General features: G+C 58.3%; 115 protein-coding genes, 6 tRNA genes and 3 rRNA genes (2 of these 124 running past the window's edge). 29 read left to right on the forward strand and 95 right to left on the reverse strand.

Features of this window, described 5'->3' with window-relative positions; translation table 11 throughout:
* The 6 genes from AB3G88_RS25035 to AB3G88_RS25060 form a co-directional block, all read left to right on the forward strand.
* Nucleotides 1-3,251 carry the 3' portion of an RHS repeat-associated core domain-containing protein gene (locus AB3G88_RS25035; protein WP_480452120.1) on the forward strand. 1,366 nt of this gene lie to the left of the window's left edge, so only the last 3,251 of its 4,617 coding nucleotides appear in the window; its start codon lies beyond the left edge, outside the window; it ends in the stop codon at nt 3,249-3,251.
* Nucleotides 3,251-3,889, forward strand: coding sequence for a hypothetical protein (locus AB3G88_RS25040; RefSeq protein ID WP_400527720.1), 639 nt, complete (start codon nt 3,251-3,253; stop codon nt 3,887-3,889). Before AB3G88_RS25035 ends, AB3G88_RS25040 begins: the two co-directional genes overlap by 1 nt.
* Nucleotides 3,890-4,735: 846 nt before the next feature.
* On the forward strand, nt 4,736-4,978 hold the full coding sequence (locus tag AB3G88_RS25045) for an exodeoxyribonuclease VII small subunit (RefSeq protein WP_003176346.1): 243 nt from the start codon (nt 4,736-4,738) through the stop codon (nt 4,976-4,978).
* Nucleotides 4,975-5,862 (forward strand): (2E,6E)-farnesyl diphosphate synthase, encoded by an 888-nt coding sequence (gene ispA, locus AB3G88_RS25050; RefSeq protein WP_099584640.1) that lies wholly within the window; start codon nt 4,975-4,977, stop codon nt 5,860-5,862. The genes AB3G88_RS25045 and ispA overlap by 4 nt, the downstream gene beginning before the upstream one ends.
* Nucleotides 5,863-5,973: 111 nt before the next feature.
* On the forward strand, nt 5,974-7,872 hold the full coding sequence (dxs, locus tag AB3G88_RS25055; RefSeq protein WP_112196861.1) for a 1-deoxy-D-xylulose-5-phosphate synthase: 1,899 nt from the start codon (nt 5,974-5,976) through the stop codon (nt 7,870-7,872).
* Nucleotides 7,873-7,950: 78 nt separating this feature from the next.
* Complete coding sequence (locus tag AB3G88_RS25060; RefSeq protein WP_480452123.1) at nt 7,951-9,840, forward strand: TonB-dependent receptor domain-containing protein; 1,890 nt, start codon at nt 7,951-7,953, stop codon at nt 9,838-9,840.
* A 70-nt stretch (nt 9,841-9,910) separates the two neighbouring features.
* Here AB3G88_RS25060 and AB3G88_RS25065 read toward each other — a convergent pair whose 3' ends face one another.
* The 11 genes from AB3G88_RS25065 to nrdR form a co-directional block, all read right to left on the reverse strand.
* A complete protein-coding gene (locus tag AB3G88_RS25065; RefSeq protein WP_112196863.1) occupies nt 9,911-10,699 on the reverse strand; it encodes a cobalamin-binding protein in 789 nt (262 codons plus the stop codon).
* A complete protein-coding gene (locus AB3G88_RS25070) occupies nt 10,696-11,112 on the reverse strand; it encodes a nuclear FMR1 interacting 1 family protein (protein ID WP_099584636.1) in 417 nt (138 codons plus the stop codon). Before AB3G88_RS25070 ends, AB3G88_RS25065 begins: the two co-directional genes overlap by 4 nt.
* Nucleotides 11,109-11,726 carry a GTP cyclohydrolase II gene (ribA, locus tag AB3G88_RS25075; RefSeq protein ID WP_016978544.1) on the reverse strand — a complete coding sequence of 206 codons (618 nt, stop codon included), beginning with the start codon at nt 11,724-11,726 and terminating at the stop codon, nt 11,109-11,111. The genes AB3G88_RS25070 and ribA overlap by 4 nt, the downstream gene beginning before the upstream one ends.
* A gap of 127 nt (nt 11,727-11,853) precedes the next feature.
* Nucleotides 11,854-12,582, reverse strand: a complete 729-nt coding sequence (locus AB3G88_RS25080) for a substrate-binding periplasmic protein (RefSeq protein WP_480452126.1) — start codon at nt 12,580-12,582, stop codon at nt 11,854-11,856.
* A gap of 66 nt (nt 12,583-12,648) precedes the next feature.
* The gene (gene thiL, locus AB3G88_RS25085) at nt 12,649-13,614 is read right to left on the reverse strand and encodes a thiamine-phosphate kinase (RefSeq protein ID WP_480452128.1); all 966 of its coding nucleotides are present in this window, start codon (nt 13,612-13,614) and stop codon (nt 12,649-12,651) included.
* Nucleotides 13,615-13,632: 18 nt separating this feature from the next.
* Entirely contained in the window at nt 13,633-14,133 is a 501-nt protein-coding gene (gene nusB / locus AB3G88_RS25090) for a transcription antitermination factor NusB (RefSeq protein ID WP_014720126.1), read from the reverse strand.
* The gene (gene ribH, locus AB3G88_RS25095) at nt 14,130-14,606 is read right to left on the reverse strand and encodes a 6,7-dimethyl-8-ribityllumazine synthase (RefSeq protein WP_003176356.1); all 477 of its coding nucleotides are present in this window, start codon (nt 14,604-14,606) and stop codon (nt 14,130-14,132) included. Before ribH ends, nusB begins: the two co-directional genes overlap by 4 nt.
* Nucleotides 14,607-14,694: 88 nt before the next feature.
* The gene (ribBA, locus tag AB3G88_RS25100) at nt 14,695-15,786 is read right to left on the reverse strand and encodes a bifunctional 3,4-dihydroxy-2-butanone-4-phosphate synthase/GTP cyclohydrolase II (protein ID WP_099584631.1); all 1,092 of its coding nucleotides are present in this window, start codon (nt 15,784-15,786) and stop codon (nt 14,695-14,697) included.
* A 15-nt stretch (nt 15,787-15,801) separates the two neighbouring features.
* Nucleotides 15,802-16,464 (reverse strand): riboflavin synthase, encoded by a 663-nt coding sequence (locus AB3G88_RS25105; RefSeq protein WP_029299435.1) that lies wholly within the window; start codon nt 16,462-16,464, stop codon nt 15,802-15,804.
* Between the two features lie 48 nt (nt 16,465-16,512).
* Nucleotides 16,513-17,649, reverse strand: coding sequence for a bifunctional diaminohydroxyphosphoribosylaminopyrimidine deaminase/5-amino-6-(5-phosphoribosylamino)uracil reductase RibD (gene ribD, locus AB3G88_RS25110; protein WP_480452131.1), 1,137 nt, complete (start codon nt 17,647-17,649; stop codon nt 16,513-16,515).
* Nucleotides 17,646-18,116 (reverse strand): transcriptional regulator NrdR, encoded by a 471-nt coding sequence (gene nrdR / locus AB3G88_RS25115; protein ID WP_160385008.1) that lies wholly within the window; start codon nt 18,114-18,116, stop codon nt 17,646-17,648. The genes ribD and nrdR overlap by 4 nt, the downstream gene beginning before the upstream one ends.
* Before the next feature lie 139 nt (nt 18,117-18,255).
* Here nrdR and AB3G88_RS25120 point away from each other — a divergent pair, with 139 nt between their 5' ends.
* The 4 genes from AB3G88_RS25120 (at nt 18,256) to trxA (ending at nt 21,571) form a co-directional block, all read left to right on the forward strand.
* Entirely contained in the window at nt 18,256-18,711 is a 456-nt protein-coding gene (locus AB3G88_RS25120) for a YbaY family lipoprotein (protein WP_122307046.1), read from the forward strand.
* The gene (locus AB3G88_RS25125) at nt 18,708-19,361 is read left to right on the forward strand and encodes a class I SAM-dependent methyltransferase (protein WP_480452134.1); all 654 of its coding nucleotides are present in this window, start codon (nt 18,708-18,710) and stop codon (nt 19,359-19,361) included. The genes AB3G88_RS25120 and AB3G88_RS25125 overlap by 4 nt, the downstream gene beginning before the upstream one ends.
* A gap of 263 nt (nt 19,362-19,624) precedes the next feature.
* Nucleotides 19,625-20,626, forward strand: coding sequence for an Abi family protein (locus tag AB3G88_RS25130; RefSeq protein WP_191959216.1), 1,002 nt, complete (start codon nt 19,625-19,627; stop codon nt 20,624-20,626).
* 72 nt (nt 20,627-20,698) lie between these two features.
* Nucleotides 20,699-21,571, forward strand: coding sequence for a thioredoxin (gene trxA, locus AB3G88_RS25135; protein ID WP_480452136.1), 873 nt, complete (start codon nt 20,699-20,701; stop codon nt 21,569-21,571).
* Here the strand turns inward: trxA and AB3G88_RS25140 are convergent.
* The gene (locus AB3G88_RS25140) at nt 21,568-21,909 is read right to left on the reverse strand and encodes a hypothetical protein (RefSeq protein ID WP_122307043.1); all 342 of its coding nucleotides are present in this window, start codon (nt 21,907-21,909) and stop codon (nt 21,568-21,570) included. The genes trxA and AB3G88_RS25140 overlap by 4 nt on opposite strands.
* Nucleotides 21,910-22,041: 132 nt before the next feature.
* Between AB3G88_RS25140 and AB3G88_RS25145 the strand changes: the two genes are divergently transcribed.
* From AB3G88_RS25145 to AB3G88_RS25165, 5 genes are all read left to right on the forward strand, one after another.
* Nucleotides 22,042-22,647 carry a DUF2796 domain-containing protein gene (locus AB3G88_RS25145; protein ID WP_480452139.1) on the forward strand — a complete coding sequence of 202 codons (606 nt, stop codon included), beginning with the start codon at nt 22,042-22,044 and terminating at the stop codon, nt 22,645-22,647.
* A gap of 6 nt (nt 22,648-22,653) precedes the next feature.
* Complete coding sequence (locus AB3G88_RS25150; RefSeq protein WP_099584624.1) at nt 22,654-23,364, forward strand: ABC transporter ATP-binding protein; 711 nt, start codon at nt 22,654-22,656, stop codon at nt 23,362-23,364.
* A gap of 1 nt (nt 23,365) precedes the next feature.
* Nucleotides 23,366-24,631: an ABC transporter permease gene (locus AB3G88_RS25155; RefSeq protein ID WP_092358194.1), complete on the forward strand. Its 1,266-nt coding sequence runs from the start codon at nt 23,366-23,368 to the stop codon at nt 24,629-24,631.
* Between the two features lie 11 nt (nt 24,632-24,642).
* Nucleotides 24,643-25,164 (forward strand): DUF3299 domain-containing protein, encoded by a 522-nt coding sequence (locus AB3G88_RS25160; protein ID WP_099584623.1) that lies wholly within the window; start codon nt 24,643-24,645, stop codon nt 25,162-25,164.
* Between the two features lie 94 nt (nt 25,165-25,258).
* Complete coding sequence (locus tag AB3G88_RS25165; protein WP_099584622.1) at nt 25,259-25,957, forward strand: OmpW/AlkL family protein; 699 nt, start codon at nt 25,259-25,261, stop codon at nt 25,955-25,957.
* A 127-nt stretch (nt 25,958-26,084) separates the two neighbouring features.
* Here AB3G88_RS25165 and AB3G88_RS25170 read toward each other — a convergent pair whose 3' ends face one another.
* From AB3G88_RS25170 to AB3G88_RS25190, 5 genes are all read right to left on the reverse strand, one after another.
* On the reverse strand, nt 26,085-26,969 hold the full coding sequence (locus tag AB3G88_RS25170; RefSeq protein ID WP_099584621.1) for a sugar nucleotide-binding protein: 885 nt from the start codon (nt 26,967-26,969) through the stop codon (nt 26,085-26,087).
* A 112-nt stretch (nt 26,970-27,081) separates the two neighbouring features.
* Entirely contained in the window at nt 27,082-29,166 is a 2,085-nt protein-coding gene (locus AB3G88_RS25175) for a mechanosensitive ion channel family protein (protein WP_480452144.1), read from the reverse strand.
* A 59-nt stretch (nt 29,167-29,225) separates the two neighbouring features.
* The gene (locus AB3G88_RS25180) at nt 29,226-30,056 is read right to left on the reverse strand and encodes a hypothetical protein (protein WP_099584619.1); all 831 of its coding nucleotides are present in this window, start codon (nt 30,054-30,056) and stop codon (nt 29,226-29,228) included.
* Nucleotides 30,057-31,619 carry a hypothetical protein gene (locus AB3G88_RS25185; protein ID WP_480452147.1) on the reverse strand — a complete coding sequence of 521 codons (1,563 nt, stop codon included), beginning with the start codon at nt 31,617-31,619 and terminating at the stop codon, nt 30,057-30,059.
* Nucleotides 31,620-31,637: 18 nt separating this feature from the next.
* Complete coding sequence (locus tag AB3G88_RS25190) at nt 31,638-33,080, reverse strand: OmpA family protein (RefSeq protein ID WP_480452149.1); 1,443 nt, start codon at nt 33,078-33,080, stop codon at nt 31,638-31,640.
* A 266-nt stretch (nt 33,081-33,346) separates the two neighbouring features.
* Between AB3G88_RS25190 and AB3G88_RS25195 the strand changes: the two genes are divergently transcribed.
* From AB3G88_RS25195 to AB3G88_RS25205, 3 genes are read left to right on the forward strand one after another with little or no spacing between them, the layout of a single operon-like run.
* Nucleotides 33,347-34,126 carry an endonuclease/exonuclease/phosphatase family protein gene (locus AB3G88_RS25195; protein ID WP_099584617.1) on the forward strand — a complete coding sequence of 260 codons (780 nt, stop codon included), beginning with the start codon at nt 33,347-33,349 and terminating at the stop codon, nt 34,124-34,126.
* Complete coding sequence (clsB, locus tag AB3G88_RS25200; RefSeq protein ID WP_480452151.1) at nt 34,123-35,391, forward strand: cardiolipin synthase ClsB; 1,269 nt, start codon at nt 34,123-34,125, stop codon at nt 35,389-35,391. Before AB3G88_RS25195 ends, clsB begins: the two co-directional genes overlap by 4 nt.
* On the forward strand, nt 35,381-36,325 hold the full coding sequence (locus AB3G88_RS25205) for a lysylphosphatidylglycerol synthase domain-containing protein (RefSeq protein WP_112196876.1): 945 nt from the start codon (nt 35,381-35,383) through the stop codon (nt 36,323-36,325). Before clsB ends, AB3G88_RS25205 begins: the two co-directional genes overlap by 11 nt.
* 5 nt (nt 36,326-36,330) lie before the next feature.
* On the opposite strand, the gene AB3G88_RS25210 is transcribed toward AB3G88_RS25205, so the two are convergent.
* The 3 genes from AB3G88_RS25210 to AB3G88_RS25220 all read right to left on the reverse strand — a co-directional run bounded on the left by AB3G88_RS25210 (nt 36,331) and on the right by AB3G88_RS25220 (nt 39,316).
* Entirely contained in the window at nt 36,331-37,086 is a 756-nt protein-coding gene (locus AB3G88_RS25210) for an alpha/beta hydrolase family protein (protein ID WP_099584614.1), read from the reverse strand.
* Nucleotides 37,076-38,185, reverse strand: a complete 1,110-nt coding sequence (locus AB3G88_RS25215; RefSeq protein WP_112196878.1) for a DUF3182 family protein — start codon at nt 38,183-38,185, stop codon at nt 37,076-37,078. Before AB3G88_RS25215 ends, AB3G88_RS25210 begins: the two co-directional genes overlap by 11 nt.
* A gap of 171 nt (nt 38,186-38,356) precedes the next feature.
* Nucleotides 38,357-39,316, reverse strand: a complete 960-nt coding sequence (locus tag AB3G88_RS25220) for a GlxA family transcriptional regulator (protein WP_099584612.1) — start codon at nt 39,314-39,316, stop codon at nt 38,357-38,359.
* A 96-nt stretch (nt 39,317-39,412) separates the two neighbouring features.
* On the opposite strand from AB3G88_RS25220, the gene AB3G88_RS25225 reads away from it, so the two are divergent.
* On the forward strand, nt 39,413-39,973 hold the full coding sequence (locus AB3G88_RS25225; RefSeq protein WP_191959208.1) for a cysteine hydrolase family protein: 561 nt from the start codon (nt 39,413-39,415) through the stop codon (nt 39,971-39,973).
* A 19-nt stretch (nt 39,974-39,992) separates the two neighbouring features.
* On the opposite strand, the gene tam is transcribed toward AB3G88_RS25225, so the two are convergent.
* From tam to AB3G88_RS25240, 3 genes are all read right to left on the reverse strand, one after another.
* The gene (gene tam, locus AB3G88_RS25230; RefSeq protein ID WP_480452156.1) at nt 39,993-40,754 is read right to left on the reverse strand and encodes a trans-aconitate 2-methyltransferase; all 762 of its coding nucleotides are present in this window, start codon (nt 40,752-40,754) and stop codon (nt 39,993-39,995) included.
* Nucleotides 40,755-40,971: 217 nt separating this feature from the next.
* Nucleotides 40,972-41,487: a single-stranded DNA-binding protein gene (locus AB3G88_RS25235; RefSeq protein WP_003232445.1), complete on the reverse strand. Its 516-nt coding sequence runs from the start codon at nt 41,485-41,487 to the stop codon at nt 40,972-40,974.
* Nucleotides 41,488-41,496: 9 nt separating this feature from the next.
* Nucleotides 41,497-42,891 (reverse strand): MFS transporter, encoded by a 1,395-nt coding sequence (locus AB3G88_RS25240; RefSeq protein ID WP_099584609.1) that lies wholly within the window; start codon nt 42,889-42,891, stop codon nt 41,497-41,499.
* Nucleotides 42,892-43,069: 178 nt separating this feature from the next.
* On the opposite strand from AB3G88_RS25240, the gene uvrA reads away from it, so the two are divergent.
* Nucleotides 43,070-45,904: an excinuclease ABC subunit UvrA gene (gene uvrA / locus AB3G88_RS25245; protein ID WP_099584608.1), complete on the forward strand. Its 2,835-nt coding sequence runs from the start codon at nt 43,070-43,072 to the stop codon at nt 45,902-45,904.
* A 63-nt stretch (nt 45,905-45,967) separates the two neighbouring features.
* Here uvrA and bfr read toward each other — a convergent pair whose 3' ends face one another.
* From bfr to tyrS, 55 genes are all read right to left on the reverse strand, one after another.
* Nucleotides 45,968-46,432, reverse strand: coding sequence for a bacterioferritin (bfr, locus tag AB3G88_RS25250; RefSeq protein WP_033900044.1), 465 nt, complete (start codon nt 46,430-46,432; stop codon nt 45,968-45,970).
* 155 nt (nt 46,433-46,587) lie between these two features.
* Entirely contained in the window at nt 46,588-48,036 is a 1,449-nt protein-coding gene (locus AB3G88_RS25255; protein WP_158879347.1) for a catalase, read from the reverse strand.
* Between the two features lie 249 nt (nt 48,037-48,285).
* On the reverse strand, nt 48,286-48,672 hold the full coding sequence (rplQ, locus tag AB3G88_RS25260; RefSeq protein ID WP_003176402.1) for a 50S ribosomal protein L17: 387 nt from the start codon (nt 48,670-48,672) through the stop codon (nt 48,286-48,288).
* Nucleotides 48,673-48,713: 41 nt separating this feature from the next.
* Nucleotides 48,714-49,715: a DNA-directed RNA polymerase subunit alpha gene (locus AB3G88_RS25265; RefSeq protein ID WP_003176403.1), complete on the reverse strand. Its 1,002-nt coding sequence runs from the start codon at nt 49,713-49,715 to the stop codon at nt 48,714-48,716.
* A 22-nt stretch (nt 49,716-49,737) separates the two neighbouring features.
* Nucleotides 49,738-50,358, reverse strand: coding sequence for a 30S ribosomal protein S4 (gene rpsD / locus AB3G88_RS25270; RefSeq protein ID WP_003210056.1), 621 nt, complete (start codon nt 50,356-50,358; stop codon nt 49,738-49,740).
* An 18-nt stretch (nt 50,359-50,376) separates the two neighbouring features.
* Nucleotides 50,377-50,766: a 30S ribosomal protein S11 gene (gene rpsK / locus AB3G88_RS25275; RefSeq protein WP_002555466.1), complete on the reverse strand. Its 390-nt coding sequence runs from the start codon at nt 50,764-50,766 to the stop codon at nt 50,377-50,379.
* 30 nt (nt 50,767-50,796) lie between these two features.
* Nucleotides 50,797-51,153: a 30S ribosomal protein S13 gene (gene rpsM / locus AB3G88_RS25280; protein ID WP_003210063.1), complete on the reverse strand. Its 357-nt coding sequence runs from the start codon at nt 51,151-51,153 to the stop codon at nt 50,797-50,799.
* Nucleotides 51,154-51,282: 129 nt separating this feature from the next.
* On the reverse strand, nt 51,283-51,399 hold the full coding sequence (rpmJ, locus tag AB3G88_RS25285; protein ID WP_002555468.1) for a 50S ribosomal protein L36: 117 nt from the start codon (nt 51,397-51,399) through the stop codon (nt 51,283-51,285).
* A 28-nt stretch (nt 51,400-51,427) separates the two neighbouring features.
* On the reverse strand, nt 51,428-52,756 hold the full coding sequence (gene secY / locus AB3G88_RS25290) for a preprotein translocase subunit SecY (protein ID WP_017736663.1): 1,329 nt from the start codon (nt 52,754-52,756) through the stop codon (nt 51,428-51,430).
* The gene (rplO, locus tag AB3G88_RS25295; protein ID WP_003176407.1) at nt 52,757-53,194 is read right to left on the reverse strand and encodes a 50S ribosomal protein L15; all 438 of its coding nucleotides are present in this window, start codon (nt 53,192-53,194) and stop codon (nt 52,757-52,759) included.
* 3 nt (nt 53,195-53,197) lie between these two features.
* Nucleotides 53,198-53,374 (reverse strand): 50S ribosomal protein L30, encoded by a 177-nt coding sequence (gene rpmD, locus AB3G88_RS25300; protein ID WP_003176408.1) that lies wholly within the window; start codon nt 53,372-53,374, stop codon nt 53,198-53,200.
* A gap of 2 nt (nt 53,375-53,376) precedes the next feature.
* Nucleotides 53,377-53,877 (reverse strand): 30S ribosomal protein S5, encoded by a 501-nt coding sequence (rpsE, locus tag AB3G88_RS25305; protein ID WP_003186035.1) that lies wholly within the window; start codon nt 53,875-53,877, stop codon nt 53,377-53,379.
* Between the two features lie 3 nt (nt 53,878-53,880).
* On the reverse strand, nt 53,881-54,231 hold the full coding sequence (gene rplR / locus AB3G88_RS25310; protein ID WP_017135964.1) for a 50S ribosomal protein L18: 351 nt from the start codon (nt 54,229-54,231) through the stop codon (nt 53,881-53,883).
* A 10-nt stretch (nt 54,232-54,241) separates the two neighbouring features.
* A complete protein-coding gene (gene rplF / locus AB3G88_RS25315) occupies nt 54,242-54,775 on the reverse strand; it encodes a 50S ribosomal protein L6 (RefSeq protein WP_003176412.1) in 534 nt (177 codons plus the stop codon).
* A gap of 12 nt (nt 54,776-54,787) precedes the next feature.
* On the reverse strand, nt 54,788-55,180 hold the full coding sequence (gene rpsH, locus AB3G88_RS25320) for a 30S ribosomal protein S8 (protein ID WP_003176413.1): 393 nt from the start codon (nt 55,178-55,180) through the stop codon (nt 54,788-54,790).
* Between the two features lie 206 nt (nt 55,181-55,386).
* On the reverse strand, nt 55,387-55,692 hold the full coding sequence (rpsN, locus tag AB3G88_RS25325) for a 30S ribosomal protein S14 (protein ID WP_003176414.1): 306 nt from the start codon (nt 55,690-55,692) through the stop codon (nt 55,387-55,389).
* A gap of 13 nt (nt 55,693-55,705) precedes the next feature.
* The gene (gene rplE / locus AB3G88_RS25330; RefSeq protein WP_003176415.1) at nt 55,706-56,245 is read right to left on the reverse strand and encodes a 50S ribosomal protein L5; all 540 of its coding nucleotides are present in this window, start codon (nt 56,243-56,245) and stop codon (nt 55,706-55,708) included.
* A 20-nt stretch (nt 56,246-56,265) separates the two neighbouring features.
* Entirely contained in the window at nt 56,266-56,580 is a 315-nt protein-coding gene (rplX, locus tag AB3G88_RS25335) for a 50S ribosomal protein L24 (protein ID WP_003176416.1), read from the reverse strand.
* 11 nt (nt 56,581-56,591) lie between these two features.
* A complete protein-coding gene (gene rplN / locus AB3G88_RS25340; RefSeq protein ID WP_002555479.1) occupies nt 56,592-56,960 on the reverse strand; it encodes a 50S ribosomal protein L14 in 369 nt (122 codons plus the stop codon).
* A 23-nt stretch (nt 56,961-56,983) separates the two neighbouring features.
* Nucleotides 56,984-57,250: a 30S ribosomal protein S17 gene (gene rpsQ / locus AB3G88_RS25345; RefSeq protein ID WP_003176419.1), complete on the reverse strand. Its 267-nt coding sequence runs from the start codon at nt 57,248-57,250 to the stop codon at nt 56,984-56,986.
* A 2-nt stretch (nt 57,251-57,252) separates the two neighbouring features.
* On the reverse strand, nt 57,253-57,444 hold the full coding sequence (gene rpmC, locus AB3G88_RS25350; RefSeq protein WP_002555481.1) for a 50S ribosomal protein L29: 192 nt from the start codon (nt 57,442-57,444) through the stop codon (nt 57,253-57,255).
* Entirely contained in the window at nt 57,444-57,857 is a 414-nt protein-coding gene (gene rplP, locus AB3G88_RS25355; protein ID WP_003232424.1) for a 50S ribosomal protein L16, read from the reverse strand. The genes rpmC and rplP overlap by 1 nt, the downstream gene beginning before the upstream one ends.
* A gap of 12 nt (nt 57,858-57,869) precedes the next feature.
* On the reverse strand, nt 57,870-58,556 hold the full coding sequence (gene rpsC / locus AB3G88_RS25360; RefSeq protein WP_003176422.1) for a 30S ribosomal protein S3: 687 nt from the start codon (nt 58,554-58,556) through the stop codon (nt 57,870-57,872).
* A gap of 13 nt (nt 58,557-58,569) precedes the next feature.
* On the reverse strand, nt 58,570-58,902 hold the full coding sequence (gene rplV / locus AB3G88_RS25365; protein WP_003103908.1) for a 50S ribosomal protein L22: 333 nt from the start codon (nt 58,900-58,902) through the stop codon (nt 58,570-58,572).
* Between the two features lie 11 nt (nt 58,903-58,913).
* On the reverse strand, nt 58,914-59,189 hold the full coding sequence (gene rpsS, locus AB3G88_RS25370) for a 30S ribosomal protein S19 (RefSeq protein ID WP_003232420.1): 276 nt from the start codon (nt 59,187-59,189) through the stop codon (nt 58,914-58,916).
* A 16-nt stretch (nt 59,190-59,205) separates the two neighbouring features.
* Nucleotides 59,206-60,030 carry a 50S ribosomal protein L2 gene (gene rplB, locus AB3G88_RS25375; RefSeq protein WP_003176423.1) on the reverse strand — a complete coding sequence of 275 codons (825 nt, stop codon included), beginning with the start codon at nt 60,028-60,030 and terminating at the stop codon, nt 59,206-59,208.
* Between the two features lie 14 nt (nt 60,031-60,044).
* On the reverse strand, nt 60,045-60,344 hold the full coding sequence (gene rplW, locus AB3G88_RS25380) for a 50S ribosomal protein L23 (protein ID WP_002555488.1): 300 nt from the start codon (nt 60,342-60,344) through the stop codon (nt 60,045-60,047).
* Complete coding sequence (gene rplD, locus AB3G88_RS25385) at nt 60,341-60,943, reverse strand: 50S ribosomal protein L4 (protein WP_003176424.1); 603 nt, start codon at nt 60,941-60,943, stop codon at nt 60,341-60,343. The genes rplW and rplD overlap by 4 nt, the downstream gene beginning before the upstream one ends.
* A 12-nt stretch (nt 60,944-60,955) precedes the next feature.
* Nucleotides 60,956-61,591: a 50S ribosomal protein L3 gene (rplC, locus tag AB3G88_RS25390; protein WP_003194649.1), complete on the reverse strand. Its 636-nt coding sequence runs from the start codon at nt 61,589-61,591 to the stop codon at nt 60,956-60,958.
* A gap of 81 nt (nt 61,592-61,672) precedes the next feature.
* Nucleotides 61,673-61,984 carry a 30S ribosomal protein S10 gene (gene rpsJ / locus AB3G88_RS25395; protein WP_003186070.1) on the reverse strand — a complete coding sequence of 104 codons (312 nt, stop codon included), beginning with the start codon at nt 61,982-61,984 and terminating at the stop codon, nt 61,673-61,675.
* Nucleotides 61,985-62,142: 158 nt separating this feature from the next.
* Entirely contained in the window at nt 62,143-63,336 is a 1,194-nt protein-coding gene (gene tuf, locus AB3G88_RS25400; RefSeq protein ID WP_099584606.1) for an elongation factor Tu, read from the reverse strand.
* 30 nt (nt 63,337-63,366) lie between these two features.
* Nucleotides 63,367-65,472, reverse strand: a complete 2,106-nt coding sequence (gene fusA, locus AB3G88_RS25405; protein WP_015886136.1) for an elongation factor G — start codon at nt 65,470-65,472, stop codon at nt 63,367-63,369.
* A gap of 30 nt (nt 65,473-65,502) precedes the next feature.
* Entirely contained in the window at nt 65,503-65,973 is a 471-nt protein-coding gene (gene rpsG / locus AB3G88_RS25410) for a 30S ribosomal protein S7 (RefSeq protein WP_002555493.1), read from the reverse strand.
* 118 nt (nt 65,974-66,091) lie between these two features.
* Nucleotides 66,092-66,463 carry a 30S ribosomal protein S12 gene (gene rpsL / locus AB3G88_RS25415; protein WP_002555494.1) on the reverse strand — a complete coding sequence of 124 codons (372 nt, stop codon included), beginning with the start codon at nt 66,461-66,463 and terminating at the stop codon, nt 66,092-66,094.
* 216 nt (nt 66,464-66,679) lie between these two features.
* A complete protein-coding gene (rpoC, locus tag AB3G88_RS25420) occupies nt 66,680-70,879 on the reverse strand; it encodes a DNA-directed RNA polymerase subunit beta' (protein ID WP_099584605.1) in 4,200 nt (1,399 codons plus the stop codon).
* A 64-nt stretch (nt 70,880-70,943) separates the two neighbouring features.
* Nucleotides 70,944-75,017, reverse strand: coding sequence for a DNA-directed RNA polymerase subunit beta (gene rpoB / locus AB3G88_RS25425; RefSeq protein ID WP_032884533.1), 4,074 nt, complete (start codon nt 75,015-75,017; stop codon nt 70,944-70,946).
* 219 nt (nt 75,018-75,236) lie between these two features.
* On the reverse strand, nt 75,237-75,602 hold the full coding sequence (gene rplL, locus AB3G88_RS25430; protein WP_053138313.1) for a 50S ribosomal protein L7/L12: 366 nt from the start codon (nt 75,600-75,602) through the stop codon (nt 75,237-75,239).
* 78 nt (nt 75,603-75,680) lie between these two features.
* Complete coding sequence (gene rplJ, locus AB3G88_RS25435) at nt 75,681-76,181, reverse strand: 50S ribosomal protein L10 (protein ID WP_003232405.1); 501 nt, start codon at nt 76,179-76,181, stop codon at nt 75,681-75,683.
* A gap of 199 nt (nt 76,182-76,380) precedes the next feature.
* A complete protein-coding gene (gene rplA / locus AB3G88_RS25440; protein WP_003176434.1) occupies nt 76,381-77,076 on the reverse strand; it encodes a 50S ribosomal protein L1 in 696 nt (231 codons plus the stop codon).
* On the reverse strand, nt 77,076-77,507 hold the full coding sequence (gene rplK, locus AB3G88_RS25445; RefSeq protein ID WP_003176435.1) for a 50S ribosomal protein L11: 432 nt from the start codon (nt 77,505-77,507) through the stop codon (nt 77,076-77,078). The genes rplA and rplK overlap by 1 nt, the downstream gene beginning before the upstream one ends.
* Before the next feature lie 117 nt (nt 77,508-77,624).
* Entirely contained in the window at nt 77,625-78,158 is a 534-nt protein-coding gene (gene nusG / locus AB3G88_RS25450; protein WP_003176436.1) for a transcription termination/antitermination protein NusG, read from the reverse strand.
* A gap of 9 nt (nt 78,159-78,167) precedes the next feature.
* Nucleotides 78,168-78,536 carry a preprotein translocase subunit SecE gene (gene secE / locus AB3G88_RS25455; protein ID WP_003194658.1) on the reverse strand — a complete coding sequence of 123 codons (369 nt, stop codon included), beginning with the start codon at nt 78,534-78,536 and terminating at the stop codon, nt 78,168-78,170.
* 45 nt (nt 78,537-78,581) lie between these two features.
* Nucleotides 78,582-78,657 (reverse strand) — tRNA-Trp (locus tag AB3G88_RS25460).
* Between the two features lie 164 nt (nt 78,658-78,821).
* A tRNA-Thr gene (locus AB3G88_RS25465) sits at nt 78,822-78,897 on the reverse strand.
* A 25-nt stretch (nt 78,898-78,922) separates the two neighbouring features.
* Nucleotides 78,923-78,996: transfer RNA gene (locus tag AB3G88_RS25470), tRNA-Gly, on the reverse strand.
* Nucleotides 78,997-79,020: 24 nt separating this feature from the next.
* Nucleotides 79,021-79,105 (reverse strand) — tRNA-Tyr (locus tag AB3G88_RS25475).
* 142 nt (nt 79,106-79,247) lie between these two features.
* Complete coding sequence (locus tag AB3G88_RS25480; protein ID WP_480452162.1) at nt 79,248-79,694, reverse strand: hypothetical protein; 447 nt, start codon at nt 79,692-79,694, stop codon at nt 79,248-79,250.
* Between the two features lie 7 nt (nt 79,695-79,701).
* Nucleotides 79,702-80,451, reverse strand: a complete 750-nt coding sequence (locus AB3G88_RS25485) for a pantothenate kinase (protein ID WP_480452164.1) — start codon at nt 80,449-80,451, stop codon at nt 79,702-79,704.
* The gene (gene birA / locus AB3G88_RS25490; protein WP_480452167.1) at nt 80,441-81,400 is read right to left on the reverse strand and encodes a bifunctional biotin--[acetyl-CoA-carboxylase] ligase/biotin operon repressor BirA; all 960 of its coding nucleotides are present in this window, start codon (nt 81,398-81,400) and stop codon (nt 80,441-80,443) included. Before birA ends, AB3G88_RS25485 begins: the two co-directional genes overlap by 11 nt.
* A 165-nt stretch (nt 81,401-81,565) precedes the next feature.
* Nucleotides 81,566-81,681, reverse strand: a 5S ribosomal RNA gene (gene rrf / locus AB3G88_RS25495).
* Between the two features lie 151 nt (nt 81,682-81,832).
* A 23S ribosomal RNA gene (locus AB3G88_RS25500) occupies nt 81,833-84,724 on the reverse strand.
* A gap of 247 nt (nt 84,725-84,971) precedes the next feature.
* Nucleotides 84,972-85,047, reverse strand: a tRNA-Ala gene (locus AB3G88_RS25505).
* Between the two features lie 30 nt (nt 85,048-85,077).
* Nucleotides 85,078-85,154, reverse strand: a tRNA-Ile gene (locus AB3G88_RS25510).
* 83 nt (nt 85,155-85,237) lie between these two features.
* A 16S ribosomal RNA gene (locus AB3G88_RS25515) occupies nt 85,238-86,774 on the reverse strand.
* Together the 16S, 23S and 5S rRNA genes with 2 tRNA genes alongside form the textbook arrangement of a ribosomal RNA operon.
* A 496-nt stretch (nt 86,775-87,270) precedes the next feature.
* Nucleotides 87,271-88,470, reverse strand: coding sequence for a tyrosine--tRNA ligase (gene tyrS / locus AB3G88_RS25520; RefSeq protein ID WP_112192556.1), 1,200 nt, complete (start codon nt 88,468-88,470; stop codon nt 87,271-87,273).
* A gap of 209 nt (nt 88,471-88,679) precedes the next feature.
* Between tyrS and AB3G88_RS25525 the strand changes: the two genes are divergently transcribed.
* A complete protein-coding gene (locus AB3G88_RS25525) occupies nt 88,680-90,098 on the forward strand; it encodes a peptidoglycan DD-metalloendopeptidase family protein (RefSeq protein ID WP_400528990.1) in 1,419 nt (472 codons plus the stop codon).
* A gap of 3 nt (nt 90,099-90,101) precedes the next feature.
* Nucleotides 90,102-91,193: an anhydro-N-acetylmuramic acid kinase gene (locus AB3G88_RS25530; RefSeq protein WP_099585643.1), complete on the forward strand. Its 1,092-nt coding sequence runs from the start codon at nt 90,102-90,104 to the stop codon at nt 91,191-91,193.
* 67 nt (nt 91,194-91,260) lie between these two features.
* Here AB3G88_RS25530 and erpA read toward each other — a convergent pair whose 3' ends face one another.
* On the reverse strand, nt 91,261-91,611 hold the full coding sequence (gene erpA, locus AB3G88_RS25535) for an iron-sulfur cluster insertion protein ErpA (RefSeq protein ID WP_003176443.1): 351 nt from the start codon (nt 91,609-91,611) through the stop codon (nt 91,261-91,263).
* A 165-nt stretch (nt 91,612-91,776) separates the two neighbouring features.
* A complete protein-coding gene (gene argC, locus AB3G88_RS25540; RefSeq protein ID WP_480452170.1) occupies nt 91,777-92,811 on the reverse strand; it encodes an N-acetyl-gamma-glutamyl-phosphate reductase in 1,035 nt (344 codons plus the stop codon).
* 134 nt (nt 92,812-92,945) lie between these two features.
* Here argC and hemJ point away from each other — a divergent pair, with 134 nt between their 5' ends.
* From hemJ to coq7, 6 genes are all read left to right on the forward strand, one after another.
* On the forward strand, nt 92,946-93,374 hold the full coding sequence (gene hemJ, locus AB3G88_RS25545; protein ID WP_480452172.1) for a protoporphyrinogen oxidase HemJ: 429 nt from the start codon (nt 92,946-92,948) through the stop codon (nt 93,372-93,374).
* Nucleotides 93,375-93,398: 24 nt separating this feature from the next.
* Nucleotides 93,399-94,361 carry an NAD(P)H-dependent flavin oxidoreductase gene (locus AB3G88_RS25550; RefSeq protein WP_099585645.1) on the forward strand — a complete coding sequence of 321 codons (963 nt, stop codon included), beginning with the start codon at nt 93,399-93,401 and terminating at the stop codon, nt 94,359-94,361.
* A 69-nt stretch (nt 94,362-94,430) separates the two neighbouring features.
* The gene (locus AB3G88_RS25555; RefSeq protein WP_099585646.1) at nt 94,431-95,396 is read left to right on the forward strand and encodes a DUF805 domain-containing protein; all 966 of its coding nucleotides are present in this window, start codon (nt 94,431-94,433) and stop codon (nt 95,394-95,396) included.
* A gap of 60 nt (nt 95,397-95,456) precedes the next feature.
* Nucleotides 95,457-96,245 (forward strand): SDR family NAD(P)-dependent oxidoreductase, encoded by a 789-nt coding sequence (locus tag AB3G88_RS25560; protein WP_250926545.1) that lies wholly within the window; start codon nt 95,457-95,459, stop codon nt 96,243-96,245.
* 46 nt (nt 96,246-96,291) lie between these two features.
* Complete coding sequence (locus AB3G88_RS25565) at nt 96,292-96,630, forward strand: histidine triad nucleotide-binding protein (RefSeq protein WP_099585648.1); 339 nt, start codon at nt 96,292-96,294, stop codon at nt 96,628-96,630.
* A 116-nt stretch (nt 96,631-96,746) separates the two neighbouring features.
* Complete coding sequence (gene coq7 / locus AB3G88_RS25570) at nt 96,747-97,394, forward strand: 2-polyprenyl-3-methyl-6-methoxy-1,4-benzoquinone monooxygenase (RefSeq protein WP_017138087.1); 648 nt, start codon at nt 96,747-96,749, stop codon at nt 97,392-97,394.
* Nucleotides 97,395-97,455: 61 nt separating this feature from the next.
* On the opposite strand, the gene AB3G88_RS25575 is transcribed toward coq7, so the two are convergent.
* Nucleotides 97,456-97,878, reverse strand: coding sequence for an OsmC family protein (locus AB3G88_RS25575; RefSeq protein ID WP_020295492.1), 423 nt, complete (start codon nt 97,876-97,878; stop codon nt 97,456-97,458).
* Nucleotides 97,879-98,123: 245 nt separating this feature from the next.
* Here AB3G88_RS25575 and crp point away from each other — a divergent pair, with 245 nt between their 5' ends.
* On the forward strand, nt 98,124-98,768 hold the full coding sequence (crp, locus tag AB3G88_RS25580; RefSeq protein WP_099585649.1) for a cAMP-activated global transcriptional regulator CRP: 645 nt from the start codon (nt 98,124-98,126) through the stop codon (nt 98,766-98,768).
* On the opposite strand, the gene AB3G88_RS25585 is transcribed toward crp, so the two are convergent.
* The 14 genes from AB3G88_RS25585 to AB3G88_RS25650 all read right to left on the reverse strand — a co-directional run.
* Nucleotides 98,765-99,460 (reverse strand): lipoate--protein ligase family protein, encoded by a 696-nt coding sequence (locus tag AB3G88_RS25585; protein ID WP_480452177.1) that lies wholly within the window; start codon nt 99,458-99,460, stop codon nt 98,765-98,767. The genes crp and AB3G88_RS25585 overlap by 4 nt on opposite strands.
* Nucleotides 99,461-99,604: 144 nt before the next feature.
* A complete protein-coding gene (gene trpC, locus AB3G88_RS25590) occupies nt 99,605-100,441 on the reverse strand; it encodes an indole-3-glycerol phosphate synthase TrpC (RefSeq protein ID WP_099585651.1) in 837 nt (278 codons plus the stop codon).
* Nucleotides 100,438-101,487 (reverse strand): anthranilate phosphoribosyltransferase, encoded by a 1,050-nt coding sequence (gene trpD, locus AB3G88_RS25595; RefSeq protein WP_099585652.1) that lies wholly within the window; start codon nt 101,485-101,487, stop codon nt 100,438-100,440. The genes trpC and trpD overlap by 4 nt, the downstream gene beginning before the upstream one ends.
* Before the next feature lie 9 nt (nt 101,488-101,496).
* Nucleotides 101,497-102,090, reverse strand: a complete 594-nt coding sequence (locus AB3G88_RS25600) for an aminodeoxychorismate/anthranilate synthase component II (RefSeq protein WP_099585653.1) — start codon at nt 102,088-102,090, stop codon at nt 101,497-101,499.
* A 10-nt stretch (nt 102,091-102,100) separates the two neighbouring features.
* Entirely contained in the window at nt 102,101-103,582 is a 1,482-nt protein-coding gene (trpE, locus tag AB3G88_RS25605; protein WP_191946859.1) for an anthranilate synthase component I, read from the reverse strand.
* Nucleotides 103,583-103,652: 70 nt separating this feature from the next.
* On the reverse strand, nt 103,653-104,471 hold the full coding sequence (locus AB3G88_RS25610; RefSeq protein WP_112192563.1) for a phosphoglycolate phosphatase: 819 nt from the start codon (nt 104,469-104,471) through the stop codon (nt 103,653-103,655).
* Entirely contained in the window at nt 104,468-105,142 is a 675-nt protein-coding gene (gene rpe / locus AB3G88_RS25615; protein WP_032883842.1) for a ribulose-phosphate 3-epimerase, read from the reverse strand. Before rpe ends, AB3G88_RS25610 begins: the two co-directional genes overlap by 4 nt.
* An 84-nt stretch (nt 105,143-105,226) precedes the next feature.
* Nucleotides 105,227-106,375, reverse strand: coding sequence for an iron-containing alcohol dehydrogenase (locus AB3G88_RS25620; RefSeq protein WP_191959391.1), 1,149 nt, complete (start codon nt 106,373-106,375; stop codon nt 105,227-105,229).
* A gap of 153 nt (nt 106,376-106,528) precedes the next feature.
* The gene (locus AB3G88_RS25625; protein ID WP_017739612.1) at nt 106,529-107,353 is read right to left on the reverse strand and encodes an ABC transporter permease; all 825 of its coding nucleotides are present in this window, start codon (nt 107,351-107,353) and stop codon (nt 106,529-106,531) included.
* 12 nt (nt 107,354-107,365) lie between these two features.
* On the reverse strand, nt 107,366-108,592 hold the full coding sequence (locus tag AB3G88_RS25630) for an ABC transporter permease (RefSeq protein ID WP_099585657.1): 1,227 nt from the start codon (nt 108,590-108,592) through the stop codon (nt 107,366-107,368).
* Nucleotides 108,593-108,669: 77 nt separating this feature from the next.
* Nucleotides 108,670-109,710 (reverse strand): ABC transporter substrate-binding protein, encoded by a 1,041-nt coding sequence (locus tag AB3G88_RS25635; protein ID WP_099585658.1) that lies wholly within the window; start codon nt 109,708-109,710, stop codon nt 108,670-108,672.
* Between the two features lie 44 nt (nt 109,711-109,754).
* Nucleotides 109,755-110,867 (reverse strand): ABC transporter ATP-binding protein, encoded by a 1,113-nt coding sequence (locus AB3G88_RS25640; RefSeq protein ID WP_480452183.1) that lies wholly within the window; start codon nt 110,865-110,867, stop codon nt 109,755-109,757.
* A gap of 214 nt (nt 110,868-111,081) precedes the next feature.
* The gene (locus AB3G88_RS25645) at nt 111,082-111,711 is read right to left on the reverse strand and encodes a response regulator (RefSeq protein ID WP_032883847.1); all 630 of its coding nucleotides are present in this window, start codon (nt 111,709-111,711) and stop codon (nt 111,082-111,084) included.
* An 18-nt stretch (nt 111,712-111,729) separates the two neighbouring features.
* On the reverse strand, nt 111,730-113,115 hold the 3' portion of the coding sequence (locus tag AB3G88_RS25650) for a PAS domain-containing sensor histidine kinase (protein WP_480452186.1). The gene runs 609 nt beyond the window's last position; 1,386 of the gene's 1,995 nt are visible here — the last part of the coding sequence; its start codon lies off the right edge, out of view — the gene reads right to left on this strand; the stop codon is at nt 111,730-111,732.

Consider the following 113,115-nt stretch of genomic DNA (forward strand, 5'->3'; position numbering starts at 1 on the left):
CAGGCGATTCGGTGGTGTGGACGGATCATGAGAACCGCTCGACTGAGTTTCCACTGCCGACAGTTGCTCGACCTGCAATCACCAATAGCCTGGCCGAAGCTGCGATCTACTTGGGCTCGGAGCCGGATGAGTTGGTGCTGGCGCAGGCGTCGCGGTTTTATCACTTTCGCGATGGGGTGCTGGTCTCGATCAGTGATGCGTATGACAACCGGCTGCGGATTTCCCGGGACTATTTAGGGCGCATTGAGCGGCTGGATAACGGTGCCGGTTGTGCGCTGTTTTTACGCTATGAGTCGGGCCGCATTGTGGCGGTGGACTACCAGGTTCAGCGGGCCAAGGGACATGAGCCTTACGTCTGGATCACAGAGCACAGCGTTGTTTCCTACGCCTATGACGACATGGGCCGACTGGTCTCAGCGACCAATGCCGTCGGCGAAAGCGAGGTTTATCGCTACGACGAGCAACACGTGATTCATGAACGTGGGTTGGCCGGTGGGGCGAGTTTCTTTTGGGCGTGGGAACGGTCTGGTAAAGCGGCGCGATGTGTCCGGCATTGGGCCAGTTTTTCGCAGATGGATACGCGGTATGTGTGGGGGGATGACGGCAGTGTTGTGGTGCACAACGCCGATGGCAGCCAGGAAGTGTATGTCCACGATGACCGCGCACGGCTGGTGCAGCGTATTGATCCGGACGGTGCCGAGCATTTCAGATCCTACGACGACAAGGGTCGGCTGACGGTCGAGCAGGACCCGCTGGGCGCGGTGACGGCGTATCAGTACGACGAGGCCGGACGCTTGGTGGCGTTGTTTCCGGGGGACGATGAGCCCACTTCCTACGAGCATGACAACGGTTTCGTACGGGTTGTAAGGCGAGGCTCAGCGGTTTGGAAGTACGAGCGCAACGATCAGGGCGACGTGACGCGTAGGACCGATCCCGACGGTCACATCACCGACTACAGCTACAACAAATACGGGCAACTGATTGGGGTGTGGTACCCCGATCACAGTTGCCAGCGGCTGGTGTGGAATGAACGCGGCCAGTTGGTTGAAGAGCAACTGCCCAATGGTGGCATCCAGCGCTATCGCTACGACGACCTGGGCCGCCAGATTGCCCGTGAGGATGAACAAGGCGCGCTGACCCAATACCAGTGGGATGCAGCCGGTCGGCTGACTCGCCTCGTACTGCCCGGCGGTGCCTGCAGGGAATACAGCTACAACCCCTACGGAAAAATCACCGCCGAACGCGATGAACGGGGCCACGTCACCCGCTACGAATACGCGGACGGCCTGCACCTGATCAGCCGTCGCATAAATGCCGACGGCAGCCAGGTCAAGTACCGCTACGACAACGTGCGTCTGCTGCTGACCGAGATTGAAAACGAAGTTGGCGAGACCTACCGGCTGGATTACCACCCCAACGGTCTGATCCAGCAGGAAATCGGGTTTGATGGCCAGCGCACGGCCTACGTCTACGACCTCAATGGCAACCTGCAGGAAAAAACTGAACACGGCGATGACGGCAGTCAGCTAGTGACTTGTTACGAGCGCGACTACGCCGGCCGTCTCGTACGAAAAACCCTCCCCGATGGCAACAAGGTCGATTACGCCTACGACCGCCAAGGCAATCTCCTCAGCGTCGACGACGGCCACTGGGCGCTGGCCTACGAATACGACGTCCAGAACCGCCTCACCGCCGAACACCAAGGCTGGGGTACCTTGCGTTACGGCTATGACGCCTGCGGCCAGCTTCAACACCTGCGCCTGCCGGACAACAATCGTGTGACGTTCAACCATGCCAAGGGCGGGCATCTCGCCTCGGTAGAACTCAACGGTAAAACCCTTACCTCGCACCTGTTCAAAGCCGGTCAAGAACACCAGCGCCAACAAGGCCAACTGCTCAGCCATTACCACTACGACGACCAGCAGCGCCTGCACGCCCATGCCGTAACACAGCAAGAACATCACCTGCTCCAACGCCACTACGACTACGACAGATCCGGCAACCTCACCCGCCTCAACGACACCCGCAAAGGCGAACACCACTACCACTACGACCCGCTCAACCGCCTGACCCGCGCCGACCACTCCCAAGACCTGCAAGAACGCTTCGGCCACAACCCGGCGGGCAACCTGCTCATGCAAGACCGCCCCGGCCCCGACATCGTCGCCGGCAACCGCCTGATGATCCAGGGCGACCGGCATTACGACTACGACGCCTTCGGCAACCTGATCGGTGAACGCAGAGGCAAAGGCCATCAACTCGTCACCGAATACCGCTACGACTGCCAGCACCGGTTGATCGGCGTTACACAACCCAACGGGCAAACCGCCAGCTACCGCTACGATCCGTTTGGACGGCGTATCAGCAAGACTGTCGACGGTTTAACCACGGAGTTCTTCTGGCAAGGCGACAAGCTGATTGCCGAGCACCATGCAGATCGCCACCGCAGCTACCTTTACGAACCCGACAGCTTTCGCCCGTTGGCACTACTGGAAGGCTTCGGCCCAAACGAAACCCAGCCCTACCACTACCAACTCGACCACCTCGGCACGCCACAGGAACTCACCGACCCAGACGGCGAAATCGTCTGGTCCGCGCACTACCGCGCCTACGGCCAGATCAGTCGCCTCGACAAAAGCAAAATCGACAACCCGCTGCGCTTCCAGGGTCAGTACTTTGATCAGGAAAGCGGGCTGCACTACAACCGCCATCGCTACTACAATCCGGATATTGGGCGCTACCTGACGCCAGACCCGGTGAAGTTGGCGGGTGGGATCAATGCCTACCAGTACGTGCCCAACCCTACTGGGTGGGTGGATCCTCTGGGGCTGACCGTCTGCCCAGGTGGCGATGGATGTAAGCCATCACACAACGCTGAGAGCCCAACAAAGCACACAAAAGCTGACAATGGCGAGCCAACCCTCCCCGCTCCCGCGTCAAAACAAGAAACCATCGTTAGAGTACGGCATTACACTAGCAGAGCAGGCTCAAAAGGCATTGAAAAAACAGGAGTGATATTGGCCCAAGATAACAACAGAGTCTATCTTGAACCTGCAAAGAGCAAAGTGCTAAGTCCTAGGGACGCACAGGAAAAATACCAGATCGACAAAAGCAAAGGCCGAGATTACATTGAGACGGACGTACATGAGTCACAACTAGAACTGGTAAAAAACCCTAGGTACAGCACCATGGAGCTCACCATAAAAGGTAGCCTGACATTAAACAACCCTACCTTTACGAGGAGAAAATAATGCTAGAGCAAAATCAAAAAATAGTTCTTACCGGAAAAGAAGCACTTGATGTTCTCAAAGAAATTGAATACATACTAATATCCCTACATAAAATGGGCAGCTTTTATGCTGAAAAGCCTGGCGCCCTGGAAGAGTATCGCAAAGCGACCACTGACTTTATCGATGATTGCGCCGTTACCCAGCGGTTGTCAAAGGTACGCACGATAATTTCTCAACACTTTGATGACTCTCTCGGCGATGATGAACTGGACGATATAGAAAGACACTTTTCCGATCTGAAATTCTGGAAACCCGATCAACCCTTGAACAGAAAAACACCTGAAACAGAAGTACTTGAAGTTTCGAAGGGAACCATTCAACAAGTAACGTGCAAGCGTAACGAATTACTGGTGGTTTTTACCAACCAGCAAGATGAATTCCTACTAATCACCTTTCACAACCCCATTGCATTCAAAAGCAATAGTGCGATTGGAGTCGAAACAGATGGCCTTTTTAAAGAAGAACACCTTACCCTTTCGCAAGACGCAAAATGCATTGCCCCTCTGCAAAATACGAAAAGTTACTGCTTCAAGGCAGCCCTCAGTAAAGAGATTATTTTTACGGTGACCTCAGACGGATACAGCGTTGAAAAGATATGACTCAAAACGCAACAACCTCTCCAGACCAAAAATCCAAATTTGAGCGACCACCCAACGTTATGAAACACTGATCAACAGTCTTAACGGGCAAACCGCTAATTACCGTTATGACCCGCTTGGAAGGCTCGCGAAAAAATCAGCTATTTTGATGACGAGCTAATTACGGAGCAGAGCTCCCAGAATATTAACCTTGATATTCTACCCACATATGACCACGGTTCCATTGTTAGAAAAACCAATGAAAACATAGCTTTTCAGGAAGCCATTGCCTGGAACAAACTGCACAAAAGCATTAAGTTTGCTGACAACCGCGCGAACTTGGCAACCTCACAACCGCTCAGGAAAATCATAAAAGTCGCCGACGATAAGATAATCATTGTGGGTGATGCGGTTTGTGACGAGGCATATTGCGTAAAGCTCCAACAACTAGAAGAAGTACCCAGAGCCCTCCCTCAAATTAGATCCCGAGCAGAATCCGAAGCACAATCGGCTCACCAAATGAGCCGAATAACCTTTTTATTCGGCTCACGCACCCCAGGCATTCCGCCATGGCTCATCCGCACTGAATCTGGCCGCACTTCCACTGGCAATCCGGTAGCCCCGCAGCGTTGCTGTGCGAGTGTGGACAAGCCCAAGGCAAGTTGTTGGGCATGCTTGGCGATTGAGGGTGAGCAGTTAGTGTCGGCTCGGTGCGCTCGTCACAGGCACGGCGACAGACGGTCAGGTAAGCCGCCGCAGCACGCGTTATCAAGTCAATACAGCAGGCGACAGATGCCCCGCTCATTTGCCCACCATCCCCATGTCTGCTAGTGTCCCGCCGGTTTACCGTCTACCGGAATAGCCGCCATGGCCCGCAAAAAAGTTGCACTCGATTTCGAACAATCCCTCGCCGACCTGCAAACCTTGGTCGAGCGTCTGGAGAACGGCGAGTTGTCGCTGGAGGACTCACTGACAGCGTTTGAGCAAGGCATCGGCCTGACTCGCGACTGCCAGAGCGCGCTGGCGCAGGCAGAGCAGAAGGTGCAGGTGTTGCTGGAGCGTGATGGGGAGTTGGCCGAAGAACCTTTCGATGCGGAACAGCCCGAATGATCGACGCGTATCAGGCCAGTAGCCAAGCCCGGGTGAATGCGGCGCTGGAGCCCTTGTTTGTTGCGCCCAGCCCGGAAATGAACCGCCTTTATGCCGCCATGCGCTACAGCGTGATGAACGGCGGCAAACGTGTGCGCCCGTTGCTGGCGTACGCGGCCTGTGAAGCCCTCGGCACCCCTGCCGAGCAGGCCAACGGCGCGGCGTGTGCAGTGGAATTGATCCACGCTTATTCCCTGGTACACGACGATTTGCCGGCGATGGACGACGACGATCTGCGTCGCGGCCAGCCCACCACTCATAAAGCCTTTGATGAAGCCTATGCGATCCTGGCCGGTGATGGCCTGCAGAGCCTGGCGTTCAGCGCACTGCTGGACCCGCGCTTGAGCAGCGTCAACGCCGAGATCCGCCTGCGCATGGTCACCGCCCTGGCCCACGCGGCAGGACCGGCCGGCATGGTCGGCGGGCAGGCAATCGACATGGGTTCGGTCAGTCTCAAGCTGGATCAGCAAGCCCTTGAACATATGCATCGCCACAAGACCGGCGCGCTGATCGAAGCCGCCGTGCACCTCGGCGCCCTGGCCAGCGGCCGTGCCGACGCGGCCCAATTGGCGGCATTGCAGATCTATTCCCGAGCCATCGGCCTGGCGTTCCAGGTGCAGGACGACATACTCGACGTGGAAAGTGACACCGCCACCCTGGGCAAGCGCCAAGGGGCCGATATCGCACGGGACAAACCGACTTATCCTGCGCTTCTTGGGCTCGATGCTGCCAAGGCATACGCCCTGGAACTGCGCGACCAGGCACTGGACGCCCTGCGACCTTTCGACGCGGCAGCCGAGCCGCTGCGTGACCTGGCTCGGTATATCGTCGAACGCCGGCACTGAAAACGGCGGCCATTGCCGCCGCATATCGGCCAAGTTCGGCGCTCTGCGTGGGCAGTTTGCGATGCTTGAGGTAAACTGCCGCCTCTTCTTATACCTATAACGATTCGCCTGATGCCCACGACGTTTCAAGAGATTCCCCGCAAGCGCCCGTCCACGCCCCTGCTCGACCGTGCTGCCACGCCGGACGGCCTGCGTCGTCTGGGTGAAGCCGAGCTGGAAACCCTGGCCGATGAACTGCGCCTGGAATTGCTCTACACGGTCGGCCAGACCGGTGGGCATTTCGGTGCTGGCCTGGGCGTCATCGAGCTGACCATCGCCTTGCATTACGTGTTCGATACCCCCGACGACCGGCTGGTGTGGGACGTGGGCCATCAGGCGTATCCGCACAAGATCCTCACGGGCCGCCGCGAGCGCATGGCCACCCTGCGCCAGAAGGACGGCGTTGCCGCCTTCCCACGCCGGTCAGAGAGCGAGTACGACACCTTTGGCGTCGGCCACTCCAGCACCTCGATCAGTGCAGCGCTGGGCATGGCGATTGCCGCCCGTCTGCAAAACAGCGATCGCAAGGCGATTGCGGTGATCGGTGATGGCGCATTGACAGCTGGCATGGCCTTCGAAGCGCTGAACCATGCGCCGGAAGTGGACGCCAACATGTTGGTGATCCTCAACGACAACGACATGTCGATCTCGCGCAACGTCGGTGGCCTGTCGAATTATTTGGCAAAGATTCTTTCCAGTCGTACCTACGCCAGCATGCGCGAAGGCAGCAAGAAGGTGCTCTCGCGTCTGCCCGGCGCGTGGGAAATTGCACGACGTACCGAAGAATATGCCAAGGGCATGCTGGTTCCCGGCACCCTGTTCGAAGAGTTGGGCTGGAACTACATCGGCCCCATCGACGGCCATGACCTGCCGACCTTGATCGCCACACTGCGTAACATGCGTGACCTCAAGGGCCCGCAGTTCCTGCATATCGTCACCAAGAAAGGCAAAGGCTTCGCCCCGGCGGAAGTCGATCCGATTGGCTACCACGCGATCACCAAGCTGGAACCGGTGGACGCCCCCGCCGCCGCGCCGAAAAAGGCCAGCGGGCCGAAGTATTCCGGTGTGTTCGGCGAATGGCTGTGCGACATGGCCGCCGCCGACTCGCGTCTGGTGGGCATTACCCCGGCGATGAAGGAAGGCTCCGACCTGGTGGCATTCAGCGAGCGTTTCCCGCTGCGCTACTTCGACGTGGCGATTGCCGAGCAACACGCGGTGACGTTCGCGGCCGGCATGGCCTGCGAAGGCGCCAAGCCGGTGGTGGCGATCTATTCCACCTTTCTGCAACGTGGTTATGACCAGCTTATTCACGATGTGGCGGTACAAAACCTCGACGTGCTGTTCGCCATCGACCGCGCAGGCCTGGTGGGCGAAGACGGTCCGACCCACGCCGGCAGCTTTGACCTGTCGTACCTGCGCTGCATCCCCGGCATGCTGGTGATGACGCCGAGCGACGAAAACGAACTGCGCAAGATGCTCAGCACCGGCCACCTGTACAACGGCCCGGCCGCCGTGCGTTACCCGCGTGGGAACGGTCCGAATGCGGTGATTGAAAAAGATCTTGAGCCGATCGAAATCGGTAAAGGCATCGTGCGGCGCCAGGGCAATAAGGTCGCGTTCCTCGTGTTTGGCGTGCAATTGGCCGAAGCGCTGAAAGTCGCCGAAAAGATCGACGCGACCGTGATCGACATGCGTTTCGTCAAACCGCTGGATGAAGCCCTGGTGCGCGAGATCGCCGGTAGCCATGAGTTGCTGGTGACCGTTGAGGAGAACGCCATCATGGGCGGCGCCGGTGCGGCGGTCAGTGAATTCCTGGCGCGGGAGAACATCCTCAAGTCGGTGCTGCACCTGGGCTTGCCGGATGTGTACGTCGAACACGCCAAGCCGGCGCAGATGCTGGCGGAGTGTGGTTTGGACGAGGCAGGCATCGAGGCGGCGGTGCGCGTGCGCTTGGCGCTGCTCTCCCGGTAGAAATCGCATCAACATGTGGGAGGTGGCTTGCCCCTCCCACATTTGATTTTTGCCATCTTCAAACGCTACGGACAGCCCATGAAACGTCTGCACCTTGTCCTGCTGCTCCTGCCCGCACCTGAGTTGCTCGCCGAGACCCGCGACCACGCCCTCAAACTCCCCGATGTGGTCATCAGCACCAACCGCCAGGTCCAGGCACGCAACGACAGCAGCGCCGCCAATACCGTATTCACCCGCGACGACATCGACCGCCTGCAACCCACCAGCCTCACCGACCTGCTCAGCCGCGTGCCCGGCGTACAAGTGGCGCGAACCGGTGGGCGCGGCAGTTTGCCGGGGATCTACCTGCGCGGCACCAAGTCCGCCCAGAGCCTGGTGCTGGTGGACGGCCAGCGCATTGCCAATACCACCTCCGGCGACAGCGGCCTGCAATACCTGAACGTCGACCAGATCGAGCGTGTGGAGGTGCTGCGCGGCTCGCGCTCGGTGATCTACGGCAGCGATGCCATCGGCGGGGTGATCCAGGTGTTTACCCGGCGCAATGCCGAGCAAGGCCTGCAACCGCGCCTGAAGCTGGGCATTGGCAGCAACCAGACCTGGGAGCGCAGCCTCGGTCTGTCGGGCGGTGATGAACACACGCGCTTCAACCTGGGGGCGAGCCTGGATGAGACCGCTGGCATCAATTCGACCCACCAATCCTTCCCCAGCGACGGCGACCATGATGCCTATCGCAATCAGTCGCTCAGCCTGAACCTCAGCCATTCATTCAGCGATGAGCTGGAGGTGGGTTTCAATCTGCTGGATAACCGTGGCAAGTCGGAGTACGACAACAGCTTCGGCCGCTACGACGTTGTCAGTGGGCAGACCTTGGGGCAAAAACCCTACACCGATTACGCCGTCAGCAGCGCCAGCGGGTATGTCGACGCAGCGCTCAATGAGCACTGGCAATCGCGCCTGGAGCTGGGCCACAGCGAGAACCGCGACACCAAGCGCGATACCCTCAGTGACGATTTCAGCGTGTTCAACACCTACCGCGACTCGCTGAACTGGCAGAACGACCTGACGCTCAACGACAGCAACAGCCTGATCCTGGGCGGCGACTGGTACGAAGACCGCTTCCACGGATCCACCACGTTTAGCGAAAACAGCCGCTGGAACCGCGCAGCCTTTGTGCAGCACCGCTTCCACAGCGAATGGTTTTCCACAGAGCTGGGCCTGCGCCGCGACCAGAACCAGCAGTTCGGTGGGCAGAACAGTTGGAGCGGCACCCTGACGCTGCCGATCAACCCCGACAATGACTTGTTGCTGAGCTACAGCGAAGGCTTTCGCGCGCCTACCTTCAACGATCTGTATTACCCCGACACGAAATACAGCAACCCGAACCTGCAGCCCGAGACCTCAAAGAGCTACGAACTGCAATGGCGCAGCCAACTGACCGACAGCACGCGCCTGGAGGCTTCGCTGTACCGCACCGACTTGAGCGATGCGATTATCCTGGACAGCACCAGCAAGCCGCAAAACGTGGCGTCGGCGCGTATTGACGGGTTTGAAGCCGCCCTCAAACAGGAACTGTTTGGCTGGCAAGGCAACCTGGGCGTGTCCATCATCGACCCGCGCGACCGTGATACCGGCCACACCCTGGCCCGCCGTGCACGGCGCACGTTGAATTTGGATCTGGATCGGCAATTCGACACACTCGGCCTGGGTGCGAGTTGGCAGGCGATCAGCAGCAGCTACGACGATGAAGACAATGCGCAGCGCCTGGGCGGCTACGGATTGCTCGGCTTGCGCAGCAGTTGGGCGCTGAACCGGGAAGTGGCGCTGTCACTGAAGGTCGATAACGTGCTGGATAAATCCTATGCGCGGGCACGTTACAGCTACAACGATCCGGCATTTCTGAACAATCAGGATTACCGTGAAGAGGGTCGGGTGTGGAGGGTTGGTGTGACCTGGACGCCTGAAATCTAATTGGCGCCTGGACTGGCCTCATCGGGGCAAGCCCCCTCCCACATTTTGACTGCATTCACAGACAGCGGTCTCAGCGGCTCGGAGCAATCACCTGACATAACCGCGCCACCGCTTCCAGCATTTGCCCGCTAGGCCGCTCCAGGCCTTTGTCCGGCACCACGCGCACCCGCGCAGCCATCAATGGCCAGACTTTCCAGGCCTTCAGTTGAGCCTGATCCCCCACCAGGATCAGCTCAGGGTCACGCTGCAACACCGACTCGATACTGACCTGCGGCGCAGGCAGTTTCAGGTCATCGAATACATTGCGCGCTCCGCAGACGCTCAACGCGTCGCTGATGATCTGCCCGCCACCCACGGTATACAGCGGCTGGTCCCACACCTGATAAAACACCCGCACTGGCTCGGCCTGCTGATAACGCTGGCGCAGCCCGGCCAGGCGCTGGCGCAGCTGTGCAGCCAACTGCCGACCGGCCTCGGCGCGGCCCACTTGCTCGGCGATGGCCTGGACCTGGGTGGTGAGCTGTTCAAGGCTATGGGGTTCGGCGACATACACCGGGATATTCAGGCGTTGCAACTGTTCGCGCTGGGCTGGGCCGACACTGCCGGGCCACAGCAGGATCAGGTCGGGATTGAGGCTGAGCAGGCGCTCCATGTCCAACTGGCCGTAATGCCCCACCGACGGCACCTTCGCCAAGTCGGCCGGCCGTTCGCCGCCATCGAGCACGCCAGCCAGCAGATCGGCAGCACCCAGTTCAACCACGATTTCAGTCAGGGATGGCGCCAGGCTCACCACTCGCTCGACGGCCAGGGCCTGGGCGCTCAACGCCAGCAGCACAAGCGCCAGCCAGCGGCGCATCATCCGAGTTGACGGGGAATGCGATAGAGGTAAAACAGCACCATCGTCGACAGCGCCAGCAAAAACAGCGGAACTGCTTCCAGCCCGACAAACACCGCCAGCGCGCCCACCCACGACGGGATCGCGGCCACCAGCAACGCCGTGCGCCGACGGGCCGCGAGGGTGATCCAGGCAGCCGGTTCTTCGGGAGTATCGAGGGCTTTTGAAGTGGCGATCAGCGCGTGTTTATAGCCGTGGAAGTAGCGCAGGCTGAGGAACATCGAGGCCACGCCAGCGATGAACAACGGCATCGCCAGCACCGGCAGCAAGGCTACCTGACCAAACACCAGGTTGAGTACGAACAACGGAAGCAGCGCCAGGGCCAGGTACTGCCACCAGTTGAAGGACAGTCGCCGTTTTACCTGGCCACGGGTCACGCGCGGTCGACCTCGCCCTGGTGCTCGTTGCCCATCATATGGTCGAGCTTGCTGGCTTTGGTCGCCAGGTAGAGCTTGTTATGGGGGTTGTGCCCGGTGTGCAGCGGCACGCGCTCGGCGACGGTGATGCCCATCTCGGTCAAGGCTTTGACCTTGCGCGGGTTGTTGGTCATCAAGCGCAGGGATTTCACGCCCAGGTGCTCCAGCATCGGCAGACAGATCGCGTAGTCACGCTGATCGGCAGCAAAGCCCAGGCGCTCATTGGCCTCAACGGTATCGGCGCCACCGTCTTGCAGCTCGTAGGCGCGGATCTTGTTCATCAGGCCAATGCCACGGCCTTCCTGGCGCAGATACAGCAGCACGCCACGCCCTTCACGGGCGATGGCGCGCATGGCAGCTTCCAATTGCGAGCCGCAGTCGCAGCGCTGGCTGAACAGCGCATCGCCGGTCAGGCATTCGGAATGCACACGACCCAGCACCGGCGCGCCATCCGCGATATCGCCGAGGCTGAGCACAACGTGTTCGCGCCCGGTGGCTTCTTCGAGGAAGCCGTTCATGGTGAACGTGGCAAAAGGGGTAGGCAGCTTGGAAGCGGCGACGAAAACGACGGGCACCGTGTGCTCCTGATTTCAGATTTCACAGAGGCGGCATTGTAACAGCAGGTTCCTACAGACGCTTAAGCTGAATGATCGCTGATAAAGATCAATCGGTTTGATTGGTCTTCCTCGCGGTTCTATGCAGTCAGAACGGATACGGCAGTTTCCAGCGCTGGAAGATCGGCTTCAGCTCGCCGCTTTTGACAAGGACGGCCATGCGCTGGTCGAACACGGTACGTAATGCCCGGCCACGCTCGGTGTCGGCAAAGCCTATGTAGAGCGGGAGGTCGATAAGGTGGGTGAGCCGGAACCGGGCATGATCGGGCGCCTGGTTGAGGACATATTGCGCCTCGGTGAGGGCGTCGATGTAGAAATCGACCCGACCGTGCTGGAGCATCGGCAGAATCCCGTCACGGCGCTGGATCTGGTTGAAACGGCGCACATTGGGCAAGTACGCCTCGTACCGGTAGCCGCGAACCCAGGCCAGGCGGTATTCGCCCAGCGTCGCCACGCTCGGAATCGGCGAGGTTGTCAGCCCAAGGGCGTAGATAGGGTCCGAGTCGAAGTTCCAGTGCGGGTACAGCACGCCCTTGACCTCATCGCGGTAGGAACCCACCCAACCATCCACCTCACCGCGCTGGGCCAGGCCCACCGACCGGGTGTACGGCTCGATACGGGTTTGCAGCGTGATCCCACTCGGCTCAAACACCTGACGCATCACATCCCAGGCCAGGCCGCTGCCGTCCGCGTTGGTGTAGTCATCCCAGGCCTCACTGGCGAGCACGACCTTGCCTGGTACCACGGGCACATCCTGCGCCTGCGCCCAGGCTGGAATCACACACAGCAGTATCAGCAGCCAGCGGCGTACAACCATGGGTACGACCTCCTGCAAAACCTTGCTTGAGTAATGACGTTATAGAGGGTAGCGCAGTGCGCCGATTCAGGGCGTGTCGCGAAAGTGTTGATAACCCCGGATGGCCGGTGTGATGTCCTGCCCCTTTGCGTCAAGCAGCGTCACACCCTGCCCCGCCTGGACACGGCCGATGACGTGCACCGGCCAACAGTCGGCCAGCAACGGCGCCAGCTCGACGGGCGGCAAGGTAAACGCCAGCACGTAATCGTCGCCACCGCTCAAGGCAGCCACCCGCGCCTCATCATCACCAACAAATGCCAGCAAGGCGCTGGACAGCGGCAACTGCTGACGCTCGATCAACAGGCTGACAGCCGATGCCTTGGCGATATGCCCGCAATCGGCCAACAGCCCGTCGGAGATGTCCATCGCAGCCGTCGCTTTGCCGCGCAGCGCCAGCCCCAAGGCCAACTGCGGTTGCGGTGACCAGTAATGGGCCAGCAGTGGCTGCGCAACGGCCTCATCGGCGTTGCGCAGACCCAGTACCAGCGGCAAGGCGCCAGCGGCATTGCCCAACTCGCCGCCGACGCACAGCAGGTCGCCCGGTTGCGCACCGCTGCGCGTCAACGCCTGGCCTGCCGGTACACGCCCGAACACGGTCAGGGTCAGGCTGAGCGGGCCGCGCGTGGTGTCGCCGCCCACCAGACCCACGCCGCAGCTCAGCGCCATGGCGTTCAAGCCCTGGGCATAGCGTTGCAACCAGTCGGCATCGACGGTGGGTGTCGTGAGTGCAAGGGTAAATGCGAGGGGGTTGGCGCCCATGGCGGCCAGATCGCTCACCGCTACCGCCAACGAGCGCTGGCCGAGCAGAAACGGATCGCAGGGGTCGGCAAAGTGCACGCCGGCCACCAAGGTATCGGTGGAGATTGCCAGTTGCTCCCCGGCAGGGAGCGCCAGCAGGGCGCAGTCGTCGCCAATCCCCAAGGCAATGCCGTCGCCGCCCTGCGCACAGGGCGCGGCGGCGAAGTACTTGCGGATCAGCTCAAACTCACCCATTCAGGACTCAAGCGCAGGTTAGCGCTTGTGTTCCTTCACTTCGGCTTCACGCAGGCGCGGGGCCAGCTTGTCGAGCACGCCGTTGACGAACTTGTGGCCGTCGGTCGAACCGTAGACTTTCGCCAGCTCGATACCTTCGTTGATCACCACACGGTACGGCACGTCGACACGCTTGAGCAGTTCCCAGGTGGACAGGCGCATTACGCACAGCTCAACCGGGTCGAGTTCTTCGATGGTCAGGTCCAGGCAAGGCGCCAGGGCTGTGTCGATCTCGGTCAGGTTGGCATGCACGCCGTGCAGGATGTCGTGGAAGTAGCTCTGGTCGGCGAAGGTGAAGTCGTTATCGACGCGAAACTGTGCCTCGATTTCGTTCAGCGAAGCGCCTGCCAGGTGACGCTGGTACAGCGCCTGGGTCGCGAGCTGACGGGCTTTGCGACGCTTCTCGCTTTTGGATGGCTTGCCGGCATCCGCAGGACGCGGGTCCTGAGGGTTGAACTGATCGCTCTCGTCAGAAATCACTTGGCCTCCAACTGCGACAGCAGGCTAACCATTTCGAGGGCGGACAAGGCAGCTTCAGCGCCTTTGTTACCGGCCTTGGTGCCGGAACGCTCGATGGCTTGCTCGATGGAATCAACGGTCAGTACGCCGAAAGCGACTGGCACGCCGAACTCCATGGACACCTGGGCCAGGCCCTTGGTGCATTCGCCGGCCACGTATTCGAAGTGCGGAGTACCGCCACGAATCACAGCGCCCAGGGCGATGATGGCTGCGTATTCACCCTGTTGAGCAACTTTTTGCGCAACCAGTGGAATTTCGAAGGCGCCAGGGGCACGGATAATCGTGATGTCGCTTTCGCTCACACCGTGGCGAACCAGGGCATCCACGGCACCGCTTACCAGGCTTTCAACCACAAAGCTGTTGAAGCGGCCAACCACCAGGGCATAGCGGCCTTTGGGGGCGATGAAGGTACCTTCGATGGTCTTCAGGGTCATTCGACAAATCTCTTAAAGAGCCGGGACGCGAAAAGTGCGTCCCTCAGTGATGATTTAACCGCGAACAAGGGGCAGAAAACGCCGGCCTTTATTCGGAGGGCACGTATTCTACAACTTCCAGATCGAATCCGGATATCGCATTAAATTTCATCGGTGCACTCATCAGGCGCATTTTGCGCACACCGAGGTCCCGCAGGATCTGCGAACCGGCCCCGACGATGCTGTAGGTGGTCGGTGTTTTGGCCTGGGTCTGCTCGGCGGTTTCGCGGATATGGGCGAGCAATACATCGCCGTCTACCGGGTTACCCAGCAGCAACACCACACCGCTGCCCGCCTCGGACACCGCAGCCATGGCGGCGCGCAGGCTCCAACGGCCCGGCTGCTTGACCATCAACAGGTCGCGCAGTGGGTCCATGTTGTGCACGCGCACCAGGGTCGGCTCGTCACCGCTGATGGCGCCCAGGGTCAGGGCCATGTGCACGTCGCCTTCCACCGAGTCACGGTAGGTCACCAGGTTGAATTGGCCCAGTTCGCTGTCCAGCGGCTGCTCGGCAATCCGCTGAACGGTACGTTCGTGGATCATCCGGTAGTGGATCAGGTCGGCAATGGTGCCGATCTTGATGTTGTGCTCGGCGGCAAAGGCTTCGAGTTCGGCGCGACGGGCCATGGTGCCGTCGTCGTTCATCACTTCGCAGATCACGCCGCTGGGCTCGAAACCGGCCATGCGCGCCAGGTCGCAGGCAGCTTCGGTATGGCCGGCACGGGCCAAGGTGCCGCCCGGTTGGGCCATCAGCGGGAAGATATGGCCAGGGCTGACAATGTCTTCGGCCTTGGCGTCTTTCGCGGCAGCCGCTTGCACGGTGCGGGCGCGGTCAGCGGCGGAGATGCCGGTGGTGACGCCGGTGGTCGCTTCAATCGATACCGTGAACTTTGTACCAAACCCCGAGCCATTGCGCGGCGCCATCAACGGCAGCTTGAGCAGCTCGCAGCGCTCGCGGCTCATGGGCATGCAGATCAGCCCACGGGCGTGCTTGGCCATGAAGTTGATGTGCTCGGGCTTGCAGGCCTCGGCGGCCATGATGATGTCGCCTTCGTTCTCGCGGTCTTCGTCATCCATCAGGATGACCATCTTGCCTTGGCGGATGTCTTCAACCAGTTCTTCGATGTTATTGAGCGCCACGCGGCACCCCCTTGGTCAGGATTTCAGGTAGCCGTTAGCGGCCAAAAAACTTTCAGTGATGTTACCTGCAGCAGGCTCTGCGGCCTTGTCGCCCAACAACAGGCGCTCCAGGTAACGGGCAAGCAAGTCGACTTCCAGGTTCACCCGGCGACCAGGCTGGTACGACGCCATGATGGTTTCGCTCAGGGTGTGGGGAATGATGGTCAGCTCGAATTCGGCGCCATTCACGGCGTTCACGGTCAGGCTGGTGCCGTCGACGGTGATCGAGCCTTTGTGGGCAATGTACTTGGCCAGCTCTTTCGGCGCGCGAATGCGGAATTCCACGGCGCGGGCGTTTTCGCTGCGGGCAACCACTTCGCCGACACCGTCGACGTGGCCGCTGACCAGGTGACCACCGAGACGGGTGGTGGGCGTCAGGGCTTTTTCCAGGTTGACCGGGCTGCCGGCCTTGAGGTCATTCATCGCGGTGCAGTCCAGGGTCTCCCGGCTGACGTCGGCGGCAAAGCCATTGCCAGGCAGCTCGATGACGGTCAGGCACACGCCGCTGACGGCGATGCTGTCGCCCAGCTTGACGTCGCCGAGGTCGAGCTTGCCGGTTTCAACCAGCAGGCGTACGTCGCCGCCTTTGGGGGTCATTGCACGGATGCTGCCGATGGATTCGATAATGCCGGTGAACATTTCGTTCTCCTGAAAACGAGGGGCTGACGCGCAAGCGCAGGCCGGGAATTATACGCTCGCTGCTGGCACAGGGATGGCAGTGACCCGCCAGTCGTCGCCTACAGCGCGCATTTCAGTGATCTTGAGTTGGGGGGCGTCGGCCAGCTTCTCAAGCGGCCAGTCCAGCAACGGCCGAGCGGCAGAGCCGAGGAACTTGCCGGCGACGAAAATCACGTATTCGTCCACCAGCCTCTGCTGGGCAAACGCCCCTGCCAGGCTTGGGCCGGCTTCCACCAGCACTTCGTTGACGCCACGGGCCGCCAGGGCCACCAGCGCCGAACGCAGGTCGACCTGGCCTTCCACACCCGGCACCACCAGGCACTCAGGGCCACGGGGGAACTGGTTCTCCGGGGTGACACAGGTGATGACCAATGCCGGACCCGCCTTGAAGAACGGCGCGTTGAGCGGCACCCGCAGGCGACCGTCGATCAACACACGCAGCGGCGGGCGCGACATGGCCAGGGCGGTGGTTGCTTCATCCAGGCCCAGCTCGGCGGCGCGCACGGTCAGCCGCGCGCCGTCGGCCAACACCGTGTCGGCGCCGGTCAGCACCACGCTGGCCTCGGCGCGCAGGCGCTGCACGGCGGCGCGAGCGGCAGGGCCGGTGATCCATTGGCTTTCGCCGCTGGCCATCGCCGTGCGGCCGTCCAGGCTCATCGCCAGCTTGACCCGCACAAACGGCAGGCCGTGTTCCATACGCTTGAGAAAACCCGGGTTCAGCGCCCGCGCCTCACTTTCCAATACGCCGCTGCGAATCTCGATCCCGGCCTGGGCCAGGCGCTGCATACCACGCCCCGCCACTTCCGGGTTGGGGTCCTGCATGCCGGCCACGACGCGTGCAACGCCAGCACTCACCAGCGCATCGGCGCACGGCGGTGTACGACCGTGATGACTGCACGGTTCGAGGGTCACGTACACGGTGGCGCCACGGGCCTTGTCCCCGGCGGCGCGCAGGGCATTGGGTTCGGCATGGGGTTCGCCCGTGCGCTCATGCCAGCCTTCGCCGACAATCTGGCCATCTCGCACGATCACGCAGCCCACCCGAGGGTTGGGGTGGGTGGTGTAGCGGCCCTTGCGCGCCAGTTCGAGGGCGCGGGCCATGTAATGGGCGTCGAGGACAGCTTGTTCAGCGATAGGTGGGATCATGGTTTGACCGGCTCACGGGCCAGGCGGTCGATCTCTTCGCGGAACTCATTGAGGTCCTGGAAGCGTCGATACACCGAAGCGAAACGGATATAGGCGACTTCGTCGAGCTTTTGCAGCTCGCCCATCACCAACTCGCCCACCACCAGGCTCTTGACCTCGCGCTCGCCGGTCGCCCGCAGCTTGTGCTTGATGTGCACCAGCGCCGCTTCCAGCCGCTCGACACTCACCGGGCGTTTTTCCAGGGCGCGCTGCATACCGGCGCGCAGTTTTTCTTCGTCGAAGGGCTGGCGGCTGCCGTCGGATTTGATCAGACGTGGCAATACCAGTTCGGCGGTTTCGAAGGTGGTGAAACGTTCACCGCAGCCAGAGGCCAGGCATTCGCGCCGGCGACGTACTTGATCGCCCTCGGCGACCAGACGCGAGTCAATGACCTTGGTGTCGTTGGCACCGCAGAAGGGACAGTGCATGGTGGCAGGCAACAAAAAAAGGGAGGGCCATGGTAGCGCATCCCTGTGGCAAGACAAGCCATAGCCTTTACGGTATATAGGCGGGCTATTATGTTTCTTACATTTCAAGTCACGGATTTTGTCCTTTCTGGAGCCGTACATGCAGTTACGACCACTTGTTTTGCTCACCCTGTTCAGTGTCCTGGTCGCCTGCAGCAGCGAAGCCCCCAAACCTTCCACGCCTCAACCGGTGCCTGCGCAAGAGAAAAAAGTCCCGGGCATTGAAGACCTCGGCCCCCTGCCCGCCTACCAGCGTGAAATCAACGGCAGCCTGACCAACGTGCCCGCCGGGGCCGAAGTCGAGATGGCCCTGCTGGTGATCGACGACCGCTCGCGCCCGCAACAACTGCTCGCCAGCAGCGTGCTGACCGGCAATGGCAAGCCATTGGCCTTCCGCCTGCGCTTCAACCCCGAGGCCTTCCCGGCCGGGGCGCGGGTTGAACTGCGCGGCCGCGCCAGCCAATCCGGCCAGTTGATCCTGCACCTGCCCGCCGTGCGCATCACCCAGGCAATCACCCAGACCACCGGCCCCCTGGAACTCGTCAAGGCACCATGACGCCGCCGTTGGACTTGCAGCGCGCCCTGAGCGAACTGATCGGCGACGCGCAACTGGTGCCCTGCCCGCTGCCGGGTACCGAGCTGTCGTTGTGGTTGCTGGATGCGGACAACATGGACCGCGCCTTCAGCCCCGAAGAAACCCGGCGCATCCTGCATGAGCCGCCCTACTGGAGTTTTTGCTGGGCCAGCGGCCTGGCATTGGCGCGGTATTTGGCGGCGAACCCCGAGTGGGCCGCCGGCAAGCGCGTGCTGGACTTCGGTGCCGGTTCCGGCGTGGCCGCGATTGCAGCGGTCAAAGCCGGCGCGTTGGAAGTGGTGGCCTGCGATCTGGACCCGCTGGCCTTGGCGGCTTGCCGCGCCAATGCCGAGCTCAATCACGTGGAACTGACCTACTCGGCCGACTTCTTCACCGAAGCCGACCGCTTCGACCTGATCCTGGTAGCCGACGTGCTCTACGACCGCGCCAACCTGCCGCTGCTGGATCACTTCCTCAGCCGTGCCCGCGAAGCACTGGTCGCGGATTCACGGGTGCGCGACTTCCAGCACCCGGCTTACCAGCGCCTGGAAATCCTCGACGCGCTGACCCTGCCAGACCTGGCCGAGCCTTGGGAGTTTCGCAAGGTGAGCCTGTACCATTCGCGGCGCTAAGGTTGCGCGTTACAAATTTTCGGCAATAGGTTGGCTGAGACAGTGAACGACAGGGCATGGAAAATGCCCTCCTTTCGCACGCGGCCTGGGCAATCGACCTGCATGTTTTTTCAAACAACCTCGCTTATCTACGGCAACACAAAGGTCTTGCGTAAAGTCAGGCAGCTACCTAACCTTTGCGGCAATACACCCGCCATGCCTCTGGTTGCGTCAGTAGCCAAGCACAAATTGTGCGGGTTTTTTATGCCCGGTACTTTTTTGGCATGAGGACGTTCAGCAAGCCTGCCATCGACGTGCCTGCGCAATTGGAGCTCCTCAAGCTTCGCGGATTGAATATTCATAATGGGGCTCGCGCCGAGGCTTTCCTGCGGTTTGTCAGTTTTTTCCGACTAAGCCCTTACATGCGGCCCTTCCAAAAGCCGGAAGATGTCGAGCACAGATTCCGTGACGGCAGCCAATTCAGCCAATTAACTCGCCTTTACAACTTCGATCAACGACTTCGTTTATTAACTATGGACGCCATAGAAAGAGTCGAGGTGGCATCGCGTGCAGTCATCAGTAACCACATGGGCCCCGTTTATGGCAGCCACTGGTACATCAACCCGCAGATCTTTCATCACGCATACGATCATCAACGCCTGCTCACGACGTTGTCCCTGAAGCAGTCGACCGCGACACGCGATTACCAGCGAGAATGCGAGCGCATCGATAGATCCCAGGCAGACAGTGCGAGAAAAGACCTGCTCAAACACCAAAGGGCAAGAGAAAGCTACAGCCGTCACTACCCGTTGACCTATGACCAGCCTTCATTGATGCCCGGCTGGGCCATGCTTGAGGAACTGACGCTGGGTGATTTGTCCCACCTGTACAAAGGTTTGGCAAAGGACGTGGACAAAAAAGCCATTGCCAGGCGCCTGCAACTCCCATCCCCCCTGATGCAATCCTGGCTGCACACGTTGACCACCATTCGAAATGTATGCGCCCATCATTCACGGATGTGGAACCGAGAATTGGGTATTCGTCCCGAGCTCCCGAAGAAAGCTAATTTCTTGTGGCCGGAACATCTTCTCCAACAAGGGCCTCATAGCCGAATTTTCGCCGTACTTTGTATTCTTAACCACCTGATGCATCAAGTAAGCCCACACACCCATTGGGATCAGCGCCTGTACCAACTTATCGACGAGTTTCCTGATGTCAGCTTGAAAGCCATGGGCTTTCCTCAGGACTGGTATCAAGACCCTTTTTGGCACGCCTCTCGCGGCTGAGAGCCATGCAGCTTCCGGTAGCCTGCGCCAGCCCTTATAGTTGCCCCATTCCCGCTTTATTCGAGACGCCCCATGAGTGAGCCCACGCCGTACATCTTCGACGTCACCACCGCCAACTTCGACCAGGCCGTGATCCAGAACTCCTTCGAAAAACCCGTCCTGGTGGATTTCTGGGCCGAGTGGTGCGCGCCGTGCAAGGCGTTGATGCCGATGCTGGCGCAGATTGCCGAGAGTTATCAGGGCGAGTTGCTGTTGGCCAAGGTCGATTGCGAAGCCGAGCAGGAAATTGTTGCGCGCTTTGGCATTCAAAGCCTGCCGACGGTGGTGCTGTTCAAGGATGGCCAGCCGGTGGATGGTTTTGCTGGCGCGCAGCCGGAGTCGGCGGTGCGTGCACTGTTGGAGCCCCATGTGCAGATGCCTGCGCCAAAAGCGGCTGATCCGTTGGTGCAGGCCCAAACGTTGTTTGCCGAAGGTCGCATCAGCGATGCCGAAGCCGTACTCGTCGCACTGCTGGGCGAGGACAACACCAACGCTGCCGCATTGATCCTGTACGCGCGCTGCCTGGCCGAACGTGGTGAGCTGGGTGAAGCGCAAACCGTGCTCGACGCCGTTAAAAGCGACGACCACAAAGCCGCGCTCGCCGGGGCCAAGGCGCAAATCACCTTCTTGCGCCAAGCCGCCGACCTGCCGGACGCCGCCGACTTGAAAAGCCGTCTGGCGCAAAACCCGCAGGACGATGAAGCCGCCTATCAGTTGAGCATCCAACAACTGGCGCGCCAGCAGTACGACGCCGCGCTGGAAGGCCTGCTCAAATTGTTTATCCGCAACCGCAGCTACAGCGAAGGCCTGCCGCACAAGACCTTGCTGCAAGTGTTCGAACTGCTGGGCAATGACCATCCACTGGTCACCGCGTACCGCCGCAAGTTGTTTGCCGCGCTGTACTAATCGCCGATCCAACTGTACAGCGGCGTATCCCCGCCGCTGCTCACCTTGACCTTGGCGCTGTGGCGCAGGCGCACCAACAGGCGCTTGCCCGCCGAGGCATCACCAGCCAGGGCTTCCAGTTGGTCGAGCAGTTCCAGGCCAGTGAGTTGCCCGGCGCTGCGCAACAGGTCCAGGGCGTTCTGCCACAGATCCTCATTTTGTTTAACCGGCGCCGCTGTCGGCGCAGTCGGGGTGGGTGCGGCCTGCAACTGCGCGCCCAGCCGTGCCCAGTCGCCGTCGTCCAGTTCCAGGGTCAAGTCCACCGGCAGGTCGCCGACGGTTCCACGAATTCGCAACATCGTCCTTACTCCTGCAGTTTTTCTGACGGGCATGCTCCCATGCGGCTTGCGCAACGCCAAGCAGACGGTCAAACTCTCGGCTCTATTGTTATAAGATCACATAACATAACTTTCATGTTCTGGAGCCTTCTCATGCGCCGCCTGCTGCTCGCTTTGCCGTTCGCCCTGCTGCCACTCGCCATTGCTCACGCAGCCGACGAGCATGATCACGACCACGAACACGGCAGCCTTGGCGCCCACGAGCACGGCGTCGGCCGCCTCAATGCCGTACTCGACGGCCAGGCCCTGGAGCTTGAGCTGGACAGCCCGGCCATGAACCTGGTCGGTTTCGAGCACGTCGCCACTACTGCGGCCGACAAGGCCAAGGTCGCCGCCGCGCGCAAACAGCTGGAAAACCCAGCGGCCCTGTTCAACCTGCCCAAGGCCGCCGGTTGCGTGGTCAGCAGCCAGGAACTCAACAGCCCGTTGTTCGGCGACAAGCCGGAAGCCGACCGCGACGACGATGATGACCACGACCACGACGCCAAGGACGGCGCCCACGAGCATCATCACGACCACAGCGAAATCCACGCCCATTACCAATTCACCTGCGCCACGCCGACTGCCTTGAGCAATCTGGACCTGACGCAGGTCTTCAAGACCTTCCCCGCCACCCAGAAAATTCAGGTACAACTGATCGGCCCGAGCGGCCAGCAAGGTGTTGACGCCACGGCCACAGCAGCCACCCTGAAGTTCTGAGTTCACATGACCCAAGCACTGATCGAACTGTCTGACCTGGGCTTCAACTGGCCCGGTCACCCACAGTTGCTGGATATTCCCGCGTTCCGCCTGGACGCGGGGGAAACCCTGTTTCTCAAGGGCCCGAGCGGCAGTGGCAAGACTACGCTGCTGGGCCTGTTGGGCGGCGTGCAGACGCCCAGCCGAGGCAGCATTCGCCTGCTGGGCCAGGAGCTGACCGAACTCTCGGCCGGCGCCCGTGATCGTTTCCGCGTCGACCATACCGGCTACGTCTTCCAGCAATTCAACCTGCTGCCGTTCCTGTCGGTGCGCGAAAACGTCGAGTTGCCTTGCCACTTTTCCAAACTGCGTGCGCAGCGTGCAAAGCAGCGCCACGGCAGTGTCGACCAGGCCGCCGCCACGTTGCTCGCACATTTGGGTTTGAAGGATAAAGACCTGCTGGAGCGCCGTGCCGACTCGCTGTCCATCGGCCAGCAGCAACGGGTGGCCGCCGCCCGTGCGCTGATCGGCCAACCGGAACTGGTGATCGCCGACGAACCCACCTCGGCCCTGGACTACGACGCCCGCGAAGCTTTCCTTCAGCTGTTGTTCGCTGAATGCCGCGACGCTGGCGCCAGCCTGTTGTTTGTCAGCCACGACCAGAGCCTGGCGCCGTTGTTCGACCGCAACCTGTCGCTGGCCGAACTCAATCGCGCCGCCACGCCCGCAGAGGTTTGAGATGTATTTGTTTCGTCTGGCCATGGCCAGCCTGGCTAACCGCCGCTTTACCGCGATCCTCACCGCGTTCGCCATCGCGCTTTCAGTCTGCTTGTTGCTCGCGGTGGAACGGGTGCGCGTTGAGGCACGCAACAGTTTCGCCAGCACCATCAGCGGCACCGACCTGATCGTCGGCGCGCGTTCCGGCTCGGTCAACCTGCTGCTGTATTCGGTGTTTCGCATCGGCAACGCGACCAACAATATCCGCTGGGACAGCTACGAGCACTTCGCCGCCAACCCCCAGGTCAAATGGGCGATCCCGATTTCCCTCGGCGACTCCCATCGCGGCTACCGGGTGATGGGCACCAACGAATCCTACTTCGAGCACTATCAGTACGGCCGCAAGCAAAACCTCGAACTCGCCAGTGGCCGTGCCTTTGCCACCGACCCGTTCGAAGTGGTGCTAGGCGCCGAGGTGGCCGATGCCCTGCATTACAAGCTCGGCGACAAGCTGGTACTGGCCCATGGCGTGGCGGTGGTCAGCCTGGTGAAACACGATGACAAACCGTTCACCGTGGTCGGTATTCTCAAACGAACCGGCACGCCGGTGGACCGCACGTTGCACATCAGCCTGGGCGGCATGGAAGCGATCCATATCGACTGGCACAACGGCGTGCCGGCCCAGGGTAAAGGCCGTATCAGCGCCGACCAGGCGCGCAACATGGACCTGACTCCGCAGGCCATCACCGCCTTTATGCTTGGGCTGAACAACAAGATTTCCACTTTCGCCCTGCAACGGGAGATCAATGAATTCCGTGGCGAGCCGATGCTCGCGATCTTGCCGGGCGTGGCGTTGCAAGAACTGTGGAGCATGATGGGCACCGCCGAAAAAGCGCTGTTCGTGATCTCGCTGTTCGTGGTGCTGACCGGCTTGATCGGCATGCTCACGGCGATCCTCACCAGCCTTAACGAACGCCGCCGCGAAATGGCGATCCTGCGCTCGGTGGGTGCACGGCCGTGGCATATCGCGACGTTGCTGATCTTCGAAGCCTTCGCCCTGGCCCTGTCCGGCGTGATCGCAGGCGTGGGCCTGCTATATGTGTGCATCGCCGCGTCGCGCGGGTATTTGCAGGCCAATTACGGGCTGGACCTGCCGATGTCATGGCCAAGCGAATATGAATGGACCCTGCTCGCCGGTATCCTGGCTGCTGCGCTGTTGATGGGCAGCGTGCCGGCCTGGCGCGCCTACCGACAATCCTTGGCCGATGGCCTGTCCATACGTTTATGAGGAAGGCTTCGATGCGTCGTGCCCTGTTCGCACTGTTGTTGCTGGTGGTCGTTCCGGCCTGGGCGGATGAGCAGCCCAAGGATTTGTCCTGGCAAGAAATGATTCCGCCGGACGCGCCGCCGGAAGTCCCCAATATGAAACCGCTGCATGACCTGTCGAACATGGCCGACGCCCTGGCCGTCGAAGCCGCGCCCGCGGCCAAGCAGGACTTGCCCAATGCGCCGGTGGTGCAGAGCCTCAATGGCCAGCACATCCGCCTGCCGGGCTATATCGTGCCGTTGGAAGTCAGTGAGGAAGGCCGCACCACCGAGTTTTTGCTGGTGCCGTATTTCGGCGCGTGCATCCACGTACCGCCGCCGCCGTCGAACCAGATCGTGCATGTGAAAAGCGAAGTCGGCGTAAAACTCGATGAGTTGTACCAGCCGTACTGGATTGAAGGCGCGATGCAGGTCAAGCCGTCTACCAGCGAACTGGCCGACGCCGGTTACCAGATGGAGGCCGAGAAGATTTACATGTACGAGCTGCAGGAATAACCCTGATCGCCCTTTCATTGAGCTGAGTCAACAGACCAGACGGAACGATCTTTACCATTGGACTTACAACTTTTAAACGTCCTTTGGAGCTCCCATGAACAAGTCTCTGCTCGGCGCGTCCCTCTTCGCGCTCGCCCTCGTCGCCCCCCTTGCCCACGCTCACGAAGCGGGCGACATTCTGGTTCGCGCCGGTGCTATCACCGTGAACCCGAAGGCCGACAGCAGCACCGTCAAGGTTGACCAGGGCCCGCTGGCCGGCGCCAACCTGGGCGGCAAGGCGACCATGAGCAGCGACACCCAGCTGGGCCTCAACTTCGCCTACATGCTGACCAATCACGTGGGTATCGAACTGCTGGCCGCCACGCCGTTCGAGCACGACGTGAAGATCAAGGGCACCGCCCTCGGCGCCGCCAATGGCAAGCTCGGCACCCTGAAACACCTGCCGCCGACCCTGAGCGTCGTGTACTACCCGCTGGACAACAAATCCGCCTTCCAGCCGTACGTCGGTGCCGGTATCAACTACACCTGGATCTACGATGAACACGTAGGCAGCCGTGCCCAAGGGGCTGGCTTCAGCAACTTCAAGGCTGAGAACTCGTGGGGTTGGGCTGCGCAGATCGGCGCGGACTACATGATCAACGACAAGTGGATGATCAACGCCCAGGCGCGCTACATCGACATCAGCACCAAGGCGACCGTGGAAAACAACGCCGTGGCGCCGGGCACACGTGCCAAGGTCAATGTGGACGTCGACCCGATGGTTTACATGGTGGGTATCGGTTACAAGTTCTAAGCAACATCACATAACACATGTGGGAGGGGGCTGGCCCCCGATAGCGGTGGATCAGCCAACGAATCTGTTGACTGGCACTCTGCTATCGGGGGCAAGCCCCCTCCCACATTTGGGTTTTGTGTTGGATTCAGCTGTGGCGGTAGAACCGGTCTAGCAACGCCGGCAACCCCGCTCGCCACGCCCGTGGCTTGATGCCAAAGGTATGCAGGATTTTCTTGCAGGCCAGCACCGCGTGTTGCGGCTCATCCGCCGCGTCCGGCCGGGCCGCGTGGGCCTGGGCGGTGGGTGATTCAATCGCCAACGGGTGGAAATTGCGTGCTTCGGTCAGAATCGCCTGGCCCAGCGCCAGCGGCGTGGTGGCCTCCTGGCCAGCGTAGTGGTAAGTGCCCCACAGCGGCGCCGCGCAATCGAGTTGCTTGAGCACTGAAATGATCACCCGCGCCGCATCATCCACCGGCGTCGGGTTACCGCGTCGGTCATCCGCCATCAGCAACTCGTCGGTGTTCTCGGCCCGGGCCAGGAAGCGCCCGAGGGTGCCATCAACGCTGTCATCCAGCAGCCAGCCAAAGCGCAGCAACACATGCTGCGGGCACGTGGCGCGCACACTCTGTTCGATACGCCACAACGCCTGGCCGCGCAGGCCCAGGGGCACCGGCTCGTCCTTTTCGCTGTAGGCGGTGGCACGGGAGCCATCGAATACGCGGTAGCTGGACGGTTGCAGCAAGGTGATGTTGTGGTGTTGGCACAGTTCGGCCAGGCGTTCGATGGCGAACTCCTGGGAAGCCAAACGGGTTTCGCTGACGGCTTCGGCCTGGAACCAGTCGAAGTAGTAGGCGAGATTGATCAAGGCATCGGGACGGGTGTCGTCGAGCAATTGGGTGAGGCTCGCGGCATCCCAGCCGTCTTGGGGCGGTTTGGGTGCGAGGAAACCGATGTCTTCCTCTGCACCGAGGCGAATCAGCGCCTGCCCGAGGGCATTCCCGCCGCCCAGTAACATAAGGCGCATTCGCATAGATTGAGCAGGCCCGGTCTGTTTGGAACGTTGGCTATGGTCGGCAGGCCCATGGGCCTTGCCGCTGGCAGTTGCCAGAATCGTTGCATTTTGCGGGTTTGTAGCGCAACCGTCACGGATTAAGTGTCTTGACATCGGGCTCTGCCGGCGCGTGCTCCAGCGCCGTACGCTGAGGCACCATGACCTGCTGTGGATAAGTCTGCGCGAAGTGCACCTCCGGGCAGTTATCCACAAGTTTTTTCAGACGCTGATTAAAGGCACGACTGACAGCATATTGCCCACCCGACACTGTGCGGAACTGCGCCGTGAGCACCACCCCATTGAGGTCCATCCTGTCGACACCAAACACCTCCAGCGGCCCTTGCAGGTTGTATTTGAGGAACACATCGTCGCGGATCGCCTGACCAGCTTCACGAATCAACTCCACGGCCTTGTCCACATCGGTGTCGTAGGTGAACTGCACCGAGAAGAACGCATAGGCAAATTGCCGCGACTGATTGGTGACAGCCTTGATCTGCCCGAACGGCACCGAATGCACAAAACCCTTGCCGTCGCGCAGGCGCAGGGTGCGGATGGTCAGGCCCTCAACGGTGCCGGCGTGGCCGGAGTCAAGCACCACCCAGTCGCCGATGGACAGCGTGTCCTCAATGATGATGAACAACCCGGTGATCACATCCTGCACCAGTTGCTGTGAGCCGAAACCAATGGCCAGGCCGACCACACCGGCACCCGCCAGCAGCGGTGCGACATTGATGCCCAGGTTGGCCATGGTGGTGATCGCGCAGATGACCACCAGAATGATCTTCACCGCATTACGCACCAGCGGCAGGATGGTTTTCACCCGCGTGCTCGGCTGGCGGTTGGAGCGTTTGTTCACTGGCGGTTTCAGCGCTTCCTGGATCGCCGTGTCGAGCACCACCCAGAACAGCCACGTCATCAGCAGGATCAGGCCGATGCTGCTCAAAGAGTCGCTGATCGCCCGTCCTATCGAGTTGCGCTGGGCAAACTCGAACAACGACACACCCCAGATCCGCCCGAGGATTTCGATAAAGGCGATGGCCATGACGATGCGCAGGATCGCGTGCAACAGACTGAGGAAACGTTCCTTGTAGGCGCTGCTGCGCTGGATCGCCACCTGGCTGCGGGACTTGAACAGGTGCTGCAGCACGGTACTCAGGAACACGGTGCCAATCAGCAGAATCGTGGTGAACAGCGCGCAACGCAGGGCTTTCTGGTTATCGTCACCGGCACCGATCAAGTTGATGGCCGAGACCAGCACCATCAACAGAATCGGCCAGTACCACAAGCCGGAAAACACCCGCAACGATTGCTGCAACGCCGGGTGTTTAAGGCGCTGAGCCAGAGGTCGATTGCGGATCAGGTGGGCGACCGGCCGACGCAGGCGCACCACCAGCACGCCGAAGATCACTGCCGCGAACAGGCCGGTAAACACCGCGATGCTGCTGGTGATATTGCCGCCCAGTTGACGGGCGATTTGTGGGCTGGTCAGGGCATCGCTGAGGGCGGCGAGGAAGCCGATCAAGAACAGCGGCTTGGGGCAATAATCGCGAATAATCTGCACTGCCGGGCGCTTGTGACCGACGTTGAACATGACAATGACGCACAACAGCATCGACGTGGAAAAAATGCCGCTGCTGGTGGCATAGGCAAAACACAGCGCCAGCGCACGCCCCACTGAAGTGGGCAGAAAGTGACTGACATAAAGGGTCAGCGGCAAGCAGATCAGCGCCGGGATCGTGTAGGGCACCACATACCCGAGCACCGCGTGCAGGCGCTTGCGCTGTGCAACAAATGACCGTCGCCCCAGGCGCTGCACGATAAACCGCCCCAACAGCGTCAGTACGGTAAACGCGCCGACCCACACCCCGGACAGCAGCAGGAAATTTCCGGCCACAGTCCACGGCGAACGTTCTGACGTTTGGTTAACCAACCGCCCTACTTCATCCGCCGCCCTGTCCGCACGCAGGCGCCAGGCGTCGATCAGGTTCTGGTTGAGGTCGAGCTTGTCCTGCACGTCGTCGATGCTGGAGCTGATCGCACCCAGCAGACCGCCTTCTACCAGCAACTCCGGCTTGGCCGGCGCCTCGGGTTCAGGCGCCGCCGCCGCGGCGTGCAGTGCGCCACTGCCGCAACATAGCAGCGCACCCAGCAGTAAAGCAGTCTTGAGATTGAGCAAAACACCGGGCTCCTTACAGAAGGGTCTGTAAGGAACTGACGGGTTTCAGCGAGGATGGTTCACTTCAGGTCGACATTCAGGCTCGGCGCGCCAAACGCTACCAACTGCGCGTTGGAACCAGCGAAATAGCCTTTCCAGAAGCCTTCCAACGCTTGGATAGTCTTGCCGGAACGATACGCCTGCTTGACGTCCTTGGTCACCAGCGCCGCTCCGGCCACATAGACGCGCGCGCCCTGCAGGTCGGCGAACAGACCCTTGTCGGCCACACGCTTGAGCTCGGCGTCGGGTTGCAGGTCACGAATCCGGTTGTTGGCGTAGAAGCTGCCGAAATCGCTGTTTTCCAGCATGTCGGAAATCAACAACACCACACGTTCCTGGGCCGGTTGCTGGCCCAGGTCGTTGCCGATATCACGCAACGACTGGAAGATCTCACTGCGTGCAATGTCTTCGGACGCTTCACGCAGCGTGGTCACAAACACCTTGCCAAAGGTCTTGTTGAAAAAGCTGCGCTGCTCGGCAAGGCAGGTGTCGAAGGTGCGCAGCGATTGCATACCGACCCGCTCGCGGACCTTCTCGTCGATGCCCTGGTTGAGTTCACCGGCAAAGCGCAACTGCATGAACTGCCCCGGCAGAAACGCCGAGAAGCTGTACAGCCGGACCTTGTCGCCCGGTTGTACAAAGCGCTGAATCTGGGCCCAGGTGGACTTCTGAATGACCTCGGGCATCGGGATCGTTTGATCGATGATCACTGTCAACTCGCGCCCCGCGGCCACGGGCCGAAACTCGGCGACCTTGGCGTAGGGGTAGCAATCCGGAATGTCATTGCGCTCGCCGGCCATCGCCATCAAGGGCGCCAGCAACAGGGCACAGAAAAAGCGCGGGATCATCATTCAGGCACCTGTGGCGTCAAAGTCTTTAAGCAATTGCTGTTCGGCACGCAGCGCCAGCACATCTTCCAGTGCGTGGCCTTTGACACGGCTGATCGTTGCCAATTGTTCTTCGCTGTAGGCCGTCAGGTCCTTGCCGCGCAGGGCATCGAGCCCCTCCGAGGCAGCAACTGGCGTCTGCACGGGGGCTGCTACAGGAGTTGGAGCTGGAGCCGCGACTTCCGCTACCACCGGTGCAGCAGGTGCAACCGGAACACTGATGGGTTTGGCCACCGGTTGCGGATTGCCCGGCAACGCCTGTTTGCGCGCTACGAAGGTCTCGAAGCTGCGATTGTGCGCCGTGGTCAACGCCGCCTGCTGCTGGGCGTTGGTGGTGGTGCGCCCGGCGAGCTTGAGCTGCAACTTGCTCAGTTTGTGATCGGCATGGGAGGCAATTTCCACGCGCTGGCTCTGCATCCAGTTTTCCAGGGCTTCGCCGCTGGAAAATTTGTGGGTGTGTTCCCAGGCGGTCTTGGATTCGACCCCGGCAAACCCGAAGATCGACGCCAGCCAGATGCTGGTGATCTGGATCGCGATGTAGATCACCGACAGCACAATGAAGGTGATCAGCGAGGCTTTGCGGATCGCGTCCATCTTGTCGGTCAGGGTTTGCTTGTCGGCCTGATCGTTGATCGCCGCCGAATCGGCCGGCAGTTCGAACGGGCTGGCCGAGTCGTAATTCTGCTGGGCAAAGGCATGGGGGCTGCCGACCATTTCGGTCTCGATGCTTTTGAGCTGCATGGTGCGGATACCGAACGCGGCGATCGCGATAATCGCGATCCAGATACCGGTGGTGATCATCCAGCCACGGCTCGGCGTCACGGTGTGGTTGGTGTTGATGCGCGCCAGGATGCGGTTGTAGTCCTTGCCGTCTTTATCGCTGTCGGTGTGTTTGATGCCGATGCCCGGCAACTCCTTGAGCTGGTTCGGGCGGTCGCTGTCGCTGTCGTTTTCCCACCAGTGGCGCGCCTTGCTGATCAGCGCGTTCTTGTGCGCGGCGCGGCCAGTGACTTCGGCCAGGATCGCCGAGGCGACCGCCAGCAAGAAGGCGAACAACCAGCCCATCCAGCTTTGATCGTTGGCCGACAGGTTCTGGTTGATAAAGGGCACCAGCACGTAGGCGAAACCCACCGCCTCGAACATGATCAGCATAAAGATCAGGGCAAACACCCAGAACGGCCGCTCGCGGCGCCCGCGCTCACCGATGGTGCGCAGGTAGGATTCGCTCTTGTTGAAGAAATCGACATCTTCCGCGCCGATTTTTTCATAGCGCGAGTAGTACGCGTCGCACAGCTCGCTTTCGGATTTCGGCCAGCCGTGGGCGTCAAGCATCAGGCTCTGCTTGGACAAGCGCGCCACCTTGCCGATCACAGGCACGCCGTGCCACACACGCATGACGAAATAACCCACCTTGTCCCAATACGCTTGAATCAGGATGGCCGCCAGCAATGTGGAGATCACCAGGCCGGTGATTAGTTTGTTTGCCCAGAGCAGGGCCGTCAGCGCATTGAAGCTGAAGTCTTCCATGGTGTATGTCCTTGAGTCTTACGCGCGAATCGGCACGAAACGGGTAGTGAAAGCTTCACGGCTGCGCGGGTAGAACAACGCACCGTCCGTGGCTTCGGAGTTTTTCTTGCTGAACACCACGTCGATACACGACACCGGTGCCTTGGGGTCTTGGATGAATACGCGATAGAGCACCAGTTCCTCACCTTCGTAGGTGTTGGCCACGGCTTTGCTCTTGATCGATTTGCGGTTGCCCTCTTTGTAATCCTTGACCACTTCGATGAAGGGCTGGCGGTCGACGCTGGCGCCATCGCGCAGGATCGAAACCGGCGACAGCGTCACCAGGTGGCCATTGACTACGTTGGCCCACACGCGGTTGTTGTAGCCCGGCAGGTATTCGGTGGTGACTTGGGTGTCGAGCGCCTTGCCGCTGGCGAGGTTGAACACTTTGCCGGTTTCACGCGGGCGGTCGGCGTCGCAACTGCTGTTGGGCAGGTCGCTGGCGTGGGCACTGCTGACCAGGGCGAAGCCGGCCTTTTTCGGCGCGATGCCTTGGGCCAGGGTCCAGCGCGTGTCGCTGGCAGGCGTGCCACCGAAGTCGACCAGCGCGGTGCCGGCGTCAGCGGGTTGGCTCTGGGTAGCCGGTTTGGTTGTGACGGCAGGCTTGTTTTTCGGCGCGCTGGCGACGGTACGCACGGGCTCGGTCGAGGTGCCGTGCGTGAGGTATTTGGAGTTGTTCTGTTCGGCGTTGACGCGCTTGACCAGCATGTTGCGGTCGGTCACTTCAACGATCTCAACCCGACGGTTCTTGCCGCGTTGCTGCACGTCGCTGTTGTCGGCGATCGGCCGCGAAGCCCCCGCGCCCTGGAAGAACATGCGCTGCGGCGCGATGCCTTGCTCGGCCAGGATCGACGCCACAGCGCGGGCGCGCTGCTCGGACAATCGCTGGTTGGTGGCGGCGCTACCGGTGGCGTCGGTGTGGCCGACGACCAGAATCGCCGCTTGGCTGTTCTGGCCCTGCTTGGGCGCAAACGCGGCGGCCAGCTTGCGCACCTGGCGCTGACCGTTGGTGCTCAACTGCGCGCTGCCGGTGGCGAACATGCCTTCATCCTGCACCTGGGCGACGATGCCCGCCTCGGTCGGCGCAGGGGCTCGGGTGGTGCCGGTAGCCACGTCCTGGCTTTGCAGGGTTTGCACCTGAATGTTCAGGTTCTCTTCTTTGGCAATCCGCTCCAGTTCCTGCAAGCGGTTCTGCCACAAGTTGCCCGCCACACAACCGGCCGCCGCGCCCACGCCGCCGCCGACGATGGCCTTTTTGGCGTCGCCGGTGATCGCGTACGTCAAGCCGGCGCCGAGCAATGCACCCCCGGCGCAACCAATGGCCGTGCCGTAGTTTTTGCCCGCATCGTTAAGCGTCGCGCAGCCGCTGAGCGCCACGGCGCCGGCAAGCAGGCTGATTTTTCGGGTAAAGGAGGTATTCACTTGATGGGTTCCGGCCTTCATGAAAAGAGCCGCCGACCCACTGCCAGCACCAGAAAAGCGCCAACTGCATCATCCATGAACAGGCCCTGCACAATCGTTGAATGGGGTAGATAGCGCGGGATTGGATCACGTCACTGATGGCAATTCAACAGCATTTGTAACTCTATGCGTCCTCCAGGACCGTCCGTAGGACGCTCGAAACTTTCTCCAGCCACCGGCAGTCAGCCCTTACATGAAGCATTGCGCCACTCTTCACAGGAATACACATGACTGCGATCCCAGACTGGGTGCCCGTAACCCCCAGCGTCGCCATCACGCGCTTTACGGTGCTGACGGTCAATATCCACAAGGGCTTCACGGCCCTGAACCGACGCTTCATCCTGCCCGAGCTGCGCGAAGCGGTGCGCAGTGTGGGCGCGGACATGGTGTTCCTGCAGGAAATCCACGGCACCCACGAGCGCCATCCGCAGCGCTACAGCGACTGGCCGAACATGCCGCAATACGAGTTTCTGGCCGACAGCATCTGGCCGCAGTTTGCTTACGGGCGCAACGCGGTGTATCCCCATGGCGATCACGGCAATGCGTTGCTGTCGAAATTCCAGATCGTGAGCTACGACAACCTCGACATCTCCCAAAGCGGCCATGAAAACCGTGGTTTGCTGCATTGCGTGTTGCGCCTGCCGGGCAACGGGCAGGAAGTGCATGCGATCTGTATTCACCTGGGCTTGCGCGAGGTGCATCGCCAGCAGCAATTGCGTTTGCTGGAGCAGCGCATCCGCGAGATTCCCGCCGATGCGCCGCTGGTAGTCGCCGGCGATTTCAACGACTGGCGCCAGCGTGCCGACCTGAGCCAAAGCGGCCTCACCGAGGTGTTTGTGCACGCCCTTGGCAAACCGGCGCGCACCTTTCCAGCTCGCCTGCCATTGCTGGCGCTGGATCGCATTTACGTGCGTAACGTAAAGGTGCACAACCCCAAGGTGCTGACCACCCGGCCGTGGTCCCATCTGTCAGACCATGTACCGCTGTCGGTGGAGATTGAGCTATGAACATTGCCGTCGAGCACATTTCCACCGACCAACCGCCGGATGAAACCAAGGCCCGCGACCTGGATTACGGCTGGCAAAGCGGCAATCAGGTCGAGTTGCTGGAAAACGGCGAAGCGTACTTTCCCAAGGTCTTCGAAGCGATGCGCCAGGCCCGGCGCGAGATCCTGCTGGAGACCTTCATCCTCTTCGAAGACAAGGTCGGCCATGAGCTGCAAGGCATCCTGATCGAGGCCGCGCAGCGTGGGGTCAAGGTGGTGGTCAGCCTGGATGGTTTTGGCTGCGGCGAGCTGAGCCCGGCGTTTCTCGGTGAACTGGCCGAGGCTGGGGTGACGGTGCAGATGTTCGATCCGGCGTCCAAGACCCTGGGCATTCGCACCAACTGGTTCCGCCGCCTGCACCGCAAGATTGTGGTGGTGGACGCCACGGTGGGGTTTATCGGCGGGATCAACTTCTCTGCCGATCACTTGGGGGATTTCGGCCCCGAGGCCAAACAGGATTACGCGGTGCAAATCACTGGCCCGGCGGTGGCCGATCTGCATCACTTTGCCCTGGCGCAAAGTGGCCGCCAGGTGCGCACGCGGCGCGGTTGGCGGCGGCGCCAGCAACGGCCTTCAGCGTGGTCGAACGAGCACGGCGACGGCCTGGTGCGCCTGATCTACCGCGACAACCTGCAACATCGTGACGACATCGAAGAAGCGTATATCCACGCCTTGAGCAAGGCCCGACACCGAGCCGTGATCGCCAACGCGTATTTCTTCCCCGGCTACCGCCTGCTGCGGGAAATCCGCAACGCGGCGCGCCGTGGTGTGCGGGTGCAATTGATCATGCAGGGCCAACCCGACGTACTGCTGGCCAAGCTGGCGGCGCGCATGCTCTACGACTATCTGCTCAAGGACGGCGTGGTGATTCACGAATACTGCCAGCGCCCGCTGCACGGCAAGGTCGCGCTGGTGGATGACGAGTGGAGCACGGTGGGTTCGAGCAACCTCGACCCGCTGAGCCTGGCGCTGAACCTGGAAGCCAATGTGTTGATTCGCGACCGCGCGTTTAATCAGCAACTGTACGAGCGCCTGCAAGCACTCAGTCAGAATCACTGCCAGACCATCCCGGAAAACCGCAAGCCACGCCTGTGGTTGTGGCGATTGACCGTCGGCTTTCTGGTGTTCCATGTAATGCGCCACTTCCCCGCGCTGACCGGCTGGTTGCCGGCACACAAGCCACGTTTGAAACCCTTCGTGCATGAGGGCCAGCGCCATGACAGCTGATCGTTTCAAGCGTTGGAAGAAGCCACTGACCATCGTCTTCTTCCTGCTGCTGATCGTGCTATTCACCCTGCTCGCCCGCCGGATCGACTGGAGCGAGGTGGTCCAGACACTCGGTGAGTTCAAACTGCGCACCTTGCTGATCGCGGGCGCGTTGACCCTGTGCAGCTTTATCGTCTACGCCTGCTTCGACCTGATCGGCCGCACCTACATCCGCCAGCCGTTGCGCTGGAAGCAGATCTTGCCGGTGGGGATTATCAGTTATGCGTTCAACCTCAACCTCAGCGCGTGGGTTGGCGGCATCGCCATGCGCTATCGGCTGTATTCGCGGCTGGGGGTGAGCAGCAGCAATATCGCCAAGATTCTCGGCCTGAGCCTGGCCACCAATTGGTTTGGCTACATGGCGTTGGCCGGCGCGGTTTTCAGCAGCGGGCTGGTGACCATGCCGCCGGGCTGGAAACTGAGCAGCGGCGCGTTGCAAGGGGTGGGCGTGTTGCTGGTGTTGGCCAGCCTCGGCTACCTGGCCGCCTGCCAGTTTTCGAAAAAACGCGCGTGGTCGATCCGCGGCATTGAGATCAACCTGCCGTCGCTGCGCATGGCCTGTTTGCAACTGGCGTTGGGCGCGTTGAACTGGTCGCTGATGGCGGCGGTGATTTTTACCCTGCTGCCCGCCAAGTTGGACTATCCGCTGGTACTTGGGGTGTTGCTGATCAGCGCGATTGCCGGTGTGCTCACCCATATTCCGGCGGGGCTTGGGGTACTGGAAGCGGTGTTTATCGGGCTGCTGCAGCATGAGGCCTCGCGGGGCAGTTTGCTGGCGGGGCTGATCGCGTACCGGGCGATCTACTTTATCTGCCCGCTGCTGATCGCCTTGGTGATGTACGTGGGTGTAGAAGCCAAGGCCAAGGCGTTGCGGGTAAAGAAAACACCCGCCTGAACGGGCTACTGGGACTGGATGATGCTCAACCGCTCGCCGACCACCATCTCGGTAATCCAGTCGACCAGGATTGAGGTGTAGGCCTGCTGGGACACCGGATCGCTGAGGGAATGGTCAGCGCCATCAATGATGCGGTGCGTCAGGGAGTGCGTCTGCTGGCACGCCGCGCGGTAGCTCATGATGGTGGCATGGGGCACGTGGTCGTCGGTTTCCGATTCGACGATCAGCACATCACCGGTAAACGCCGCGCAGGCGTGTAATGCGCGATTGGTCTCGGCGTGCACCAGGGTGCTGCGGTAATCCATCAAATCGACCTTATCCAGGTCGCGCTTGGGCTTGAGCCATTCCTGATCGCGGTACAGCGCCGGCACACGCAGCGCCAGCCAGCGTACCGGGCGCAACGAGGTGAGGATGGCTGCGAGGTAACCGCCATAACTGGTGCCCACGACCGCCACCGCCGAGGTGTCGATGGCCGGGTGGGCGAGCAGCCGGTCGTAGGCCGCCAGCAGGTCGCGCAGGTTGTCTTCGCGGGTGACGCGGTTCAATGGAATGCCGGTACCGGCGTGGCCGCGCAGGTCGAAAGTGAGGCACACACAGCCAAGGCCGGCGATGCCTTTGGCCCGTTCCAGATCCCGCTCCTGGCTACCGCCCCAACCGTGCACAAACAACACGCCCGGTACTTTGGATTTGGGGCTCAGGAACGTGCCGCTCATTTGTTCGTCGTCGATGTCGATGGAAATGGTTTCACTTCTAGCCGTCATAAGATTTGACCGTCACGTACTTGAGAAGAAAGTCACTGTTTTCTGCGGGGCCGCGATACACCTCAATGGCATCCGCTGGCAGCGCTTGGTCCACATAGGTTTCTACCGAGGACACATGAATGGCGTTAAGACCCGGGTGATTGATGAAGCTTTGCAGCGCCGCGACCTCCGCACTGCTGGCGCCGCCCATGCGCCAGGATTGTTCGAGCACGCCACTGCGGCGCTGGCCGTGGCTATCCAGGCCTTGAGCGATGTCGTAGTTGCGCCGGGACGCGTAGAAGCCGGGGTAGGCTTCATCTGCCGCCGTGTCGAAGATTTGCGCTTGCTCGATGGCCAGCCGCACGTCGTCGGGCAGATCGAGTTCAAGCAAATCTTCGTAATAACCCGGAACGACCAGCAAGTCGGAGCCGCCATAGACGCTTTCGCCCTGCCCGTCCTCGGTCAGGTATTGCTGCCCGCAGTAGCTGAATACGTGATCGCCGATAAAACTCTGGCCCACGCTATGGGTGACCACGTCGCGCAGATCTTGCTCCAGCACCACGCCGTCGTTGAACAACTGCGCGGCGTCGGGTCGGGCGAGTACGGCCTTGAAGGCATCGAGGCTGTGGATAACTTCCTGGCCGCGTCCGGCGCAGGCGTGCACCGGTTTCAGGCGGATGGGCCCGTCGTCGAGCAAATGGGCGGCGGCGGGTAAAGCGTCTTCGAGCGAAAACACACTGAGGCCATCCAACACGACTGTTCTTACCCGCTCACAGAACAACGGCGACCAGCCTTCGGGCGCGATGGCTTCAGGGCTCAGCAAACCATGGCTGATGGCTTTGGTGCAGATGAAGTCGTGATCGACATAGCCGCCCCACAGGTCTTCGGGGCCTTTGATGTTGAGCGCGAGAGCTTGCGCCGGGCCCACCAGGGTTTGGGTGGGCAGCAGATAAAGCTCCCGGCCAGCATGTTTTCGCGGGTCGTAGCTGCCGTCGAATTTAAGCCCCAGGATCTGCGCCAGCCAGCGGGCCAGGCTGTGATTGGTGTCGACCTCATGCTGGGGTGCGCCCGCTCGTGTGGAGTGAGCGACCACCCATTTCCTGCGTTGTGTTGGGGTCATGCATCCCCCTTGGCCTTCCCGCCATGTGTGTATCAGGAAGGCTGCAGGGATCAGGCCAAAACAGCTGTGAGCGCAAGCGTCTTGAAATCAAGCAGTTACCGAAAAACCGATGGCAGTTGGCCTGTTTTATTCTGCACGACGACGCCTCAAATGCGCGGCGTTCTGCACGATTCACACGCCAAAACGGCTGCGGTAATCGCTGGGCGCCAGGCCGGTGATTTTCTTGAAGGTGGCGCGAAAGGCGCTGGGGTCCTGATAGCCCACGGTCCAGGCAATATGGTCAATGGTGCCGTTGGTGAATTCCAACATCTGCCGCGCCTTGCCCACCCGCAGGTGCTGGCAGTATTCGGTGGGTTTCAAGCCGGTGGCGCCGCGAAAGCGCCGCAGGAAAGTGCGCGCCTCCAGCCCCGCCTCTTGCGCCATGGCCGCCACGGACACCTCCACCGCGCCGCTGGCTTGCAACCAATGCTGGACTTTGAGAATCGCCACGTCGCCATGGCCGAGGATCGGCGCAAAGTTGCTGCCGCACTGACTCGCGCTGTCGCTGTGTTCAATGACCAAAAACCGCGCGGTGTCGGCAGCGATACTCGGCCCCATCAGGCGGTCAACCAGACGCAGGCCCAGCTCTGACCAGGCCATCAGCCCGGCGGTGGTGATCAGGTCACCGTCATCGACGATGGGTTTATCCGCTTCCAGGCGCACGGCCGGGTACTGCGCGGCAAAAGACTTGGCGGAAGACCAATGGGTGGTAGCGCTGCGCCCATCCAGCAAGCCGCTGCGCGCCAGCATGATCGAGCCGATGCACACGCCGCCCAGCACTGTGCCCGTCGCGTGCTGCTGACGAAGCCACGCCAACAGCGCAGGCGGCGACTGTTCATCGGTGAACACACCAATCGACGGTGGCACCAGCACGGCCATCATCGGTTGCTCGGGGCCTGGGTGGCTATCGAATACCCGTGTCGGGTGACCATCGGCATCCACGTGCCAATGGCTGATCCGCAGCAGCGGCAGTTGTGCCGACTGATGCTCGGCGGCGATCCGGTTGGCCACGCCGAACAGGTCGGTCAGGCCATGCACCGCGGCCAATTGCGCCCCTTGGTAGATCAACACACCCAGCTCAACAACCGCCATTGTCAGTTTTCCCCCTGTTATTGTCGGAGCAGCCAATCCCCGGCGTCGGCGCCAGCTAAGATACTGGGCCCATCAACCCATCACGAGGCAATACCCATGGCCAAGCAAGCGCTCATCCTAATCGATATCCAGAACGACTACTTCCCTCAGGGCAAGTGGCCGCTGGATGGCGTAGAAGCTGCAGCGGACAAGGCTGCGCAAGTACTCAAGGCGTTTCGCCAGGCGGGGGATGCAGTGATTCATGTGCGCCATGAATTCACGTCCGAAGAGGCACCGTTCTTCACGCCTGGGTCCGAAGGCGCACACCTGCATCCGAAGGTACTGAACCAACGCGATGAGCCCGTGGTGCTTAAACACTTTGTGAACGCGTTTCGTGAAACCAATCTGCGCGCCCTGCTGGAACAACGCAGCATCACCGAACTGGTGGTGGTCGGCAGCATGAGCCATATGTGCGTCGACGCCGTGGTGCGTGCCGCAGCGGACCTGGGCTACAAGGTCACGGTGATTCATGACGCTTGTGCCACCCGCGATCAGGAATTCAACGGGCAAGTGATCCCGGCCGCGCAGGTGCATGGCGCGTATATGGCGTCACTGGCGTTTGGGTATGCGGGCGTGGTGTCGGCGGATGAGTATTTGAAGGCGCAAGCAGCAGCGTGACCACTGCTTGCCTGGGCTTTTAGCGGGTCGCGATGATAAACAGGCGCGGGAATGGCAGTAGTACGGTGCCATCGGCCAGGGCTGGATAGGCCTGGGTAATCCGCGCCTGATATTCCTGTAGGAAGGCGGCTTTTTCATCATCGGTCAAAGGCGCGAGGAATGGACGCAATGCAGAGCCCTTGAACCACTCCACCACCGCCCCGTGATCCGCCAACGGGTGCAGGTAGGTCGTGCGCCATACATCAACAGTGGCGCAGTGCTTGCTCAGCAACTGGTAGTAGGAACTCGCCGCGTGCCGTTCATTGTGTTTGACCGTACCAATCCTGGCAGCCCACGGGCCATCCGCCGCAACCTCCCGAGCCAGGCGGTGCGCAGGCTCGTCCAGGTTATCCGGGGTTTGCACCGCCAGCGTACCGCCGGGGTTCAACCGGTTGACCAGATGGGGGTAAAGCGTGGCGTGGTCTGGCAGCCATTGCAGCGAGGCGTTGGCGAGGATCACATCGAATGTTTTTCCAGGGTTCCAGGCGCCGATGTCCGCCAGTTCAAAGCTCAGTCTCGGCAGGCGGTTGCGGGCGTCGACGAGCATGTCTTCAGAGCTGTCCATGCCGGTGACATGCGCTTGAGGAAAACGCTCGGCCAACACTTGGGTGGAGTTGCCAGGGCCGCAGCCGAGGTCGACGGCGGTGTGCACATCCAGATTGGGAATGGCTGCCACCAGGTCACGCACGGGGCGAGTGCGCTGTTGTTCAAACATCGTGTACTGCTTGGCAGACCAGGTCATCGCGGCTTTCCTTCGTCTCTAGGGTTTGGCTCCAGCCTAAATCCTGTAGCCCATGAGCACAAATGCCGGGACAACTGATCACTGGTCCCGTCAGTTGATCCTTTTCAGAACACTGTTCGGCCTGGAGCCGTGGGTAGCGTTGGCAAATAAAAAAGCCCCGAGAGCAGTGCTCACGGGGCTTTCCGGGAAAACTTTACGGATTGCTCCGAGCGATATCCTAGAACGGAATATCGTCATCAAAGCTGTCGAAATCCGGAGCCGGCTGAGGAGCGGCCTGCTGTGGCGCTGGACGCGACTCACGCTGTGGCTGCTGGCTTGGCTGCGGACGCGACTGCTGTGGACGCGGTGCCGAGTTGGACATGCCGCCCTGGCCCTGTTGGTCGCCCTGTGGACGGCCGCCCAGCAGTTGCATGGTGCCTTGCATGTCGACCACGATTTCAGTGGTGTAACGCTTGATGCCGTCTTTTTCCCACTCGCGGGTCTGCAGTTTGCCTTCGATGTAGACCTGCGAACCCTTGCGCAGGTATTCACCGGCGATCTCTGCGACCTTGCCGAACATCGACACACGGTGCCATTCGGTTTTTTCGACTTTCTGACCGGTTTGCTTGTCGGTCCACTGTTCGCTGGTCGCCAGACTCAGGTTGGTCACGGCGTTACCGTTAGGCAAGTAGCGAACTTCGGGATCCTGGCCGCAAGTACCGACCAATATGACTTTGTTAACCCCACGGGCCATAACGTTCTCCTAGGCTGGGCGCGCTGTCGGCACTGGGTTGACCAGTTGCTCAAGCGTCGCGCGATCCAATAATTCGGTGTCCAATTTGATGTAAATGGCCGCCTCTTCAGCGACCACGACTGCATCCGTTACCCCTACGACGGCCTTCAGGCGCTCTGCCAGACCGGCTTCGCGGATCGCCTCGGGCGATAGCGGCAAACGCAGACTTGTGACGTAGGGAGGTTCGCGCATGGTAACAGCAAAGACCAGCCAAAGTGCAGCCAGCCCGGCGCATCCGAGGAAGACAACCGACAAACCGCCATGCTGAAACATCCAGCCGCCCATGATGCCGCCTAACGCCGAGCCGAGAAACTGGCTGGTGGAATACACCCCCATCGCCGTGCCCTTGCCACCCGCCGGTGAAACTTTGCTGATCAGCGAAGGCAATGAAGCCTCCAGCAGGTTGAACGCGGTGAAGAACACCACCGTGCCGATTACCAGCGCCCGTAGGCTGTCGCCGAACTGCCAGAAGAATAGTTCAGTGAGCATCAATGTCGCGACCGCGCCCAGCAAAACTCGTTTCATTTTGCGTTTTTTCTCGCCATAGATGATGAACGGGATCATGGCGAAAAACGAAATCAACAGAGCGGTGAGGTAGACCCACCAGTGCTGCTCCTTGGGCAGCCCGGCTTTTTGTACCAGGGCCAGGGGCAAGGCGACGAAGCTGCACATCAGCATTGCGTGTAATACGAAGATACCTAAATCCAGGCGCAGCAGGTCCGGGTGCTTGAGCGTCGGCAACAACGCGTTGCGCGCAACGCCGGATTCACGGTGCTGCAATGTGCCGGTGGAGCGCGGCACCATGAAGGCCACGATCACGATGCCGAACAACGCCATGCCGCCTGTGGCCAGAAACAAACCGTGCAGGCCGAACGCACGTGTGAGCAAGGGTCCGACCACCATGGCCACGGCAAACGACAGGCCGATGGTCATACCGATCATCGCCATGGCCTTGGTGCGATGCTGCTCGCGGGTCAGGTCAGAGAGGAGCGCCATCACCGCAGCGGAAATCGCCCCGGCACCTTGCAGAATACGTCCGGCGATCACGCCCCAGATCGAATCGGACTGGGCCGCGAGCACACTGCCGAGGGCGAACACGATCAGCCCCAGGTAAATCACCGGACGACGGCCAATGCGGTCGGAAATGATCCCGAACGGAATCTGAAAAATCGCCTGTGTCAGGCCATAGGCGCCAATCGCCAGGCCGATCAGCGCCGGGGTTGCGCCGGCGAGGTCCATGCCATAGGTCGCCAGCACTGGCAACACCATAAACATGCCCAGCATACGGAAGGCGAACACAAGGGCCAGACCGCTTGCCGCTCGGGTCTCGCCGCTACTCATGCGTTCGCTGTGGGGATCGTGCATGGAAAAACCTCGTGTGAACCGGCGGCGATTCTACCAGTCCCATCGATTGAGAGGGTATATGCGGCGCTTTGCCGCGCAGCTTTCATGTAAGGCTGCACCCGGCACTTTGACAGTGTATATTCATCCAGTCTTTAGCCGTATACTCCGGCATTATTTACGCCCGCCGTGCGAGGCCATCTTGGACAAGATCCTGATTCGTGGGGCTAGAACCCACAACCTGAAGAACATCGACCTGACCCTGCCCCGGGACAAGCTGATTGTCATCACCGGCTTGTCTGGCTCGGGCAAATCGTCCCTGGCGTTCGACACGCTGTATGCCGAAGGTCAGCGCCGCTATGTGGAATCGCTGTCGGCCTATGCCCGGCAGTTCCTGTCGATGATGGAAAAACCCGACGTCGACACCATTGAAGGCCTGTCGCCGGCAATTTCCATCGAACAGAAGTCGACCTCCCACAACCCACGTTCCACCGTGGGCACCATCACTGAAATCTACGACTACCTGCGCCTGCTTTACGCGCGGGTCGGTATCCCCCGCTGCCCGGATCACGACATTCCACTGGAAGCCCAGACCGTCAGCCAGATGGTCGACCTGGTACTGGCCCAGCCGGAAGGTGCCAAGCTGATGCTGCTGGCCCCGGTGATTCGCGAGCGCAAGGGCGAACATCTTTCCGTCTTCGAAGAGCTGCGGGCGCAAGGTTTTGTACGCGCGCGCATCAATGGCAAGCTGTATGAACTGGACGAAGCACCGAAGCTCGACAAGCAGAAGAAGCATTCGATCGATGTAGTGGTCGACCGCTTCAAAGTGCGCGCCGACCTGCAGCAGCGCCTGGCGGAATCGTTCGAGACCGCGCTGAAGCTGGCGGATGGTATTGCGCTGGTTGCGCCCATGGATGACGAGCCGGGCGAAGAGATCATCTTCTCTGCGCGCTTTGCCTGCCCGATCTGTGGCCATGCCATCAGCGAACTGGAACCCAAGCTGTTTTCCTTCAACAACCCGGCCGGCGCCTGCCCAACCTGCGATGGCCTGGGAGTGAAGCAATTCTTCGATATCAAGCGCCTGGTCAATGGCGAGCTGACGTTGGCGGAAGGGGCGATACGCGGCTGGGACAGGCGTAACGTCTATTACTTCCAGATGCTGGGGTCGCTGGCGTCCCACTACAAATTCAGCCTTGAAGTGCCATTCAACCAACTGCCGGCAGATCAGCAGAAGGTCATCCTCAATGGCAGTGGTTCGCAGAACGTCGACTTTAAATACCTGAACGACCGCGGCGACATCGTTAAGCGTTCGCACCCGTTCGAAGGCATTGTGCCGAACCTGGAGCGGCGCTACCGCGAAACCGAATCGGCGAGCGTGCGCGAAGAGCTGGCGAAATTCCTCAGCACTCAACCTTGTCCAGATTGCCGTGGCACTCGCTTGCGCCGTGAGGCGCGGCATGTCTGGGTGGGTGAGAAGACCCTGCCGGCAGTGACGAACCTGCCGATCGGCGATGCGTGTGAATACTTCGGTGTGCTCAAGCTGACCGGGCGCCGTGGGGAAATTGCCGACAAGATCCTCAAGGAAATTCGTGAGCGGTTACAGTTCCTGGTCAATGTGGGCCTGGACTATCTTTCTCTGGACCGTAGCGCCGACACCTTGTCCGGCGGCGAGGCGCAACGTATTCGCCTGGCCAGCCAGATTGGTGCAGGCTTGGTGGGCGTGTTGTACATCCTGGATGAACCGTCCATTGGCTTGCACCAACGGGACAACGATCGTCTGTTGGGCACGTTGAAGCACCTACGGGATATCGGCAACACGGTGATTGTGGTCGAGCACGATGAAGACGCGATTCGCCTGGCGGACTATGTGGTCGATATTGGCCCAGGCGCCGGCGTGCACGGTGGACATATTGTTGCTGAAGGCACACCGGCCGAAGTCATGGCACATCCGGACTCCCTGACCGGCAAGTACTTGTCTGGCCGTGTGAAGATTGCAGTGCCGGCTAAACGTACGCCGCGCAACAAGAAGATGGCGCTGCATCTCAAGGGCGCACGCGGGAACAACCTGCGTAATGTCGACCTGGAGATTCCGCTGGGCTTGCTGACCTGCGTGACCGGTGTATCGGGTTCGGGTAAGTCGACGCTGATCAACAACACGCTGTTCCCCCTTAGTGCAACCGCCCTGAACGGCGCAACTACGCTGGAAGCGGCCGCGCATGACAGCATCAAGGGCCTTGAGCACCTGGACAAAGTGGTCGATATCGACCAGAGCCCGATTGGCCGTACACCTCGGTCCAACCCGGCAACGTACACGGGGCTGTTCACGCCGATTCGCGAGCTGTTCGCGGGTGTGCCGGAGTCTCGCTCACGTGGCTACGGGCCTGGGCGGTTCTCGTTCAACGTCAAGGGCGGACGCTGTGAAGCGTGTCAGGGCGATGGCTTGATCAAGGTAGAGATGCACTTCCTGCCGGATATCTATGTGCCGTGCGATGTGTGCAAGAGCAAGCGCTATAACCGCGAAACTCTTGAGATCAAGTACAAGGGCAAGAACATCCACGAAACCCTGGAGATGACCATCGAGGAAGCTCGCGTGTTCTTTGACGCGGTTCCAGCATTGGCGCGCAAGCTGCAGACGCTGATGGATGTGGGCCTGTCGTATATCAAGCTGGGGCAATCAGCGACCACGCTGTCCGGTGGCGAGGCACAGCGGGTGAAGCTGTCCAGGGAGCTGTCCAAGCGTGATACGGGCAAGACTCTGTATATCCTCGATGAACCGACTACGGGGCTCCATTTCGCGGATATCCAGCAACTGCTCGACGTGCTGCACCGATTGCGCGACCACGGCAACACTGTAGTGGTGATTGAGCACAACCTTGATGTGATCAAGACGGCTGACTGGTTGGTGGACCTCGGGCCGGAGGGCGGCTCCAAGGGTGGCCAGATCATCGCGGTCGGCACGCCGGAGCAAGTCTCTGAAATGCCGCAGTCCCACACCGGTTACTACTTGAAACCGTTGCTGGAGCGCGACCGGGCCTGACTTGTCGCCCCATGAAAAAGCCCCTGTCACCTTGCGGTGACAGGGGCTTTTCGTAGCCGGGAATCAGAACTGCGATTGCAGGTAGTTTTCCAGGCCAATGAGCTTGATCAGACCCAACTGCTTTTCCAGCCAGTAGGTGTGATCTTCCTCTGTGTCATTCAATTGCACGCGAAGGATTTCACGTGTGACGAAGTCACTGTGCTGCTCGCAGAGCTCAATGCCCTTGCAAAGCGCAGCACGTACCTTGTATTCGAGGCGAAGATCGGCTGCCAGCATGTCAGGTACGGTTGTGCCCACGTCCAGGTCGTCGGGACGCATACGCGGCGTGCCTTCGAGCATCAGGATACGGCGCATCAGTGCGTCAGCGTGCTGTGCCTCTTCTTCCATCTCGTGGTTGATACGCTCGTAGAGTTCGGTAAAACCCCAGTCTTCGTACATCCGCGAGTGGATGAAATATTGGTCACGAGCTGCCAGTTCGCCCGTCAGCAACGTGTTGAGGTAATCGATTACGTCGGGGTGACCTTGCATCGCCCTACATCTCCCTGCTTGAAAGACTGTAGTTTGAACCATCATGACCTGGAGGTCACGGGATCAACGGCATAAAAACGCACATTTCCCGAGAAAAGTAGCTGAAATAACGCAAAAACCGCCCAAATGAGGGCGGTTCTGCTTATCGTTTAGAGTCAGTTAAGCGATACACCCAGCGCCTTTGCGATTGCTTCTCCGTAAGCAGCGTCTGCCTTGTAGAAGTGCGCCAATTGACGCTGGACAACATCACTGGAAACCCCAGCCATTGCACCGGCGATGTTGGTGGTCAGCAGTGCCTGCTGCTCAGCATTCATCAGACGGAACAGCGCACCCGCGTGGCTGTAGTAGTCAGTGTCTTCACGATGATCGTAACGATCAGCGGCACCGCTCAGCGCCAAAGCAGGCTCAGCGTACTGCGGGGCTTGCTTAGGGGCATCGGCGTAGCTGTTCGGCTCGTAGTTAGGGGCTGAACCACCGTTGCTGCCAAAAGCCATCGAGCCGTCGCGCTGGTAGCTGTTTACCGGGCTGCGCGGCGCGTTTACCGGCAATTGCTGGTGATTGGTGCCGACACGATAACGATGGGCATCGGCGTAAGCAAAAACACGACCTTGCAACATACGGTCTGGCGACAGGCCAACACCGGGCACCATATTGCTTGGCCCGAACGCGGCTTGCTCCACTTCGGCAAAGTAGTTCAGAGGGTTGCGGTTGAGCTCCAGTTCACCCACTTCGATCAGCGGAAACTCCTTTTGAGACCAGGTTTTGGTCACGTCGAAAGGATTCTCATAGTGAGCGTTAGCCTGGGCTTCAGTCATGATCTGGATGCAGACGCGCCATTTCGGAAAGTCACCGCGCTCAATCGCGCCGAACAGATCACGCTGGGCGTAATCAGGGTCAGTACCGGCCAAACGTGCGGCATCCGCTGGAGCCAGGTTCTTGATGCCCTGCTTGGTTTTGTAATGCCATTTAACCCAGTGACGCTCGCCCTTCGCATTGATCAGGCTGTAGGTGTGACTACCGAAGCCGTGCATGTGGCGATAGCCGTCTGGAATGCCACGGTCCGAAAACAGGATGGTCACCTGGTGCAGCGCCTCAGGCGAGTGCGACCAGAAGTCCCACATCATTTGCGCGCTTTTCAGGTTGCTTTGTGGGAGGCGCTTTTGGGTGTGGATGAAGTCCGGAAATTTCAGCGGGTCGCGGATGAAGAACACTGGCGTGTTGTTACCCACGATGTCCCAGTTACCTTCTTCGGTGTAGAACTTCAAAGCGAAGCCGCGCGGGTCGCGCTCGGTATCGGCAGAACCGCGTTCACCACCAACAGTGGAAAACCGAAGAAAGGTAGGGGTTTGCTTGCCAACGGTCTCAAACAGCTTGGCGCTGGTGTACTGGGTAATGTCTTGGGTGACCGTGAACGTACCGTAGGCACCCGAACCTTTAGCGTGTACACGCCGCTCCGGGATGTTTTCACGGTTGAAGTGAGCGAGCTTCTCGATCAGGTGAAAATCGTCGAGCAGCAACGGGCCGCGCGGGCCGGCGGAACGGGAATTCTGGTTATCCGCAACGGGGGCACCGCTGGCGGTAGTAAGGACTTTATTCTGGCTCATGCTCAATCTTCCTCAGGTCAGACTTGGAACTGCCGGCTAATCGGCTTAGAGGGAGTATTGACGATCAAGATGACACCATCAAATTTATTAAATTATGGTCATTGATAGAAAATAACTAACAAACCCAACAGAGTAATTAGCTATGGATTGGACTCTGATGCTGGCAGCGACTCAATTAATATAGACAACGTTTTTTACACACACAAAAAACCGGGCACTAGGCCCGGTTCTCCGTTACAGCTTGTCGTCTTACTCGGCGCTTACAGCTTCGCCGGCAGTAGCACGATCAACCAACTCGACGTACGCCATAGGCGCGTTGTCGCCAGCGCGGAAACCGCACTTGAGGATGCGCAGGTAGCCACCCTCACGGGTAGCGTAACGCTTGCCCAGGTCGTTGAAGAGCTTACCAACGATAGCTTTCGAGCGAGTACGGTCGAAAGCCAGACGGCGGTTAGCCAGGCTGTCTGTCTTAGCCAAAGTGATCAGCGGCTCAGCAACGCGACGCAGTTCTTTAGCTTTCGGCAGTGTAGTTTTGATCAGCTCGTGCTCGAACAGCGACACCGCCATGTTTTGAAACATGGCCTTGCGGTGCGAGCTGGTACGGCTCAGGTGACGACCACTTTTACGATGACGCATGGTTCATTCCTTACCAAACTCACGTTCGGTGATTACGACGATCAGGCAGTCGCCTTGTCGTCCTTCTTAAGACTTGCAGGCGGCCAGTTGTCGAGGCGCATGCCGAGGGACAGACCGCGGGAGGCCAGAACGTCCTTGATTTCAGTCAAGGATTTCTTGCCAAGGTTCGGAGTCTTCAACAGTTCTACTTCGGTACGCTGAATCAGGTCACCGATGTAGTAAATGTTTTCCGCCTTAAGGCAGTTAGCCGAACGTACAGTCAGTTCCAGATCGTCAACCGGGCGAAGCAGGATCGGATCGATCTCGTCTTCCTGCTCGATTACCACTGGTTCGCTGTCACCTTTGAGGTCGACGAACGCAGCCAACTGCTGTTGCAGAATGGTTGCAGCGCGGCGGATTGCCTCTTCAGGATCCAAAGTACCGTTGGTTTCCAGATCAATAACCAGCTTGTCCAGGTTAGTACGCTGCTCGACACGGGCGTTTTCCACCACGTATGCGATACGGCGAACCGGGCTGAACGAAGAGTCGAGCTGCAAGCGACCAATGCTGCGGCTTTCGTCTTCATCGCTCTGACGCGAGTCGGCCGGTTCATAACCACGACCACGAGCTACAGTGAGCTTCATGTTCAGGGCGCCGTTAGACGCCAGGTTAGCGATTACGTGATCGGGATTAACGATCTCGACATCATGATCCAGCTGAATATCGGCAGCGGTAACCACCCCCGAACCCTTCTTCGACAAGGTCAGCGTAACTTCGTCACGGCCGTGCAGCTTGATAGCCAGACCTTTAAGGTTCAACAGGATTTCAATTACGTCTTCCTGTACACCTTCGATGGCGCTGTACTCGTGGAGCACACCGTCAATCTCGGCCTCGACTACTGCACAGCCGGGCATTGAGGACAACAGGATGCGGCGCAGCGCGTTGCCCAGGGTGTGGCCAAAACCACGCTCGAGAGGCTCGAGAGTGATCTTGGCGCGGGTTGGACTGACAACCTGCACATCAATGTGGCGGGGTGTCAGGAACTCATTTACCGAAATCTGCATGGATGCACCTATTTTCTAGCCCTTACTTGGAGTAGAGCTCGACAATCAGGCTTTCGTTGATGTCGGCGGACAGATCACTGCGAGCAGGAACGTTCTTGAAAACGCCCGACTTCTTCTCAGTGTCTACTTCTACCCATTCTACGCGGCCACGTTGGGCACACAGATCGAGAGCTTGGACAATGCGAAGTTGGTTTTTTGCTTTCTCGCGAATCGCGACCACGTCACCAGCACGAACCTGGTAGGACGGGACGTTAACGGTTTGGCCGTTTACGCTTACGGATTTGTGCGATACCAGCTGACGGGATTCGGCACGAGTCGAACCAAAGCCCATACGGTATACAACGTTGTCCAGACGGCATTCGAGCAGTTGCAGCAGGTTTTCACCGGTTGCACCTTTCTTGCCAGCAGCTTCTTTGTAGTAGCCGCTGAACTGACGCTCGAGAACGCCGTAGATACGACGGACCTTCTGCTTTTCACGCAGTTGGGTGCCGTAGTCGGACTGGCGACCGCGGCGTTGGCCGTGGATACCAGGTGCTGCTTCAATGTTGCACTTCGATTCGATCGCGCGCACGCCGCTCTTCAAGAAGAGATCGGTGCCTTCACGACGAGCGAGTTTGCATTTTGGACCAATGTAACGAGCCATTCTTTACAATCTCCTGGATTACACGCGGCGCTTCTTCGGCGGACGGCACCCGTTGTGCGGGATTGGCGTCACGTCGGTGATGCTGGCGATCTTATAGCCACAGCCGTTCAAAGCACGGACAGCAGACTCACGACCTGGACCTGGACCTTTGACGTTAACGTCGAGGTTTTTCAGGCCATATTCCAGCGCAGCTTGACCAGCACGTTCAGCAGCTACTTGAGCGGCAAACGGGGTGGACTTGCGGGAACCGCGGAAACCCGAACCACCGGAGGTAGCCCAAGAAAGCGCGTTACCTTGACGGTCGGTGATGGTCACGATTGTGTTGTTAAAAGATGCATGGATGTGGGCGATGCCATCAACCACTGTCTTTTTAACTTTTTTACGAGGACGAGCAGCAGGTTTTGCCATGATAATTTTCCTGTCGATTCGCGTGGGCGATTACTTGCGGATCGGCTTACGCGGACCTTTACGGGTACGCGCGTTAGTCTTGGTACGCTGACCGCGTACTGGAAGACCACGACGATGACGCAGACCACGGTAGCAACCGAGGTCCATCAAACGCTTGATTTTCATGTTGATTTCGCGACGCAGGTCACCTTCAGTGGTGAACTTCGCCACTTCGCCACGCAACAGCTCAATCTGCTCGTCGCTCAGATCTTTGATCTTCGCGGCTGGGTTTACCCCAGTATCTGCGCAAATTTTCTGCGCAGTAGTGCGACCAACACCATAGATGTAGGTCAGCGAGATAACAGTGTGCTTGTTATCTGGAATGTTAACGCCTGCAATACGGGCCATTCAGTGGGACTCCAATTGACAGCTACCTACGCCCCGGAAGCCAAGAAATAGGGCGCGAGATAATATCGCTGTAATAACAAATAATCAACCCGGCAGCGCACTAGCTGCCGGGCTTCAAGCGGATCACACTCAGCCTTGGCGCTGTTTGTGACGCGGTTCCGCGCTGCAAATTACTCGAACAACACCTTCGCGGCGAATAATCTTGCAGTTACGGCACAGCTTTTTCACCGATGCACGAACTTTCATCACCAACTCCTCGAACCTTATGGGGTACTCAGCGCAACATGCCGCTGCCGTAGCCCTTCAGGTTGGCTTTCTTCATCAGGGATTCGTACTGGTGCGAAACGAGGTGCGATTGTACTTGGGACATGAAGTCCATCACAACCACGACGACGATCAGCAACGAGGTCCCGCCAAGGTAGAACGGAACGTTTGCTGCAACCACCAGGAACTGGGGCAACAAGCACACGGCCGTCATATATAGAGCACCGAACAGGGTCAAACGAGTCAGAACGCCGTCAATGTAGCGTGCAGACTGCTCACCTGGACGGATACCCGGAATAAAGGCACCGGACTTCTTCAGGTTTTCCGCTACGTCTTTCGGATTGAACATCAACGCCGTATAGAAGAAGCAGAAGAAAATAATCCCTGCACTAAACAGCAGAATATTCAACGGCTGACCAGGAGCGATCGACTGAGAGAGGTCCTGCAGCCAGCCCATGTTTTCAGACTGACCAAACCAGGTACCCAACGAAGCCGGAAACAGCAAAATGCTGCTCGCGAAAATTGCCGGAATAACACCGGCCATATTCACTTTCAGCGGCAAGTGGCTGGTCTGCGCAGCAAAAACCTTACGGCCCTGCTGACGCTTGGCGTAGTGAACAGCAATACGACGCTGACCACGCTCAATGAACACCACAAAACCGATAATCGCTACTGCCAGCAAACCGATGGCGACAAGGGCGAAAATATTGATATCACCCTGACGTGCAGACTCGAAAGACTGCCCAATCGCTCTCGGAAGACCGGCGACGATACCTGCGAAAATCAACATCGAGATACCGTTACCAACACCACGCTCAGTAATCTGCTCACCCAGCCACATCATGAACATTGCGCCAGCCACAAACGTGGATACCGCAACGAAATGGAAGCCAAAGTCACCAGTGAACGCAACGCCCTGCCCTGCCAAACCAACGGACATGCCGATAGCTTGAACCAAGGCGAGAGCGACAGTGCCGTAGCGGGTGTACTGGCTAATCTTGCGACGGCCAGCTTCACCTTCCTTCTTCAACTGCTCCAGCTGCGGGCTGACGGCGGTCATCAACTGCATGATGATCGATGCCGAAATGTACGGCATGATCCCCAGTGCAAAGATGCTCATCCGCTCCAGCGCACCGCCGGAAAACATGTTGAACAAGCTAAGAATGGTCCCCTCATTCTGTCGAAACAGGTCTGCGAGTCGGTCCGGGTTGATACCTGGAACCGGGATGTGTGCGCCTATTCGGTAGACGATAATCGCCAAGAACAGAAAACGCAGACGAGCCCAAAGTTCAGACATACCGCCTTTGCCGAGCGCTGAGAGAGCACCTTGCTTAGCCATTTATTCCTCGAACTTGCCGCCAGCTGCTTCGATAGCCGAACGCGCACCTTTGGTGGCGCCGATTCCCTTGCCGATAGTGACAGCGCGAGTCACTTCACCGGACAGCATGATTTTCACACGCTGTACGTTGACGTTGATCACGTTGGCATCTTTCAGGGTCTGCACAGTAACGATGTCGCCTTCCACTTTAGCCAGCTCGGACAGACGCACTTCTGCGCGATCCATAGCTTTCAGGGATACGAAACCGAACTTAGGCAGGCGACGATGCAGCGGCTGTTGACCGCCTTCAAAGCCTGGAGCGATGGTGCCACCGGAGCGGGAGGTTTGACCTTTGTGGCCACGGCCACCAGTCTTACCCAAACCGCTACCGATACCACGGCCCGGACGATGCTTTTCGCGACGGGAACCCGGCGCTGGACTCAGATCATTGAGTTTCATCGATTAACCCTCTACACGCAGCATGTAGTAAGCCTTGTTGATCATCCCGCGATTCTCGGGAGTATCCTGGACTTCTACAGTGTGACCGATGCGACGCAGACCCAAACCCTTAACGCACAGTTTGTGGTTAGGAATGCGGCCGGTCATGCTTTTGATCAGCGTTACTTTAACGGTAGCCATGATCAGAAGATCTCCTTGACACTTTTGCCACGCTTGGCGGCAATGGATTCAGGAGACTGCATAGCTTTCAAACCTTTGAAAGTGGCGTGAACCACGTTTACCGGGTTAGTCGAACCGTAGCACTTGGCCAGAACGTTCTGAACGCCAGCAACTTCGAGGACAGCACGCATAGCGCCGCCAGCGATGATACCGGTACCTTCAGAAGCAGGCTGCATGTACACCTTCGAAGCGCCGTGAGCGGACTTCATAGCGTATTGCAGGGTGGTGCCGTTCAGATCAACTTGGATCATGTTGCGACGAGCAGCTTCCATCGCCTTCTGGATCGCAGCAGGCACTTCACGTGACTTGCCACGGCCGAAGCCAACACGCCCTTTACCATCACCCACCACGGTCAACGCGGTGAAAGTGAAGATACGGCCGCCTTTAACGGTTTTGGCTACGCGGTTAACTTGAACCAGCTTCTCAATGTAGCCTTCGTCGCGCTTTTGGTCGTTATTTGACATAACTTAGAACTCCAGCCCAGCTTCACGAGCAGCATCAGCCAGCGCTTTAACGCGACCGTGGTACTTGAAGCCAGAGCGGTCGAAAGCCACTTGCGAGACGCCCACGGCCTTAGCACGTGTAGCGACCAGCTGGCCAACCTTTGTGGCCGCGTCGATGTTGCCGGTGGCACCATCACGCAGTTCTTTATCCAAAGTCGAGGCGCTTGCCAGGACTTTGTTGCCGTCGGCCGAGATGACCTGGGCGTAGATGTGCTGCGACGAGCGGTACACGCAGAGACGCACGACTTCTAGTTCGTGCATTTTCAGGCGTGCTTTGCGAGCGCGACGCAGTCGAGTAACTTTTTTGTCGGTCATTTGCTATGCCCTACTTCTTCTTGGCTTCTTTACGACGGACGACTTCGTCCGCGTAGCGCACACCTTTGCCTTTGTACGGCTCTGGTGGACGGAAGTCGCGGATCTCAGCGGCCACCTGACCTACCAGCTGCTTATCAATACCCTTGATCAGGATATCGGTCTGGCTAGGGGTCTCAGCGGTGATGCCTTCCGGCAGTTCGTAATCCACTGGGTGCGAGAAGCCAAGGGCCAGGTTCAAAACCGTGCCTTTTGCTTGCGCTTTGTAACCAACACCGACCAGCTGGAGCTTACGCTCGAAGCCTTGGCTTACGCCTTGGACCATGTTGTTTACCAACGCACGCGTGGTACCGGCCATTGCGCGAGTTTGTTGATCGCCATTGCGAGCAGCGAAACGCAGCTCACCAGCTTCTTCAACGATCTCAACGGACGAATGGATGTTCAGTTCAAGAGTGCCCTTGGCACCCTTCACCGAAAGCTGTTGGCCTGCGAATTTTACTTCGACACCGGCTGGCAGCTTAACGGGGTTCTTAGCGACGCGAGACATGCTTATCCCCCCTTAGAACACAGTGCAAAGAACTTCGCCGCCGACACCGGCAGCGCGCGCAGCACGATCCGTCATCACACCTTTGTTGGTGGAGACGATAGACACGCCCAGACCGCCACGAACTTTCGGCAGATCTTCAGCGGACTTGTACTGACGCAGGCCTGGACGGCTAACGCGCTTCACTTCCTCGATGACCGAACGGCCTTCGAAGTACTTCAGCTCGATGGACAGCAGTGGTTTGATTTCGCTGCTGATCTGATAACCCGCAATGTAGCCTTCGTCTTTCAGGACTTTGGCAACAGCTACCTTCAACTTGGAAGATGGCATGCTTACGACGGACTTTTCAGCCATCTGGGCATTACGGATACGAGTTAGCATGTCCGCTAACGGGTCCTGCATACTCATGGGCTAGACGCTCCTAATACAAAAAAATTAGCCTTGCGGCTACATATGTCGCCGAGAATCTCCGGGTAAAAAACACGGGCTCAGGCGAGCCGCGTATTTTAGACACACTCCGGAAATGAAACAAGCCCCAAAAGGGGCTTGTTCCAGATTCAAGGTCACCGGCGGTCAGTATCTTGCGATTTTGACCGCCCCGACGCTGAAAGTACTTACCAGCTGGCTTTAACCAGACCTGGTACGTCACCACGCATTGCCGCTTCACGCAGTTTGTTACGGCCGAGGCCGAACTTGCGGTAAACGCCGTGTGGACGACCGGTCAGGCGGCAGCGGTTACGCATGCGCGAGGCGCTTGCGTCACGTGGCTGCTTCTGCAGAGCAACTGTCGCTTCCCAACGCGCTTCTGGACTTGCGTTCAGATCTACGATGATTGCTTTCAGTGCTGCACGCTTCTTGGCGTACTTGGCAACCGTGAGCTGACGCTTCAGCTCGCGGTTTTTCATGCTCATCTTGGCCATGGTCCTACTCCAATCAGTTGCGGAACGGGAATTTGAACGCACGCAGCAGAGCGCGGCCTTCATCATCGTTCTTGGCAGTGGTGGTCAGGGTGATGTCCAGACCGCGGAGAGCATCGATCTTGTCGTAGTCGATTTCCGGGAAGATGATCTGCTCTTTCACGCCCATGCTGTAGTTACCACGACCATCGAAGGACTTGGCATTCAGGCCGCGGAAGTCGCGAACCCGAGGCAGGGAGATCGACAGCAGACGATCCAGGAATTCATACATACGCTCACGACGCAGGGTCACTTTGACGCCGATCGGCCAACCTTCACGGACTTTAAAGCCAGCGATGGATTTCCGAGCGTAGGTCACAACGACTTTCTGGCCGGTGATCTTTTCCAGGTCAGCAACAGCATGCTCGATGACTTTTTTGTCGCCGACAGCTTCGCCCAGACCCATGTTCAGGGTGATTTTGGTAACGCGTGGAACTTCCATCACGTTCGAAAGCTTAAGTTCTTCCTTAAGCTTCGGTGCGATTTCTTTCCAGTAAATCTCTTTTAGTCGTGCCATGGTCTTCTACCTAGCAGTGTTCAAGCATCAACCGCTTTTTGGGTCGACTTGAAGACACGAATTTTCTTGCCGTCTTCTACTTTGAAACCAACGCGGTCAGCCTTGTTGGTTTCGCCGTTGAAAATGGCGACGTTAGAAGCGTCCAGTGGAGCTTCTTTTTCGACGATACCGCCTTGTACGCCCGACATCGGGTTAGGCTTGGTATGACGCTTGACCAGGTTCAGACCACCGATAACCAGACGGTTATTGGCGAGAACCTTAAGCACCTTACCGCGCTTACCTTTGTCTTTGCCGGCGATCACGATGATCTCGTCGTCACGACGAATCTTTTGCATGTCGGATCTCCTTACAGCACTTCTGGGGCGAGCGAGACGATCTTCATGAACTTCTCAGTACGAAGTTCACGGGTCACTGGCCCAAAGATACGGGTGCCGATCGGCTCTTGCTTGTTGTTCAGAAGAACAGCAGCGTTGCCATCAAAGCGGATAATGGAGCCATCAGCACGACGTACGCCGTGACGAGTGCGGACTACAACAGCAGTCATCACTTGGCCTTTTTTCACTTTGCCGCGAGGAATTGCTTCCTTCACGGTAACTTTGATGATGTCACCGATACCAGCGTAACGACGATGGGAGCCACCCAGCACCTTGATGCACATAACACGGCGAGCGCCGCTGTTATCGGCCACATCGAGCATGGATTGAGTCTGAATCATATAATTTCTCCGACCCCTAGTCCTTAGACTTCCACAGCGCGTTCGAGAACATCAACCAGTGCCCAAGACTTGGTCTTGGCCAGCGGACGAGTTTCACGAATAGTGACTTTGTCGCCGATGTGGCACTGATTGGTTTCGTCGTGCGCGTGCAGCTTAGTCGAACGCTTAACATATTTACCGTAGATCGGGTGCTTAACGCGACGCTCGATCAGTACGGTGATGGTTTTGTCCATCTTGTCGCTGACAACACGGCCAGTCAGCGTACGGACAGTCTTTTCGGCTTCAGCCATGATCACTTACCTGCCTGCTGGTTGAGCACAGTCTTCACGCGAGCAATGTCACGCTTAACTTGCGAGAGCAGATGAGACTGCCCCAACTGGCCAGTTGCTTTCTGCATGCGCAGATTGAACTGGTCGCGCAGCAGGCCGAGCAGTTGCTCGTTCAGCTGCTGTGCGGATTTTTCACGAAGTTCATTCGCTTTCATCACATCACCGTCCGTTTAACAAAGGCGGTGGCGAGCGGCAGCTTTGCAGCAGCCAGGGCAAAAGCCTCACGCGCCAGCTCTTCAGTTACACCCTCGATTTCATACAGGACTTTGCCTGGCTGAATCTGGGCTACCCAGTATTCCACGTTACCCTTACCTTTACCCATCCGAACCTCAAGAGGTTTTTTGGAGATCGGCTTGTCCGGGAATACACGGATCCAGATCTTGCCGCCACGTTTAACGTGACGGGTCAGTGCACGACGCGCTGACTCGATCTGACGAGCGGTGAGACGACCACGAGCTACAGACTTCAGCGCGAACTCGCCGAAGCTGACTTTGCTACCGCGCTGAGCCAGACCACGGTTGTGGCCTGTCATCTGCTTGCGGAACTTCGTACGCTTTGGTTGCAACATTTGGCGTACCCCTTACTTAGCAGCTTTTTTACGAGGCGCTGGTGCTTGTGGTTTCAGTTCTTCTTGGCGACCACCAATTACTTCGCCTTTGAAGATCCAAACCTTTACACCGATCACACCGTAAGTGGTGTGAGCTTCGTAGTTGGCATAGTCGATGTCGGCACGCAGGGTGTGCAGTGGCACACGACCTTCGCGATACCATTCAGTACGTGCGATTTCAGCACCGCCGAGACGACCGCTCACTTGGATTTTGATGCCTTTGGCACCAATGCGCATGGCGTTCTGTACGGCGCGCTTCATAGCGCGACGGAACATTACGCGACGCTCCAGCTGCTGAGCTACGCTCTGCGCAACCAGCATACCGTCGAGCTCCGGCTTGCGGATCTCTTCGATATTGATGTGCACAGGCACACCCATTTGCTTGGTCAGGTCCTGACGCAGTTTCTCAACATCTTCACCTTTCTTCCCGATAACGATACCTGGACGAGCGGTGTGGATGGTGATACGTGCAGTTTGTGCCGGACGATGGATATCGATACGGCTTACGGACGCGCTTTTTAGTTTGTCTTGGAGATACTCACGCACCTTCAGATCAGCGAACAAATAGTCCGCATAAGTCCGACCGTCTGCGTACCAGACGGAGGTGTGCTCCTTGACGATTCCCAGGCGAATGCCAATGGGATGTACTTTCTGACCCATCTCTTCGACTCCGTTACTTGTCAGCAACCTTGACAGTGATATGGCAAGACCGCTTGACGATGCGATCAGCACGGCCTTTGGCACGTGGCATGATGCGCTTCAGCGAACGCCCTTCGTTGACGAAAACGGTGCTGACTTTAAGGTCATCAACGTCTGCGCCTTCGTTATGCTCGGCGTTGGCTACGGCCGACTCCAGCACTTTCTTCATGATCTCGGCGGCTTTCTTACTGCTGAAAGCCAACAGGTTGAGCGCTTCGCCCACCTTCTTCCCGCGGATCTGGTCGGCGACCAAGCGGGCTTTCTGGGCGGAGATTCGAGCGCCCGACAACTTAGCGGCTACTTCCATTTCCTAACCCCTTAACGCTTGGCTTTCTTGTCTGCCACGTGCCCACGATAAGTGCGGGTACCGGCAAACTCGCCCAGTTTGTGGCCAACCATGTCTTCGTTCACGAGAACTGGGACGTGCAGACGACCGTTGTGTACAGCGATGGTCAAACCGACCATTTGTGGCAGGATCATCGAACGACGCGACCAGGTCTTAACTGGTTTGCGATCGTTCTTTTCCGCCGCCACTTCGATCTTCTTCAGTAGGTGAAGATCAATAAAAGGACCTTTTTTCAGAGAACGTGGCACTGTCGTATCCCTCTATTTACTTGCGACGACGGACGATCATTTTGTCGGTACGCTTATTACCACGAGTCTTCGCGCCCTTAGTCGGGAAGCCCCATGGCGATACCGGATGACGACCACCAGAGGTACGACCTTCACCACCACCGTGTGGGTGGTCAACCGGGTTCATGGCAACACCACGAACGGTTGGGCGAACGCCACGCCAGCGTTTGGCACCAGCTTTACCCAGCGAACGCAGGCTGTGCTCGGAGTTCGAGACTTCACCCAAGGTCGCACGGCATTCAGCCAGCACTTTACGCATCTCACCAGAACGCAGACGCAGGGTCACGTAGACACCTTCACGAGCGATCAGCTGAGCCGAAGCACCAGCGGAACGAGCGATTTGCGCGCCTTTACCTGGCTTCAATTCGATGCCGTGTACGGTGCTACCAACTGGAATGTTACGCAGTTGCAGAGCGTTGCCCGGCTTGATCGGCGCCAAAGCACCTGCGATCAGCTGGTCGCCAGCGCTCACGCCTTTAGGGGCGATGATGTAGCGACGCTCGCCATCTGCGTACAGCAGCAGAGCGATGTGAGCAGTACGGTTTGGATCGTATTCGATACGCTCGACAGTGGCAGAGATGCCATCTTTGTCGTTGCGACGGAAGTCGACCAGACGATAATGCTGCTTATGGCCACCACCGATGTGACGAGTGGTAATGCGACCATTGTTGTTACGACCACCAGTCTTCGATTTCTTCTCGAGCAGCGGTGCGTGAGGAGCGCCTTTATGCAGCTCCTGGTTGACCACCTTGACCACAAAACGGCGGCCAGGGGAAGTCGGTTTGCATTTAACGATTGCCATGATGCACCCCTTCCTTACTCAGCACTGCTGCTGAAATCGAGATCTTGGCCTGGCTGAAGGGAGATAACTGCCTTCTTCCAGTCATTACGCTTGCCCAGACCGCGAGCAGTGCGCTTGCTCTTACCCAGAACATTCAGGGTAGTAACACGCTCAACTTTCACGCTGAACAGGCTTTCGACGGCCTTCTTGATTTCCAGCTTGGTTGCGTCAGTTGCAACCTTGAAAACGAACTGGCCTTTCTTGTCAGCCAGAACCGTAGCCTTTTCGGAAACGTGCGGGCCAAGCAGAACTTTAAATACGCGTTCCTGGTTCATCCCAGCAGCTCCTCGAATTTCTTCACGGCCGACACGGTGATCAACACCTTGTCGTATGCGATCAGACTAACTGGATCGGAACCTTGCACGTCACGTACATCAACGTGTGGCAGGTTGCGAGCAGCCAGGTACAGGTTCTGATCAACAGCTTCAGACACGATCAAAACGTCGGTCAGGCTCATGTTGTTCAGTTTGCCCAGCAGATCTTTGGTCTTTGGACTTTCAACAGCGAAGTCCTGAACCACGACCAGACGATCAGTACGCACGAGTTCAGCAAGAATGGAGCGCAGAGCTGCGCGATACATCTTCTTGTTGAGCTTCTGAGAGTGATCCTGTGGACGAGCTGCGAAAGTGGTACCGCCGCCACGCCAGATTGGGCTACGGATAGTACCGGCACGAGCACGGCCAGTGCCTTTCTGACGCCAAGGGCGCTTACCGCCACCACGTACGTCGGAACGGGTCTTTTGCTGCTTGCTACCTTGACGGCCGCCGGCCATGTAGGCCACGACTGCTTGGTGAACCAGCGTCTCGTTGAATTCGCCGCCAAATGTCAGTTCGGAAACTTCGATCGCTTGAGCGTCATTTACATTTAATTGCATGTCAGCTTCCCCTTAACCGCGAGCCTTGGCCGCTGGACGTACAACCAGGTTGCCGCCAGTAGCGCCAGGAACAGCACCCTTGACCAACAACAGATTGCGTTCAGCGTCGACGCGCACTACTTCGAGGGACTGCACGGTCACGCGCTCAGCGCCCATATGACCGGACATTTTTTTGCCCTTGAATACACGACCAGGAGTCTGGCACTGGCCAATAGAGCCCGGGACGCGGTGGGAAACGGAGTTACCGTGAGTGTTGTCTTGACCACGGAAATTCCAACGCTTGATCGTACCCTGGAAGCCTTTACCCTTGGACTGACCGGTTACATCAACCAGTTGACCAGCGGCGAAGATTTCAGCGTTGATCAGATCGCCAGCCTGGTAGTCACCATCTTCAAGACGGAACTCCATAACAGTACGACCAGCTGCAACGTTTGCTTTTGCGAAGTGACCTGCTTGAGCAGCAGTCACGCGCGAAGCACGACGCTCGCCGACAGTGACTTGCACTGCACGATAGCCATCGGTTTCTTCAGTTTTGAACTGGGTGACGCGATTCGGCTCGATCTCAATGACCGTAACCGGAATGGAGACACCTTCTTCGGTGAAAATACGGGTCATACCGCATTTACGACCGACTACACCAATAGTCATGTTGTAAACCTCATGAGTGTACGGGGCTTTCACCCGCTATGGCCGCCCATTTCAGAGCGTTACACGACTAAGACCCAAGTCTTAGCCGAGGCTGATCTGTACTTCCACACCGGCCGCCAGATCAAGCTTCATAAGTGCATCAACGGTTTTATCCGTTGGCTGGACAATGTCCAGAACGCGCTTATGAGTACGGATCTCGTACTGGTCACGCGCGTCTTTGTTGACGTGCGGGGAGACCAGAACGGTGAACCGCTCTTTGCGGGTAGGCAGTGGAATTGGACCACGCACTTGAGCACCAGTACGTTTCGCGGTTTCCACGATTTCCTGGGTGGATTGGTCGATCAGGCGATGGTCAAAAGCCTTCAACCTGATACGGATTTGCTGATTTTGCATTGGATTTCAGACTCCGGCTGCTATTCCCAGCGAGCGCAATACGCCCGTTAAAAGGAGGCGCAATTCTATAGACGCCCCAGATAGGTGTCAACCCAATAAAAAAGCCCCCGCTGAGCGGGGGCCTTTTCAAAGCATCGAAGCTATCTCAGAAGAGATGCTTACTCGATGATTTTAGCTACAACACCAGCACCAACAGTACGGCCGCCTTCACGAATTGCGAAGCGCAGACCGTCTTCCATTGCGATGGTTTTGATCAGGGTAACTTCCATTTGGATGTTATCGCCTGGCATTACCATTTCAACGCCTTCTGGCAGCTGGCAGTTACCAGTCACGTCAGTAGTACGGAAGTAGAACTGTGGACGGTAGCCTTTGAAGAACGGAGTGTGACGACCGCCTTCTTCTTTGCTCAGAACGTAGACTTCAGCGGTGAACTTGGTGTGCGGCTTAACCGAACCCGGCTTAACCAGAACCTGGCCACGCTCAACGTCGTCACGCTTGGTACCACGCAGCAGAACGCCGCAGTTCTCGCCAGCACGACCTTCGTCGAGCAGCTTGCGGAACATTTCAACACCGGTGCAGGTGGTGGTGGTGGTGTCACGCAGACCAACGATTTCCAGCGGATCTTGAACGCGAACGATACCGCGCTCGATACGACCAGTCACAACAGTACCACGACCGGAGATCGAGAATACGTCTTCGATTGGCATCAGGAACGGCTTGTCGGTCAGACGAACTGGTTCTGGGATGTAGCTGTCCAGGGTTTCAACCAGTTTACGAACGGCAGTGGTGCCCATTTCGTTGTCGTCTTTGCCTTCCAGCGCCATACGAGCAGAACCGATGATGATCGGAGTGTCGTCGCCTGGGAAGTCGTAAGTGCTCAGCAGATCGCGCACTTCCATCTCAACCAGTTCCAGCAGCTCAGCGTCGTCTACCAGGTCAGCCTTGTTCAGGAAAACCACGATGTACGGAACGCCTACCTGACGGGACAGCAGGATGTGCTCACGGGTTTGTGGCATCGGACCATCAGCGGCCGAGCAAACCAGGATCGCGCCATCCATCTGGGCAGCACCGGTGATCATGTTCTTCACATAGTCAGCGTGACCTGGGCAGTCGACGTGAGCGTAGTGACGGATCTTCGAGTTGTACTCGACGTGCGCGGTGTTGATGGTGATACCACGAGCTTTCTCTTCTGGCGCGCTGTCGATTTTATCGAAATCAACGATTGCGGAACCGAATACTTCGGAGCAAACGCGAGTCAGAGCTGCGGTCAGAGTGGTTTTACCGTGGTCAACGTGACCGATAGTGCCAACGTTGACGTGCGGTAGGGAACGATCAAATTTTTCTTTAGCCACGACAATTAACTCCTTGCCTAAAGGACTGAATCAGCCTTGTTTTTTGGATACAGTTTCAGCGATGTGCGCCGGAGCTGTGTTGTATTTTTTGAATTCCATAGAGTAGCTTGCGCGCCCCTGGGACATGGAGCGAACGTCGGTCGCGTAACCGAACATCTCACCCAACGGAACCTCGGCGCGAATCACTTTGCCGGAAACCGTGTCTTCCATACCCAAGATCATGCCGCGACGACGGTTAAGGTCGCCCATGACATCACCCATATAGTCTTCAGGTGTAACAACTTCTACCGCCATGATTGGCTCAAGCAACTCACCACCGCCCTTCTGGGCCAGTTGCTTGGTTGCCATGGAAGCAGCCACCTTAAACGCCATCTCGTTGGAGTCGACGTCGTGGTAAGAACCGTCAAAAACGGTTGCTTTCAGGCCGATCAGCGGATAGCCGGCAACAACACCGTTCTTCATCTGCTCTTCGATGCCCTTCTGGATAGCAGGGATGTATTCCTTAGGAACCACACCACCTACTACTTCGTTCACGAATTGCAGACCTTCCTGACCTTCGTCAGCAGGAGCAAAACGGATCCAGCAGTGACCGAACTGACCACGACCGCCGGACTGACGAACGAACTTGCCTTCGATTTCACAGTTCTTCGTGATGCGCTCACGATAGGAAACCTGAGGCTTACCGATGTTAGCTTCGACGTTGAACTCGCGGCGCATCCGGTCAACCAGGATGTCCAGGTGCAACTCGCCCATGCCAGAGATGATCGTTTGACCAGTCTCTTCATCAGTTTTAACGCGGAAAGATGGATCTTCCTGAGCAAGTTTGCCCAGAGCAATACCCATTTTTTCCTGGTCATCCTTGGTCTTAGGCTCTACGGCAACCGAAATAACCGGCTCCGGGAAGTCCATACGAACCAGGATGATTGGCTTGTCAGCGTTGCACAAGGTCTCACCAGTGGTGACGTCCTTCATGCCGATCAAGGCCGCGATGTCACCAGCGCGTACTTCCTTGATCTCTTCGCGGGCGTTTGCGTGCATTTGCACCATACGACCCACGCGCTCTTTCTTGCCTTTAACCGAGTTGATCACGCCGTCGCCGGAGTTCAACACGCCCGAGTAAACGCGGACGAAGGTCAAGGTACCCACGAATGGGTCAGTGGCAATTTTAAATGCCAGAGCGGAGAACGGTTCTGCGTCGTCTGCATGACGCTCCAGCTCGATAGTCTCGTCATCCGGGTCAGTACCCTTGATGGCAGGAATATCCACTGGTGCCGGCAAGTAGTCGATCACAGCATCGAGAACCAGGGGAACGCCCTTGTTCTTGAACGAGGAGCCGCAAACAGCCAAGACGATCTCACCAGCAATAGTACGCTGACGCAGAGCAGCCTTGATTTCCACGTTGGTGAGCTCTTCACCTTCGAGGTACTTGTTCATCAGCTCTTCGTTGGCTTCGGCCGCAGCTTCAACCATGTTGTTGCGCCATTCGTCAGCCAGTTCCTGCAGCTCAGCAGGGATAGGCTTACGAACAGGAACCATACCTTTGTCAGCATCGTTCCAGTAAACAGCTTCCATGGTCAGCAAATCGATCTGGCCTTGGAAGTTGTCTTCGGAACCGATAGCCAACTGGATTGGCACCGGAGTGTGACCCAGGCGCTGCTTGATCTGACCGATCACGCGCAGGAAGTTGGCACCAGCACGGTCCATCTTGTTTACGTAAACAAGACGTGGAACACCGTATTTGTTGGCTTGACGCCATACGGTTTCCGACTGAGGCTCAACACCCGAGGTACCGCAGAACACAACGACAGCGCCGTCGAGTACGCGCAGGGAACGCTCAACTTCAATGGTGAAGTCAACGTGGCCCGGAGTATCGATTACGTTGAAGCGGTGCTCATCTTTGTACTGCTTCTCGGAACCTTTCCAGAAGGCGGTAATAGCAGCAGAAGTAATGGTAATACCACGCTCCTGCTCCTGAACCATCCAGTCTGTGGTCGCGGCGCCATCATGCACCTCGCCCATCTTGTGACTTTTGCCGGTGTAAAACAGTACGCGCTCGGTGGTGGTGGTTTTACCAGCATCCACGTGAGCAACGATACCGATGTTACGGTAGCGGCTAATCGGAGTAGTACGAGCCATAAAGCCCTCGCAAAATTAGTGAAGCTAAGATTAGAAGCGGTAGTGCGAGAAAGCTTTGTTAGCTTCAGCCATACGGTGCACGTCTTCACGCTTCTTAACAGCAGCACCTTTACCTTCAGCAGCGTCTAACAGTTCGCCGGCCAAACGCAGAGCCATAGACTTCTCGCCACGCTTACGGGCGAAGTCTACCAACCAGCGCATTGCCAGAGCGTTACGACGGGACGGACGAACTTCGACCGGAACCTGGTAAGTAGCACCGCCTACACGGCGCGACTTCACTTCGACCAGCGGAGCGATGGCGTCGAGAGCTTTCTCGAAGATTTCCAGGGGATCGCTGTTCTTGCGTTCTTTAACCTTTTCCAGCGCGCCATAAACGATACGCTCGGCAACGGCTTTCTTGCCGCTTTCCATCACGTGGTTCATGAACTTGGCCAGGATTTGGCTTCCGTATTTTGGATCGTCAAGCACTTCGCGCTTGGCTGCTACGCGTCTTCTTGGCATGGATAAGCCCTCAAACGGTCTTCAGGTTCGTTCGGAATCGGTGCCCTTTCGGGACGCCTCCGACCTTACTCTTATCGACTCAGAAAATAAGATGATTCAGTTTTACAAAAAGCCGCTACTACTTAGGCTTCTTGGTACCGTACTTCGAACGACCCTGGTTACGACCTTTAACGCCGGAAGTATCCAAGGAGCCGCGTACGGTGTGGTAACGAACACCTGGCAAGTCTTTTACACGACCGCCGCGGATCAGTACCACGCTGTGCTCTTGCAGGTTGTGGCCTTCACCGCCGATGTACGAGGAAACCTCGAAACCGTTGGTCAGACGCACACGGCATACTTTACGCAGTGCCGAGTTAGGTTTTTTCGGCGTAGTGGTATACACACGGGTGCATACGCCACGACGTTGCGGGCAGTTCTGCAGCGCAGGTACGTCGGATTTCTCGACGATACGCTTACGCGGCTGACGTACCAGCTGGTTGATAGTTGCCATCTACTAGCTCCACTGTTGTCTTGCGACGCTATTGTCTTGCAAGAAAAGCAAAATGGCAGGAACGAATTCCCGCCAAATTTAGGGGTACAAGAGTCTAAAGAGGATCTTGTCCCCAGTCAAGGCAAGGCCCCGACCTCCCCACTCGTCGAACCGGGGCAAAACTGCCTCGATCCGACGAATGGGGCTGCCAGGGCCCAGTCTTATCTAGTGCAGAACTCAGTTACCGCTTGAGTTCAGTGCTTCGGTCAGTGCAGCTTCCACTTCACTGGCGCTAACGCGCAGCGGCTTGTCAGCATCACGGCGACGCTTACGCTCGCTGTGATAAGCCAAACCGGTACCCGCCGGGATCAGACGACCCACGACCACGTTCTCTTTCAGGCCGCGCAGGTAATCGCGCTTGCCGGTTACCGCTGCTTCGGTCAGTACACGAGTGGTCTCCTGGAAGGAGGCCGCCGAGATGAACGATTCAGTGGACAGCGACGCCTTGGTGATACCCAGCAGCACACGAGTGAACTTGGAAACGAATTTCTCGTCGCCAGCCAGACGCTCGTTTTCTACCAGTACGTGAGTCAGTTCCATCTGGTCGCCCTTGATGAAACTGGAATCGCCGGATTCAGCGATTTCAACTTTACGCAGCATCTGACGCAGGATGGTCTCGATGTGCTTATCGTTGATCTTCACGCCTTGCAGGCGATAAACGTCCTGGATCTCGTTAACGATGTACTTGGCCAGCGCACTTACACCCAGCAGACGCAGGATGTCGTGTGGATCGCTCGGGCCGTCGGAGATAACTTCGCCGCGGTTTACCTGTTCGCCTTCGAAAACGTTCAGGTGACGCCACTTTGGAATCAGCTCTTCGTACGGATCGGTACCGTCGTTCGGGGTGATAACCAGGCGGCGCTTGCCCTTGGTCTCTTTGCCGAACGCGATGGTGCCGCTGACTTCTGCCAGAATCGACGCTTCTTTCGGACGACGAGCTTCGAACAAGTCGGCAACACGCGGCAGACCACCGGTGATGTCGCGAGTCTTCGAAGTTTCTTGCGGGATACGCGCGATAACATCACCGATCGCGATCTTCGCACCATCCGCTACACCGACCAGGGCGTTGGCTGGCAGGAAGTACTGAGCGATTACGTCAGTGCCTGGCAGCAACAGATCCTTGCCGTTGTCATCGACCATCTTCACGGCAGGACGGATGTCTTTACCGGCAGCTGGACGATCTTTGGCGTCGAGTACTTCAATGTTGGTCATACCGGTCAATTCGTCAGTCTGACGCTTGATCGTGATGCCTTCTTCCATGCCCACGTAGGTCACGGTACCTTTCATTTCGGTAACGATTGGGTGAGTGTGCGGATCCCACTTGGCCACGATAGCGCCAGCGTCGACCTTGTCACCTTCTTTAACCGAAATCACAGCACCGTACGGCAGCTTGTAGCGCTCACGCTCACGACCGTAGTCATCAGCGATGGCCAGTTCGCCGGAACGGGACACAGCAACCAGGTGACCATCCACTCGCTCAACGTGCTTGAGGTTGTGCAGACGGACGGTACCGCCATTCTTCACCTGAACGCTGTCCGCAGCGGAGGTCCGGCTTGCCGCACCACCGATGTGGAACGTACGCATGGTCAGCTGGGTACCCGGCTCACCGATGGACTGGGCAGCGATAACGCCGACCGCTTCACCGATGTTCACCTGGTGACCACGAGCCAAGTCACGGCCGTAGCACTTGGCGCAGATGCCGTAGCGGGTTTCACAGCTGATCGGCGAGCGAACGATCACTTCGTCGATGCTGTTGAGTTCGATGAACTCGACCCACTTTTCATCTACCAGGGTGCCGGCAGGAACGATAATTTCCTCGGTACCTGGCTTGAATACGTCACGTGCAATAACTCGACCCAATACGCGCTCACCCAGCGGCTCTACAACGTCACCGCCTTCAATGTGCGGAGTCATCAGCAAGCCGTGCTCGGTGCCGCAATCGATCTCGGTTACAACCAGATCTTGTGCAACGTCTACCAGACGACGAGTCAGGTAACCGGAGTTAGCGGTTTTCAACGCGGTATCCGCAAGACCCTTACGAGCACCGTGAGTGGAGATGAAGTACTGGAGTACGCTCAAACCTTCACGGAAGTTCGCAGTAATCGGCGTTTCGATGATGGAACCGTCCGGCTTGGCCATCAGGCCACGCATACCGGCGAGCTGACGGATCTGCGCAGCAGAACCCCGTGCGCCCGAGTCGGCCATCATGTACATCGAGTTGAAGGATTCCTGGTCAACTTCGTCGCCGTGACGGTCGATGACTTTCTCTTTCGAGAGGTTGGCCATCATCGCCTTGGAGACTTCGTCGTTGGCCTTGGACCAAAGGTCGATCACTTTGTTGTACTTCTCGCCCTGTGTTACCAGGCCCGAGGCGTACTGGCTTTCGATCTCTTTCACTTCATCGGTTGCAGCTGCGATGATGCGGGCTTTTTCATCCGGGATAACGAAGTCGTTAACACCGATGGAAACGCCGGAGATGGTCGAATAAGCAAAACCGGTGTACATCAACTGGTCAGCGAAGATCACGGTCTCTTTCAAACCAACCACGCGGTAGCACTGGTTGATCAGCTTGGAGATCGCCTTTTTCTTCATCGGCAGGTTGACGACGTCGTAGGACAGACCTTTTGGCACAACTTGATACAGCAGCGCACGGCCGACAGTGGTGTCGACGATACGAGTGCCGCTCACGCTGCCGCCGTCACGGTCGTTGACGGTTTCGTTGATCCGCACTTTGACCTTGGCGTGCAGTGCGGCTTCGCCGGCACGGAACACACGGTCAACTTCTTGCAGGTCAGCGAACACACGACCTTCGCCTTTGGCGTTGATCGCTTCACGGGTCATGTAGTACAGACCCAATACAACGTCCTGCGACGGAACGATGATTGGCTCACCGTTGGCTGGCGACAGAATGTTGTTGGTCGACATCATCAACGCACGCGCTTCCAACTGGGCTTCCAGTGTCAGCGGTACGTGCACGGCCATTTGGTCGCCGTCGAAGTCGGCGTTGTACGCAGCGCAGACCAGAGGGTGCAGCTGGATAGCCTTACCTTCGATCAGTACCGGTTCAAACGCCTGGATACCCAGACGGTGAAGGGTCGGTGCACGGTTGAGGAGAACCGGGTGTTCGCGAATCACTTCAGCAAGAACGTCCCAAACCTCTGGCAGTTCGCGCTCGACCATTTTCTTGGCCGCTTTGATGGTGGTCGCGAGACCGCGCATTTCCAGCTTGCCGAAGATGAATGGCTTGAACAGCTCAAGTGCCATCTTCTTAGGCAGACCGCACTGGTGCAGACGCAGGGTCGGGCCTACGGTAATTACCGAACGACCGGAGTAGTCAACACGCTTGCCAAGCAAGTTCTGACGGAAACGACCTTGCTTACCCTTGATCATGTCAGCCAAGGATTTCAGAGGACGCTTGTTCGAACCCGTGATAGCGCGGCCACGACGGCCGTTGTCGAGCAGTGCATCGACCGCTTCTTGCAACATACGCTTTTCGTTGCGCACGATGATGTCCGGAGCGGACAGATCAAGCAGACGCTTCAAGCGGTTGTTACGGTTGATCACGCGGCGGTACAGGTCGTTGAGGTCGGACGTTGCGAAACGACCACCATCCAACGGTACCAGCGGACGCAGGTCTGGCGGCAGAACCGGCAGAACGGTCAGCACCATCCACTCTGGCAAGTTGCCGGAACCTTGGAAGGCTTCCATCAACTTCAGACGCTTGGACAGCTTCTTGATCTTGGTTTCCGAGTTGGTTTGCGGAATCTCTTCGCGCAGACGGCCAATCTCGTGTTCCAGGTCGATAGCGTGCAGCAGTTCGCGGACAGCTTCGGCACCCATGCGGGCATCGAAATCGTCGCCGAACTCTTCCAGCGCTTCGAAGTACTGCTCATCGTTCAGCAACTGACCTTTTTCAAGGGTAGTCATGCCTGGATCGATAACGACATAGCTCTCGAAGTAGAGAACGCGCTCGATATCACGCAGGGTCATGTCCATCAGCAAGCCGATACGGGACGGCAGCGATTTCAGGAACCAGATGTGGGCAACCGGCGAAGCCAGTTCGATGTGCGCCATACGCTCACGACGAACCTTGGCCAGCGCGACTTCAACGCCGCACTTCTCGCAGATCACGCCACGGTGCTTCAAGCGCTTGTACTTACCGCACAGGCACTCGTAATCCTTTACCGGGCCAAAGATCTTGGCGCAGAACAGGCCGTCACGCTCAGGTTTGAACGTACGGTAGTTGATGGTTTCCGGCTTTTTAACTTCACCGAACGACCACGAACGGATCATCTCAGGCGATGCCAATCCAATACGGATGGCGTCGAACTCTTCGACTTGACCCTGGTTTTTCAGCAAATTCAGTAGGTCTTTCAAGGCCTTTCCTCCTGGCGGAGCAGAGAGCGGGCTAAACAGCCCCGCTCTCGATTCGCGTCACGTGTTATTCGGTTTCCAGATCGATATCGATGCCGAGGGAACGAATTTCTTTGATCAACACGTTGAAGGACTCGGGCATGCCCGGCTCCATACGGTGATCGCCGTCCACGATGTTTTTGTACATCTTGGTACGACCGTTCACATCGTCCGACTTCACTGTGAGCATTTCTTGCAGAGTGTATGCAGCACCGTATGCTTCCAGTGCCCAGACCTCCATCTCCCCGAAACGCTGACCACCGAACTGAGCCTTACCACCCAGCGGCTGCTGGGTAACCAGGCTGTACGAACCGGTAGAACGAGCGTGCATCTTATCGTCTACCAAGTGGTTCAGCTTCAGCATGTACATGTAGCCAACAGTAACCGGGCGCTCAAACTTGTTGCCGGTACGGCCGTCGAACAGCTGCATCTGGCCGCTTTCTGGCAGGTCTGCCAGTTTCAGCATGGCCTTGATTTCGCTTTCCTTGGCACCGTCGAACACCGGGGTAGCCATTGGAACGCCGCCGCGCAGGTTCTTCGCCAGATCCAGGATTTCCTGGTCGGAGAAGGTGTCCAGCTCTTCGTTGCGACCGCCGATCTCGTTGTAGATCTCGTGCAGGAACTTACGCAGATCTGCGACCTTGCGCTGCTCTTCGATCATACGGTTGATCTTCTCGCCCAGACCTTTGGCCGCGAGGCCCAGGTGGGTTTCAAGGATCTGACCAACGTTCATACGCGAAGGTACGCCCAACGGGTTGAGGACGACGTCGACCGGGGTGCCATTGGCATCGTGCGGCATGTCTTCAACCGGCATGATCACGGAGACCACACCCTTGTTACCGTGACGACCGGCCATCTTGTCGCCCGGCTGGATGCGGCGACGGATTGCCAGGTAAACCTTGACGATTTTCAGCACGCCTGGAGCCAGGTCATCGCCCTGCTGCAGTTTGCGCTTCTTGTCTTCGAACTTGTCGTCCAGCAGACGGCGGCGATCAACGATGTAGGCCTGGGCCTTCTCGAGTTGCTCGTTCAGAGCATCTTCAGCCATGCGCAGCTTGAACCACTGGCCGTGCTCAAGACCGTCGAGGATTTCGTCGGTGATGTCCTGACCTTTCTTCAGACCTGCGCCGCCTTCGGCCTTGTGGCCTACCAGAGCGGAACGCAGACGTTCGAAGGTCGCGCCTTCAACGATACGGAACTCTTCGTTAAGGTCCTTGCGGATCTCGTCGAGTTGAGTCTTCTCGATGGACAGTGCACGAGCATCACGCTCAACGCCGTCACGGGTGAAGACCTGTACGTCGATGACAGTACCTTTGGTACCGGTAGGTACACGCAGGGAGGTGTCTTTAACGTCGCTGGCTTTTTCACCGAAGATCGCACGCAGCAGCTTCTCTTCCGGAGTCAGTTGGGTCTCGCCTTTCGGAGTGACCTTACCAACCAGGATGTCGCCTGCGCCTACTTCAGCACCTACGTAAACAATACCGGCTTCGTCCAGCTTGTTCAGTGCAGCTTCACCCACGTTCGGGATGTCTGCAGTGATCTCTTCAGGCCCAAGCTTGGTATCACGTGCCACACAGGTCAGTTCCTGAATGTGGATCGTGGTGAAGCGGTCTTCTTGAACAACACGCTCGGACAGGCAGATGGAGTCTTCGAAGTTGAAGCCGTTCCATGCCATGAACGCGATGCGCATGTTCTGACCCAGAGCCAGTTCACCCATGTCGGTGGACGGACCGTCGGCCATGATGTCGCTACGCTGAACGCGATCACCCTTGCTCACCAGCGGACGCTGGTTGATGCAGGTGTTCTGGTTCGAGCGGGTGTATTTGGTCAGGTTGTAGATGTCGACACCGGCTTCGCCAGTTTCAACTTCGTCATCGGCAACGCGAACCACGATACGGCTGGCGTCAACGGAGTCGATCACGCCGCCACGACGAGCCACGACGCAAACGCCGGAGTCACGGGCTACGTTACGCTCCATGCCGGTACCTACCAGCGGCTTGTCAGCACGCAGGGTCGGTACAGCTTGACGCTGCATGTTGGAACCCATCAACGCACGGTTGGCGTCATCGTGCTCCAGGAACGGGATCAGCGACGCTGCAACCGAAACTACCTGCTTCGGCGAAACGTCCATCAAGGTGACGTCTTCCGGCGCCTTGACGGTGAACTCGTTCAAGTGACGAACAGCTACCAGTTCGTCGATCAGGACTTTCTTGTCGTTCATCGTGGCCGAAGCCTGAGCGATCACGTGATCAGCTTCTTCGATAGCAGACAGGAACACGATCTCGTCGGTGACCAGAGCGTCTTTCACCACACGGTACGGGCTCTCAAGGAAGCCGTACTGGTTGGTGCGCGCATAAGCGGCCAGGGAGTTGATCAGACCGATGTTCGGACCTTCCGGCGTTTCGATCGGGCATACACGACCGTAGTGCGTAGGGTGAACGTCACGAACCTCAAAGCCTGCACGCTCACGGGTCAGACCGCCCGGGCCCAGTGCAGAAACACGGCGCTTGTGGGTGATCTCGGAGAGCGGGTTGTTCTGGTCCATGAACTGCGAGAGCTGGCTGGAACCGAAGAACTCTTTCACCGCCGCAGCCACTGGCTTGGCGTTGATCAGGTCTTGCGGCATCAGGCCTTCGCTTTCTGCCATCGACAGACGCTCTTTGACCGCACGCTCAACACGTACCAGGCCAACACGGAACTGGTTCTCAGCCATTTCGCCTACGCAGCGAACACGACGGTTACCCAGGTGGTCGATGTCATCGACGATGCCTTTGCCGTTACGGATGTCGACCAGAGTCTTCAAGACCGCAACGATGTCTTCCTTGCACAGCACGCCCGAACCTTCGATCTCGGTACGACCGATACGACGGTTGAACTTCATCCGGCCGACCGCAGACAGGTCATAACGCTCAGGGCTGAAGAACAGGTTATTGAACAAGGTTTCGGCTGCGTCTTTGGTAGGTGGCTCGCCAGGACGCATCATGCGATAGATCTCGACCAGCGCTTCCAATTGGTTGCTGGTGGAGTCGATCTTCAGGGTGTCGGAGACGAACGGACCGCAGTCGATATCGTTGGTGTACAGAGTCTCGATGCGAACAACCTGAGCCTTGGCAATCTTGGCCAGGATCTCAGTGTTCAGCTCGGTGTTGCACTCAGCCAGGATTTCTCCAGTAGCAGGGTGAACGATGACTTTAGCGGTCGTGCGACCCAGGACGTAGTCCAGAGGCACTTCCAGCGATTTGATGCCGGCTTTTTCGATCTGGTTGATGTGGCGCGCAGTGATACGACGGCCCGCTTCAACAATGACCTTGCCATTTTCATCCTGAATGTCCAGGACCGCAATTTCACCGCGCAGACGCGAAGCAATCAGCTCAAGGCTTAGAGTTTCATCCTTGAGGCTGAACACGTTGGTGGTATAGAAAGCGTCCAGCACTTGCTCAGTGGTGTAACCGAGCGCGCGCAGCAGTACCGAGGCCGGCAGCTTGCGACGACGGTCGATACGCACGAACACGCAGTCTTTCGGGTCGAACTCGAAGTCCAACCACGAACCGCGGTACGGAATGATGCGTGCGGAGTACAACAGTTTACCGGAGCTGTGCGTCTTGCCGCGGTCGTGGTCAAAGAACACGCCCGGGGAACGGTGCAGCTGGGAAACAATTACACGCTCGGTACCGTTGATAACGAAGGTACCGTTCTCAGTCATCAATGGGATTTCGCCCATGTAGACTTCTTGCTCTTTGATGTCCTTGATCGCTTTGTTCGACGATTCTTTGTCGAAAATGATCAGACGGACTTTTACCCGCAAAGGTACGGCGTACGTAACGCCACGCAACACGCATTCTTTGACATCAAATGCCGGTTCGCCCAGGCGATAACCGACGTACTCCAGCGCAGCATTGCCGGAGTAGCTGATGATCGGGAAAACGGATTTGAAGGCCGCATGCAGGCCCACGTCGCGGAACTGATCTTTGGTCGCTCCCGCCTGCAAGAATTCACGATACGAATCCAGCTGGATAGCCAGAAGGTACGGGACATCCATGACGTCCGGCAACTTGCTAAAGTCCTTGCGGATACGTTTTTTCTCAGTATATGAGTAAGCCATCAGCGTTCCCCAGCTTGGTCACCTGCTTGTTTGGCCCCTCCGACGGGAGCAGCCAGAAAATCTTGCAAACCCCATGGTTTGCACCACCGCATCGGGTGGCTACAGCGCGTTAATGGCGGCGACCGAGTCGACAGCCAAGAACGGAAAAAGGCCGGTGGCAAGAGCCACCAGCCATCAGCCTTCAGCTTAACGCTTGGGCTGGAGACGCAATGTCGATGCTTACTTCAGCTCGACTTTAGCGCCTGCTTCTTCCAGAGTTGCCTTGGCTTTGTCGCCTGCATCTTTGGTCACTGCTTCCAGAACCATAGCAGGAGCGCCGTCAACTACAGCCTTGGCTTCTTTCAAGCCCAGACCGGTCAGTTCACGTACTGCCTTGATCACGTTTACTTTCTTCTCGCCAGCTTCCAGCAGCATGACGTTGAATTCGGTTTGCTCTTCAACAACGGCAGCAGCAGCAGCTGGGCCAGCGGAAGCAGCGGCAGCGGAAACGCCGAATTTTTCTTCGAAAGCTTTGATCAGCTCAACAACCTGCAGAACCGACATTTCAGCTACGGCGTTGAGGATATCGTCTTGGGAGATAGACATTGCTGTATTTCCTGAATTGGGGGACGGCCTACGCGGCCATCGAAATAAACAAAAATACGCGAGAGAATTTGCTCAGCCTTAGGCTGCGGCAGCTTCTTTTTGCTCGCGAACTGCAGCCAGAGTACGAGCCAGCTTGCTGGTAGCGCCTTGAATCACGCTCATCAGCTGCGAAATGGCTTCGTCGCGGGTCGGCAGTGTTGCCAGTACGTCGATTTGGTTAGCTGCGAGGAACTTGCCCTCGAACGCAGCTGCCTTGATCTCGAACTTATCCTGACTCTTGGCGAATTCCTTGAACAAACGGGCAGCAGCGCCTGGATGATCCTTGGAGAACGCGATCAGAGTCGGGCCTGTGAACACGTCGTTGAGGACACTGTATTCAGTGTCAGCAACGGCGCGCTTGAGCAGGGTGTTACGTACAACACGTACGTATACGCCAGCTTCACGAGCCTCTTTACGGAGTCCGGTCATAGCGCCTACTGTCACACCACGGGCATCAGCCACGACAGCGGACAGAGCAGCTTTGGCAGCCTCGTTGACTTCAGCGACGATGGCCTTCTTGTCTTCGAGATTAATTGCCACGGGTTTAACTCCTGCTTGTTACCGTTTCATCTGGCCGGAGCCGGATGTCGTTTTGGTGTCTGATTCGGTAAGGAACCGGGAGCACCATCTGCGTAGGCTTTTGGTTTAAGACTTGCGTCGCCTACGGTCTTGGATAGCCCCCGCCAGGCAGGGACCCCAATTTTTCCAATTGACGCAATCGCTTGCGCCAATCTGTGTCTTATACGTCCAGCGAGCCTTGGTCGATGACCAGACCTGGGCCCATAGTGGTGCTCAGGGTAACGCGCTTGACGTAGATACCTTTCGAGGAAGCTGGCTTGATACGCTTCAGATCAGCGATCAGGGCTTCAACGTTTTCCTTCAGCTTGACGGCGTCGAAGCCGACTTTGCCAACGGAGGTGTGAATGATGCCGTTTTTGTCGGTGCGATAACGAACCTGACCAGCCTTGGCGTTTTTAACCGCGGTAGCTACGTCTGGAGTTACGGTGCCGACTTTAGGGTTAGGCATCAGGCCGCGCGGGCCCAGGATCTGACCCAATTGACCTACAACGCGCATTGCATCCGGGGAAGCAATAACTACGTCATAGTTCAGGTCGCCGCCTTTCATTTCGGCAGCCAGGTCGTCCATGCCAACGCGATCAGCGCCAGCGGCCAGAGCTGCTTCAGCAGCTGGACCTTGGGTGAAGACGGCTACACGTACAGTCTTGCCAGTACCGTGTGGCAGCACAGTAGCGCTACGAACGACCTGGTCGGATTTACGTGGGTCAACACCCAGGTTTACAGCAACGTCAACAGACTCGCTGAACTTGACAGTCGACAGCTCGGTCAGCAGAGCAGCAGCGTCTACAAAGTTGTAGGACTTGCCCGCTTCGATTTTGCCGGCGATAGCCTTTTGGCGCTTGGTCAGCTTAGCCATTACACACCCTCCACGTTAAGGCCCATGCTACGAGCAGAACCGGCGATGGTACGCACGGCTGCATCCATATCAGCTGCAGTCAGATCCGCGTTTTTGGTTTTCGCGATTTCTTCCAGCTGAGCACGAGTTACGGTGCCAACCTTAACGGTGTTAGGACGAGCGGAACCGCTAGTCAGACCAGCAGCTTTCTTAAGCAAAACCGAAGCCGGGGTCGACTTGGTTTCGAAAGTGAAGCTACGGTCGCTGTATACAGTGATGATCACTGGAGTCGGCAGACCTGGCTCAAGACCCTGAGTACGGGCGTTGAAAGCCTTGCAGAATTCCATGATGTTCACGCCGTGCTGACCCAGAGCTGGACCAACAGGTGGGCTTGGGTTGGCCTGAGCGGCCTTCACTTGCAGCTTGATGTAAGCGGTAATCTTCTTGGCCATGAGGCACTCCAATTACGGGTTCAAACGCCTCGAAAGGCTCCCCGGTTACTTGCGCGTTTATCCCAGTGACGACAAAACCCCACAGCCTAAGGCTGCGGGGTTGGGATGCTTATTCAGCTAGACCTTCTCGACCTGGCTGAACTCCAACTCTACCGGAGTAGAGCGACCGAAAATGAGCACCGCCACTTGGATCCGGCTCTTTTCGTAGTTAACTTCTTCGACAGTACCGTTGAAATCAGCAAACGGACCATCTGTGACACGAACAACCTCACCCGGCTCGAACAACGTCTTCGGCTTAGGCTTGTCGCTACCATCAGCAACACGACGCAGAATTGCTTCTGCCTCTTTGTCAGTGATTGGAGCAGGCTTATCAGCAGTACCGCCAATGAAACCCATGACACGAGGAGTGTCCTTGACCAAGTGCCAAGTACCTTCATTCATGTCCATCTGAACCAGCACATAGCCAGGGAAGAACTTACGCTCACTTTTGCGCTTCTGACCATTCCGCATTTCAACCACTTCTTCAGTGGGAACCAGAATTTCGCCGAAGCCATCTTCCATGCCTGCCAGCTTTACGCGCTCTAGCAAAGAGCGCATAACATGCTTCTCGTAACCCGAGTAAGCATGCACAACGTACCAACGCTTAGCCACGGGACACCCTTAGCCAACAATCAAGGAAACAAGCCAGCCGAGGAGGGAATCAAGCCCCCACAACAGCAACGCCATAACCAGAACAACAGCCACAACAATCAACGTGGTCTGCGTGGTTTCTTGGCGAGTCGGCCAAACGACTTTACGGATTTCGGTGCGAGCTTCCTTCACCAGAACCGCGAAAGACTTGCCCTTGGCAGTCTGCAAGCCTACAAAGGCAGCTACAGCAGCAAGAGCAAGCAAAGCGAGAACGCGGTACAGGATCGGCGAAGCAGAGTAGTACTGATTGCCAACAACGCCTACGACCACCAATGCGACCACAGCGAGCCACTTGACGAGATCGAAACGAGAGCTTTGAGCTTCAGCCTTAGGAGTCATCTATGAAGATCCTGTGAAAAGAAAGCCAGACACACCACGTGAATCTGGCAGGTCAGGAGGGAATCGAACCCCCAACCTACGGTTTTGGAGACCGTCGCTCTGCCAATTGAGCTACTGACCTAAAACAAAATCAGGCCGACCATTATGCAGGCCTGAAAAAGACTTTACAACAACCAACCCCACTAGACTTGAAATCACCTGACAACATCATCGCCAGATACAACACCCTCAAGCCGAGGCAGCTGTTAAAACAAAGGCAGATATTTTCATATCTGCCTTGTTATATGGAGCTCTTGAGCGGATTTGAACCGCTGACCTCACCCTTACCAAGGGTGTGCTCTACCAACTGAGCTACAAGAGCAAAACACCTGCACAACCTGCAAACTTGGAGCGGGTAGCGGGAATCGAACCCGCATCATCAGCTTGGAAGGCTGAGGTTCTACCACTAAACTATACCCGCGGAGCTTGCAGCTCACGCTAAAAATGGTGGAGGGGGAAGGATTCGAACCTTCGAAGTCGTAGACGTCAGATTTACAGTCTGATCCCTTTGGCCGCTCGGGAACCCCTCCTAAGCGAGCCGGCATTTTACATCACGCCGACCTTCTGTCAAGCATTTTCTCATTTAAATTATGAGGTTAGCTGCATTGACGTCACTTCCCATCAAATCCCCCTAAAGGTCTTCACTGCGAAGCGGGCGCCATTCTATTCAAACTATTCGACAGTTGCAATGCCTTCGCACAGCATTATTTTATGTTTTAACTCATTGAATTCCTTAGCAAGGTTTTCAAAGGGCAGATCCTCAGCCAGACGCCTACTTTCCGGGGCAACCCGGAGCCAGTAACCCTGGGCATCAGGCAAGCTCAGCAACTGAATCCTGACCTTTATATCCAGGCTGGTGAGGCGCTGCTCGACAGATTGCGCCTGGCGCTGATCTACAAAACCACCAATATACAAACAGGTATTTTGCGCATCAGACGCCTTTGCCCGCTCCCTGCGGGCCACGGCGTCAGAGGACTCGCTCAGCAGACGAATATCCTGCTGGCTGCCTCGATAGAGATTCAGAGGAGTGACATCTTTAGCGCGCAACGGCGCCTCTTGTTGATGCCATATGTAGTAAAAAGCGTTGAGGATCAGTAAAAGCAAAAACAGCCAACGCATAAACACCTCAAGATAACGGGCACGCCATCGCCAAACCAACGAAAACCAGATCAGGAACGAGCCGAGCCTGCGGCACAGCATCCAATACCAGATCAGCGTCGCCGCCTGTCAAGAACACGGTGAAGTCATCGCCCCAGTAGCTCCTGGCCAGCTCCAACTGGGTCAGCACAAACCCTCTTAGCATCAACGTACAGCCCCGCTCTACAGCTTCGACCGTGGTGCGACCAGGTGACAGGCACTCCAAGGCCCTTTCAGCGGCGGCATCGCCATACCGGATCTTGCGCGTATGCGTTCGCAGCTGATTCCTCATGAGAGACATACCCGGACAAATGAAGCCCCCCAGGTGCTCTCCATCCGCAGCTATAAAATCTGCCGTCGCCGCCGTACCAAAGTCCAGAACCAAGCAAGCGCCGGATGCCAACTTAAATCCACCAAGCATCGCCAACCAGCGATCGAGCCCCAAGCGCTCGAAATCTTCGTAGCCGTTACGCACCCCAGCCATTTCACGAGCCGAAGCAGCGCAGGTAACAGCAACACCAAATGCATCCACAAGCGCCGCGACCAGCTTGTCTGTCTCCTCCAGCGCACGCACACTCACCAGCCGGCAACGCGTCAGCAACAGGCCAGGCACCGCCAGTAGACTATCAACCAATGCCTCATCAGAACTTGCCACACCTTCTATCGCTACACCAGCCAGACTCGAACCGAGCACACGCCACTTGATAAAGCTGTTCCCACAGTCGAGCTCAAGAATCATCACGCAACCTCAGGCTTAACTCACCACCACTGTATATTTTCTCAATGCCATCGACACTTAAGCGCAACGCACCTTGACGATCAACGCCCAGAACAAATCCATCGACCTCATTGACACCGGCCATGAGCGACACCGCCCTGCCCTGCCAAGCATGGCTTGCCTCCCATTCATCCTGAAGCGCGGCAAAACCTAATGCCCTGTGCCGATCCAGGTACCGCTGCAACTGCAGACCAAGACGGGCAACCAACGAATTGCGATCAACAGGAGAGCCCGTCTCCAACTGCACCGATGTCCATTGCTGGTCAACCTCATCAGCCTTCTGCATATTGACGTTGATACCTATTCCAAGGACAACGTGGCAGATATCCGCAGGGTCCCCTACGAGTTCCAGCAAGATCCCGGCAATTTTCTTATGTCCAACGAGGACGTCGTTAGGCCATTTCAAAGCAGCAGCCTGAACTCCCGATTCACGTAGGGCTTGCATGACTGCCAACCCAACCACAAGGCTTAGCCCCTCCAGTTGCCGCAGACCGCCCTCAATACGCAAGACGAGGCTGTAATACACATTCTGAGCAAACGGACTGACCCACTTTCGACCACGCCTGCCTCTTCCCGCCGTTTGCTGTTCCGCAAGCACTAGGAAGGGGGTTGCGCACTCGACACCCGCAAGGCGCAAAGCTTCAGCATTTGTTGAGTCGATGGAATCGTAGACATGGATAGGCCACGCCAAAGCAGGCGCATGTTGCCGAATTTCCGCAGCGCTCAAGAAAACAAGAGGAGAAGCCAATTGATACCCCTTCCCTCGAATCCTATGAACGGGCAGATTCAATTCGGCTTCAAGGTGCTGGAGCTGCTTCCAAACAGCACTGCGACTAACGCCCAGGGCAGCACCAAGCGCTTCTCCGGAATGGAACCGGCCATCTTTCAGAAGTTCTAACAACGTCAGCATGCAAGTATCGCCTCACAATGAGGCACGCATGATAGCCATGCGCAGGGGCATTGCATAGAAAGGCGGACGCTTAGCATTGAAGCGCACTCCGAGCAGCGCGCCGGACTTTCCGACCGCCCAAAACAAAACCCCATCTGCTTTCGCAAATGGGGTTCTGGAATTTAATCTTGACGATGACCTACTCTCACATGGGGAAACCCCACACTACCATCGGCGATGCATCGTTTCACTACTGAGTTCGGGATGGGATCAGGTGGTTCCAATGCTCTATGGTCGTCAAGAAATTCGGGTACTGAGTCGCGGCCTGTTGGCCTCGCTTCAGCAAATTGGGTATGTGATAGCTTTCGGTGTCTTGTGAGCGTCGAACTTTCGGTTCATCTCGTCTTCACACACCGCAATCTGGCCTTTCGACGCAAATTGCTTGGGTGTTATATGGTCAAGCCTCACGGGCAATTAGTATTGGTTAGCTCAACGCCTCACAGCGCTTACACACCCAACCTATCAACGTCGTAGTCTTCGACGGCCCTTCAGGGAACTCAAGGTTCCAGTGAGATCTCATCTTGAGGCTAGTTTCCCGCTTAGATGCTTTCAGCGGTTATCTATTCCGAACATAGCTACCCGGCAATGCCACTGGCGTGACAACCGGAACACCAGAGGTTCGTCCACTCCGGTCCTCTCGTACTAGGAGCAGCCCCTCTCAAATCTCAAACGTCCACGGCAGATAGGGACCGAACTGTCTCACGACGTTCTAAACCCAGCTCGCGTACCACTTTAAATGGCGAACAGCCATACCCTTGGGACCGGCTTCAGCCCCAGGATGTGATGAGCCGACATCGAGGTGCCAAACACCGCCGTCGATATGAACTCTTGGGCGGTATCAGCCTGTTATCCCCGGAGTACCTTTTATCCGTTGAGCGATGGCCCTTCCATACAGAACCACCGGATCACTAAGACCTACTTTCGTACCTGCTCGACGTGTCTGTCTCGCAGTCAAGCGCGCTTTTGCCTTTATACTCTACGACCGATTTCCGACCGGTCTGAGCGCACCTTCGTACTCCTCCGTTACTCTTTAGGAGGAGACCGCCCCAGTCAAACTACCCACCATACACTGTCCTCGATCCGGATAACGGACCTGAGTTAGAACCTCAAAGTTGCCAGGGTGGTATTTCAAGGTTGGCTCCACGCAGACTGGCGTCCACGCTTCAAAGCCTCCCACCTATCCTACACAAGCAAATTCAAAGTCCAGTGCAAAGCTATAGTAAAGGTTCACGGGGTCTTTCCGTCTAGCCGCGGATACACTGCATCTTCACAGCGATTTCAATTTCACTGAGTCTCGGGTGGAGACAGCGCCGCCATCGTTACGCCATTCGTGCAGGTCGGAACTTACCCGACAAGGAATTTCGCTACCTTAGGACCGTTATAGTTACGGCCGCCGTTTACCGGGGCTTCGATCAAGAGCTTCGCGTTAGCTAACCCCATCAATTAACCTTCCGGCACCGGGCAGGCGTCACACCCTATACGTCCACTTTCGTGTTTGCAGAGTGCTGTGTTTTTAATAAACAGTCGCAGCGGCCTGGTATCTTCGACCGGCATGGGCTTACGGAGCAAGTCCTTCACCCTCACCGGCGCACCTTCTCCCGAAGTTACGGTGCCATTTTGCCTAGTTCCTTCACCCGAGTTCTCTCAAGCGCCTTGGTATTCTCTACCCAACCACCTGTGTCGGTTTGGGGTACGGTTCCTGGTTACCTGAAGCTTAGAAGCTTTTCTTGGAAGCATGGCATCAACCACTTCGCTAACTAAAAGTTAGCTCGTCATCAGCTCTCGGCCTTAAGATCCCGGATTTACCTAAGATCTCAGCCTACCACCTTAAACTTGGACAACCAACGCCAAGCTGGCCTAGCCTTCTCCGTCCCTCCATCGCAATAACCAGAAGTACAGGAATATTAACCTGTTTTCCATCGACTACGCTTTTCAGCCTCGCCTTAGGGACCGACTAACCCTGCGTCGATTAACGTTGCGCAGGAAACCTTGGTCTTTCGGCGTGGGTGTTTTTCACACCCATTGTCGTTACTCATGTCAGCATTCGCACTTCTGATACCTCCAGCAAGCTTCTCAACTCACCTTCACAGGCTTACAGAACGCTCCTCTACCGCATCACTTACGTGATACCCGTAGCTTCGGTGTATGGTTTGAGCCCCGTTACATCTTCCGCGCAGGCCGACTCGACTAGTGAGCTATTACGCTTTCTTTAAAGGGTGGCTGCTTCTAAGCCAACCTCCTAGCTGTCTAAGCCTTCCCACATCGTTTCCCACTTAACCATAACTTTGGGACCTTAGCTGACGGTCTGGGTTGTTTCCCTTTTCACGACGGACGTTAGCACCCGCCGTGTGTCTCCCATGCTCGGCACTTGTAGGTATTCGGAGTTTGCATCGGTTTGGTAAGTCGGGATGACCCCCTAGCCGAAACAGTGCTCTACCCCCTACAGTGATACATGAGGCGCTACCTAAATAGCTTTCGAGGAGAACCAGCTATCTCCGAGCTTGATTAGCCTTTCACTCCGATCCACAGGTCATCCGCTAACTTTTCAACGGTAGTCGGTTCGGTCCTCCAGTTAGTGTTACCCAACCTTCAACCTGCCCATGGATAGATCGCCCGGTTTCGGGTCTATTCCCAGCGACTAGACGCCCTATTAAGACTCGCTTTCGCTACGCCTCCCCTATTCGGTTAAGCTCGCCACTGAAAATAAGTCGCTGACCCATTATACAAAAGGTACGCAGTCACCCAACAAAGTGGGCTCCCACTGCTTGTACGCATACGGTTTCAGGATCTATTTCACTCCCCTCTCCGGGGTTCTTTTCGCCTTTCCCTCACGGTACTAGTTCACTATCGGTCAGTCAGTAGTATTTAGCCTTGGAGGATGGTCCCCCCATATTCAGACAAAGTTTCTCGTGCTCCGTCCTACTCGATTTCATGACTAAGAGATTTTCGCGTACAGGGCTATCACCCACTATGGCCGCACTTTCCAGAGCGTTCCGCTAATCTCAAAGCCACTTAAGGGCTAGTCCCCGTTCGCTCGCCACTACTAAGGGAATCTCGGTTGATTTCTTTTCCTCAGGGTACTTAGATGTTTCAGTTCCCCTGGTTCGCCTCTTACGCCTATGTATTCAGCGTAAGATAACCATCTTATGATGGCTGGGTTCCCCCATTCAGACATCTCCGGATCAAAGTCTGTTTGCCGACTCCCCGAAGCTTTTCGCAGGCTACCACGTCTTTCATCGCCTCTGACTGCCAAGGCATCCACCGTATGCGCTTCTTCACTTGACCATATAACCCCAAGCAATCTGGTTATACTGTGAAGACAACATTCGCCGAAAATTCGAATTTCTCAATTAAGAGAACTCACAAATTTTACCTTAGCCTGATCCGTTACCAGTGAAAGTAACGTTCAGTCTATCTTTCTATCACATACCCAAATTTTTAAAGAACGATCTAATCAAAGACTAGAAATCAACATTCACCATCATCACAATGGAATGCTCATTTCTAAGCTTTCAACAAACAGAAGCAGTAGTGGTGGAGCCAAACGGGATCGAACCGTTGACCTCCTGCGTGCAAGGCAGGCGCTCTCCCAGCTGAGCTATGGCCCCGTATTTCTACAGGCGTTTCCCACACAAAATTGGTGGGTCTGGGCAGATTCGAACTGCCGACCTCACCCTTATCAGGGGTGCGCTCTAACCAACTGAGCTACAGACCCAATTTCGGGCTGCTTCTTTATCGTCTTCTTCAATGAATCAAGCAATTCGTGTGGGAACTTATGGAGCAGCTGATGTCGTCGATTAAGGAGGTGATCCAGCCGCAGGTTCCCCTACGGCTACCTTGTTACGACTTCACCCCAGTCATGAATCACACCGTGGTAACCGTCCTCCCGAAGGTTAGACTAGCTACTTCTGGTGCAACCCACTCCCATGGTGTGACGGGCGGTGTGTACAAGGCCCGGGAACGTATTCACCGCGACATTCTGATTCGCGATTACTAGCGATTCCGACTTCACGCAGTCGAGTTGCAGACTGCGATCCGGACTACGATCGGTTTTATGGGATTAGCTCCACCTCGCGGCTTGGCAACCCTCTGTACCGACCATTGTAGCACGTGTGTAGCCCAGGCCGTAAGGGCCATGATGACTTGACGTCATCCCCACCTTCCTCCGGTTTGTCACCGGCAGTCTCCTTAGAGTGCCCACCATTACGTGCTGGTAACTAAGGACAAGGGTTGCGCTCGTTACGGGACTTAACCCAACATCTCACGACACGAGCTGACGACAGCCATGCAGCACCTGTCTCAATGTTCCCGAAGGCACCAATCTATCTCTAGAAAGTTCATTGGATGTCAAGGCCTGGTAAGGTTCTTCGCGTTGCTTCGAATTAAACCACATGCTCCACCGCTTGTGCGGGCCCCCGTCAATTCATTTGAGTTTTAACCTTGCGGCCGTACTCCCCAGGCGGTCAACTTAATGCGTTAGCTGCGCCACTAAGAGCTCAAGGCTCCCAACGGCTAGTTGACATCGTTTACGGCGTGGACTACCAGGGTATCTAATCCTGTTTGCTCCCCACGCTTTCGCACCTCAGTGTCAGTATCAGTCCAGGTGGTCGCCTTCGCCACTGGTGTTCCTTCCTATATCTACGCATTTCACCGCTACACAGGAAATTCCACCACCCTCTACCATACTCTAGTCAGTCAGTTTTGAATGCAGTTCCCAGGTTGAGCCCGGGGATTTCACATCCAACTTAACAAACCACCTACGCGCGCTTTACGCCCAGTAATTCCGATTAACGCTTGCACCCTCTGTATTACCGCGGCTGCTGGCACAGAGTTAGCCGGTGCTTATTCTGTCGGTAACGTCAAAACAATCACGTATTAGGTAACTGCCCTTCCTCCCAACTTAAAGTGCTTTACAATCCGAAGACCTTCTTCACACACGCGGCATGGCTGGATCAGGCTTTCGCCCATTGTCCAATATTCCCCACTGCTGCCTCCCGTAGGAGTCTGGACCGTGTCTCAGTTCCAGTGTGACTGATCATCCTCTCAGACCAGTTACGGATCGTCGCCTTGGTGAGCCATTACCCCACCAACTAGCTAATCCGACCTAGGCTCATCTGATAGCGCAAGGCCCGAAGGTCCCCTGCTTTCTCCCGTAGGACGTATGCGGTATTAGCGTCCGTTTCCGAACGTTATCCCCCACTACCAGGCAGATTCCTAGGCATTACTCACCCGTCCGCCGCTCTCAAGAGAAGCAAGCTTCTCTCTACCGCTCGACTTGCATGTGTTAGGCCTGCCGCCAGCGTTCAATCTGAGCCATGATCAAACTCTTCAGTTCAAACATCTTTGGGTTTTTAAGAAACCCTAAACTTGGCTCAGCAATCGTTGGTTACATCTTTGATTTCTCGCGGAGTAACTTGTGATGCTGATAATCTTGCTGACTATCAGTCTGACTCCACAAGCACCCACACGAATTGCTTGATTCAGTTGTTAAAGAGCGGTTGGTTAAGATCTTTCGTCTCAACCGAGGCGCGCATTCTACAGCAGCCTCATTTGCTGTCAAGTGATTATTTTCAGAAGCTTTCGAAGATTTCTTCAACAACTTCAACCACTTGCGCTTCAGATCTCTCATCAGCGGGAGGCGAATTCTACAGCGTTACACGCTGCTGTCAACACCTCTTTTTCAACTTCCTTTTGGCTTCGATGAACTGAAGCAACCTGCTGCCGAAAACTGCGTAACTCATTGTTCACCAAGGAGTTTTCCGTTTCGACTGCGCCGGAAGTGGGGCGAATTATAGACAGATATAATTCGCCGTCAACCCTTAACTTCAACCTTATTCGGATTTGAGCGTAATACGCGCAAACGCCTTCTTCCCCGCCTGGCAAACATGGGTCGCGCCCAGCTCGTATATAAAGGTGCGATCTACCACTTCACCATCTATACGCACACCACCAGAATTCAGAAGGTCGCGCGCTACGGCCGAGTTCTTGACCAGGCCTGCCTTATTAAGGACAGCAGCAATAGGCATAGCCTCGCCAGCAGTCAGCTCGACCTCAGGCAAATCATCCGGCAGTTCGCCATCCTTCATACGATTACCCGCTGCACGGTGAGCACTGGCCGCAGCCTCCTCACCATGGAAACGCGCAACAATCTCTTCGGCCAGCTTGATCTTCACATCACGCGGGTTGGCGCCAGCCTCGACATCTGCACGCAACGCATTGATCTCATCCATGGAGCGGAAGCTCAGTAGCTCGAAGTAACGCCACATCAGCGCATCAGGAATGGAGACCAGCTTGCCGTACATCACACCCGGCGCCTCCTGGATACCCACATAGTTACCCAGGGACTTGGACATCTTCTTGACGCCGTCCAACCCTTCCAGCAGCGGCATGGTCAGAATGCACTGCGCCTCCTGCCCATACGCACGCTGAAGCTCACGCCCCATCAGCAGATTGAACTTCTGATCGGTCCCACCCAGCTCCACGTCGGCACGCAATGCCACCGAGTCATAGCCCTGGACCAGCGGATACAGGAACTCATGAATAGCGATCGGCTGATTGGTGGAGTAGCGCTTATCGAAATCGTCGCGCTCAAGCATCCGCGCAACAGTGTACTGGGAGGTCAGGCGAATGAAGTCCGCAGGCCCCATCTGGTCCATCCAGGTGGAGTTGAACGCTACTTCGGTCTTGGCCGGATCAAGGATCTTGAACACCTGAGTCTTGTAGGTCTCGGCATTGTCGAGAACCTGCTCGCGGGTCAGGGGCGGGCGCGTCGCACTCTTGCCACTCGGATCGCCGATCATCCCGGTGAAGTCACCTATAAGGAAGATGACCTGATGCCCCAACTCCTGGAACTGACGCAGCTTATTAATAAGCACGGTGTGACCAAGGTGCAGATCCGGCGCCGTCGGATCGAAGCCAGCCTTAATACGCAGGGGCTGGCCACGCTTGAGCTTTTCGATCAGCTCGGACTCGACCAACAGTTCTTCCGCACCACGTTTTATCAGCGCTAGCTGCTCTTCAACCGACTTCATAACAGACCCGCAAGGCTCAGATTCAAAAGGGAACCAACCATACAAGATCAGGGACTAATTACAAGTTTTGCCCTGCGCACGGACACCGTTCAGCAAGCCCAGCGTTCGCGAGCTTGCGCCACAGATGATTTGGTTATATTTTATACAGTTATTTCATCTTCATCATGTCATTCATCTTTTCCATTTCATCTTCAAAGTCAAAATTACCTATGACCACTGAACCGTCTAAAGCGCCGCCGCTTTACCCGAAGACCCACCTGCTCGCTGCAAGTGGTATCGCCGCCCTTCTTAGCCTGGCACTCCTGGTATTTCCTTCCAGTGACGTAGAAGCCAAACGAACATCCCTGAGCCTTGACTTGGAGAGTCCAGTTGAACAACTGACACAAGATCAAGACGCTTCCGACGCTCAACAAGCCACAAATGCCCCGTCTGAATCGCCGTTCGCGCAGATAGAAAACACGCCCGAAGAAACCCAACAGGCCGCTAAGGAAACGCAAAAGCCCCTCGCAGACGCTGCCAAGAATCCTCAGCACCGCGAAGTGATCGTCGCAAAAGGCGATACGCTTTCGACCCTTTTCGAGAAAGTTGGCCTTCCCGCTTCCGCCGTAAACGACGTGCTGGCGAGCGACAAACAAGCCAAGCAGTTCACCCAACTGAAACACGGCCAGAAGCTTGAGTTCGAACTGACGCCCGACGGCCAGTTGAACAACCTGCACAGTAATGTCAGCGACCTCGAAAGCATTTCCCTGACCAAAGGCGCCAAAGGCTTCGCCTTCAATCGCATCACCGCCAAACCGGTGATGCGCTCCGCCTACGTTCACGGCGTGATCAACAGTTCACTGTCGCAATCCGCTGCCCGCGCCGGGTTGTCCCATAGCATGACCATGGACATGGCCAGCGTATTTGGCTACGACATCGACTTCGCTCAAGACATCCGCCAGGGTGACGAATTCGACGTAATCTACGAGCAAAAAGTCGCCAACGGCAAAGTGGTCGGCACAGGCAACATCCTCTCCGCACGCTTCACCAACCGCGGCAAGACCTACACCGCCGTGCGTTACACCAATAAACAAGGCAACAGCAGCTACTACACCGCCGATGGCAATAGCATGCGCAAGGCCTTCATCCGCACCCCGGTGGACTTCGCTCGCATTAGCTCGCGTTTCTCGATGGGTCGCAAGCATCCAATTCTGAACAAAATCCGCGCCCACAAAGGCGTCGACTATGCCGCCCCACGCGGTACGCCGATCAAGGCTGCGGGTGATGGCAAGGTCCTGCTGGCCGGCCGTCGCGGTGGTTACGGCAACACCGTGATCATCCAGCACGGCAACACTTACCGTACCTTGTATGGCCACATGCAAGGCTTCGCCAAGGGCGTGAAGACGGGCGGCAACGTGAAGCAGGGCCAAGTGATCGGTTATATCGGCACCACTGGCCTCTCTACCGGACCGCACTTGCACTACGAGTTCCAGGTCAACGGCGTACACGTCGATCCATTGGGTCAGAAACTACCGATGGCCGACCCAATTGCCAAAGCAGAGCGTGCGCGCTTCATGCAACAAAGCCAGCCGCTGATGGCACGCATGGACCAAGAGCGGTCCACCCTGCTGGCTTCGGCGAAGCGTTAAGCCATGCCGCTCTATATAGGCGTGATGTCCGGGACCAGCCTGGATGGCCTGGACATCGCTCTGGTTGAACAGGGCGCGGCAGTCAATCTGATCGCCACGCACTACACACCGATGCCTGACGCCCTGCGCGCAGAGCTGCTGAGCCTGTGCGCCAGCGGCCCGGATGAGATTGCCCGCTCAGCGATCGCCCAGCAGCACTGGGTTACCCTCGCAGCCCAAGGCATTCGTACGCTGCTCGAACAGCAAAACCTCAAGCCTCGGGACATCCGCGCGATCGGCAGCCATGGCCAGACCATCCGCCACGAACCCGCCCGGGGCTTTACCGTGCAGATCGGCAACCCAGCCCTGCTCACCGAGCTGACGGGCATCACCGTGGTAAGCGACTTCCGCAGCCGCGATGTCGCCGCCGGTGGCCAGGGCGCGCCGCTCGTACCCGCGTTTCATGAAGCATTGTTTGGCGAAAGCACCGGCAATCGTGCGGTACTGAACGTAGGCGGTTTCAGCAACCTCAGCCTGATTGAGACCGGCAAGCCCGTAGCCGGCTTCGACTGCGGCCCGGGCAATGTCTTGCTTGATGCCTGGATTCATCTACAACGCGGCGAACACTTTGATCGCGACGGCCAGTGGGCAGCCAGCGGCAAAGTAGAACCTCAGTTGCTCAACGCACTGCTCAGCGATCCCTTCTTCCTGACCAAAGGCCCAAAAAGCACCGGCCGCGAAGTGTTCAACCTGGGATGGCTGCAACAGCACCTGAGCCGCCTACCAGCCTTCGCCCCACAAGATGTACAGGCGAGCCTGCTGGAATTGACCGCTCTGACCATCGTCGAGTCCCTGCAATCGGCACAACCGCAGACAGAAACGCTCTTGATCTGTGGTGGCGGCGCACATAACACCGCCATGATGAAGCGACTGGCTGCCCTGCTGCCATCTACTCAGGTCAGCAGCACCGCCACTTACGGCGTAGACCCTGACTGGGTCGAAGCCATGGCCTTCGCCTGGCTGGCCCATTGCTGCCTGGAAAGCATTGCCGCCAACCGACCCAGCGTCACTGGCGCACGCGGATTGCGGGTGTTGGGCGCGATCTATCCCGCCTGAATCCCAGACAGCAAAACGCCGCTTGGCCCATGAAAGCCAAGCGGCGTTTTTTTGCATCCACTCTCGATCAGATCGAGAACGAAGACCCACAACCGCAGGTAGTGGTGGCATTAGGGTTCTTGATCACGAAACGCGAACCCTCCAGACCTTCCTGATAATCCACCTCGGCGCCTGCCAAGTACTGGAAACTCATCGGGTCGACAACCAGGCTCACGCCCTCGCGCTCAACGATGGTGTCATCGTCAGCCACATCTTCATCGAAGGTAAAGCCGTACTGAAACCCTGAACAACCGCCGCCCGTAACGAATACGCGCAGCTTCAAGCGATCATTACCCTCTTCATCGACCAGGCTCTTCACCTTGTGCGCAGCACCGTGGGTGAATTGCAAAGCCGTGGGGGTGAAGGATTCAACGCTCATGCTGATAATCTCCCGGCGTAGCGCCGCCATATGCGTAATGGCGGGCATTATCCGCTTCTCCTAGAAAATCGGTCAACTATTGTTACGGTATATCAATGTTCTTCGCCGCCATTAGAAACACAAAAGGCCCGTTCGACGGGCCTTTTGCCTAGCCGCTAAACCGCCTTAAGGCAGCATGCCTGCGTGGGACAAACCCAACTTCTCGTCCAGTCCGAACAGGATGTTCATGTTCTGCACCGCCTGGCCCGACGCGCCTTTGACCAAGTTATCGATCACCGACAGCACCACGACCAGATCACCATCCTGCGGACGATGCACCGCAATCCGGCACACATTGGCGCCGCGCACGCTGCGGGTTTCCGGGTGGCTGCCCGCTGGCATTACGTCGACGAACGGCTCATTGGCGTAGCGCTTTTCAAACAACGCCTGCAGGTCTACCGAACGGTCAACCACGGTTGCGTAAAGCGTGGAGTGAATACCACGGATCATCGGCGTCAGGTGCGGCACGAAGGTCAGGCCCACGTCCTTACCGGCAGCACGACGCAGGCCCTGGCGGATTTCCGGCAAATGACGATGCCCTTTTACCGCGTAGGCCTTCATGCTTTCCGACGTCTCGGAGTACAAAGAACCTACCGCCGCACCACGGCCTGCACCGCTGACGCCGGACTTGCAGTCTGCGATCAGGCGCGAAGCATCCGCCAGCCCAGCTTCAAGCAACGGCAGGAAGCCCAGTTGCGTCGCGGTTGGGTAGCAACCCGGCACCGCAATCAGGCGCGCCTGCTTGATCTGCTCACGATTGACTTCCGGCAGGCCGTACACCGCCTCTTCCAACAACTGAGGCGCGCCGTGTGGCTGACCATACCATTTGGCCCATTCATCGGCATCCTGCAGACGGAAGTCCGCCGACAGGTCGATCACCTTGGTGCCAGCCCCTAGCAACTCACCTGCCAGCGCATGGGCAACACCATGAGGCGTGGCAAAGAACACCACGTCGCAGGCGCCAAGGGTCTTGATGTCCGGAACGCTGAACGCCAGGCCGTCGTAGTGGCCTCGCAGGTTCGGGTACATATCGGCCACGGCCAGGCCAGCCTCGGATCGGGAGGTAATGACCACCACCTCAGCTTGCGGATGCTGAGCCAACAGACGCAGCAATTCGACACCGGTGTAACCCGTGCCGCCGACGATACCGACCTTGACCATAAACCTGCCCTCAACGAACCACTGGAAAGCCGTCGATAATAGGGGCCGTATCGTCCTGCGACAACCGTCAACGTGACGTATGGACGTATGAGCCACTACTATCTCGGCTACCGTGAACCTGGGAATAACTAGAAATGCTCTATCTATGGATCAAAGCCCTCCACATCGTCAGCATCGTCTGCTGGTTTGCAGCGCTGTTCTACCTGCCGCGCCTGTTCGTCTACCACGCCCAAAGCGAAGACACGGTGAGCAAGGAACGTTTCAGCATCATGGAGCGCAAGCTGTACCGCGGCATCATGGGGCCGGCGATGATCGCCAGCCTGGTATTCGGTGCCTGGCTGATCTACCTCAACCCAAGCATCTTTCAGTCCGGCGGCTGGATCCACGCCAAGCTGACCCTGGTCGTGCTGTTGATCGGCTATCACCACATGTGCGGCGCGCAGGTAAAACGCTTCGCCCGTGGCGAAAACACCCGCAGCCATGTCTTTTATCGCTGGTTCAATGAAGTACCGGTTCTGATATTGCTGGCTATCGTAATTTTGGTCGTGGTCAAACCGTTCTAACTTCAATTACTCGGGGTACCTCCAATGTCGCTGCCCGCTCTGCTTGAACAACGTCTGCGCCTGCCCGTGGTGGTGGCGCCGATGTTCCTGATTTCCAACCCGCAACTGGTCCTGGCCTGCTGTCGCAATGGTGTGGTCGGGAGCTTTCCCGCGCTTAACCAGCGCGAGAGCAGTGGCTTCAAGGCCTGGCTGGAGGAAATTGAAGCGGGCCTGGCGCAACTGGATGACCCCGCTCCGTATGCCGTCAACCTGATCGTGCACAACAGCAACCCGCGCCTGGAGGCGGACCTGGCAATCTGCGTCGAGCACAAGGTGCCGATTGTGATAACCAGTTTGGGCGCGGTAAAAGAGCTGGTAGATGCCGTGCACAGCTATGGCGGCCTGGTGTTTCACGATGTCACTACCCGTCGCCATGCCGAAAAAGCCGCTGAGGCGGGTGTAGATGGCCTGATTGCCGTGGCTGCGGGTGCCGGCGGCCATGCCGGTACCTGGAGCCCGTTCTCACTGATTGCCGAGATTCGCCAGTTCTTCGACAAAACCCTGCTGCTGGCTGGGTGCCTCAATCACGGGCACCAGATCCTCGCCGCACAATTGCTGGGTGCGGACCTGGCGTATTTCGGCACGCGTTTTATCGGTACCACCGAAAGCCACGCCCCAGATGCCTATAAAGAGATGCTGCTCACATCGCGCGCCGCCGACATCGTGCACACTCCCGCAGTCTCCGGCGTTCCCGCTAGCTTTATGCGCCAAAGCCTGGAAAATGCCGGGTTCGACCTCGCTGCCCTGCAAGGCAAAGGCGAAGTCAACTTCGGTTCCAAGCTCAAGCCGCTGGGCGACGAAGCCAAGGCGTGGAAGACCGTATGGTCCGCCGGTCAAGGCGTCGGTGAGATTGATGATTTGCCCAGCGTCGATGAACTCGTTGCCCGCCTGGATGCCGAATACCGCAAGGCGCGCGAGCAGGCCGCACAATTGCGCTGGCCACGCTGACCCAACCGACAGGCCTGCCGATTGAGCGGGCCTGCACCTCCTACCTGAATAAGTGACAAGGAAGCCTGCATGAGCGACAACCGCTTCAAGATTGTGTTTGATGGAGCCTTGCTCCCGGGCGTCGAAAGCACCACGGCCAAGCTGAACCTGGCTGAGCTGTTCAAGAGCACCGTCGAGGACATCGAGAAACTCTTCACCGGTCGCCCGGTCGCACTCAAACGTGACCTGTCACGCCCCGATGCCGAAACCTACCTCACCGCGCTGAAAAATGCCGGCGTGGATGCACGCATCGAAGCTGAACAGCCCGTGGCCTTCAGCCTCGCCGAAACCCACGAGACAAGCTCTGGTGCGACAGACTTCGCTAGCCCAGCCGCTTCACCGTACGCGCCTCCGCGTTCTGCCGTGGGTGACAGCCTCCCGGAATACGCCACGCTGAAGATCTTCACGATCAATGGCCGTATTGGCCGCCTGCGGTATCTGGCCTGGACGCTGGTACTGACCGTCGCAATGCTCGTCGCAGCAGGCATCCTCAGTACTGTGGGCTTCGCCATCGCGACCGCGTCGCCGACGATAGCCATCATTGTTGGCTCGCTGCTCGGTTTCGCACTGTTCGTTGCGGTTATGGTCGTGAGTGTGCAAATCGGCGTGCAGCGCCTGCACGACCTCGGCTGGTCTGGCTGGCTGTACCTGCTTAACCTCGTGCCGCTGGTCAACAGCATTTTCCCGCTGTTGCTGCTGGTCGTGCCAGGTAACTCGGGGGCCAACCAGTACGGCGCGCCGCCACCGCGCAACTCCACTGCGGTGAAGGTCCTGGCGTCCCTGTGGCTGGCATTCATTCCGCTGATGCTCATCATCGTGGTGTCGCTGGGCATGAACGGCTACCTGGACCAACTCGAAACGAACGTGGACAGCAGCTACGAAAGCAGCTCCATCACCTCCGATGAAGACGCCGATCAAAGTGTCATCGTTGATGAAGAAGACGCCCAAAGTGCTGACGAAGCGGCCGAACCTGTAGACTCTGCTGAAGAACAGTAAAGAAACGCCCCCATCCGTGATGCCTCCATCATCGATGGGGGCGTTGAGATGGAGAAAGGCATGACCCGTTACGCTCTGATCACCGGTGCCTCCAGCGGCATTGGCCTGGCCTTGGCCGAAGCACTGGCCCGTCGCGGCCGCAGCTTGATTCTGGTGGCCCGCCAGCGTGATCAGTTGGAAAGCATTGCACTCGAATTGACTCAACGCTTCGGCGTCGAGGTGCTGTTTCGTGCCTGTGACCTGGGCGAGCCGCTGCGCTTGTCCGGGTTCCTGCTGGAGCTTGAAGAAGGCGAGCGGCAGATCGATTTGCTGGTCAACTGCGCCGGCATCGGCACCAGCGGGCCATTCCTGGCCCAGGACTGGATGACCGAACAAGACCTGATTGAAGTCAACGTCCTCGCCCTCACCCGCATGTGTCACGCCCTGGGCAATACCATGGCGTTGCAAGGCGGCGGGCAGATTCTCAACGTCGCATCGATTGCCGCCTTCCAACCCGGCCCGTGGATGAGCAGCTACTACGCCAGTAAAGCCTATGTGCTGCACTTCTCCGAGGGGTTACGTGAAGAACTGAAGACCTGTGGCATCAAGGTCTCGGTCCTTTGCCCCGGCCCTACGCGCACCGCATTTTTCGGCACGGCGCAAATGGACATCGCCAAACTCGATCGCAGCGAACAACTGATGAGCCCGGAAGAGGTCGCTCTCTACACCGTGCGCGCATTGGAAAAGAACAAAGCCATCATCATCCCTGGCCGCCGCAATCGCTGGCTGGCGTTCAGCCCACGTTTCAGCCCGCGCTGGCTGACTCGCAAGATCGCCGGTGCAATCAACAAAGCCTATTGCCCACGCTGACCGGCTGAGTACACTCCCCCTGCACTTTCATAATGGAGAAACAGCTGTGGATACTCTGTTCACCAAGATCATCAACAGAGAAATACCCGCGAAGATCATCTACGAAGATGATCAGGTCCTCGCCTTCCACGATATTGCCCCGCAGGCACCTGTACATTTTCTGGTGATCCCGAAGAAGCCGATCCGTACGCTCAATGACCTCACGCAAGACGACAAGGCACTGGCCGGGCACATCCTGTTCACCGCCCAGCGCCTGGCCCTTGAACTTGGCTGCGAGGATGGTTTCCGCGTCGTCATGAACTGCAATGAAAAGGGCGGCCAGACCGTCTATCACATCCATATGCATGTGCTGGGTCAGCGCCAGATGAACTGGCCGCCGGGCTGACAGGCCTCTGAAACGGATCGCAGCACGGTGCTGCGACCCCATGCCCTTGACTCAGCGCAAACGCTTCGCCCTCTCTTGCGGTAAACTGGCCGCCGAGATTCTTCCCGGAGGTCAGCATGACTACCCAACGTCACTACTCGCCGATTGATCGCCTGTTGCTGCAAGCCGACATGGCCATGCGCACGCTGCTGCCCTTCAGCGGCCAACCGTACCGTCCGTCGCCCGCCATTGTGCAGCCCGACGCGCAGATGAGTGAGACAGACACGCGTCATGTCGCCGGCTTGATGCGCATCAACCATACCGGCGAAGTCTGTGCCCAGGCGTTGTACCAAGGCCAGGCCCTGACCGCCAAGCTGCCGCAGGTACGCGCAGCCATGGAGCATGCGGCCGAGGAAGAAATCGACCACCTGGCCTGGTGCGAGCAACGCATTCGCCAACTGGGCAGCCACCCCAGCGTGCTCAACCCACTGTTTTACGGTTTGTCGTTCGGCATCGGCGCTGCTGCCGGGTTGATCAGCGACAAGGTCAGCCTGGGCTTTGTCGCCGCGACCGAACATCAAGTGTGCAAGCACCTGGATGAACACCTGGAACAACTGCCGGCCGAAGACGAAAAGTCCCGGGCCATTCTTGAGCAGATGCGTATCGATGAAGAACACCACGCTGAGAGCGCCCTGGATGCCGGCGGTTTCCGCTTCCCGGCGCCGGTGCGGTTCGGCATGAGCGTGCTGGCCAAGGTCATGACAAAAAGCACCTACCGTATCTGACCCAACCTGCAGCCGAAAAAAAGGGCGCTTTCAAAGCGCCCTTTTCTTTTGCCATTGGCGATCAACCCAACTCGACAATCTCGTAGTCGTGGGTAATGGCCACACCAGCCGCGCCGAGCATGATCGACGCCGAGCAGTACTTCTCTGCCGACAGTTCGATAGCACGTTTGACCTGGGCCTCCTTCAGCCCCCGGCCCTTCACCACGAAGTGCATATGGATCTTGGTGAACACCTTGGGATCTTCAGTGGCGCGCTCGGCTTCCAGGAACGCTTCGCAGCTTTCCACGGCCTGACGGGATTTTTTCAGGATACTGACCACGTCGAAGTTGCTGCAACCGCCCACGCCCAGCAGGAGCATTTCCATCGGACGTACGCCCAGGTTGCGGCCACCGGCTTCCGGCGGGCCATCCATGACCACTACATGGCCACTGCCCGACTCACCGAGGAACATGGCTTCGCCCGCCCATTGGATGCGTGCCTTCATCGCCCAGACTCCACTGCTAAAAAAGGGTCGCCAGCTTAGCACATGGCCCGAGCGCGGCAGCGTTTCCCGTCAATGTGATCAATAACAGGGCTTACTCGGTAAATTGGCTAATCGAGTCAGAATGTGTCTGTTAAGCTGGCGCCAAATGAGTGGCGTATTGCCACCCTTTATACAGCGTGTATCAATGCCGATACCGCTGAGTACAACAACTCCAACCACCTCGCGCTGCCTTTCGGGATACAACCATGGTTGCTCTGACGCCCATACCCAAGATCAAGAATCTCGACAAGCTGCTGATGCACTGCCAGCGCCGGCGCTACCCGGCCAAGCACAACATCATCTGCGCCGGCGAGCGCTCCGAAACGCTGTTCTTCATTATCAAAGGCTCCGTCACCATCCTGATCGAGGATGAAGACGGCCGCGAGATGATCATCGCCTACCTGAACACCGGGGATTTCTTCGGGGAGCTGGGGCTGTTTGAACAAGCGGGCAAGGAACAGGAGCGCAGCGCCTGGGTGCGGGCCAAGGTCGAGTGCGAAGTGGCCGAGATCAGTTACACCAAATTTCGCGAGCTGGCCCAACACGATCCCGACATTCTGTACGCCCTCAGCGGCCAGATCGCCCAACGCCTGCGCGACACGACGCGCAAAGTCGGCGACTTGGCATTCTTCGACGTCACCGGTCGCGTGGCCCGTTGCCTGCTGGAGCTGTGCAAACAGCCCGATGCAATGACACACCCGGACGGCATGCAGATCAAAGTTACACGCCAGGAAATCGGGCGCATTGTCGGCTGTTCACGGGAGATGGTCGGCCGTGTGCTCAAGGATCTGGAAGAGCGCAACCTGGTGCACGTCAAAGGCAAGACAATGGTGGTGTTCGGTACCCGCTAAACCGGCAGGAAGCTGGCCAGCATCTGACGGTACAAGGTATCCAACCGGCTGATGGCATCCGGCGCGGGGAACGCTTCGTGCAAGGCGATATGGCTGTCGGCACGAACCCGCTGGTCGAGGCCGCACGCCTGGTTGAAGCGGTTGACCGCCGCGATCAACGCTTCGCGATGGTTATCCAGCAGCAAAGCGCCGTGTACCAACCCCACCGGGCGGCCACCGCTTTGCCGCCAGCGCTGGGCAGTGCCGACCATTTTGCGGCCATCGAGATTGACGTTGTAGCGACCGTCGCAGAATGCCCCGTCGATCTCACCCACGGAAGCATTGCCGCCCAGCTCGGTCAGCACATCACAGATCGGCTGGCACAGACGCTGATAACCGGTTTCGATGCGGCCTTGATCACCTTCGCTGCGGGGCGGCGCGTACACCAGCGCAATATTGACCGTAGCACTCGACTGCGGCACCGGCTCACCGCCGGTTTCGCGCAGTAACACGGGCCAACCGGCATCGGCGGACACGCGACTGGCGACTTCGAAAGCGGGCAGTCGACTCAAGCGACGTGGCATCACCAATGCCTGATCGCTGGGCTGCCAAAACAGCAGCCCGTACTCCAACTCACCGGCGCAAACCGCACCCAACAAATCTTGCTCAGCAGCAAGGCCTGCTTCGACGGTCATCATCACGGGCTGAGTCATCAAATACCTATCTCTCTGGATAAACACAAAACCCAGTGTGGGAGGGGGCTTGCCCCCGATAGCGGAGTGTCAGCCGACTGCTTCATCAACTGACAGAATGCCATCGGGGGCAAGCCCCCTCCCACATTGTGATCGTATTTCACATCAATCGAGCGTGGAACCGCTGACCGCCACGCCACGTTCCGGGAAGAACAGGCGTTGCAGCTCTGCGCCCGGGTTCTCGGCACGCATAAAGGTTTCGCCCACCAGGAACGAGTACACGCCGCTGATTTCCATCAGCTCCACATCGGCGCGGTTGACGATGCCACTTTCGGTAATCACCAGGCGGTCACGCGGGATACGCGGCAGCAGGTCGAGGGTGTTTTCCAGGCTGACTTCGAAGGTATGCAGGTTACGGTTGTTGACCCCGACCAGCGGCGTGTCGAGGGTTTTCAACGCCCGCTCCAGCTCGTCGCCGTCGTGCACTTCCACCAGCACATCCAGGCCGACGCTTTTGGCTACAGCCGCGAGTTCGGCCATCTTCACGTCATCCAGTGCGGAAACGATCAGCAGCACGCAGTCGGCGCCCAAGGCACGGGCTTCGACGATCTGGTACGGGTCGACCATGAAGTCCTTGCGGATCACCGGCAACTTGCACGCCGCCCGGGCCTGTTGCAGGAACAAATCGGAACCCTGGAAATAATCAATGTCGGTCAGTACGGACAGGCATGTCGCCCCGCCCTTTTCATAGCTGACCGCGATTTCCGCTGGCACGAAGTGCTCGCGAATCACACCTTTGCTCGGCGAAGCCTTCTTGATCTCGGCGATCACCGCCGGGTGCTTGAGCTTGGCCTGGGCGATCAGCGCATCGGCAAATCCACGTGGTGCATCAGCGGCTTTCGCTTGGGCTTCCAGCTCAGCCAGGCTCACGCGGGCACGGCGCTCGGCGACTTCTTCGGCCTTGCGGGCGAGGATTTTTTCCAGAACAGTCGGAACACTCATCCTTCATTCTCCATCTTGAATACGGCGGTGAATGCTCCCAGTTCTTCAAGCTTCTCGCGAGCCAGACCGGTGTGCAGCGCATCGTGGGCCAATTCGACACCTTCCTTAAGACTATAGGCGTGGTCGGCCGCGTAAAGTGCCGCGCCAGCATTCAGGACAATCATTTCCGCAGCTTTTTGACCGTTCTCAGTCTTGCGCCGCCCCAGGGCATCACGGATCAGCTCCAGCGACGCCGCCGGGCTTTCCACCGCCAGGCCATGCAGGCTCTGACTCTTCATGCCCAGGTCTTCAGGCTCGACCCAGTATTCGGTGATCTGGTCATTCTTCAGTTCCGCCACAAAGGTCGGCGCGGCGAGGCTGAATTCATCCAGGCCATCTTTGGAATGCACCACCAGCACATGTTTGCTGCCCATGCGCTGCAGTACTTCAGCCAATGGTTTGCACAGCGCCTGGCTGAACACGCCCACCACCTGATGCTTCACACCGGCCGGATTCGTAAGCGGGCCGAGCATGTTGAACAGGGTGCGCAGGCCCAGGTCTTTACGCGGGCCGGCGGCGTGTTTCATCGCGCCGTGGTGGGACTGGGCAAACATAAAGCCGATGCCGACGTTGTCGATGCAACGCGCCACTTGCACCGGCGTCAGGTTCAGGTAGATCCCGGCCGCTTCCAGCAGGTCGGCACTGCCGCTCTTGCCGGACACCGCGCGGTTACCGTGTTTGGCCACGGTGCAACCGGCCGCCGCCACCACAAAGGAGGACGCGGTCGACACGTTGAAAATATTTGCACCATCGCCGCCGGTGCCGACCACGTCGACCACGCCATCGAGGGTCTTGAGCTCAACCTTGTCCGCCAGCTCGCGCATCACCGAGACGGCGCCGACGATCTCGTCGATGCTTTCGCTCTTCATGCGCATCGCCATCATGAACGCGCCGATCTGCGCGTCGGTGCATTGGCCGGTCATGATCTCGCGCATCACATCGCTCATTTCAGCGGTGCTCAGGTCCAGATGGCCGACGATACGGCTCAGGGCAGTCTTGATATCCATGGAAAGTCCTTAGCGCGTGCCGCCGCTCTGCTTGAGAAAGTTGGCGAACAGCTCGTGGCCCTGCTCGGTCAGGATCGATTCAGGGTGAAATTGCACCCCTTCGATGTTCAGTGTCTTGTGACGCAGGCCCATGATCTCATCGACCGAGCCGTCTTCCAGCTGGGTCCAGGCGGTCAGTTCCAGGCATTCGGGCAGGGTTTCACGCTTGACCACCAGCGAGTGGTAGCGGGTCACCGTCAAGGGATTGTTCAGGGCCTGGAATACGCCCAGCTCTTTGTGGAACACCGGGCTGGTCTTGCCGTGCATCACCTGGCGCGCACGCACCACGTCACCGCCAAAAGCCTGGCCGATGGATTGGTGGCCCAGGCATACGCCCAGGATCGGCAGTTTGCCAGCGAAATACTGGATGGCTTCAAGGGAGATGCCCGCCTCGGTCGGCGTGCACGGGCCTGGCGAAACCACGATGCGCTCGGGGTTCAGCGCCGCGATCTCGGCCACGGTCAGTTCGTCGTTGCGCACCACCTTGACCTCGGCACCCAACTCGCCCAGGTACTGCACAACGTTGTAAGTAAAGGAATCGTAGTTATCAATCATCAGCAACATGGGGCAAACCTCAGGAATTGGGGGTCTGTTCAGCCAGCGCAACAGCGCGGAACATCGCACGGCGCTTGTTCAGGGTTTCTTCCCATTCGAGGGCCGGCACCGAGTCGGCGACAATCCCGCCACCGGCCTGCACATGCAGCTCCCCGTCCTTGATCACTGCCGTGCGGATCGCAATGGCAGTGTCCATGTTGCCGTTCCAGGCGAAATACCCCACGGCGCCGCCGTAGACACCCCGCTTGACCGGTTCCAGTTCGTCGATGATTTCCATCGCGCGAATCTTCGGCGCGCCCGACAAGGTGCCCGCCGGCAGAATCGCTCGCAACGCATCCATTGCAGTCAAGCCAGCCTTCAGCTCGCCCGTGACGTTGGACACGATGTGCATAACATTGGAGTAACGCTCGATGACCATCTTCTCGGTGAGCTTCACCGAGCCGATTTCCGAGACGCGCCCGGTGTCGTTGCGGCCCAGGTCGATCAGCATCAAATGCTCGGCGATTTCCTTGTCGTCGCTGAGCAGGTCTTCTTCCAGCGCCAGATCGGCTTCTTCGGTCGCGCCACGTGGGCGCGTACCGGCGATCGGGCGCACGGTGATCAGGTTGTCTTCGACGCGCACCAGCACTTCGGGCGAACTGCCTACAACGTGGAAGTCGCCAAAGTTGAAGAAGTACATGTATGGCGTCGGGTTGAAGCAGCGCAGCGCACGGTACAGGTCGATGGGTGCAGCCTTGAAGTCGATGGACATGCGCTGCGACGGCACCACCTGCATGCAGTCACCGGCGAGGATGTATTCCTTGATGGTGTCGACGGCACGCTCGTAGTCATCCTGGGTAAAACTTGAGCGGAACAACGGATCGCTCGCCGGCGGGCGGCTGAGGTCCAGGCCGCGACGCGGGGTGATCGGCTGGCGCAGTTTTTCCAGCAGGGCTTGCAGGCTGGCCTGGCCTTGTTCGAACGCCTCTTCGCGGGACGGATCGGCCAGGACGATGGCGTGCATCTTGCCGGCGAGGTTGTCGAACACCACCACCGCGTCAGACACCATCAGCAGAATATCCGGCACGCCCAGCGGATCCGGGTTCGGGCATTTGCCCAGGCGTTTTTCCACATAGCGCACGCAGTCGTAGCCGAAATACCCGACCAACCCGCCATTGAAGCGCGGCAGGCCAGCAATGGTCGGCACGTTGTAGCGCGCCTTGAAGGTTTCGACAAAGGCCAGCGGGTCTTCCACGTCATGGCTTTCGATCTCGACGCCATCATGGGTGATGCTCACATGATGATCGTGTACCCGCATCACGGTGCGGCACGGCAGGCCGATGATCGAATAACGGCCCCATTTCTCACCGCCCTGTACCGATTCCAACAGATAGGAATTGGGCTCGTCGGCCAGTTTCAGGTAGATCGACAGCGGCGTGTCGAAGTCGGCCAGGGTTTCGCAGGCCAGGGGAATACGGTTATAGCCGGCAGCGGCCAAACGCAGGAATTCTTCGCGATTCATGAGGTGCCTCGTGGTGTGAGGGTCTAACAGTCAGGTATGCAAACGTGCCGCAGGGCGCGGCCAGGATCAGTCAGGCGCGCCAACGCCAGCGGGCCAGGGCCTTGATGACTTTCATCCAGAGTTTGCGAGTGACCACCACGATGGGATTTCCAGAAGGGGACGGATCGGTATCGGGCAACGTTATCTCAGCGCCCGCTCCCAAGCAACCGGGGATTAGCAGTCGCAGGTCATCAATCACCAGCGCTGGCGACTCTTCGGCAATCGGCCGGCCATGGTTATAGCCGTAGCTCAGGGCGACACACTGCACGCCCGCAGCTTTTGCCGCCTGCACATCCGTGCGCGAATCGCCGACAAACAACGACTGGGACGCCGGGATATTGGCCATTTTCATCACGAAAAACAGCGCCGCCGGGTCAGGTTTCTTCTGCGGCAAGGTATCGCCACCGATGATCCAGCGGAAATACCGGCCGATTTTCATCTGGTCCAACAGCGGCGCAACGAAACGCTCCGGCTTGTTGGTGATCAGGGCCATTTCCACGCCCTGCTTGTGCAGCCATTTGAGGGTGTCGCGCACGCCGGGATAAACCACGGTCAGTTCATGGCCGTCTTCATAGGCAGCATTGAACAGTTCCAGGGCATGCTCGGCCTCCACCTCATCGACGCCTTCGGGGTCGATGTTGTTGGCCAGGGCCCGGCGTACCAGCATATGCACGCCGTTACCTACCCAGTTACGCACGGATCCCAGACCCGCGGGCGGGCGTCCGAGTTTGAGCAGCATCTGGTCCACCGCCGCCGCCAAGTCAGGCACCGAATCGATCAACGTACCGTCCAGATCGAACATCACCAACCGTGGCAGTTTGCCGGGGAACAGCTGCTCAAAGCCGCTCATGGACGTGCCAGCGCCAGTTCTGCACGCATCTTGTCGATCACTTCCTGGTAGTTCGGCGCGTTGAAGATCGCCGAACCGGCCACGAACGTGTCGGCACCGGCCGCTGCGATTTCACGGATATTGTTGACGTTGACCCCACCGTCGATTTCCAGGCGGATATCACGGCCCGAGGCGTCGATCAGCGCGCGGGCTTCGCGCAGTTTGTCGAGGGTGCCGGGAATGAACTTCTGCCCGCCAAAGCCTGGGTTGACGCTCATCAGCAGCACCATGTCGACCTTGTCCATCACGTACTTGAGTACATCCAGCGGGGTCGCCGGGTTGAACACCAGGCCCGCCTTGCAGCCACCTTCGCGGATCAATTGCAGGGTGCGGTCGACGTGCAGCGAGGCTTCCGGATGAAAGGTGATGTAGGTCGCGCCGGCCTCAATGAAGTCGCCGATGATGCGATCCACCGGGCTGACCATCAGGTGCGCATCGATCGGCGCGGTGACGCCGTATTTGCGCAACGCCGCGCAGACCATCGGGCCGATGGTCAGGTTGGGCACGTAATGGTTGTCCATGACATCGAAGTGCACGAAGTCGGCACCGGCGGCCAACACGTTGTCCACTTCCTCACCCAGTCGGGCGAAATCGGCGGAGAGAATCGATGGGGCAATAACGAAGGGCTGCATGACGCACCTTTTCTGAGCTAAATCACGATGGCGCGCATTGTATACCTCATGCTTTGCTGCGCGCACCGTGACCTAGCTCAATGGCTAGTACGCGGCCCGGTAGATTTTCTCGATATCCGCCACGCTGAGCTTGCGCGGGTTGTTGCGCATCAGCCGTTCGATCCCGGCGGCTTCCGCCGCCATGGTCGCAATTGCGCTTTCGGGAATCCCGAAACTGTGAAGCCCGGCCGGGATCTCGACCGCAGCACACAGTCGCGTCATCGCCTCGACCGCCTGGTCGGCCGCGTCATTGGCACTCAACCCCGTGATGTTCACGCCCATGGCCTGGGCAATGTCCTGCATACGCTCGACACACGCGAGCTTGTTCCAGTGCATCACATAGGGCAGCAACAGCGCGTTACTTACGCCATGGGCAATGTTGAAGCGCCCACCCAGCGGATACGCCAACGCATGTACCGCGCCCACCCCGGCGTTGCCGAAAGCCATGCCGGCCATCAGGCTGGCAGTGGCCATGTCGTCGCGGGCCTGCAAGTTGGCCGGGTTGGCGTAGGCCTTGGGCAGCGCCTTGGCGATCAGCTTGATGGCGCCGATGGCCAAGGCGTCGGTGATCGGCGAAGCATTCAGCGACAGATAGGACTCGACTGCATGCACCAGCGCATCCACACCACTGGCAGCGGTGACGCTACGCGGGCAGGTCAGGGTCATTTGCGGGCTGATCAGCGCCACGTCCGGCAACAAGTAGTCGCTGACGATGCCCTTCTTGAGCTGCGCGGCCTTGTCGGAGAGGATCGCTACATTGGTCACCTCCGAGCCGGTGCCGGCCGTAGTCGGGATGGCGATCAGCGGCGGGCCCTTGCGCGGTACCTGGTCGACACCAAACAAGTCAGCCAGGGCGCCGTGGTAACCGGCGTAGGCGGCCACGCTTTTGGCGATGTCGATGGCGCTGCCGCCACCCAACCCGATCAAGCCGTCGTGGCCGCCGTCGCGGTAGGCCTGCATGCAGTCTTCGACAATGGCGATTTCCGGGTCGGGCAGCACGCGGTCGAAAATCTCATAGGGGCGGTCGCCCAAATGTTCGAGCGCCAACGCCACGGTGCCGGATTTGACCAGCACGGCGTCGGTCACGATCAGCGGGTTATCCACGTCCAGGCGCGTGAGTTCAAAGGCCAGTTGTTCGATGGCGCCAGCGCCGGTCAGGAGTTTGTGGGCGATCTTGAATGAGGAAATACTCATATGCGCGGCCTCTTATTCGGAAATGGGCTGGCACAAGAGTAGCTGACCGAAACAGGTTGTCTTCCATTCAGCAGCTGAATGGTCTTTGTGGTTCAACACACAACCCTTGTGGGAGTGGCAAAACCCCTCCCACACTTTGATCTGCGCTGCGCTTTAGACCTGGGCAGTACGCAGTTTCTCGCTACGGCCGCGCAGCCATTCCAGGGTCAGCAACAGCAACACCGAGAACGCAATCAACAAGGTCGCCGCTGCGGCAATGGTGGGGCTGAGGTTTTCGCGGATACCGCTGAACATCTGCCGTGGCAGGGTCGCTTGCTCCGGGCCGGCAAGGAACAGCGTCACCACCACCTCGTCGAACGAGGTCGCGAACGCAAACAGCGCCCCGGATATCACCCCCGGTGCAATCAACGGCAAGGTCACCCGACGAAACGCGGTGAGTGGCGAAGCCCCCAGACTGGCCGCCGCACGCACCAGATTGTGGTTGAACCCCTGCAATGTCGCCGACACCGTGATGATCACAAACGGCACGCCCAACACCGCGTGCACCACGATCAGCGAGAAGAAACTGTTACCCAAGCCCAGCGGCGCAAAGAACAGGTAGCTGGCCACGCCGATGATCACCACCGGCACCACCATCGGCGAAATCACCAAAGCCATCACCAGTGCCTTACCGGGGAAATTGCCACGGGTCAGGCCAATTGCCGCCAGGGTACCGAACACCATGGCCAATACCGTGGCTGCCGGGGCGACGATGATGCTGTTCTTCAGCGCACGCATCCACTCGGCCGAGGCGAAGAAATCCTGGTACCAGTGCAGCGAGAAGCCCTGCAACGGATACACCAGGAAACTGCCGCTGTTGAACGACAGCGGGATGATGACCAGCACCGGCAGGATCAGGAACAGCAGGATCAAGCCGCAGAGGATCCGCAAGCTGTAGAACCAAACCCGCTCAACGGGCGACATGTAAGGACTCAGCATCGCAAGGTCTCCTCAGCTCAGGCGCAGGCGGCTGGCGCCGACCAGACGGTTGTAGATCAGGTACAGCACCACGGTCGCCAGCAGCAGCAAGCCGCCCAACGCCGTCGCCATGCCCCAGTTGATGCTGGTGTTGGTGTAGAAGGCCACAAAGTAGCTGACCATCTGGTCGTTCGGGCTGCCCAGCAAGGCCGGGGTGATGTAGTAACCAATCGCCAGGATGAACACCAACAGGCAACCGGCGCCCACACCGGCGTAGGTCTGCGGGAAGTACACCCGCCAGAAGCTGGCAAACGGGTGGCAGCCCAGGGAAATAGCGGCACGCATGTAGGTCGGCGAGATGCCTTTCATCACGCTGTAGATCGGCAGGATCATGAACGGCAACAGAATGTGCACCATGGAGATGTAGACCCCGGTGCGGTTGAACACCAACTCCAGGGGCTTATCGATCAATCCCATGCCCATCAGCGCGCTGTTGATCAGGCCGCCGGACTGCAACAGCACGATCCACGCCGCCACTCGCACCAGGATCGAGGTCCAGAACGGCAGCAACACCAGGATCATCAGCAGGTTGCTTTTACGCGCCGGCAGGTTGGCCAGCAGATACGCCAGAGGATAGGCCAGCAACAGGCAGATCACGGTGATCACCAGGCCCATCCAGAAGGTGCGGGCGAAGATGTCCAGGTAGATCGCCTGGTCCGGGGTGGCCGGAGCCACTTCGCCGAGGTCGTCGATACGGTGATCCACGGCCGCCAGCAGATAGAACGGCGTCAGGCTGCTGGTATTGCGCCGGATCGCCTGCCAGTACGCCGGGTCGCCCCAGCGTTCGTCGAGGGTTTCCAGCGCTTCTTTATAAGAGGCCGGCGCTTCGGTAAACGGCAGCGCCCGCGCGGTTTTGGTCAGCAGGCTGCGATAGCCGGCCAGTTCCATGTTCAAGCGTTTGGACAGATCGCCCAGGGTCTGGTTTTTACGCGCCTCGCCCAAGTCCTCACTGAGGGCCTGGTACACCGGCTCGCCGGGCAGGCCACGGCCGTCCCAGGCAGTCACCGCCACCACGGTACGCGGCAAACCGCCCACCACTTCCGGGTTGCCGACGCTTTTAAACAACAGCGCGACGATCGGCACCAGGAACACCAGCAGCAAAAACAGCACCAGCGGCGCAATCAAGGCCTGGGCCTTCCAGCGATTGAGCCGCTCGGCACGCGCCAGGCGCTGCTTGAGGGTGGGGATGGCGATGGCCATGGCAGACTCCGGATCTTGAAGATAAATGCAGATCTCCTGTGGGAGGGGGCTTACCCCCCCACAGAGGTTAGGCGGTGTTATTTAGCAGCCCAGGAATTGAAGCGCTGCTCCAGTTGCTCGCCGTTATCTGCCCAGAAGCTCACGTCGATCTGCACCTGGTTGGCGATGTTCTCTGGCGTGGTCGGCATGTCCTTGAGGATGTCCTTGGCCAGCAACGGTACGGCTTGGGTGTTGGCCGGGCCGTAGGCGATGTTTTCCGAGTAGGTCTTCTGCTGCTGCGGCGCGACCGAGAAGGCGATGAATTTCTTCGCCGCTTCGGCACGATCCTTGGCCAGGCCTTTTGGAATGGCCCACGCGTCGAAGTCGTAGATGCCGCCGTTCCACACCACTTTCAGGTTGCTTTCTTTCTGCACGGCGGCGATGCGGCCGTTGTAGGCCGAGCTCATCACTACGTCACCCGAGGCGAGGTACTGCGGCGGTTGTGCGCCGGCTTCCCACCACTGGATCGACGGCTTGAGTTCGTCGAGTTTCTTGAAGGCACGGTCCTGGCCATCTTTGCCGGCCAGCACTTTGTACACATCCTTCGGCGCTACGCCATCGGCCATCAACGCGAATTCCAGGGTGTACTTGGCGCCTTTACGCAGGCCGCGCTTGCCCGGGAATTTCTTGGTGTCCCAGAAATCCGCCCAGCTGGTTGGCGCAGAAGCCAGTTTGTCGGCGTTGTACGCCAGCACCGTCGACCACACGAAGAAACCCACGCCGCACGGCTGGATCGCGCCCTTCACGTAGTTGGCGCTGTCGCCGAACAGTTTCGGGTCGAGCGGTTCGAACATGTCCTCGTCGCAACCGCGGGACAGTTCCGGCGATTCCACTTCGACCAGGTCCCAGGACACGCTCTTGGTGTCGACCATGGCTTTGACCTTGGCCATTTCACCGTTGTACTCACCGGCGACGATCTTGCCGTTGCCCGCGCTTTCCCACGGTGCGTAGAAGGCCTTGACCTGAGCCGCCTTATTCGCGCCGCCGAAGGACACGACCGTCAGGTCGGGGCCCGCCATGGCCTGTGTCGCGCCCATCAAGCTCAATGCCAGAACGGAATACTTCAAGGAACTCAACATTGTTGTTCTCTCCACGTGCAGGGTTGGTGAAGCCATGGGGGCGATCAATTCGCCTCTAGAAGTGGGTCGAGTGCGCGAACGTGCTCGACTTGCCAGCCAATCGGTACCACGTCGCCGACCGCCAGGGCTGGGTCCAGCTCGGCAATCGGTTGTTTCACAAAAAAATCGGCCTTGCCGCAGACTTCCAGGCGCACACGCACGTGGTCGCCCAGGTAGATGAATTCCGCCACCCGCCCGGAGAAGCGGTTGACGCAGCTTTCGCTGGAGCCATTGAGACTGACCCGTTCCGGACGTACCGACAGCGTGACCGGGCCACCGATCTGGCCGACGTTGATCGCCAGCGCTTCGACCTTCTCGCCCCGCGCCAACTCGACCACGCAGCGGTCACCGGTATGGCTGTGCAGACGACCACTGAGACGGTTGTTCTCGCCGATGAAATTGGCGACAAAAGTGTTCTTCGGTTCTTCATACAGGGTGCGCGGCGGGGCGATCTGCTGGATCTCGCCCTGGTGGAACACCGCCACTCGGTCGGACATGGTCAGGGCTTCACCCTGGTCATGGGTCACGTACACCACGGTCACGCCGAGGCGTTGGTGCAGGTGCTTGATCTCCATCTGCATGTGTTCGCGCAGTTGTTTGTCGAGAGCGCCGAGGGGTTCATCCATCAGCACCAATTGCGGTTCGAACACCAGCGCACGGGCCAGGGCCACACGCTGTTGCTGGCCCCCAGACAGTTGTGCCGGGTAGCGCTGGGCGAAGGCGTCGAGCTGGACCATGCTCAGCACACGCTTGACCCGCTCGCTGACGTCGGTCTTGCTCAAACCGCGTACAGACAAGGGAAACGCCAGGTTCTCGGCCACGGTCATGTGCGGGAACAGCGCATAGTTCTGGAACACCATGCCGATGTCGCGCTTGTGCGGCGGCACGTTGTTGATGGAACGCCCGGCCAGCTGGATTTCACCGGCGGTCGGCGTTTCAAAGCCCGCGAGCATCATCAGGCTGGTGGTCTTGCCCGAACCGGAAGGCCCGAGCAAGGTGAGGAACTCGCCCTTGCGAATTTCCAGGTTGAGGTCTTTGACGATCAGGTTCTCGCCGTCGTAGCTCTTCTGCACGCCACGAAAGCTGACCAGCACATCATTTGAATCCACCTCGCTCATACCCGCACCTTTGTGTTTTGGACTGCTGTGGCACAAGCGTAGTCCAGGCGCGAGGCCCCGGAAATCGGGGGCCAGGAGAGAATTGCATCAGCCGGATGGAAGGTTGGGGGTAGGGATTGCCCTACACGGATGGCGGGAATGGAACAGTGCTGTGGTGCGAAGCGCCGGGCATCGCGTCAGCGCGGTTTAAAGCAGGTCGCAAACAGGCATGTCGTCACAACAGCTTGTGTTCCATGGCGTACTTCACCAGTTCAGCCAGGGAGGTGATATTGAGCTTTTGCATCAAGCGCGCCTTGTGGGTGCTGATGGTCTTGCTGCTCAGCGCCAGCTGCTGGGCGATGTCATTGACGTTGGCGCCTTGAGCCAGGCGCTCGAACACCGAAAACTCACGCTCCGAGAGCAGCGAGTGCAACGGCCGGGCATCGGTGAGGCCGACTTCGAAGACCATACGGTCCGCCAAATCCGGGTCGATGTAGCGCCCGCCCGCCGCGACCTTGCGAATCGCCGTGAGCAACAGCGCCGGGTCGCTGTCCTTGGTCGCGTAACCAGCGGCGCCGACCTTCAGGGCGCGGGCAGCCATTTGCGCTTCATCGTGCATCGACAGCACCAGGATCGCCGGCGGGTTGCTCAATGCACGGATCCGGGCAATGGCTTCCAGGCCGTTGACGCCGGGCATCGAGATATCCAGCAACACCACCTCGCACGGTACGTGGCGCAAGGTCTCCAGTAACTGCTCGCCATTGCTCGCCTCCCCCACCACCAGCAGGTCTTTGGCCAGGCCGATCAGTTGCTTGATGCCTTCACGAACAATGGTGTGGTCTTCGGCTACCAGTACACGGATCACAGGAATTTCCTCTTGGTGTTATGCATCCAGCGGCACCGTCACACTCAGGGTAGTGCCCTCCCCCAACTCGCTGTGCAGGTTCAATTGCCCGCCCATGATCAACACGCGCTCGCGCATACCGACCAGGCCAAACGATACCGCACGGCCTTCAGGCTGGACGAAACCGACCCCGTCGTCGCTGATGGTCAGCCGCAAATCCGTGCCTTCTATGGCCAGGGTCAGCTCCACAGTATGCGCCTGGGCATGGCGCATCACGTTGGTCAGCGCTTCCTGAAGGATACGAAACAGGCCGATGGCCTTGGCGTCGCTCAGGGCCGGCAGGTTATCCGGCACCTGAACCAGGCAGGGAATCTGCGTGCGCGCTTCGAAGCGTCGGGCCTGCCATTCAATCGCGGAGGCGATGCCGGCGTCGAGAATCGGTGGGCGCAGCGCCGTCGCGACGTCCCGCACCAGTTGGAACAGTTGAGCGATCAGGCGCTTCATGCTGTTCAAGCGCTCGTGCAGGCCGGGGTCCAGTTGCGCATAGGCCAACTCGCACATGGAGGTTTCCAGCTTGAGCACGGTGAGCATCTGCCCGAGCTCATCGTGAACCTCCCGGGCGATGCGGGCTTTTTCTTCTTCGCGCACGGTTTCCAGGTGGGCCGAGAGTTCGCGCAGTTGCGCTTCACTTTGCATCAACGCGGCCAGCGTGCGGCGCAACTCGGTGACATCGTTCAGGTAGACCACCAGGTACTCGGCCTCGGCAAACCGCAGAAAGCTCAAGGACACGTTGGCCGGCAGGATGCTGCCGTCGGCGCGTAAACAATCAGTGGCGAAGTTCTGCGGCCCCTCTTCGCTGGCTCGTGCGCGCTTCCACAGGTTGAGCCAACGGTCCATGTCCAGGGTCGGGTCGAGGTCGACGAGCGGGCGCTCGATCAGCGCACCCGGGGCGTAACCGAGCATGCTTTCGGCGGCGTGGTTGGCGTAGCGCACATGGCTGTCCCAATTGACCCATAGGATGCCGACGGTGCTTTGGTCGATGGAAAACTGCGTCAACCGCAGCGCTTGCGCACCCGCGGCGCGGGCGGCGCTTTCTTCCCGCGCAGCCAGCAGTCCATGTTCGAGCACGCGTTGCTGGCGGCGCTGCCAGAACACGGTCGCCAGACTGGCGAGCAGCAGCAGGCTCAGCAACAGGCTGAGGTTCTGCCACAGCCCAGGCGACTCCGATAACCGTGGGTATTTGGGTTGCAGCCAACGGCTGTGCAGTTGATCCAGGTCGCGGGCGGGGATAGCGGCCAGGGCACTTTCCATGATGCCCGCCAGTTCGGGCCAATCCCTGCGCGTGGCCACCCGCAGCAATTGCGGCAGACCGATGTCCCCCACCACCGCCAGGCCGGCGAACTCGGCCTCGCCAGACAGTCGGCT

This window comes from Pseudomonas arvensis (genome assembly GCF_056688935.1).

What these genes read in the sequence shown, in the direction of transcription:
- AB3G88_RS25040 (WP_400527720.1), top strand. Translation starts at nt 3,251, where the DNA reads ATGCTAGAGCAAAATCAAAAAATAGTTCTTACCGGAAAAGAAGCACTT.
- AB3G88_RS25045 (WP_003176346.1), top strand. Translation starts at nt 4,736, where the DNA reads ATGGCCCGCAAAAAAGTTGCACTCGATTTCGAACAATCCCTCGCCGAC.
- ispA (WP_099584640.1), top strand. Translation starts at nt 4,975, where the DNA reads ATGATCGACGCGTATCAGGCCAGTAGCCAAGCCCGGGTGAATGCGGCG.
- dxs (WP_112196861.1), top strand. Translation starts at nt 5,974, where the DNA reads ATGCCCACGACGTTTCAAGAGATTCCCCGCAAGCGCCCGTCCACGCCC.
- AB3G88_RS25060 (WP_480452123.1), top strand. Translation starts at nt 7,951, where the DNA reads ATGAAACGTCTGCACCTTGTCCTGCTGCTCCTGCCCGCACCTGAGTTG.
- AB3G88_RS25065 (WP_112196863.1), bottom strand. Translation starts at nt 10,699, where the DNA reads ATGATGCGCCGCTGGCTGGCGCTTGTGCTGCTGGCGTTGAGCGCCCAG.
- AB3G88_RS25080 (WP_480452126.1), bottom strand. Translation starts at nt 12,582, where the DNA reads ATGGTTGTACGCCGCTGGCTGCTGATACTGCTGTGTGTGATTCCAGCC.
- thiL (WP_480452128.1), bottom strand. Translation starts at nt 13,614, where the DNA reads ATGGGTGAGTTTGAGCTGATCCGCAAGTACTTCGCCGCCGCGCCCTGT.
- ribH (WP_003176356.1), bottom strand. Translation starts at nt 14,606, where the DNA reads ATGACCCTGAAGACCATCGAAGGTACCTTCATCGCCCCCAAAGGCCGC.
- AB3G88_RS25105 (WP_029299435.1), bottom strand. Translation starts at nt 16,464, where the DNA reads ATGTTCACCGGCATTATCGAATCCATCGGCAGCATCCGTGCAATGACC.
- ribD (WP_480452131.1), bottom strand. Translation starts at nt 17,649, where the DNA reads ATGATCCCACCTATCGCTGAACAAGCTGTCCTCGACGCCCATTACATG.
- nrdR (WP_160385008.1), bottom strand. Translation starts at nt 18,116, where the DNA reads ATGCACTGTCCCTTCTGCGGTGCCAACGACACCAAGGTCATTGACTCG.
- AB3G88_RS25120 (WP_122307046.1), top strand. Translation starts at nt 18,256, where the DNA reads ATGCAGTTACGACCACTTGTTTTGCTCACCCTGTTCAGTGTCCTGGTC.
- AB3G88_RS25125 (WP_480452134.1), top strand. Translation starts at nt 18,708, where the DNA reads ATGACGCCGCCGTTGGACTTGCAGCGCGCCCTGAGCGAACTGATCGGC.
- AB3G88_RS25130 (WP_191959216.1), top strand. Translation starts at nt 19,625, where the DNA reads ATGAGGACGTTCAGCAAGCCTGCCATCGACGTGCCTGCGCAATTGGAG.
- trxA (WP_480452136.1), top strand. Translation starts at nt 20,699, where the DNA reads ATGAGTGAGCCCACGCCGTACATCTTCGACGTCACCACCGCCAACTTC.
- AB3G88_RS25140 (WP_122307043.1), bottom strand. Translation starts at nt 21,909, where the DNA reads ATGTTGCGAATTCGTGGAACCGTCGGCGACCTGCCGGTGGACTTGACC.
- AB3G88_RS25145 (WP_480452139.1), top strand. Translation starts at nt 22,042, where the DNA reads ATGCGCCGCCTGCTGCTCGCTTTGCCGTTCGCCCTGCTGCCACTCGCC.
- AB3G88_RS25150 (WP_099584624.1), top strand. Translation starts at nt 22,654, where the DNA reads ATGACCCAAGCACTGATCGAACTGTCTGACCTGGGCTTCAACTGGCCC.
- AB3G88_RS25155 (WP_092358194.1), top strand. Translation starts at nt 23,366, where the DNA reads ATGTATTTGTTTCGTCTGGCCATGGCCAGCCTGGCTAACCGCCGCTTT.
- AB3G88_RS25160 (WP_099584623.1), top strand. Translation starts at nt 24,643, where the DNA reads ATGCGTCGTGCCCTGTTCGCACTGTTGTTGCTGGTGGTCGTTCCGGCC.
- AB3G88_RS25165 (WP_099584622.1), top strand. Translation starts at nt 25,259, where the DNA reads ATGAACAAGTCTCTGCTCGGCGCGTCCCTCTTCGCGCTCGCCCTCGTC.
- AB3G88_RS25170 (WP_099584621.1), bottom strand. Translation starts at nt 26,969, where the DNA reads ATGCGAATGCGCCTTATGTTACTGGGCGGCGGGAATGCCCTCGGGCAG.
- AB3G88_RS25180 (WP_099584619.1), bottom strand. Translation starts at nt 30,056, where the DNA reads ATGATGATCCCGCGCTTTTTCTGTGCCCTGTTGCTGGCGCCCTTGATG.
- AB3G88_RS25185 (WP_480452147.1), bottom strand. Translation starts at nt 31,619, where the DNA reads ATGGAAGACTTCAGCTTCAATGCGCTGACGGCCCTGCTCTGGGCAAAC.
- AB3G88_RS25195 (WP_099584617.1), top strand. Translation starts at nt 33,347, where the DNA reads ATGACTGCGATCCCAGACTGGGTGCCCGTAACCCCCAGCGTCGCCATC.
- clsB (WP_480452151.1), top strand. Translation starts at nt 34,123, where the DNA reads ATGAACATTGCCGTCGAGCACATTTCCACCGACCAACCGCCGGATGAA.
- AB3G88_RS25205 (WP_112196876.1), top strand. Translation starts at nt 35,381, where the DNA reads ATGACAGCTGATCGTTTCAAGCGTTGGAAGAAGCCACTGACCATCGTC.
- AB3G88_RS25210 (WP_099584614.1), bottom strand. Translation starts at nt 37,086, where the DNA reads ATGACGGCTAGAAGTGAAACCATTTCCATCGACATCGACGACGAACAA.
- AB3G88_RS25215 (WP_112196878.1), bottom strand. Translation starts at nt 38,185, where the DNA reads ATGACCCCAACACAACGCAGGAAATGGGTGGTCGCTCACTCCACACGA.
- AB3G88_RS25220 (WP_099584612.1), bottom strand. Translation starts at nt 39,316, where the DNA reads ATGGCGGTTGTTGAGCTGGGTGTGTTGATCTACCAAGGGGCGCAATTG.
- AB3G88_RS25225 (WP_191959208.1), top strand. Translation starts at nt 39,413, where the DNA reads ATGGCCAAGCAAGCGCTCATCCTAATCGATATCCAGAACGACTACTTC.
- tam (WP_480452156.1), bottom strand. Translation starts at nt 40,754, where the DNA reads ATGACCTGGTCTGCCAAGCAGTACACGATGTTTGAACAACAGCGCACT.
- AB3G88_RS25235 (WP_003232445.1), bottom strand. Translation starts at nt 41,487, where the DNA reads ATGGCCCGTGGGGTTAACAAAGTCATATTGGTCGGTACTTGCGGCCAG.
- AB3G88_RS25240 (WP_099584609.1), bottom strand. Translation starts at nt 42,891, where the DNA reads ATGCACGATCCCCACAGCGAACGCATGAGTAGCGGCGAGACCCGAGCG.
- bfr (WP_033900044.1), bottom strand. Translation starts at nt 46,432, where the DNA reads ATGCAAGGTCACCCCGACGTAATCGATTACCTCAACACGTTGCTGACG.
- AB3G88_RS25255 (WP_158879347.1), bottom strand. Translation starts at nt 48,036, where the DNA reads ATGAGCCAGAATAAAGTCCTTACTACCGCCAGCGGTGCCCCCGTTGCG.
- rplQ (WP_003176402.1), bottom strand. Translation starts at nt 48,672, where the DNA reads ATGCGTCATCGTAAAAGTGGTCGTCACCTGAGCCGTACCAGCTCGCAC.
- AB3G88_RS25265 (WP_003176403.1), bottom strand. Translation starts at nt 49,715, where the DNA reads ATGCAGATTTCGGTAAATGAGTTCCTGACACCCCGCCACATTGATGTG.
- rpsD (WP_003210056.1), bottom strand. Translation starts at nt 50,358, where the DNA reads ATGGCTCGTTACATTGGTCCAAAATGCAAACTCGCTCGTCGTGAAGGC.
- rpsK (WP_002555466.1), bottom strand. Translation starts at nt 50,766, where the DNA reads ATGGCAAAACCTGCTGCTCGTCCTCGTAAAAAAGTTAAAAAGACAGTG.
- rpsM (WP_003210063.1), bottom strand. Translation starts at nt 51,153, where the DNA reads ATGGCCCGTATTGCAGGCGTTAACATTCCAGATAACAAGCACACTGTT.
- rpmJ (WP_002555468.1), bottom strand. Translation starts at nt 51,399, where the DNA reads ATGAAAGTTCGTGCATCGGTGAAAAAGCTGTGCCGTAACTGCAAGATT.
- secY (WP_017736663.1), bottom strand. Translation starts at nt 52,756, where the DNA reads ATGGCTAAGCAAGGTGCTCTCTCAGCGCTCGGCAAAGGCGGTATGTCT.
- rplO (WP_003176407.1), bottom strand. Translation starts at nt 53,194, where the DNA reads ATGAAACTCAATGATCTGAGTCCAGCGCCGGGTTCCCGTCGCGAAAAG.
- rpmD (WP_003176408.1), bottom strand. Translation starts at nt 53,374, where the DNA reads ATGGCTACCGTTAAAGTAACGCTGATCAAAAGCATGACCGGCCGCATT.
- rpsE (WP_003186035.1), bottom strand. Translation starts at nt 53,877, where the DNA reads ATGTCAAATAACGACCAAAAGCGCGACGAAGGCTACATTGAGAAGCTG.
- rplR (WP_017135964.1), bottom strand. Translation starts at nt 54,231, where the DNA reads ATGACCGACAAAAAAGTTACTCGACTGCGTCGCGCTCGCAAAGCACGC.
- rplF (WP_003176412.1), bottom strand. Translation starts at nt 54,775, where the DNA reads ATGTCTCGCGTCGCTAAGAACCCCGTTAAGCTGCCAGCCGGTGTCGAA.
- rpsH (WP_003176413.1), bottom strand. Translation starts at nt 55,180, where the DNA reads ATGAGTATGCAGGACCCGTTAGCGGACATGCTAACTCGTATCCGTAAT.
- rpsN (WP_003176414.1), bottom strand. Translation starts at nt 55,692, where the DNA reads ATGGCCAAGATGAGCATGAAAAACCGCGAGCTGAAGCGTCAGCTCACG.
- rplE (WP_003176415.1), bottom strand. Translation starts at nt 56,245, where the DNA reads ATGGCACGACTAAAAGAGATTTACTGGAAAGAAATCGCACCGAAGCTT.
- rplX (WP_003176416.1), bottom strand. Translation starts at nt 56,580, where the DNA reads ATGCAAAAGATTCGTCGTGACGACGAGATCATCGTGATCGCCGGCAAA.
- rplN (WP_002555479.1), bottom strand. Translation starts at nt 56,960, where the DNA reads ATGATTCAGACTCAATCCATGCTCGATGTGGCCGATAACAGCGGCGCT.
- rpsQ (WP_003176419.1), bottom strand. Translation starts at nt 57,250, where the DNA reads ATGGCTGAAGCCGAAAAGACTGTCCGTACGCTGACTGGCCGTGTTGTC.
- rpmC (WP_002555481.1), bottom strand. Translation starts at nt 57,444, where the DNA reads ATGAAAGCGAATGAACTTCGTGAAAAATCCGCACAGCAGCTGAACGAG.
- rplP (WP_003232424.1), bottom strand. Translation starts at nt 57,857, where the DNA reads ATGTTGCAACCAAAGCGTACGAAGTTCCGCAAGCAGATGACAGGCCAC.
- rpsC (WP_003176422.1), bottom strand. Translation starts at nt 58,556, where the DNA reads ATGGGTCAGAAAGTACATCCCATTGGCATTCGCCTGGGAATCGTCAAG.
- rplV (WP_003103908.1), bottom strand. Translation starts at nt 58,902, where the DNA reads ATGGAAGTAGCCGCTAAGTTGTCGGGCGCTCGAATCTCCGCCCAGAAA.
- rplB (WP_003176423.1), bottom strand. Translation starts at nt 60,030, where the DNA reads ATGGCAATCGTTAAATGCAAACCGACTTCCCCTGGCCGCCGTTTTGTG.
- rplW (WP_002555488.1), bottom strand. Translation starts at nt 60,344, where the DNA reads ATGAACCAGGAACGCGTATTTAAAGTTCTGCTTGGCCCGCACGTTTCC.
- rplD (WP_003176424.1), bottom strand. Translation starts at nt 60,943, where the DNA reads ATGCAATTAAATGTAAATGACGCTCAAGCGATCGAAGTTTCCGAACTG.
- rplC (WP_003194649.1), bottom strand. Translation starts at nt 61,591, where the DNA reads ATGACTATTGGTGTAGTCGGTCGTAAATGCGGTATGACCCGTATTTTC.
- rpsJ (WP_003186070.1), bottom strand. Translation starts at nt 61,984, where the DNA reads ATGCAAAATCAGCAAATCCGTATCAGGTTGAAGGCTTTTGACCATCGC.
- fusA (WP_015886136.1), bottom strand. Translation starts at nt 65,472, where the DNA reads ATGGCTCGTACTACTCCGATTAGCCGCTACCGTAACATCGGTATCGTT.
- rpsG (WP_002555493.1), bottom strand. Translation starts at nt 65,973, where the DNA reads ATGCCAAGAAGACGCGTAGCAGCCAAGCGCGAAGTGCTTGACGATCCA.
- rpsL (WP_002555494.1), bottom strand. Translation starts at nt 66,463, where the DNA reads ATGGCAACTATCAACCAGCTGGTACGTCAGCCGCGTAAGCGTATCGTC.
- rpoB (WP_032884533.1), bottom strand. Translation starts at nt 75,017, where the DNA reads ATGGCTTACTCATATACTGAGAAAAAACGTATCCGCAAGGACTTTAGC.
- rplL (WP_053138313.1), bottom strand. Translation starts at nt 75,602, where the DNA reads ATGTCTATCTCCCAAGACGATATCCTCAACGCCGTAGCTGAAATGTCG.
- rplA (WP_003176434.1), bottom strand. Translation starts at nt 77,076, where the DNA reads ATGGCTAAGCTGACCAAGCGCCAAAAGGCTATCGCCGGCAAAATCGAA.
- rplK (WP_003176435.1), bottom strand. Translation starts at nt 77,507, where the DNA reads ATGGCCAAGAAGATTACCGCTTACATCAAGCTGCAAGTGAAGGCCGCT.
- secE (WP_003194658.1), bottom strand. Translation starts at nt 78,536, where the DNA reads ATGACTCCTAAGGCTGAAGCTCAAAGCTCTCGTTTCGATCTCGTCAAG.
- AB3G88_RS25480 (WP_480452162.1), bottom strand. Translation starts at nt 79,694, where the DNA reads ATGCGTTGGCTGTTTTTGCTTTTACTGATCCTCAACGCTTTTTACTAC.
- AB3G88_RS25485 (WP_480452164.1), bottom strand. Translation starts at nt 80,451, where the DNA reads ATGATTCTTGAGCTCGACTGTGGGAACAGCTTTATCAAGTGGCGTGTG.
- birA (WP_480452167.1), bottom strand. Translation starts at nt 81,400, where the DNA reads ATGCTGACGTTGTTAGAACTTCTGAAAGATGGCCGGTTCCATTCCGGA.
- tyrS (WP_112192556.1), bottom strand. Translation starts at nt 88,470, where the DNA reads ATGAAGTCGGTTGAAGAGCAGCTAGCGCTGATAAAACGTGGTGCGGAA.
- AB3G88_RS25525 (WP_400528990.1), top strand. Translation starts at nt 88,680, where the DNA reads ATGACCACTGAACCGTCTAAAGCGCCGCCGCTTTACCCGAAGACCCAC.
- AB3G88_RS25530 (WP_099585643.1), top strand. Translation starts at nt 90,102, where the DNA reads ATGCCGCTCTATATAGGCGTGATGTCCGGGACCAGCCTGGATGGCCTG.
- erpA (WP_003176443.1), bottom strand. Translation starts at nt 91,611, where the DNA reads ATGAGCGTTGAATCCTTCACCCCCACGGCTTTGCAATTCACCCACGGT.
- argC (WP_480452170.1), bottom strand. Translation starts at nt 92,811, where the DNA reads ATGGTCAAGGTCGGTATCGTCGGCGGCACGGGTTACACCGGTGTCGAA.
- hemJ (WP_480452172.1), top strand. Translation starts at nt 92,946, where the DNA reads ATGCTCTATCTATGGATCAAAGCCCTCCACATCGTCAGCATCGTCTGC.
- AB3G88_RS25550 (WP_099585645.1), top strand. Translation starts at nt 93,399, where the DNA reads ATGTCGCTGCCCGCTCTGCTTGAACAACGTCTGCGCCTGCCCGTGGTG.
- AB3G88_RS25555 (WP_099585646.1), top strand. Translation starts at nt 94,431, where the DNA reads ATGAGCGACAACCGCTTCAAGATTGTGTTTGATGGAGCCTTGCTCCCG.
- AB3G88_RS25560 (WP_250926545.1), top strand. Translation starts at nt 95,457, where the DNA reads ATGACCCGTTACGCTCTGATCACCGGTGCCTCCAGCGGCATTGGCCTG.
- coq7 (WP_017138087.1), top strand. Translation starts at nt 96,747, where the DNA reads ATGACTACCCAACGTCACTACTCGCCGATTGATCGCCTGTTGCTGCAA.
- AB3G88_RS25575 (WP_020295492.1), bottom strand. Translation starts at nt 97,878, where the DNA reads ATGAAGGCACGCATCCAATGGGCGGGCGAAGCCATGTTCCTCGGTGAG.
- crp (WP_099585649.1), top strand. Translation starts at nt 98,124, where the DNA reads ATGGTTGCTCTGACGCCCATACCCAAGATCAAGAATCTCGACAAGCTG.
- AB3G88_RS25585 (WP_480452177.1), bottom strand. Translation starts at nt 99,460, where the DNA reads ATGACTCAGCCCGTGATGATGACCGTCGAAGCAGGCCTTGCTGCTGAG.
- trpC (WP_099585651.1), bottom strand. Translation starts at nt 100,441, where the DNA reads ATGAGTGTTCCGACTGTTCTGGAAAAAATCCTCGCCCGCAAGGCCGAA.
- trpD (WP_099585652.1), bottom strand. Translation starts at nt 101,487, where the DNA reads ATGGATATCAAGACTGCCCTGAGCCGTATCGTCGGCCATCTGGACCTG.
- AB3G88_RS25600 (WP_099585653.1), bottom strand. Translation starts at nt 102,090, where the DNA reads ATGTTGCTGATGATTGATAACTACGATTCCTTTACTTACAACGTTGTG.
- trpE (WP_191946859.1), bottom strand. Translation starts at nt 103,582, where the DNA reads ATGAATCGCGAAGAATTCCTGCGTTTGGCCGCTGCCGGCTATAACCGT.
- AB3G88_RS25610 (WP_112192563.1), bottom strand. Translation starts at nt 104,471, where the DNA reads ATGAGCGGCTTTGAGCAGCTGTTCCCCGGCAAACTGCCACGGTTGGTG.
- rpe (WP_032883842.1), bottom strand. Translation starts at nt 105,142, where the DNA reads ATGCAGCCCTTCGTTATTGCCCCATCGATTCTCTCCGCCGATTTCGCC.
- AB3G88_RS25620 (WP_191959391.1), bottom strand. Translation starts at nt 106,375, where the DNA reads ATGAGTATTTCCTCATTCAAGATCGCCCACAAACTCCTGACCGGCGCT.
- AB3G88_RS25625 (WP_017739612.1), bottom strand. Translation starts at nt 107,353, where the DNA reads ATGCTGAGTCCTTACATGTCGCCCGTTGAGCGGGTTTGGTTCTACAGC.
- AB3G88_RS25630 (WP_099585657.1), bottom strand. Translation starts at nt 108,592, where the DNA reads ATGGCCATCGCCATCCCCACCCTCAAGCAGCGCCTGGCGCGTGCCGAG.
- AB3G88_RS25635 (WP_099585658.1), bottom strand. Translation starts at nt 109,710, where the DNA reads ATGTTGAGTTCCTTGAAGTATTCCGTTCTGGCATTGAGCTTGATGGGC.
- AB3G88_RS25640 (WP_480452183.1), bottom strand. Translation starts at nt 110,867, where the DNA reads ATGAGCGAGGTGGATTCAAATGATGTGCTGGTCAGCTTTCGTGGCGTG.